The 115,343-nt window shown below is 44.0% G+C and carries 92 protein-coding genes and 1 pseudogene; 46 read left to right on the top strand and 47 right to left on the bottom strand.

Annotated elements, in window-relative coordinates; genetic code table 11:
• Positions 1 to 861 precede the first annotated feature (861 nt).
• A complete protein-coding gene (locus tag ACYQ2C_RS10620; RefSeq protein WP_460052458.1) occupies positions 862 to 1,761 on the bottom strand; it encodes an alpha/beta fold hydrolase in 900 nt (299 codons plus the stop codon).
• A gap of 195 nt (positions 1,762 to 1,956) precedes the next feature.
• Here ACYQ2C_RS10620 and ACYQ2C_RS10615 point away from each other — a divergent pair, with 195 nt between their 5' ends.
• The 7 genes from ACYQ2C_RS10615 (at position 1,957) to ACYQ2C_RS10585 (ending at position 16,637) form a co-directional block, all read left to right on the top strand.
• A complete protein-coding gene (locus ACYQ2C_RS10615; RefSeq protein WP_460102425.1) occupies positions 1,957 to 3,957 on the top strand; it encodes an efflux RND transporter periplasmic adaptor subunit in 2,001 nt (666 codons plus the stop codon).
• 3 nt (positions 3,958 to 3,960) lie between these two features.
• A complete protein-coding gene (locus ACYQ2C_RS10610; protein WP_460102423.1) occupies positions 3,961 to 6,126 on the top strand; it encodes a site-2 protease family protein in 2,166 nt (721 codons plus the stop codon).
• A 472-nt stretch (positions 6,127 to 6,598) separates the two neighbouring features.
• Positions 6,599 to 7,438: an efflux RND transporter periplasmic adaptor subunit gene (locus tag ACYQ2C_RS10605; RefSeq protein ID WP_460052454.1), complete on the top strand. Its 840-nt coding sequence runs from the start codon at positions 6,599 to 6,601 to the stop codon at positions 7,436 to 7,438.
• 5 nt (positions 7,439 to 7,443) lie between these two features.
• Positions 7,444 to 11,265, top strand: coding sequence for a hypothetical protein (locus ACYQ2C_RS10600; protein ID WP_460102420.1), 3,822 nt, complete (start codon positions 7,444 to 7,446; stop codon positions 11,263 to 11,265).
• 10 nt (positions 11,266 to 11,275) lie between these two features.
• The gene (locus ACYQ2C_RS10595; RefSeq protein WP_460052452.1) at positions 11,276 to 13,867 is read left to right on the top strand and encodes an ATP-binding protein; all 2,592 of its coding nucleotides are present in this window, start codon (positions 11,276 to 11,278) and stop codon (positions 13,865 to 13,867) included.
• A gap of 242 nt (positions 13,868 to 14,109) precedes the next feature.
• Entirely contained in the window at positions 14,110 to 15,918 is a 1,809-nt protein-coding gene (locus tag ACYQ2C_RS10590) for a GGDEF/EAL domain-containing response regulator (RefSeq protein ID WP_460052450.1), read from the top strand.
• A 302-nt stretch (positions 15,919 to 16,220) separates the two neighbouring features.
• Positions 16,221 to 16,637, top strand: a complete 417-nt coding sequence (locus ACYQ2C_RS10585) for a c-type cytochrome (RefSeq protein ID WP_460102416.1) — start codon at positions 16,221 to 16,223, stop codon at positions 16,635 to 16,637.
• Between the two features lie 395 nt (positions 16,638 to 17,032).
• Here the strand turns inward: ACYQ2C_RS10585 and ACYQ2C_RS10580 are convergent, their stop codons facing one another.
• Positions 17,033 to 18,940 carry an ATP-binding cassette domain-containing protein gene (locus ACYQ2C_RS10580; RefSeq protein ID WP_460102413.1) on the bottom strand — a complete coding sequence of 636 codons (1,908 nt, stop codon included), beginning with the start codon at positions 18,938 to 18,940 and terminating at the stop codon, positions 17,033 to 17,035.
• A 69-nt stretch (positions 18,941 to 19,009) separates the two neighbouring features.
• Between ACYQ2C_RS10580 and ACYQ2C_RS10575 the strand changes: the two genes are divergently transcribed.
• Positions 19,010 to 19,600: a TIGR02444 family protein gene (locus ACYQ2C_RS10575; protein ID WP_460102411.1), complete on the top strand. Its 591-nt coding sequence runs from the start codon at positions 19,010 to 19,012 to the stop codon at positions 19,598 to 19,600.
• Positions 19,601 to 20,024: 424 nt separating this feature from the next.
• Here ACYQ2C_RS10575 and ACYQ2C_RS10570 read toward each other — a convergent pair whose 3' ends face one another.
• Positions 20,025 to 21,254, bottom strand: a complete 1,230-nt coding sequence (locus ACYQ2C_RS10570; protein ID WP_460102409.1) for a hypothetical protein — start codon at positions 21,252 to 21,254, stop codon at positions 20,025 to 20,027.
• A 1,273-nt stretch (positions 21,255 to 22,527) separates the two neighbouring features.
• Positions 22,528 to 22,659: a hypothetical protein gene (locus ACYQ2C_RS10565; protein ID WP_460102407.1), complete on the bottom strand. Its 132-nt coding sequence runs from the start codon at positions 22,657 to 22,659 to the stop codon at positions 22,528 to 22,530.
• Positions 22,660 to 22,710: 51 nt separating this feature from the next.
• Here ACYQ2C_RS10565 and ACYQ2C_RS10560 point away from each other — a divergent pair, with 51 nt between their 5' ends.
• Together ACYQ2C_RS10560 and ACYQ2C_RS10555 are read left to right on the top strand one after the other, a co-directional pair.
• Complete coding sequence (locus ACYQ2C_RS10560; RefSeq protein ID WP_460052444.1) at positions 22,711 to 23,502, top strand: FKBP-type peptidyl-prolyl cis-trans isomerase; 792 nt, start codon at positions 22,711 to 22,713, stop codon at positions 23,500 to 23,502.
• Positions 23,503 to 23,636: 134 nt separating this feature from the next.
• The gene (locus ACYQ2C_RS10555; protein ID WP_460102405.1) at positions 23,637 to 24,020 is read left to right on the top strand and encodes a DUF3224 domain-containing protein; all 384 of its coding nucleotides are present in this window, start codon (positions 23,637 to 23,639) and stop codon (positions 24,018 to 24,020) included.
• 19 nt (positions 24,021 to 24,039) lie between these two features.
• Here ACYQ2C_RS10555 and rep read toward each other — a convergent pair whose 3' ends face one another.
• A complete protein-coding gene (gene rep, locus ACYQ2C_RS10550; RefSeq protein WP_460052440.1) occupies positions 24,040 to 26,055 on the bottom strand; it encodes a DNA helicase Rep in 2,016 nt (671 codons plus the stop codon).
• A gap of 421 nt (positions 26,056 to 26,476) precedes the next feature.
• On the opposite strand from rep, the gene typA reads away from it, so the two are divergent.
• Positions 26,477 to 28,285: a translational GTPase TypA gene (typA, locus tag ACYQ2C_RS10545; protein WP_460052439.1), complete on the top strand. Its 1,809-nt coding sequence runs from the start codon at positions 26,477 to 26,479 to the stop codon at positions 28,283 to 28,285.
• Between the two features lie 170 nt (positions 28,286 to 28,455).
• Here typA and ACYQ2C_RS10540 read toward each other — a convergent pair whose 3' ends face one another.
• Positions 28,456 to 28,965 (bottom strand): metal-dependent hydrolase, encoded by a 510-nt coding sequence (locus ACYQ2C_RS10540; RefSeq protein ID WP_460102402.1) that lies wholly within the window; start codon positions 28,963 to 28,965, stop codon positions 28,456 to 28,458.
• Positions 28,966 to 29,026: 61 nt separating this feature from the next.
• On the opposite strand from ACYQ2C_RS10540, the gene ACYQ2C_RS10535 reads away from it, so the two are divergent.
• The 4 genes from ACYQ2C_RS10535 (at position 29,027) to ACYQ2C_RS10520 (ending at position 35,032) form a co-directional block, all read left to right on the top strand.
• The gene (locus ACYQ2C_RS10535; protein ID WP_460052436.1) at positions 29,027 to 29,764 is read left to right on the top strand and encodes a hypothetical protein; all 738 of its coding nucleotides are present in this window, start codon (positions 29,027 to 29,029) and stop codon (positions 29,762 to 29,764) included.
• A 191-nt stretch (positions 29,765 to 29,955) separates the two neighbouring features.
• Positions 29,956 to 31,155 (top strand): hypothetical protein, encoded by a 1,200-nt coding sequence (locus ACYQ2C_RS10530; RefSeq protein WP_460102399.1) that lies wholly within the window; start codon positions 29,956 to 29,958, stop codon positions 31,153 to 31,155.
• 91 nt (positions 31,156 to 31,246) lie between these two features.
• Positions 31,247 to 32,884, top strand: coding sequence for an amidase (locus ACYQ2C_RS10525; RefSeq protein ID WP_460102397.1), 1,638 nt, complete (start codon positions 31,247 to 31,249; stop codon positions 32,882 to 32,884).
• A 378-nt stretch (positions 32,885 to 33,262) separates the two neighbouring features.
• Entirely contained in the window at positions 33,263 to 35,032 is a 1,770-nt protein-coding gene (locus ACYQ2C_RS10520) for a DUF885 domain-containing protein (RefSeq protein WP_460102394.1), read from the top strand.
• A gap of 178 nt (positions 35,033 to 35,210) precedes the next feature.
• Here the strand turns inward: ACYQ2C_RS10520 and ACYQ2C_RS10515 are convergent, their stop codons facing one another.
• Positions 35,211 to 36,905, bottom strand: a complete 1,695-nt coding sequence (locus ACYQ2C_RS10515; RefSeq protein WP_460102391.1) for a diacylglycerol kinase family protein — start codon at positions 36,903 to 36,905, stop codon at positions 35,211 to 35,213.
• A 1,551-nt stretch (positions 36,906 to 38,456) separates the two neighbouring features.
• Between ACYQ2C_RS10515 and ACYQ2C_RS10510 the strand changes: the two genes are divergently transcribed.
• The 6 genes from ACYQ2C_RS10510 to ACYQ2C_RS10485 all read left to right on the top strand — a co-directional run bounded on the left by ACYQ2C_RS10510 (position 38,457) and on the right by ACYQ2C_RS10485 (position 42,343).
• Complete coding sequence (locus ACYQ2C_RS10510) at positions 38,457 to 38,798, top strand: hypothetical protein (protein ID WP_460102388.1); 342 nt, start codon at positions 38,457 to 38,459, stop codon at positions 38,796 to 38,798.
• 154 nt (positions 38,799 to 38,952) lie between these two features.
• Entirely contained in the window at positions 38,953 to 39,366 is a 414-nt protein-coding gene (locus ACYQ2C_RS10505) for a hypothetical protein (protein WP_460052427.1), read from the top strand.
• A 206-nt stretch (positions 39,367 to 39,572) separates the two neighbouring features.
• Entirely contained in the window at positions 39,573 to 39,872 is a 300-nt protein-coding gene (locus ACYQ2C_RS10500; RefSeq protein ID WP_460102384.1) for a hypothetical protein, read from the top strand.
• Positions 39,873 to 40,364: 492 nt separating this feature from the next.
• Positions 40,365 to 41,348, top strand: coding sequence for a hypothetical protein (locus tag ACYQ2C_RS10495; RefSeq protein ID WP_460102380.1), 984 nt, complete (start codon positions 40,365 to 40,367; stop codon positions 41,346 to 41,348).
• Positions 41,349 to 41,430: 82 nt separating this feature from the next.
• A complete protein-coding gene (locus tag ACYQ2C_RS10490) occupies positions 41,431 to 41,667 on the top strand; it encodes a hypothetical protein (RefSeq protein WP_460102377.1) in 237 nt (78 codons plus the stop codon).
• Positions 41,668 to 41,770: 103 nt separating this feature from the next.
• Entirely contained in the window at positions 41,771 to 42,343 is a 573-nt protein-coding gene (locus ACYQ2C_RS10485) for a DUF1444 family protein (protein ID WP_460102374.1), read from the top strand.
• 117 nt (positions 42,344 to 42,460) lie between these two features.
• Here the strand turns inward: ACYQ2C_RS10485 and ACYQ2C_RS10480 are convergent, their stop codons facing one another.
• From ACYQ2C_RS10480 to ACYQ2C_RS10470, 3 genes are read right to left on the bottom strand one after another with little or no spacing between them, the layout of a single operon-like run.
• The gene (locus tag ACYQ2C_RS10480) at positions 42,461 to 43,468 is read right to left on the bottom strand and encodes a glycosyltransferase family 2 protein (protein ID WP_460052419.1); all 1,008 of its coding nucleotides are present in this window, start codon (positions 43,466 to 43,468) and stop codon (positions 42,461 to 42,463) included.
• A 4-nt stretch (positions 43,469 to 43,472) separates the two neighbouring features.
• On the bottom strand, positions 43,473 to 43,847 hold the full coding sequence (locus ACYQ2C_RS10475) for a GtrA family protein (RefSeq protein ID WP_460102370.1): 375 nt from the start codon (positions 43,845 to 43,847) through the stop codon (positions 43,473 to 43,475).
• Positions 43,848 to 43,898: 51 nt separating this feature from the next.
• On the bottom strand, positions 43,899 to 45,263 hold the full coding sequence (locus tag ACYQ2C_RS10470) for an ArnT family glycosyltransferase (protein WP_460102368.1): 1,365 nt from the start codon (positions 45,261 to 45,263) through the stop codon (positions 43,899 to 43,901).
• A 1,033-nt stretch (positions 45,264 to 46,296) separates the two neighbouring features.
• Between ACYQ2C_RS10470 and rsd the strand changes: the two genes are divergently transcribed.
• Positions 46,297 to 46,782 (top strand): sigma D regulator, encoded by a 486-nt coding sequence (gene rsd / locus ACYQ2C_RS10465; protein WP_460049017.1) that lies wholly within the window; start codon positions 46,297 to 46,299, stop codon positions 46,780 to 46,782.
• A 197-nt stretch (positions 46,783 to 46,979) separates the two neighbouring features.
• Positions 46,980 to 47,966 carry a WD40 repeat domain-containing protein gene (locus ACYQ2C_RS10460; protein ID WP_460102366.1) on the top strand — a complete coding sequence of 329 codons (987 nt, stop codon included), beginning with the start codon at positions 46,980 to 46,982 and terminating at the stop codon, positions 47,964 to 47,966.
• A gap of 3 nt (positions 47,967 to 47,969) precedes the next feature.
• Here ACYQ2C_RS10460 and elbB read toward each other — a convergent pair whose 3' ends face one another.
• The 10 genes from elbB to ftsY all read right to left on the bottom strand — a co-directional run bounded on the left by elbB (position 47,970) and on the right by ftsY (position 60,569).
• Entirely contained in the window at positions 47,970 to 48,626 is a 657-nt protein-coding gene (elbB, locus tag ACYQ2C_RS10455) for an isoprenoid biosynthesis glyoxalase ElbB (RefSeq protein WP_460102363.1), read from the bottom strand.
• A 195-nt stretch (positions 48,627 to 48,821) separates the two neighbouring features.
• Positions 48,822 to 49,364: a hypothetical protein gene (locus ACYQ2C_RS10450; RefSeq protein WP_460102361.1), complete on the bottom strand. Its 543-nt coding sequence runs from the start codon at positions 49,362 to 49,364 to the stop codon at positions 48,822 to 48,824.
• A gap of 544 nt (positions 49,365 to 49,908) precedes the next feature.
• The gene (locus ACYQ2C_RS10445) at positions 49,909 to 51,015 is read right to left on the bottom strand and encodes a hypothetical protein (protein WP_460102359.1); all 1,107 of its coding nucleotides are present in this window, start codon (positions 51,013 to 51,015) and stop codon (positions 49,909 to 49,911) included.
• A gap of 483 nt (positions 51,016 to 51,498) precedes the next feature.
• Positions 51,499 to 53,877, bottom strand: a complete 2,379-nt coding sequence (locus ACYQ2C_RS10440; RefSeq protein ID WP_460102357.1) for a hypothetical protein — start codon at positions 53,875 to 53,877, stop codon at positions 51,499 to 51,501.
• A gap of 1,427 nt (positions 53,878 to 55,304) precedes the next feature.
• Positions 55,305 to 56,012, bottom strand: coding sequence for a tRNA (guanosine(46)-N7)-methyltransferase TrmB (gene trmB, locus ACYQ2C_RS10435; protein WP_460102354.1), 708 nt, complete (start codon positions 56,010 to 56,012; stop codon positions 55,305 to 55,307).
• A gap of 21 nt (positions 56,013 to 56,033) precedes the next feature.
• Positions 56,034 to 56,423 (bottom strand): DUF423 domain-containing protein, encoded by a 390-nt coding sequence (locus tag ACYQ2C_RS10430; protein WP_460102352.1) that lies wholly within the window; start codon positions 56,421 to 56,423, stop codon positions 56,034 to 56,036.
• 199 nt (positions 56,424 to 56,622) lie between these two features.
• Positions 56,623 to 57,477 carry an RNA polymerase sigma factor RpoH gene (rpoH, locus tag ACYQ2C_RS10425; RefSeq protein WP_460049026.1) on the bottom strand — a complete coding sequence of 285 codons (855 nt, stop codon included), beginning with the start codon at positions 57,475 to 57,477 and terminating at the stop codon, positions 56,623 to 56,625.
• A gap of 173 nt (positions 57,478 to 57,650) precedes the next feature.
• Complete coding sequence (gene ftsX, locus ACYQ2C_RS10420; RefSeq protein ID WP_460049027.1) at positions 57,651 to 58,769, bottom strand: permease-like cell division protein FtsX; 1,119 nt, start codon at positions 58,767 to 58,769, stop codon at positions 57,651 to 57,653.
• Positions 58,770 to 58,802: 33 nt separating this feature from the next.
• Positions 58,803 to 59,510: a cell division ATP-binding protein FtsE gene (gene ftsE / locus ACYQ2C_RS10415; RefSeq protein WP_460102348.1), complete on the bottom strand. Its 708-nt coding sequence runs from the start codon at positions 59,508 to 59,510 to the stop codon at positions 58,803 to 58,805.
• Between the two features lie 6 nt (positions 59,511 to 59,516).
• Positions 59,517 to 60,569 (bottom strand): signal recognition particle-docking protein FtsY, encoded by a 1,053-nt coding sequence (ftsY, locus tag ACYQ2C_RS10410; RefSeq protein WP_460049030.1) that lies wholly within the window; start codon positions 60,567 to 60,569, stop codon positions 59,517 to 59,519.
• Positions 60,570 to 60,850: 281 nt separating this feature from the next.
• Here ftsY and rsmD point away from each other — a divergent pair, with 281 nt between their 5' ends.
• Entirely contained in the window at positions 60,851 to 61,483 is a 633-nt protein-coding gene (gene rsmD / locus ACYQ2C_RS10405) for a 16S rRNA (guanine(966)-N(2))-methyltransferase RsmD (RefSeq protein ID WP_460102345.1), read from the top strand.
• A gap of 92 nt (positions 61,484 to 61,575) precedes the next feature.
• The gene (gene coaD, locus ACYQ2C_RS10400) at positions 61,576 to 62,058 is read left to right on the top strand and encodes a pantetheine-phosphate adenylyltransferase (RefSeq protein WP_460049033.1); all 483 of its coding nucleotides are present in this window, start codon (positions 61,576 to 61,578) and stop codon (positions 62,056 to 62,058) included.
• 41 nt (positions 62,059 to 62,099) lie between these two features.
• On the opposite strand, the gene mutM is transcribed toward coaD, so the two are convergent.
• The 5 genes from mutM to radC form a co-directional block, all read right to left on the bottom strand.
• The gene (mutM, locus tag ACYQ2C_RS10395) at positions 62,100 to 62,921 is read right to left on the bottom strand and encodes a bifunctional DNA-formamidopyrimidine glycosylase/DNA-(apurinic or apyrimidinic site) lyase (RefSeq protein WP_460102343.1); all 822 of its coding nucleotides are present in this window, start codon (positions 62,919 to 62,921) and stop codon (positions 62,100 to 62,102) included.
• Positions 62,922 to 63,029: 108 nt separating this feature from the next.
• Positions 63,030 to 63,410 (bottom strand): DoxX-like family protein, encoded by a 381-nt coding sequence (locus ACYQ2C_RS10390; protein WP_460102341.1) that lies wholly within the window; start codon positions 63,408 to 63,410, stop codon positions 63,030 to 63,032.
• A 1,284-nt stretch (positions 63,411 to 64,694) separates the two neighbouring features.
• The gene (rpmG, locus tag ACYQ2C_RS10385) at positions 64,695 to 64,850 is read right to left on the bottom strand and encodes a 50S ribosomal protein L33 (protein WP_460049038.1); all 156 of its coding nucleotides are present in this window, start codon (positions 64,848 to 64,850) and stop codon (positions 64,695 to 64,697) included.
• Between the two features lie 36 nt (positions 64,851 to 64,886).
• The gene (gene rpmB / locus ACYQ2C_RS10380; protein ID WP_460049039.1) at positions 64,887 to 65,123 is read right to left on the bottom strand and encodes a 50S ribosomal protein L28; all 237 of its coding nucleotides are present in this window, start codon (positions 65,121 to 65,123) and stop codon (positions 64,887 to 64,889) included.
• 218 nt (positions 65,124 to 65,341) lie between these two features.
• A complete protein-coding gene (gene radC / locus ACYQ2C_RS10375; protein ID WP_460049041.1) occupies positions 65,342 to 66,016 on the bottom strand; it encodes a RadC family protein in 675 nt (224 codons plus the stop codon).
• A gap of 335 nt (positions 66,017 to 66,351) precedes the next feature.
• On the opposite strand from radC, the gene coaBC reads away from it, so the two are divergent.
• The 4 genes from coaBC to slmA all read left to right on the top strand — a co-directional run bounded on the left by coaBC (position 66,352) and on the right by slmA (position 72,054).
• Positions 66,352 to 67,602 carry a bifunctional phosphopantothenoylcysteine decarboxylase/phosphopantothenate--cysteine ligase CoaBC gene (gene coaBC, locus ACYQ2C_RS10370; protein WP_460102338.1) on the top strand — a complete coding sequence of 417 codons (1,251 nt, stop codon included), beginning with the start codon at positions 66,352 to 66,354 and terminating at the stop codon, positions 67,600 to 67,602.
• A gap of 164 nt (positions 67,603 to 67,766) precedes the next feature.
• The gene (locus tag ACYQ2C_RS10365; RefSeq protein WP_460115678.1) at positions 67,767 to 70,277 is read left to right on the top strand and encodes a phosphomannomutase/phosphoglucomutase; all 2,511 of its coding nucleotides are present in this window, start codon (positions 67,767 to 67,769) and stop codon (positions 70,275 to 70,277) included.
• 116 nt (positions 70,278 to 70,393) lie between these two features.
• Positions 70,394 to 71,305: an acetylglutamate kinase gene (gene argB / locus ACYQ2C_RS10360; protein ID WP_460049045.1), complete on the top strand. Its 912-nt coding sequence runs from the start codon at positions 70,394 to 70,396 to the stop codon at positions 71,303 to 71,305.
• A 134-nt stretch (positions 71,306 to 71,439) separates the two neighbouring features.
• Positions 71,440 to 72,054 (top strand): nucleoid occlusion factor SlmA, encoded by a 615-nt coding sequence (slmA, locus tag ACYQ2C_RS10355; RefSeq protein WP_460049046.1) that lies wholly within the window; start codon positions 71,440 to 71,442, stop codon positions 72,052 to 72,054.
• 75 nt (positions 72,055 to 72,129) lie between these two features.
• On the opposite strand, the gene ACYQ2C_RS10350 is transcribed toward slmA, so the two are convergent.
• Both ACYQ2C_RS10350 and pyrE read right to left on the bottom strand, forming a co-directional pair.
• A complete protein-coding gene (locus tag ACYQ2C_RS10350) occupies positions 72,130 to 72,798 on the bottom strand; it encodes a hypothetical protein (RefSeq protein ID WP_460049048.1) in 669 nt (222 codons plus the stop codon).
• A gap of 5 nt (positions 72,799 to 72,803) precedes the next feature.
• A complete protein-coding gene (gene pyrE, locus ACYQ2C_RS10345) occupies positions 72,804 to 73,451 on the bottom strand; it encodes an orotate phosphoribosyltransferase (RefSeq protein ID WP_460049049.1) in 648 nt (215 codons plus the stop codon).
• A gap of 97 nt (positions 73,452 to 73,548) precedes the next feature.
• Between pyrE and ACYQ2C_RS10340 the strand changes: the two genes are divergently transcribed.
• A complete protein-coding gene (locus tag ACYQ2C_RS10340) occupies positions 73,549 to 74,319 on the top strand; it encodes an exodeoxyribonuclease III (RefSeq protein WP_460102332.1) in 771 nt (256 codons plus the stop codon).
• 279 nt (positions 74,320 to 74,598) lie between these two features.
• Here ACYQ2C_RS10340 and rph read toward each other — a convergent pair whose 3' ends face one another.
• Positions 74,599 to 75,324, bottom strand: a complete 726-nt coding sequence (rph, locus tag ACYQ2C_RS10335) for a ribonuclease PH (protein ID WP_460049052.1) — start codon at positions 75,322 to 75,324, stop codon at positions 74,599 to 74,601.
• Between the two features lie 257 nt (positions 75,325 to 75,581).
• Here rph and ACYQ2C_RS10330 point away from each other — a divergent pair, with 257 nt between their 5' ends.
• Positions 75,582 to 76,445 (top strand): YicC/YloC family endoribonuclease, encoded by an 864-nt coding sequence (locus ACYQ2C_RS10330; protein WP_460049054.1) that lies wholly within the window; start codon positions 75,582 to 75,584, stop codon positions 76,443 to 76,445.
• Positions 76,446 to 76,596: 151 nt separating this feature from the next.
• Here the strand turns inward: ACYQ2C_RS10330 and ACYQ2C_RS10325 are convergent, their stop codons facing one another.
• The 10 genes and pseudogenes from ACYQ2C_RS10325 to ACYQ2C_RS10280 all read right to left on the bottom strand — a co-directional run.
• Positions 76,597 to 77,019 (bottom strand): ImmA/IrrE family metallo-endopeptidase, encoded by a 423-nt coding sequence (locus ACYQ2C_RS10325; RefSeq protein ID WP_460102431.1) that lies wholly within the window; start codon positions 77,017 to 77,019, stop codon positions 76,597 to 76,599.
• 144 nt (positions 77,020 to 77,163) lie between these two features.
• Positions 77,164 to 77,877, bottom strand: a complete 714-nt coding sequence (locus ACYQ2C_RS10320) for a M48 family metallopeptidase (RefSeq protein WP_460102329.1) — start codon at positions 77,875 to 77,877, stop codon at positions 77,164 to 77,166.
• A gap of 34 nt (positions 77,878 to 77,911) precedes the next feature.
• The gene (locus ACYQ2C_RS10315; RefSeq protein WP_460102326.1) at positions 77,912 to 81,004 is read right to left on the bottom strand and encodes a type I restriction endonuclease subunit R; all 3,093 of its coding nucleotides are present in this window, start codon (positions 81,002 to 81,004) and stop codon (positions 77,912 to 77,914) included.
• Between the two features lie 13 nt (positions 81,005 to 81,017).
• Entirely contained in the window at positions 81,018 to 82,088 is a 1,071-nt protein-coding gene (gene darG / locus ACYQ2C_RS10310; RefSeq protein WP_460102324.1) for a type II toxin-antitoxin system antitoxin DNA ADP-ribosyl glycohydrolase DarG, read from the bottom strand.
• The gene (locus ACYQ2C_RS10305; RefSeq protein WP_460102322.1) at positions 82,088 to 82,396 is read right to left on the bottom strand and encodes a DUF4433 domain-containing protein; all 309 of its coding nucleotides are present in this window, start codon (positions 82,394 to 82,396) and stop codon (positions 82,088 to 82,090) included. The genes darG and ACYQ2C_RS10305 overlap by 1 nt, the downstream gene beginning before the upstream one ends.
• Positions 82,397 to 82,406: 10 nt before the next feature.
• Positions 82,407 to 82,742: a DarT ssDNA thymidine ADP-ribosyltransferase family protein gene (locus ACYQ2C_RS10300; RefSeq protein ID WP_460102320.1), complete on the bottom strand. Its 336-nt coding sequence runs from the start codon at positions 82,740 to 82,742 to the stop codon at positions 82,407 to 82,409.
• Positions 82,715 to 82,984, bottom strand: a complete 270-nt coding sequence (locus ACYQ2C_RS10295) for a hypothetical protein (protein WP_460102318.1) — start codon at positions 82,982 to 82,984, stop codon at positions 82,715 to 82,717. Before ACYQ2C_RS10295 ends, ACYQ2C_RS10300 begins: the two co-directional genes overlap by 28 nt.
• Positions 82,981 to 84,396 (bottom strand): restriction endonuclease subunit S, encoded by a 1,416-nt coding sequence (locus ACYQ2C_RS10290; RefSeq protein WP_460102316.1) that lies wholly within the window; start codon positions 84,394 to 84,396, stop codon positions 82,981 to 82,983. The genes ACYQ2C_RS10295 and ACYQ2C_RS10290 overlap by 4 nt, the downstream gene beginning before the upstream one ends.
• Positions 84,393 to 86,927, bottom strand: coding sequence for a type I restriction-modification system subunit M (locus ACYQ2C_RS10285; protein WP_460102312.1), 2,535 nt, complete (start codon positions 86,925 to 86,927; stop codon positions 84,393 to 84,395). Before ACYQ2C_RS10285 ends, ACYQ2C_RS10290 begins: the two co-directional genes overlap by 4 nt.
• Before the next feature lie 9 nt (positions 86,928 to 86,936).
• Positions 86,937 to 87,080: pseudogene (locus tag ACYQ2C_RS10280) on the bottom strand (helix-turn-helix domain-containing protein); the annotation flags it as partial.
• A 384-nt stretch (positions 87,081 to 87,464) separates the two neighbouring features.
• Between ACYQ2C_RS10280 and ACYQ2C_RS10275 the strand changes: the two are divergent.
• Positions 87,465 to 87,746: a hypothetical protein gene (locus tag ACYQ2C_RS10275; protein WP_460102310.1), complete on the top strand. Its 282-nt coding sequence runs from the start codon at positions 87,465 to 87,467 to the stop codon at positions 87,744 to 87,746.
• Between the two features lie 165 nt (positions 87,747 to 87,911).
• Here the strand turns inward: ACYQ2C_RS10275 and ACYQ2C_RS10270 are convergent, their stop codons facing one another.
• The 6 genes from ACYQ2C_RS10270 to ACYQ2C_RS10245 all read right to left on the bottom strand — a co-directional run bounded on the left by ACYQ2C_RS10270 (position 87,912) and on the right by ACYQ2C_RS10245 (position 95,832).
• Complete coding sequence (locus tag ACYQ2C_RS10270) at positions 87,912 to 88,154, bottom strand: superinfection immunity protein (RefSeq protein ID WP_460049060.1); 243 nt, start codon at positions 88,152 to 88,154, stop codon at positions 87,912 to 87,914.
• A gap of 402 nt (positions 88,155 to 88,556) precedes the next feature.
• Positions 88,557 to 89,663, bottom strand: coding sequence for a tRNA-uridine aminocarboxypropyltransferase (locus ACYQ2C_RS10265; protein WP_460102308.1), 1,107 nt, complete (start codon positions 89,661 to 89,663; stop codon positions 88,557 to 88,559).
• A gap of 247 nt (positions 89,664 to 89,910) precedes the next feature.
• On the bottom strand, positions 89,911 to 90,534 hold the full coding sequence (locus ACYQ2C_RS10260; RefSeq protein WP_460102306.1) for a hypothetical protein: 624 nt from the start codon (positions 90,532 to 90,534) through the stop codon (positions 89,911 to 89,913).
• A 375-nt stretch (positions 90,535 to 90,909) separates the two neighbouring features.
• Positions 90,910 to 93,381 carry a bifunctional diguanylate cyclase/phosphodiesterase gene (locus ACYQ2C_RS10255; RefSeq protein WP_460102302.1) on the bottom strand — a complete coding sequence of 824 codons (2,472 nt, stop codon included), beginning with the start codon at positions 93,379 to 93,381 and terminating at the stop codon, positions 90,910 to 90,912.
• A gap of 540 nt (positions 93,382 to 93,921) precedes the next feature.
• The gene (locus ACYQ2C_RS10250) at positions 93,922 to 94,542 is read right to left on the bottom strand and encodes a DUF502 domain-containing protein (RefSeq protein ID WP_460049067.1); all 621 of its coding nucleotides are present in this window, start codon (positions 94,540 to 94,542) and stop codon (positions 93,922 to 93,924) included.
• 87 nt (positions 94,543 to 94,629) lie between these two features.
• Positions 94,630 to 95,832: a hypothetical protein gene (locus ACYQ2C_RS10245; RefSeq protein ID WP_460102297.1), complete on the bottom strand. Its 1,203-nt coding sequence runs from the start codon at positions 95,830 to 95,832 to the stop codon at positions 94,630 to 94,632.
• Between the two features lie 239 nt (positions 95,833 to 96,071).
• Between ACYQ2C_RS10245 and gmk the strand changes: the two genes are divergently transcribed.
• From gmk to ACYQ2C_RS10225, 4 genes are all read left to right on the top strand, one after another.
• Positions 96,072 to 96,689: a guanylate kinase gene (gene gmk / locus ACYQ2C_RS10240; protein ID WP_460049070.1), complete on the top strand. Its 618-nt coding sequence runs from the start codon at positions 96,072 to 96,074 to the stop codon at positions 96,687 to 96,689.
• Between the two features lie 83 nt (positions 96,690 to 96,772).
• Positions 96,773 to 97,021: a DNA-directed RNA polymerase subunit omega gene (gene rpoZ, locus ACYQ2C_RS10235; RefSeq protein WP_460049072.1), complete on the top strand. Its 249-nt coding sequence runs from the start codon at positions 96,773 to 96,775 to the stop codon at positions 97,019 to 97,021.
• Between the two features lie 467 nt (positions 97,022 to 97,488).
• The gene (locus ACYQ2C_RS10230) at positions 97,489 to 99,603 is read left to right on the top strand and encodes a RelA/SpoT family protein (protein ID WP_460102293.1); all 2,115 of its coding nucleotides are present in this window, start codon (positions 97,489 to 97,491) and stop codon (positions 99,601 to 99,603) included.
• A 158-nt stretch (positions 99,604 to 99,761) separates the two neighbouring features.
• Positions 99,762 to 100,145: a RidA family protein gene (locus tag ACYQ2C_RS10225; RefSeq protein ID WP_460049074.1), complete on the top strand. Its 384-nt coding sequence runs from the start codon at positions 99,762 to 99,764 to the stop codon at positions 100,143 to 100,145.
• A gap of 283 nt (positions 100,146 to 100,428) precedes the next feature.
• On the opposite strand, the gene ACYQ2C_RS10220 is transcribed toward ACYQ2C_RS10225, so the two are convergent.
• Together ACYQ2C_RS10220 and ACYQ2C_RS10215 are read right to left on the bottom strand one after the other, a co-directional pair.
• The gene (locus tag ACYQ2C_RS10220) at positions 100,429 to 100,686 is read right to left on the bottom strand and encodes a hypothetical protein (protein WP_460049075.1); all 258 of its coding nucleotides are present in this window, start codon (positions 100,684 to 100,686) and stop codon (positions 100,429 to 100,431) included.
• Positions 100,687 to 100,747: 61 nt separating this feature from the next.
• Positions 100,748 to 101,704: a sugar nucleotide-binding protein gene (locus ACYQ2C_RS10215; protein ID WP_460049077.1), complete on the bottom strand. Its 957-nt coding sequence runs from the start codon at positions 101,702 to 101,704 to the stop codon at positions 100,748 to 100,750.
• 156 nt (positions 101,705 to 101,860) lie between these two features.
• On the opposite strand from ACYQ2C_RS10215, the gene ACYQ2C_RS10210 reads away from it, so the two are divergent.
• The 3 genes from ACYQ2C_RS10210 (at position 101,861) to ACYQ2C_RS10200 (ending at position 106,790) form a co-directional block, all read left to right on the top strand.
• Positions 101,861 to 102,787 carry a hydrogen peroxide-inducible genes activator gene (locus ACYQ2C_RS10210; protein WP_460049078.1) on the top strand — a complete coding sequence of 309 codons (927 nt, stop codon included), beginning with the start codon at positions 101,861 to 101,863 and terminating at the stop codon, positions 102,785 to 102,787.
• A gap of 165 nt (positions 102,788 to 102,952) precedes the next feature.
• Positions 102,953 to 105,049 carry an ATP-dependent DNA helicase RecG gene (gene recG, locus ACYQ2C_RS10205; RefSeq protein WP_460102288.1) on the top strand — a complete coding sequence of 699 codons (2,097 nt, stop codon included), beginning with the start codon at positions 102,953 to 102,955 and terminating at the stop codon, positions 105,047 to 105,049.
• Between the two features lie 334 nt (positions 105,050 to 105,383).
• A complete protein-coding gene (locus ACYQ2C_RS10200; protein WP_460102285.1) occupies positions 105,384 to 106,790 on the top strand; it encodes an HDOD domain-containing protein in 1,407 nt (468 codons plus the stop codon).
• An 81-nt stretch (positions 106,791 to 106,871) separates the two neighbouring features.
• Here the strand turns inward: ACYQ2C_RS10200 and ACYQ2C_RS10195 are convergent, their stop codons facing one another.
• Entirely contained in the window at positions 106,872 to 107,156 is a 285-nt protein-coding gene (locus tag ACYQ2C_RS10195) for an HU family DNA-binding protein (protein WP_460102282.1), read from the bottom strand.
• A 259-nt stretch (positions 107,157 to 107,415) separates the two neighbouring features.
• On the opposite strand from ACYQ2C_RS10195, the gene ubiA reads away from it, so the two are divergent.
• The 7 genes from ubiA to ACYQ2C_RS10160 all read left to right on the top strand — a co-directional run bounded on the left by ubiA (position 107,416) and on the right by ACYQ2C_RS10160 (position 115,279).
• A complete protein-coding gene (gene ubiA / locus ACYQ2C_RS10190) occupies positions 107,416 to 108,297 on the top strand; it encodes a 4-hydroxybenzoate octaprenyltransferase (RefSeq protein WP_460102279.1) in 882 nt (293 codons plus the stop codon).
• Between the two features lie 233 nt (positions 108,298 to 108,530).
• Positions 108,531 to 109,235 (top strand): phosphate regulon transcriptional regulator PhoB, encoded by a 705-nt coding sequence (gene phoB, locus ACYQ2C_RS10185; protein ID WP_460049086.1) that lies wholly within the window; start codon positions 108,531 to 108,533, stop codon positions 109,233 to 109,235.
• Positions 109,236 to 109,291: 56 nt separating this feature from the next.
• Positions 109,292 to 110,614: a phosphate regulon sensor histidine kinase PhoR gene (phoR, locus tag ACYQ2C_RS10180; RefSeq protein WP_460102275.1), complete on the top strand. Its 1,323-nt coding sequence runs from the start codon at positions 109,292 to 109,294 to the stop codon at positions 110,612 to 110,614.
• A 232-nt stretch (positions 110,615 to 110,846) separates the two neighbouring features.
• Positions 110,847 to 111,992 carry a GNAT family N-acetyltransferase gene (locus tag ACYQ2C_RS10175; protein ID WP_460102272.1) on the top strand — a complete coding sequence of 382 codons (1,146 nt, stop codon included), beginning with the start codon at positions 110,847 to 110,849 and terminating at the stop codon, positions 111,990 to 111,992.
• 91 nt (positions 111,993 to 112,083) lie between these two features.
• Positions 112,084 to 113,739: a tetratricopeptide repeat protein gene (locus ACYQ2C_RS10170; RefSeq protein WP_460102269.1), complete on the top strand. Its 1,656-nt coding sequence runs from the start codon at positions 112,084 to 112,086 to the stop codon at positions 113,737 to 113,739.
• A gap of 412 nt (positions 113,740 to 114,151) precedes the next feature.
• Positions 114,152 to 114,925: a TSUP family transporter gene (locus ACYQ2C_RS10165; protein WP_460102266.1), complete on the top strand. Its 774-nt coding sequence runs from the start codon at positions 114,152 to 114,154 to the stop codon at positions 114,923 to 114,925.
• A gap of 144 nt (positions 114,926 to 115,069) precedes the next feature.
• Entirely contained in the window at positions 115,070 to 115,279 is a 210-nt protein-coding gene (locus ACYQ2C_RS10160) for a hypothetical protein (RefSeq protein WP_460102263.1), read from the top strand.
• Positions 115,280 to 115,343 lie beyond the last annotated feature (64 nt).

The following is a 115,343-nucleotide window of genomic DNA, read 5'->3' as shown; positions in this document are numbered from 1 at the left end:
GGCTTTAAATTAAAATTTCAATGGTAATAAGTGTAAGTTTAGATCAAAGTTTTATGGAAGCATATAAGAAATACTGAATACTTTTGCATTTCAAGTAACTTAGAACGTGTCGTCATCGTTAACAACATTAAACGACTTAGACTTGATAACACATTGGAATTAGGCTTGGTTTTTTAATTAAAAAGCTAAATTAATCGACCCCGCTTTGAATATCATCCATTCAAACTGATTACTAGCTTTTGCATTATTAACCAATATCTTCAGAAGCTTTCCAAAACCCGTCAAAAATAACCGAAGCAGTTAATGTTTGCCTAAAACAATAGAGTTATGCCATTTAATTATGGGTATTAAACGACGCAAATTAGTTATTTAAGGGTTTATTTTTATCCCTTGAAACTTGCTTATCCTGAAAGACTGTTGCTATCACTCGTTAATTTTTTACGCCGTTAATACAAGTAATGTATTAATGAACTTATAGCAACTCTAAGTCATCCACAGTTTCTATCGAAACAAAGGCATGATGCAAACTTCAATCATTGCGAGTAATTTAAATGGTGAAGAAATTGAAAATCGTATTTGCATTTATTTGTCCGCTGATTAAACCGTGGCAGCGTTAATCAGTGGTTCGAATATGCTTTAGCCAAAATTTTTAACACGCACTTTCATTTAAATGGTAGATCTTTTATTTAAATGGTAAGTTTTTTATTTTAAAAAGCCCTCAAAAATTTCCAAAAAATTATTGCTGGCGGGTTGTGTATTCTAAAGCGTATAAAAATAACGGGAGTGAGAACACAAGGAAAAACAGTGGTATTTGAAGAAAAGAACCACAACCAAAGCTGTGGTTCTGAAAAGATACAAAGTTTAGGCTTCGCAGCTGTCGAGATTATTTTCGGCAACGGCCATTAAGCATTTTTGAATGAGGTCAACACTGTTAATGTGCAAAAAGTGATTTTGCTTTTCTATTTTTAATACGTGCGACACTTTTGGGTTAAGTACCGATTTGGCAAAATCGGCATTTGCAGGGTTCACCAAGGGATCTTCCATACCTTGCACTACCACGGTTGGCAGGTTTATTTCTTTCCAGTGGGGCGCAAGCTTAGCGACTTCTGGCGAAAGTGCGTACATTTCTACATTGGCATCCAACATTTGTTGACCGAGAATACTTCTACCCACATAGGTTTTCGCAAAACGGTTGTACCAACGCGGTTTGGTTAATTCAGGATCAAGACCCGCCGCAAAGATTGCTAAGCCGTCAATGCAATAAGGAAACTCCGCTGCCACCGCGGGCACCACAGAGCCACCCCAAGAATGCCCGGCAAGAATCAAAGGCACATCGGGTGCTTCTTTTTTCAATTGATGTAAAAGTGGACGAATTAAATGGGCAATTTCTGAGAATTCGGTAACAAGACGTGGGTTGTCTTTGTACTGCGATTTGCCCCAACCGGGACGGTCGATAGAAACAAACAGGGTAGATTCGGTAAAGTCTTCTTTCACCATTAACTTGCCAATGTCGTTCCAAGCACCAGGCGTGCCGTGAATCCAGACCACAACAGCGCGCTTAGGCTCACCCACACGACGGTAGGAAAGTTCAAAATCTCCAACATCCATGGTTTGTTCAACGATGTTTTTGTTAGACTCGATGGTCTCCAAAAACTTGAAGTGTTCGTTCAACTCGTTTTGTGCCGCGCAAGCGCTGAGAACAAACGAGGCAAAGGCGAGCCCACCCACCCAAATTCGTGATAACCACACCTTTGTTTTCATTAAGATTCTCCATTTTTATGTGATTGGCAAACGCTTGCTCTGACAATAGTTATAACAATTGGGTTTACTAAAAATCATCACAAATTTATGAAGGATATACGCAGCGCTTTTGAACACAGTTCTTAACCTTGCTGTTCGTTGGTAAGCAACTAATCTTAAAGTAGAAATTGCTGATAATACCGTGATACTGACATTGTGACTAAAATTGCCGCGCTCAATACCAACCTCCATGCAGTCAACTCGTTTGAGCCCGACAGCACTCATGCCGGGCAACCATTAACGGCCAAAACCCAGCTTTGGTTAACCAAGCGCTTTCAGGTATTAGCATCGACTCTTACCGAATTAAAGGTCGCGGGCGCGTATGTTTATGGCACGTCATCGGCAAACAAGTCACCGCAGACCGAGACAAACCAGCCCATTTTATTGTGGCAAAATCAAGAATCTTTGGAAGAAAAGATACACAATGCTGAAAAATTAGTACAACTGTGTATACAGCGCCAAAAAATCCAGTTGTACAGCGACAAAAAGTCTTTATTGAACTATGTCTGCTTTAGCAGCGAGATATATTTTAACAACGACGTTACTTGTCAACAGCGTTTGATTTTATATTTTGTCTTCACGCGAAACAGCGCGTTCACAAAAGAACACATAAATAGTGTAATGAAAAACGTTGCGGCGTTGTTTTTTTTCAAGGCCGATAACAGCCAAAGCAGTCCACATAAGCAATTACCCTTAAATCCCGCACATCCAAAACCCAGTGCCGAAATCGACCCAACTCGGCTCATACAAGGTTTGGTTAAAATCATTGAACGCCATATCAACATTAACGACGCGACCTATTTACTTGCAAAAGATTTAAAAGAGAAATTTGAATGTGAGTGCGTGGTTATTTCACTGCCTAATTATTCTTTGTTTTCTTCACGCAAAAAAAACAGCAACCGTATTGTTGCGATTTCCGACTCCAGTAAATTTGACGCTCAATCACCATTAATTAAACAGTATTCAAAACATATAACCAAAACATTACAGCGCGAACCCGAAAATAACCACGAACTCGGCCGAGCTTATTGTGAACACATTATCATTGATCATCCACTCAAGCCTCTTCAAGGCGCTGTTATTAGCATCGACACAGAGCTGGGCTGTGCCTGTATTTTGTTTGTTGATCAACACAATTCTGCCAATGCAAAAACCAACACCTATCTCACGACCGCCTGGCAAACACTCGGCACCAGTTTATTAATTCGTCATTATTTACAACTTTCACCCGTAAAAAAACTCGGCTACGCAGTAGCTAATACTTCCCATCGAATTCAATTACCCAAACAAGCTTCGCTAAAAGCTGGATTTTTTACGCAGCTTTCCAAATGGCAAAAAAGAGCATTAGTTGTCGCAGCAGTTATTGCCATTTTGGGTATTCTTAATATACCCACATCTTTAATCATTACCACGAAGGCGGAAATTATCAGCGATTCACAACGTGCCCTTGTTGCACCAGTTGATGGCTTTATCAAAGACAGTCACTTTAAAGCGGGCGATCAAGTAAAAACCGGGCATTTGTTAGCAACCTTAGATGATAAGGATTTAAATTTTGAAAAACAAAAGCTCGAAAACGAGTTACAAGAATACGATAAGCTCTATCGGAAAGAATTAGCCGAATTTAATCAGGTTCAAGCAAAGATCGTAAAAAATCAACGTGAACAAACCCAAGCCAAAATTGAGCTCATTAACGAACGGCTAACGCGGTTAAAAATTAAAGCACCTTTTGATGGCATTATTTTACACGGCGATGTTAGTCAATTATTGGGTGCTCCGGTAAAAAAAGGTGAAATACTTTTCGAGCTGGCACCTTTGACGGAATACAATTTGAATTTACGCATCAGCGAAAAAGACATTATTTATATTCGGAAAAATCAACACGGTTTACTCAAGCTATTTTCGCTACCGTCCGCCGAAATTTCATTTACTATTTCTGAAGTCACACCAATAGCAGAGACTGTCGATGATAAGGTCTATTTTATAGCGCGTACCCACTGGAACTTTGACGAAAAACAGCAGGCAATAATTCCGACACTATTAAAACCCGGCATGACCGGGTCAGCCAAGATAAACACCGATAAACAACCACTCTGGAAAATTCTCTTTCGTGATCTTATTCGCTGGTGGCAGTTAAATCGTTGGCAGTTGGGAATGTAACGCATGAATCAGCAAATACTGTTCTGGATTAAACACGCTTGTTTTCAGATTTCTGCCAGCGCCAATATAACCACACAGGTGCATCGAGGTAAAAATTGGGTCATTATTTACAGCACCATTCATAACGACAGTTTTTTTCTCGAAAACAACCTATACAAATTGCTTTCCAGCCACAGCACAATACCCGTTGCTGATGCGTTTAAAATACTCAAGGTTACCGATGACGAGCAACAAAGTCTTTGTCTGGGTTTATTTCATCTACTTAAACAGGGATTAATTACTTGCAAACACGATAAGCTCAATGAGATTGTCTCGCTAACCCACGCTCAAACTGCCTCTGAAAGTTCTTTTTTTCCTAGAGTGGCCGGGTTTTTGAAAAACCCATTACTGGCAAAATTTAATTTGTTTAGCGCAAATGAATATGCCGAAAAACTAACACCTTACGTGCCGCTCATTTTCTCTAAGTTTACGATTACTTGTGGGTTAATCTTGGTCATAACAAGCTTATTGTTATTAACCAGCAATTTGGACAAAACCTTAGAGTTTTATCAAAACAATTTTTATTCGCCGTTCAATTTAGTCTTGTTAGCGTTCATGTATTTACCCATGAAAGCCATTCACGAATTCGCTCACGCTATTATGACCAAATACTACGGCGGTCACGTGGGTAAATTTGGTGTATTATTTTTTGGCTTTTTACCCGCAGCTTTTGTGGATGTAGGTTCCAGCGCTTATTTCACCTCTCGAAAACACCGCATTCATGTAAGTCTTGCGGGAATTGTCACCGAGATTTTTATTGCGGTCTTCGCGCTAATACTGTTTATAGCGCTATTGACTATTTTTGAATACAACTCAGACAGCAACGGCGCCTATCATACAATACTGTTAGGACTGTTTGATTTAGCCTTTATTGGTATTGTTTCTAGTATTCTTTTTAATGCAAATCCACTCATGCGCTACGACGGCTATTATGTCTGTTCAGAGTTATTGCAAATTCCGAATCTGGCTTCGCGCGCCCAACAGCGCTTTAAAGAAAACACGCAACTGTGGTTATTCGGTTTAACACCAACCAAACCATCAAACGACCTCAATAGCGAAGTTATTTGGCTCAATGGTTATGGTTGTGCTGCCTTTTTTTACCGCATTATGGTCACCATTTTGGTGTTAATGTTTTTAATTAGCCAAATATGGTGGTTGGGTTTAGTCATCGCTGCATTAATACTAATCCGCGGCACTTTTCGGTTTTTAGGTGAAACGCTGGTTACGCTGTATTTTCGCTGTCAATATCACAACAAACTTAAACGATTTCTTTGGGCTATAGGCACGCCATCGGCTTTTGTTTTAGCTATTCTCTTTTTGCCTTTTAACATCGGCTTTTCCAGCACAGCATTATTACATGAGTCGCAATTTACTCTCCGTTCGCCGTCTGACGGGACGGTTATTAGTTTCTTATCTGAAAATGCTAGGGAAATAGAATCCGGCGATACCTTGCTTGAGCTTACCAATCCGGATTTATTAATTGAACAAAAAATTAACGCTTTAGCAATTGAAGAACAAACCATTCGTTATTCCGATCTGGCTTTCCGTGCGCCTGCCCTTGCCGAAGAATTTGCAGCCAATCTTCAAGATTTGAAAACCAATCAACGTGATCTTGATGAGAAGTTAAAAAATCTACAGGTGATATCTTCTCATGCAGGACTGCTAGTACACGATAATAAATCCATTCAAGGTCGTTACTTTGAAAAAGGTGAGCCTACGGTAACAGCGGTATATTATTCTGATGTCTATCTAGAGGCATTAATTAGCCAGGAAGATTTACAGCGCTTGCCCAAAGACTTTGCATTTGTGTCTGCGATTCCGTTTACCGATCCACGTAAACGCTATACCGCAGAAATTGTAAGTGTTGAATCTAAAGCTCGCGATCAAATATCTTCACCATTTTACAGCGTTGGTTTGGGAGGTTCTATTGATACCGACTGGCGTGATTCGTCTGGCTTAACCAGCCAAACGCCTACTTTTTTGGTGTCGGTACAATTACCGGCTTTGCCTTATGGCTCTGTATTAAGTTATCGATGGCAGTTGATTTTTTTGACCGAGCCGCAATCTATTTTTAACCGCTTATGGTTGAGATATTCACGATGGTTAAGCCAAAAAATTGACGGGTCATAGGTATTTTGATTTTATCGCCCAAATAATCTTTGAATAAAATGTCGCTTTAGCGAATTTTTTCGAATTCGCGTTATTTTTAATCCAATTCAAATTGGGAAAAATTGTAAAAACTGAAAATTTAATTATTTCTACCGCCATTTTTTAATTCATAATGAACGGCTTCACAAATTTAGTTTTCGGTAAATACTGCATGTGTTGAGTATTGATCATTCCAACATATATATTCTTTCTAAAATTAGCCGTTACTAAACAATTTTTTATCGCTTACTTCCGTATTGAATAAACTCTGCTAATCTTAACAATGTCGCTCTTATCGGTTTTAGTTATAGATGTGTGTTTATAAATACTTGATTGTAGAAACGCGGCGGTATTTTTTGCGTTTACTAATGCATCTTATGATTTTATTTTAATGACCATTCTGTTTTGATTTTTAAGAAAGTCATAATTTTTACGAATTATTATTGGAAATATTATGTCGCCAATAACCGTTCTTCGATCTCTATCGATAGCCTTATTGACGGCATCGGCTGCCGTGGCTGCGCCATTGCCTGCAATGGATTGTTTGATCAATCCCTTTCAGACCATTGATCTATCAAGTCCCGTCGCTGGCGTTATAGCAAAACTTCATGTTGAACACGGAGTTTATGTAAATGAAAACGAAATTGTTGCGCAGTTAAGTGCAGAAGTTGAAAAAGCCTCGGTTGAGCTCGCCAGTGTTCGAGCAGCGGTGACTTCTGAGGTAGGAATTAACGCGGTAAATAAAGAGTACGACGAGAAGCGTAAAAAACGCATCGATACCTTGTACAAAAGTAACAGCGTTTCCTACGACGTTAAAGATCAGGCAGATCGAGATTTTGATTTATCCCAGTGGCGATTAAAACAAGCCGAAGATTTGCAGAATATTCGTCACCTTGAATTGGTGCGCGCCGAAGAACAGCTTCAGCAAAAGATCATTAAAAGTCCCATTAGTGGTTTTGTTACCAAACGCTTTAAAGACGTTGGCGAATATGTAGAAGAACAACCCATTGTGAGAATTGCTCAGCTGCATCCCTTAAAGATTGAAGTGATTGTTCCCATTAGTTATTACTCGCAAATTTCAATTGCTCAAACTGCGCAAATATTTCCAGAGTTGCATTCCGATAAACCGTTAACAGCAACGGTGATCAGTATCGATCCCATGGCCGATGCCGCCAGTGGGACTTTTGGTGCCCGCTTGGTGTTGGATAATCCCCAATACACCATTCTTGCGGGGCAAAAGTGTTCGCTGCAATTTTCAGAAAATCAACGTTCGAAATTACCTAAAGTGAAGTAGCGGTTATGTTGAATTATTTCGAATCGATTAAAACGCAATTGAAAGCAACCGTTTCGCGCGCGCGCGCGAAGGCTTTAGCAGGAGATCATAGATCGGCAATTACGCCGGTAGAATCACGTTTATTATTTTCAGCCGATACCACTTTGGGAATTGATACCTCCCAGAACGAATATTCTGATTTTAACAATGACTTATCTAAAACCGTAGCAGATGCTGATGTCGCTATTTTAGAGCTAAATAAAAGAGACGCTAATAATGATGTTGTTACCCGACCGGAGATTCAGCGACAAACGGTTTCTGTGGCTATTACAAATCCGGGGATTATTTTTTCGGTTGATCGCAATACAAGCTTAACGGCGAACGACGGCAGTGTTGATGCGGCGAATCGTGATGAATTAGTGGCGGGACTTAATTCCGACGACGCGACACCTGATTTGGATTTATTTGCGCGCTTTTTTGGTAGCGATACGTTTACCAATGGCAATATTAATATTGATGCCAGTCATGCGGTTGCGAGTGATTTAACCATTAGTATCAATGGCGAAAATCTGGCGTTGTTCTCCGGCGATCTGATTTTTTCGGTGGACGGACGCCATACTTTTACCAGCACCTCTGGAACTACGCTTTCGGTTGATGCCGACGATATTATTTTGTTCAGGCCTACGCTAATTAACAATAACGATGGCTCAACCAGTTTTGATTACAGCAGCGGTGAATTTTCGAGCCTTATTACTAACTTACCCGACAGCGTTTCTGCATTAACGCTCATTGAGCAAAACAGTAATTTTAACGGCGAACAACTCGCTAGCGGATCGCTGTTGGTGGCGTTCGATGACGATACGCAAATTTATCTCGCCAATTCGCAAAGCGACGGCAGTGTTATTACCCGAGCGTTAACTGACCTCAACATCAATGGCAGCGCCTTGGGAAATCGCGCCGGAATTGATGCTTTGGAATTTGTAGAAGTAGAAACCACCCTCGCCGGACAAACGTTTTCATCGTCTACGATTTTAGCGAGTTTTAATCAATCGAGTACTTTTGGTGATGCGCAAACCGAAACCAGCGACGTTATTCAATTCAGTGTTTCTGGCGCGGCGCAATTTCAAGGTATTGCGTTTACGGGTTCTGATTTAAATTTAGCAACTGCAACCGCGGATATAAATTCTTTAAGTCTGCTGGCCACCAATTTTGAATCTCAAAATGAAAACACAACACCGCAGGGTGACATTGTGTTGATTGGGGAGTTTTTGGAAGGTCAGGAAATCACCGCCGATACCAGCTCTGTTACCGACCCCGAAGGCCTTGGTACGTTTCGTTATCAGTGGCTGCGCGACGGCAGCTCAATTCCGGGCGCAACATCGGACACCTACACGTTAACGAATAATGATGTCGGCGCGCGTATTTCGGTTCAAATCAGTTATACCGATGGCGATCGTAATCGCGAATCTTTAATCAGTGCCGAGTCGGTTGCGGTCGTAAATGTAAATAGTGAACCTGTAGGTACGCCACGAATTAACGGCAACGCCGTCGAAGGCCAGAGTTTAATTGCCAACACTGGCGGTATTCGCGACGACGACGGTTTGGGTGAGTTCAGTTATCAATGGTTGCGCGACGGTGTTGCCATCGGTGGCGCGACCGATACCCAATACCTGTTAACCGGTGACGATGTCGGCAGTGCGATCAGCCTGCAAATTCAGTACGTGGATAATCAAGGCACAACCGAAACCTTGGTCAGCGGTCAAACTTCGCTGGTAACGTCGGCTAACAACCAAGACATCGCCACCGCCAGCGTGTTAGGAAATACCATCGAAGAACAGACTTTAACGGCCGATGTTTTAGTGCAAGATGGTAATGGCGTGGCTTACACCCCCAGCGATTTGACCTATCAATGGCTTAGAAACGGGTTAGCCATAGACGGTGCCAATGAATCCAGCTACCTCAGCGACGACCCAGATGTAGGTGCGCAACTGTCGGTGCAAATTAGCTTTACCAACAGTTTTGGTGTTGCTCAAAGTTTTATCAGTGAGCAATCACAAACTATTACAGCCATTAATGATAATCCTGTTGGTCTACCAGAGATTATGGGAATCTTTGAGCAGGGCCAAGCTTTGGTTGCGAACATTAGCAACGTGACCGACAACGACGGGCTTGGCACTATCAACTATCAATGGTTACGAAACGGTGCCTTGATCAGCGGCGCTACCGAGCAAAACTATCAAACCACTCAAGACGACGTAGGTGCTGAGCTTTCGGTACAGATCAGTTACCAAGACCAGCAGGGCTTTGCCAATCAAATAGTCTCAGACACAACGCCAATAATCGCTAACCTCAACGATTCGCCCCAAGGCGAGGTGACTATTGATGGCACTGCTCGCGAGGAACAAACTCTTACCGCCAACCTAAATGCAATCACCGATGCCGACGGTCTCGGGCAATTTAACTTTCAGTGGTATAGAAATGGCATCGCCATTACCGGGGCAACCAATCAAAGCTTCACCACCGACGATATCGACGTCGCCAGTCGTTTAAGTGTGGCCGTTACCTATACGGATTCCGGCGGCACTCTAGAGACGCTCTTCAGTCAAGACAGCCTTGAAATTACCTCGGTAAATGATCTCCCACAGGGTGGCGTATCAATCGCGACGGGCGCAGACCTTCAAGTGGGCAGCTTACTGAGCGCCGAGACCACATCACTCAACGACGCCGACGGTTTGGGACAGTTGAGTTTCCAGTGGTATCGCGATGGACAAGCCATCAGTGGCGCTACCTCTGCCAACTACCAGCTCAGCGTGGCAGACAGCAATACAACTCTGACCTTAGAAATTACCTATTTGGATAACCAAGGTACGGCAGAATCGGTGTTTAGCAACAACTCGGTGCTATTTACCCCGAGCGTAGAAACCCCAACCGCCCCCCCCACTGATCCCGAGGAAGTGCCGCCACCCGAGGTTATTGATCCACCTGAGGTTATTGATCCACCTGTGGTGGTTGACCCGCCTGAGGTTATTGATCCACCTGTGGTGGTTGACCCGCCAGAGGTTGTTGATCCGCCGATGGTAATTATCCCAGAACCGGAAACCATGCCAGACGTTACCGAACCAGCAGCCCCTGTTGATGTGCAAGTTGTGGTGCCGCCCACGGAAACACCTACAGCAACCACAACAACACCAACCACAACGCCTGCCACGGGATCAGGAACCAACGGCGAAGATCAAGGCGAACCTGAAAACGCCGGCTCGCAAAGCTCGGCAGAAAACACCAGCCAAGACAGCAGCTCGGCAAACTTTTCGCGCTTTACGCTCGATCCCATTGATGTTGGTAACGGCGTTTCTGTAGAAATTTTGGCCGGGGAGCGACTCACAGATTTTGCGTCTAGCTTTAGAGACGTTTCTTCCAGCGAAAACCAAATTGCTACAGCCAATAACGTTTTTACCCTTGCCAGCAATTCCAGTTTTCAAACGTCGGATTCGCTGTTCACGGGTTTCGATACCTTAATTGCTGACCTAACCCTTGTGATCAATCAAACAAATAGCGACGAATTTGAGCATTTACGTGCCAAATTCACCCAGGTCAACGTCGAAAGTGGTGTTCTCTGGCAAGCTGCTGCCAGCATCACCGCGGGCCTATCGGCAGGTTACGCCATTTGGTTGGCTCGCGGCGGACTGGTGTTTACCAGCGTCTTGACCTCTTTACCGGCATGGCGCTTCATAGATCCGCTACCGATTTTGACGCAGGGCTACTCGGGTCGTGATGATCAAGGCGAAAGCTTAGAGAGCTTGGTGAGTCATCAAGCAACGCCAAAGAATACAACAAGCAGTGCAGATTGAGATTTAAGGCATGACCCTAAGCCGATGGCACAAGCGCTATCACGTGAGTTTTAAAATATCCTTGGGACTGGCCAGCATTGTCTCTTGCGCGCTTATTTCGCTGGGTTTACTTGGACTATTGCCAGACTCAACCGAAGAGCGCTGGCTTGGCCGCTATCGAATGGCGGAAATTCTCGCCACCTCTAACGCCACGCTGGTGACTCGCAATGAAATCCAGCGCATGGAGCAAAGCTTAAAAACCTCGGTGAACCGTTACGAAGACCTACTTACGGCAGCGATTCGATCCAAAAATGGCGAACTATTGGTTGAGGTTGGTGCTCACAACCAGCAATGGCAGGGGCCGAACGATAAATCCAAGCGCAGCAGTTCTGACGGCAACTCGGTGACCAACTACTCCAATATCAAGCTTGGTGAATTGCAGGTTCCTATTTTTGCTAATGACGCTCTTTGGGGCTATCTCGAAATGCGTTTTGAACCGCAATCGAGCGCTTGGATTTCCTTCTTTGAACAGCCTGCCACTCGATTGATTATCATCACCACGGTGGTGTGTTTTGTACTGTTTATCTTCTATCTTCGCCGAGTGTTTAGAGATCTCGATCCCTCCCAAGCTATTCCAGAGCGCGTACAAACCGCACTTGATACGATTGCACAAGGGTTGCTGGTTTTAGATAACAAATACAACATTGTTCTGGCTAATCAAGCTTTTGCCACCATGGTTGGCAAACCAGCGGGAGAATTATTAGGTGTTGCCGCGTCGAGTTTTGACTGGCGCTCTATCGACAATGCTACGCTCAATAATCAGCGCCTGCCTTGGGCCAGAGTGATGCGCACCGGCAAAGTCTTAACCAATTTGCGCCTGCATTTGTGGTTAGATGACGGTCGCCAGCTCTCGTATCAAACCAACTGTTCACCGGTGTTCACCGGCGATAAAAATATCGGCGGCGTGTTGGTTAGTTTTGATGACATTACGCTACTCGAAAAACAAGAGCAGGAGTTGCAGGCATCCAAGCAACTGGCCGAGGCAGCCAACAAGGCGAAAAGTGACTTTCTGGCCAACATGAGCCATGAGATTCGCACACCGATGAATGCAATCATGGGGTTTACCGAACTCTTGCTGCGATCATTTTCTAGCCTCAAAGGCGGCACGCCTGATATCGACGTCAATCACTACCTACACACCATCTTGCGCTCCAGCGAGCACCTGCTGAACCTAATTAACGACATTCTTGATCTGTCCAAAGTGGAATCGGGTCATCTGGAGATTGAGTCTATTGATTGCGACGTTAATCAGGTAATTGCCGAGGTGTTGCAAATCATGTCGGTGCGGGCCAACGAAAAAGGTTTGAAGCTTAATTTTAAGGCGTTGACCGCCATGCCCGAGACCATTAAGTCTGACCCAGCTAGGCTGCGCCAGATTTTGACCAACCTCGTGGGCAACGCCATTAAGTTTACGCACCAAGGCAGTGTCAGTGTTGAGTCGAGCTGGCAAATTCGCGCTGGCAACCAAGGTCAGCTGCGCATTCGCGTGATCGACACCGGCATTGGTATGACCGAACAGCAAAGAGCAAATGTATTCGCACCCTTCGTGCAAGCAGACACGTCAATTACTCGCCAGTATGGCGGCACCGGGCTTGGCCTGAGCATTTGTCGACATCTCGCTCGCGCCTTTGGCGGCAACCTAGAGTGCACCAGCCAACAGGGCAAAGGCAGCTGTTTTGAGCTGCAAATGCCAGTGGCTCAGTTCAGCCAGAATTCGGTTACCGTTGAGAGACTGCAAGACAACGACCACCGTAACATCGAAAATACCGGCAGTTGGCATTTTTATCCGGCCACGGTCTTGGTTGTTGACGACGGTGATGAAAACCGCGAGCTTTTAGAAATTATTCTTAAAGACGTTGGTTTAACGGTGATATGTGCCGCCAACGGTTTAGAGGCCCTTCAACAAGTGAAACAGCACAATCCCGATCTCGTGCTTCTAGACGTACAAATGCCCGAAATGGACGGTTACACCGCCGTTCGCAAATTGCGACAAATGCATTGGAATCGTCCAGTCATTGCGCTTACTGCCCACGCCATGCGCGGCGTAGAGGCAAGCTGTAAACAGGCCGGTTATACCAGTTATATGTCAAAGCCGGTCGCCTTCGATAAGCTAATTACAATCCTGCGTGAGTTTTTACCGGCTATCAAAGAATCCAACTCTGCACCTTCTTTATTGCCGCGACCTATGGCAACGGCCATTGCACCATCGCAATTTCCAAAACCGAAAATTTCAGCAAGCTCGGCGATTACATCAAAGCTTGCCGACGACCCTCGCTTTAGACCAATTATTGAACGCTGGTTAATCCGCTTTGATTCCCAGCTTGAAGATTTGCAGACGGCCATTGATCAAGGCGACCACAACAGCGTCGCCAACATTGCTCATTCGATTAAAGGCAGCGCTGGAACCGCCGGGTTCTCTGAGTTTTCGATCGTCGCCGATCATCTTGAGAAAATCGCACTGGCGAAAACAGCGCTAAGAGACTTAACTAATAGTTTGGAGCACTTCAAAGAATTGCGCTTAAGAGTACGTATTGTACCGGAGCTCAAATCGGTGAATGAGTAATAAATGAACTTTAGACTTAACTAAATTTAACGTGCGTCAATTAGTAAAAACGCAAACAATCGAGAAAACATAATAATAGACTGACCGTAGGAAAATACCGTGATGATGATCTGTCGAAATGGAAGGCGCCGCCCCAGTTACGGACAAAGAAGCACAGCAACATCATCGTTTACAGGCTGTTTGGAGTGTTTACTGTATTGTCACGCCTTAGTTATTAAGCCGCTGGTATTGATGTAGTCGATATGCTGAGTAAGGCCCCAAAACTTATTAGCCCTGAGCTTCTTGATCAAATCAAAGAGTCTCACTTTATGTTGGTCGACGACGAACCACTCGTCACCGACTTTATTCAGCTGTACTTACAAGAAGCCGGCTATAACAACATCATATCGGTCGGTGACCCACGTCGCGCCCTAAAACTCATCGATACTTATCCCATCGACATTGTATTGCTCGATCTCAACATGCCTGGCTTGACCGGTTTTGAAGTTCTCAAAATATTGCGTAAAGAGCCGCGTTTTAAATATTTACCGATCATTGTTTTAAGCTCGTCGAGCGACGCACACACCAAGCTACAAACCTTACAGTTGGGTGCCACCGAATTCTTATCCAAACCGGTTGATCCCAGTGAATTGATCTTGCGGGTACGCGGAGCCTTAACCGTTCACGCCTACCAACGACAACTGGCCCTCTACGACGCCTTAACATTCTTACCCAATCGCCAAAACTTCATCGAAAAGCTGTCGATGGAAATTAAAAGAAATGCCTTCGGTAATCGCGATTGTGAAACAGCGGTAATCAACATTCGCGTCGATCAATTCCGACGTGTCCACAACACCCTTGGTCCGCAAATCGCCGACGAATTGCTATCGACCATGGCGCGCACACTTTCCGATTTTTTGCAGAAGGTGACCATCTGCAAAGGCAATCAGGCAAAAGAGCTGTGGAAAAGTCTGTCTAGGACCGGTGCCGATGAATTCTCGTTACTGCTAACGCAATCGGATAACAACACCGTTAAAGTGTTGGTAACCGGAATTCTCAAGCAGCTGTCGCGGAAGTATTTGATTGAAGGTCACGAGTTTTACGCCTGCGCATCGATTGGTATTGCCATACACCCGCATCAAGGCACCATGGCCGATCAGCTGATTAAGTGCGCAAGCTCAGCCTCAGCACAATCCCGTTCGCTGGGAGGTAATACTTTTGAGTTTTACTGCGAAGCCGTTGATTCTCACGATAAACGCAGGCTTCGTTTGGATGTAGCGCTTCGCACCGCCATAGAAAACCGCGAATTTCAGCTCAAATATCAGCCCAAAGTGGATCCAAAATCCGGTCAACCCATTGGTTGTGAGGCTCTGCTACGCTGGTATCCTAAAAATAACGAAGTTACCTCACCCAACCATTTTATTCCCATGGCCGAAGAGACCGGATTAATTGTGCCTATTGGGCGTTGGGTAATGCGCAAAGCTTGCAATCAGCTCGCACAATGGCATAAAAAAGGTTACACCAACCTCACCATGGCCATTAATGTTGCCGCCGCGCAGTTCAATGATGTTAATTTTGTCGATGACTTGGTCGCCGTCCAACAACTGAACCACTTGGATCTGAGCAAACTTACTGTTGAAATCACAGAAAGCACCTTGATTGGCGATATCGAATTACTCATTAAAAAGCTCAATACGCTTAAGGAGCTCGGCGTATCGATTTCTATCGACGATTTCGGCACCGGTTACTCGTCGTTGAGCTATCTAAAGCGCTTTCCCATCGACGAGCTGAAAATCGATCGCTCATTTATTGTCGATATTCCTGCCGACACCGAAGATAACTCCATTGTTCAGGCCATCATATCGCTGGCACAAAACCTTCGCTTAAAGGTAGTGGCCGAAGGTGTTGAACGGTCGGAGCAATTGAAATTTCTCAACAATATTGGTTGTGACTGCATTCAGGGCTATTACTATTCTAAGCCTCTTTCTAGCGAAGAATTCGAACAGTATTTGCAAGCCAATTACGACCCTGATCATCCGTTATTGCCCCCCACGAAGCACTCTTTAGCCTAATAAGATCGTAAAATTCCTTGTCATTGACACCCAAATCACGACTGTAACGGTCGTAGGTCGGCAGAATGATCCTGACTTTCTTAAAGCAAATGGATTCATTTCGCAGAAAGTTTTCGAATTATTCACCTATTTAGATCAAACAGCGTATAAGAAATTGATAAAATTAAATTTCCATTACGCGATAAATTTTCACCACTACGTGGTTTGTGGGTATAATCGCCGCCCGTTTGAATTATTCGCACAAAGCTCATGAGGGAAAAATCGTGATTGCAGAAGTGACCCAGCCGTTAGTGAGAAATCTTATGACCTTAAAAAAAGCGACTTTCGCCATCGCCGCAGCCAGCTTAATGTTTGTTAGTTTTAGCCAAGCAGACGAAGTATCTGAAGGCGTTCAAAAGCGAATCGCCCCTGTGGGTGAGCTTTGCATGTCTGGTGAGCCTTGCGCAGCAGCACCTGCGGCGCCTGTGGCGTCAGGTCCACGCAGCGGTAAAGAAATCTACGATTCTAAATGTACCACTTGCCACGCAATTGGCGTGTCTGGTGCACCTAAGTTTGGTGAAGCAGGTGACTGGGGTCCGCGCGTTGCCAAAGGTTTAGATACTCTGTTCGATCACGCTTGGAACGGCTTTAACGCTATGCCGCCAAAAGGTTTGTGTTTAGATTGTTCTGAAGACGAAATTAAAGCTGGCATCGAGTACATGGTTGACAACAGCAAGTAATTTCTCTGTTACCGCTTTAGAATTACAAAACAACTAAAGCGGTGGCACCTTCGGGAGACGCTGATGAATTCCTTAATGAATTCATCAGCGAGTAGAAATCCACAATGCGATTTCCAATTTCTTCACAACTTCAATCACTTACCGTTCTGAAATAGGCGATACTTCCTAGCGTCGCAGGAAGCTCTATCTTAATCCAGAAAATTCTAGGCTAATCAAAACTCTAGGCTAATCAGAGTTGCCTCTATACTTTCATAACGTTGTATTGATGAACGTTGTCTCGATAAGCATTGTATTGATAAACGCTGTATTGGTCTTAGCAGTGCCGTTTATATTGATACTCGCTATTTATATTCATACTAATTTGACGCTCAATACAAACCGCACTTGTGTAGAAATTAAGACAGCGCCTCCAGCTCTTCGCTGACCTCCATCCACTGCTCTTCCAATGACGCCAATTGCTCACGGGCAGCACCCTGATCTTTTAGCATTTTTTGCAAGCGCTCAGCTGAATCAGCATCTTCGTATAAGCTGTTATCCGCCAGTATCACTTCAAGCTCACTTAATTTTGCTTGCAGCTTTTCAATGTCACGCTCTAGCTTTTTAAGCTTTTGTGTTAACGGTTTTAACTGCTCGCGTTTAGCCGCAGATTTTTGTCGCTGCTCTTTACGATCTGCTTTATCAAGAGTTTGCACAACTTGAGATTGGGCAGGCGCGTCTTTTTCGGCTTTTTCGGCTTTTTTATTATCGCTTAACCATTTTTGGTAATCATTTAAACTGCCGTCAAAAGGTTCTGCACAACCGTCGTGAACCAATAAAAAGTCGTCAACGGTATTACGCAATAGATGCCGATCATGAGAAATCACAATTACAGCACCGGCAAAACCTTGCAGAGCAACGGTCAGCGCATGACGCACTTCCAAATCCAAATGGTTGGTTGGCTCGTCGAGCAACAAGAGATTGGGTTTTTGCCAAGCAACAATTGCGAGAGCTAAACGCGCCTTTTCACCACCGGAGAAATGTTCGATGGTTTCTAGCGCGCGATCACCAATAAAACCAAAGCTGCCTAAGAAATTACGAATTTCTTGTTCGCGAGCCTTAGGCGAAATACGCTGTAAATGCAGTGCACAAGAAGCCTGCATATCCAACGCTTCTAATTGATGCTGGTTAAAATAGCCGATTTTTAGATGCTCGCCGCAGGTTCTCGATCCATTCAATAACGTTAATTCACCGGCGAGAGTTTTAATGAGCGTTGATTTACCAGCACCGTTTGCGCCTAATAAACCTAAGCGAGTATCAACGCTGATGGATAAATTAACATTTTTAATTAGGGCTTTGTCGCCATAACCGAGATCTGCCTGCGAAAGACTTAATAAAGGCACAGATACTTTTTCAGAGCAGGCAATGGAGAAATGAAACGGTGAATCAATATGTGCCGGTGCGATTTCTTCCATGCGCTCCAATTCTTTTAAACGACTTTGCGCTTGCTTGGCTTTGGACGCCTTGGCGCGGAAACGACGAACGAAATCGACGATTTCGGCTTTTCGAGCTTGTTGTTTTTCAAAAGCTTGTTGTTGTTGCGAAAGGCGTTGTGCTTTTTGTCGTTCATAAGCACTGTAATTACCGCCATAACCAATTAATTTACGCGCTTCGTAATTAACGATTTCGGTAACCACGTTATCGAGAAAATCGCGATCGTGAGAAATAATTAATAAGGTGCCGGTATAGGCTTGCAACCAACCTTCCAGCCAAACGGTGGTATCTAAATCTAAGTGGTTGGTCGGTTCATCCAGTAACAATAAATCCGATGGCGACATCAATGCCTGAGCCAGATTCAATCGTATGCGCCAACCACCGGAAAAATCACTGACCGGACGCGTGTAATCAGATGGACTAAAACCTAGACCGTCCAACAGTTTAGACGCTCGCTGCTCGGCGGTATAACCCTGCAACTCTTCAAACTCCGCGTAGAGTTTGGCCAGATGTTCGCCATCAACGTCGTCGTGATTGTTAATTTGTGTTTCAACCGCGCGCAGATGCCAGTCACCGTCGATCACATAATCTCTGGCGCCACGCTCACTGGCTTCGGTTTCTTGGGCCATATGAGCGATTTTCCAATCGCTAGGAATGAAACAGTTGCCTGCATCAACCTGTAATTGCCCAAGTAATAATTTAAATAGACTGGATTTACCACTACCATTAGCGCCGATAACGCCAATTTTGTGTCCCGGAAAAATACGTAAACTAGCACCTTCTAAAAGTTGCTTAGCACCGCGTTGTAAACTGATGGAATCTAATGTAATCATGGCGCGCATTCTACGCATCAGAGGCAAAACAGAGTAGTGAAATCTGATGACGTGTTAAAGGTAATTTCAGTGAATCATTCAAATCACTCAGCGCTGAATAATCCACTGTGGAAATTTTCGTGGCAATTTTATGCCCAACCGCAGGTTGCGGAGAAATGTTTGGCGCTACAAGATCAGCACCTTGTTAATGTTAATCTAATCTGTTGGCTTATTTGGTCAACGCTGCTCGATAAAACCTGTTCGCCAAGCGACTTACAACAGTGCACGCAGTTGATCACGCAATTTGATCAACAAACCATAATGCTGCGCAAGATACGCATCCAACTAAAAACTGAGATAACGCAACCGATAACTCAACATATGTCCCCGCAACTGCCAGCGCATACCACAGATAATCTTGCTAAACGCTCGGTTTTAAGAGACATCGTCAAAAAACTGGAGCTACTGGCAGAGCAACATCAACAGCGATTGCTTTTTGAACAAACAAAAACATTCAATCAAACAAAAGCCACTTGCGATAGTAACGATATTAGTCAGCATAACCTGAAACAATTACTGCTTTTTTACCAATTACCAAGACCGGTACTTAAAACATTACGGGAGCTATTGGTAGCGGGACAACAGGTATTCGACGCCAACACGCATACGATTAATAGCTGAATTTAGCTTAGGGTATTTTCGGTTACCGTAAATTGCACGCAGCAATACATCATCGTATAAATTCCAACTTCAACTCTTAACGCAGCGACGCAATCTTAAACGGTAATAATAAGCGTCTAAAAAGATAACTATAAATAGTCGTATAAAAGCAGATGCTGATTGACCAAGGCTGGTCGGAAGTTTTTGGCAAATAATTTAGGCACACCCGTTAGAATTGTTAACAGAAACTTTGATTAACAGTAACTTTTATTAACAGAGTTTTCCGCAACACATGAATGTATTGCCGACCTCAACAGGGGAAGTGATTGGAATTATAAGGAAATCGGAAATCTTGGCGGAAGTAATCAGGAGCGTCTAAAGGTGTTTTTAACCAATAAAAAAAACGAGGCATTAAGCCCCGTTTTAACGTCTCAAAAGAGATTGTTTATTTTTTAGGAGTGTCGAATAAACTTCTTACCACATTCGACGACGTATCCTCATCGGCGTCTTCTTCAACGTCTTGCGACTCGACTTCTTCGCCGACGGTGTCGTCTTCAGACTCGACGTTTTCTTCAGTGGATGACTCTTCTTCGTCAAACGCTGCTTCAACTGCATCTGCTGCGTCATTCGCGGCGGAGTCTTGTTCTTCTTCACTAACGACTGACGCTTGGGTTGAAGCTTCAACCTTTTCGGCTTCTTCTTTTTTTTTCCCAACCTCTTCTATTTCAGGGGTTGGGGTTGCAAATAAAGCGGTTTGACTTGGGGAGTCAGCCTCAGGCTCTACTTCAGCCTTCGGTTTGCGTCCGCGCTTTTTTGGCGTGGGTGCCTCCACATCTGCGGTTTCAGTCACGGCCGCTTTTGGGCGTCCACGCTTTTTAGGCGCTTCTACTTTTGCCGCTTCTGGTTCAGCCGCCGCTGCCGCTTTAGGACGACCGCGTTTTTTTGGCGCTTCGGCCTTTGCAGGCTCAGCCGCAGGCGCTGCAGCCTTAGGACGACCACGACGTTTTGGCGCAGCTTCTACAACTTCTTCGGTTGCAGCTGCTGCCGCTTTAGGACGACCGCGCTTTTTAGGCGCTTCGGCTTTTGCAGGTGCTGCCGCAGGTGCAGTAGCCTTAGGACGACCACGACGTTTTGGCGCAGCTTCTACAACTTCTTCAGTTGCAACTTCTGCCGCTTTAGGACGACCACGTTTTTTCGCTGGTGCTGCCTTAGCCGTTGCCGCTTTTGGAGCAGCTGCTTTTGGTCTACCCGCTTTTTTCGCTGGCGCGGCTTTCTTTTCAGTAACGCCTAACTTTTTGGCTTGGGCGTCAATAGCAGCAGAAACAGCTTCTATTTGTTTAAGTTCGGCTTGTAAAGCAGCAATGCCTTCTTTTAATTCGGCCGCTTCTTCAGCCACCAAATCTAAATTAACTTTAGCCAATTCAACTTCAACGCTCGCTTTTTCAGCTCGTGCAATTTGAGCAGCAGTTTTGGCAGATTTAGCCGCCTTGTCTGCTTTCAACTGGGCCGCCACTAATTTTTTGTTAGCAGCAGTTACAGTTTTCTCTGCTTTTGCCAATGCCGTTTGCGCATCGGTAACTTTCTTTTGACGAGCTTTATTGAGATCTTCGCTGACCTTGGCAATTTGCTTTTCAAGATCCGCAATTGAAACCACGGTTTTCTTTCGGGCGGCCATGAGAGTGTCCTGTAAAAAATTAATGAATATTCTTATCTAAACAAAATTATAATAACTCTGTTTTTTCGAAAAATGTATGTTTTCTGCAAATTAAAATAAAAAAAATTCAATTATTTGACCGTTGCTTCACGATCAATTCCCAATTGAGTTTTTTTTGCTAATAATTTCATTTATCAAACCCAGCTTTGTAGACAGTTGCAAAGCCGTGTTTTCGAGATTTAACGCTTTATTCATACAACCTTAGTAGGGTTCAATTTTGTAAAACTATTTAGGTGCAAAGTAGGCGCAACGGATTTTTCCAAATCCTACCAAAACCCGTGTTGCTTTTGATGAACAACAGTAAATGTGCGCATTGATGGGTTAGGTTGCTTAGCCTTTTATTGAAGTTTTCTTGGATAATTTTCAGCGAATTCGCAATACATAAGGTGCACCGCGGGTTTTAGTTAGCACCCTGTAACATAATGCTGCTCAATAATGCCTCAAAAGTGCGCTTTAAAATCTAACCTTTACACAAGCTCACTCTGCGCTTGCTTTAGTTTATCAATACCGCCTTTGCTAATTAACACAAAGCCTGAGCAGCTTGAGGTCGCCTAATCGAATCTAGGTTATTAACAGTAGTTCTTTTTGACAAAAACCCGGTTAGGCTTCCCATAAATTTATCACTAATGTCGGTTTTCAATGTTTTTGTAATATTTTATTTATCAATTGCGAATAGATAACTGACAAACGTACTCTTTCATAGATAAATAATTCACGATAAACATCAATGGATATTCTTGAATATGACAATAACTGGCAAATTAGTCAGTGTGGTTACTGTCGTTAACGCTGACATTTTTATCACAAATTCTAAAAACGCTATTTAGATACTTTTCATAGTATTGATTTTTGAATACCAATTTCGAAAAAATCTGAGTTTTTGCCATTAAAAATTCACACAACTGAGAATCGGGGATATTCGATAATCAATCGCGCAACCCTTTTAGAGGCAATTTGGTATTTAATTGTGGGTATAAAACCGGTGTTTTAACATCTTAAGAACCGGTGATTCACTTACCAAGAATTATTCATTGGTCAGAAATTGAAAATACAATGCCCAATTTCTTCACAATTTCAATAACTTATCGCGCGAAAATTTGACGCCAAATGCTCTTTTGATAGAACTAGTAACCCAACAAAGCACCCTTTAGAGAATTACCGAAGGCTAATTAGGAAGGAAATTTATCAAAATTCGAACTCTTGACAGTGAATATTCCATAAGACATTTCAAATTTTAGTCTTGCGGCGATAGAATCGACAGCCGTTTTTGGTTTTTACGGATATTTTTACTGAGCCGAGACTCGAATCTGATTAACAAAAACTGATCTTCGGTATTTTGTAAGCGCTTGCTAAGACCGTCAGTCAAACCACGACGCTTTTAAAAGATAAATAAACGAGTAATTAAGGGTATTAAACAATGAAATTGAAATTATTAGCCAGCGCTGTCGCAGGCTCGTTGTTGCTTGTGGCCTGTGCCGGTGAGAAAGCCGAGCCAGAAGCGGTAGCTAAGACTGCAGCAGTTGAAACCATGGAACAAAAAGTCAGCTACATTTTTGGCCTGAACATTGGCCGTCAATTTCAGCGTGACGACATTGTTTTAGACATTCCAGCACTCACTCAAGCACTTGAAGATTTGCAAGCCGATGCAGAACCTCGCTTAACCGATGAGCAAATGCAAGAAACCATGCAAGCTTTCCAACAAGTGATGATTGCTAAGCAACAAGCTGCTCAAGAAGCTGCCGCAGAAGCAGCGCGTGTCGCCGGCGAAGAAAACGCAAAAATTGGCGCTGAATTCCTAGCGGCAAACGGTGAGAAAGAAGGTGTTGTAACCACCGAATCGGGTCTTCAATACAAAGTTATTACCGAAGGCACCGGTGAAAAACCAGGACCAACCGACAAGGTTACCGTTCATTACCGCGGTACTTTGATTGATGGTACTGAATTCGACAGTTCATACAGCCGTAATGCTCCTGCCACCTTTGGTGTAAACCAAGTGATTCCTGGCTGGACCGAAGCATTACAATTAATGACTGAAGGTTCTAAGTGGGAATTGTACATCCCATCTGAACTTGCTTACGGCCCAGGTGGTACCGGCGGTGAGATCGGCCCAAATGCAACCTTAATTTTCGAAGTTGATTTGTTGACCGTTGGCGACAAGCCATTACCCGCTGAAACCGAAGAAGAAGCCAGCGAAGATTCTGAAGGTTAATACAGCTGTTGATTGCTTTGAAAATAGCGCCACAAAAAAGCCCGTTTAGACGGGCTTTTTAATGACTGCCAATAATTCATGACTTTAAACGGCACACTGTACTTTAAACGGCACACTATAAAAGGAGCAACATCATGAGCAATCTCTTTCAGATTACCCAGTGGGATGAATCACCCTACCTAGAAAACCCCGACGGATCGAAAAAAAGCTTGGCAAAGATTACCCAGCAATACCAAGGCGAAATCGAAGGCAGCAGCGAATTAACCTATTTAATGTCTTATCAAACTGCAGGCAGTGCGCTATTTGTTGGTTTTGAAGTGATTACCGGCACAATTAACGGCAAGTCCGGCAGCATTACCCTTCAACATACGGGAAAATTTGAAAAGGGTGTCGCAAGCAGTGAGTTTACCTTTGTTGCCAATTCGGGCACCGATGAGCTGAGTACTCTAACCGGCACGGGAACGTTTACTTCGGGTGAAGCGGGCCAAGCCAGTTACTCATTAAATTTAACCGAATAACATAGCTCGGTTCGTACAGTCAGTCGTCGAACATCGCCATTAAATTATTCAGCGTATCACGACCTTTTTGCTGATTTTGCTCTGGGCTAGATTGACCAAATCCTTCTCGCTCCACTTCGTCTGCCGGCAGCTCCTCTAAAAACCGGCTTTCGCTGGTCTCCATGACCTCGCCGTACTGCTTGCGTTTAGACGCTAACATTAGCGTTAAACTGCGCTGGGCCCGGGTAATTCCCACATACGCTAAACGACGTTCTTCTTCTACGTTTTCTTCTTCGATACTGTTTCTGTGCGGTAAAATGTCTTCTTCTAAGCCCAAAATAAAAACGTGAGGAAACTCCAAACCTTTAGAGGCGTGTAGCGTCAGCATTTGCACTTGATCTTGGGTTTCCTCTTCTTCTTGTCGGTCTAAAAGATCCATTAATACCAGTTTAGTAATGGCGTCTTTTAATGAAATCGGCTCCCGTGATGGATCTTCGGGAGTGAGCATTCGACCGATAGAATCCAGCAGGTAATAGACGTTCTCCATGCGGCGCTCGGCAACCTTAGAGCTGCTGGCATTTTGGTGTAACCAACCTTGGTAGTCGATGTCTTCAACCATTTCGCGAATGGCGGCCATGGCTTCGTCGGTTTCTGCACGTAAGCTGATGTTCATTAACCAATGACAAAAACGGCGAATCCGCTCTAGAGCATTTTCAGGGATTTGCGATTGCAAACCCATTTCGTCGCAGGCCGTAAATAAACTGATTTCTCGCGAAGTTGCGTACCGCCCCAAAACTTCTAAGGTGCTTGGACCAATTTGTCGGCGTGGCGTATTGATGATACGCAAAAAGGCATTGTCGTCATCGGGATTCACCACTAAACGCAAATACGCCATGATGTCTTTAATTTCAGTGCGTGCAAAAAATGAGGTACCGCCACTCATGGCGTAAGGAATTTGATGATGTTGCAGCTTTAATTCCATCAAACGCGCTTGGTGGTTACTGCGATACAAGATAGCAAAATCGTGAAACTTAGCCTGACGCTGCAAACGCTGAGTAACAATTTCGTTAGCAACCCGTTCAGCCTCGGCTTCTTCATTAGCGCATTTAATAATCCGAATGGGTTCGCCAATGGATTTATCACTCCACAGCGTTTTTTCAAATTCGTGGGGATTATTGGCGATCAAGTGGTTAGCGGTTTTTAGAATACGTTGTGTGGAACGATAATTTTGCTCCAACTTAATCACTTCTAAATTGGGAAAATCGACCTTTAACAAGCTCATGTTTTCGGGACGAGCGCCACGCCATGCGTAAATGGATTGGTCATCGTCACCCACCACGGTTAATGAACCGCGGCCGCCAACCAACTGTTTAACCAACAAATACTGAGCGTTGTTGGTATCTTGATATTCATCGACCAATAAATAACGGATTTTGCGCTGCCAGTGGCGAAGCACCTCTTCGTTTTCAGAAAACAGATTTACTGGTACCAAAATTAAATCGTCAAAATCAACGGCATTGTAGGCGTGTAACGCTTGATTGTAGCGTTGATACACATAGGCAATTTTTTGCTCGCCTTCGCTTTCTGCCTTACTGATGGCAATGCCCGGATGCACCTGATCATTTTTCCAATTCGAAATTTGATGCTGGGTTAAATCGAGCAGATCGGTGTCTAAATCGCCGTCTTTGAGCATTAATTCTTTCAGTAGCGCTCGCGAATCTTCACCGTCAAAAATTGAAAATCCGGGTTTGTAACCCAAATGTCGATATTCGCGGCGAATAATATTCAAGCCTAAATTATGAAAGGTAGATACGGTTAAGCCTTTTGCCGCAGAGCCTTTTACCAATTTTGTGGCGCGCTCTTTCATCTCACGGGCGGCCTTATTGGTAAAGGTAAGCGCCGCAATATTACGCGCGGGAATGTCGCAGTTTTCGATGAGATGAGCGATCTTTCGGGTAATCACGCTGGTTTTACCACTCCCGGCACCGGCGAGCACTAAACACGGCCCATCAACATAATGAACGGCTTGGCGTTGTCTGGGATTAAGCTGTGTCACGGATTACCCTTTAACAATTACTGTTTCTGTGAATAGATATTTAAGAGACCCTACTTATACCGAGAACCTCACGCCTTGTCACCGATATCGCCACCAGCGAAAGGCCACCACTTAAGATCGGAATTCTAACAATCCTAAAACCATTCTCAAATGTCAGCGGTCGCTATAAATACCTGTCATTCAGGAAAAAAGCATTCACCAACGTGACTACGAATATTGATCAAAAAATACTTCAAATTAATTCTTGCCGATAAAACGCTAAAGTTGTCGAAAACCTCTGAAAATCGCAGATTTGCTCGAATATTTTCGGCAAAGCTTAATAAAACAACAAAAGATTCTCTTTCAAGTCCAACTAGGCCTATTTTAAGTCATAGACCATGGGTATAATCGCGGCCAATTTTTGCCCACCAGAGATTTTCCTGTGATTGAGAAGTTAAGAAACATTGCCATTATTGCCCACGTTGACCATGGCAAAACCACCCTCGTTGATAAGTTGTTGAGCCAATCCGGCACCCTAGACCGTAAAGATGTTGGCGCAGAGCGCATCATGGACTCCAACGATCAAGAGAAGGAACGTGGAATCACCATTTTGGCGAAAAACACCGCCATCCGTTGGAATGACTACCGCATCAACATCGTAGACACCCCTGGGCACGCCGACTTCGGCGGCGAAGTGGAGCGCGTATTATCGATGGTAGACAGTGTGTGTTTGTTGGTTGATGCCGTAGACGGGCCAATGCCACAAACGCGTTTCGTAACTTCAAAAGCGTTTGAGCGCGGCCTAAAGCCCATTGTTGTTATCAACAAGGTTGACCGCCCAGGTGCGCGTCCAGATTGGGTTATGGACCAAGTATTCGATTTGTTCGACAACCTTGGCGCAACCGACGAGCAATTGGATTTCCCAGTTATCTACGCATCTGCACTTAACGGCGTTGCTGGTGATGATCCAGAAAACTTGGCCGAAGACATGACGCCGTTGTACCAAATGATCGTTGACCGTGTACCACCACCAGACGTAGATCCAGAAGGTCCTTTCCAAATGCAAATTTCTGCATTGGATTACGACAGCTACGTAGGTGTTATCGGTGTTGGCCGTATTACTCGCGGTAAATTATCACCAAACCAACAAGTGGTTGTGAAATCTGCCGACGGCTCTACCCGTAAAGGTAAGGTTTTAAACGTTAAAGGCTACCTTGGTCTTGAGCGTATCGACACACCACAAGCAACCGCAGGTGATATCGTTTGTATCACCGGTATCGATAAGCTTTCTATTTCTGACACCTTGTGTGATCCAGATAACGTAGAAGCCTTACCAGCATTGAGCGTTGACGAACCAACCGTAAGCATGACCTTTATGGTAAACGATTCTCCGTTTGCGGGCCTTGAAGGTAAGTTTGTAACCTCGCGCAATATCAAAGAGCGCTTGGATCAAGAACTTATCCACAACGTTGCGCTACGTGTAGAACAAGGCGACACCGCCGATAAATTTATCGTTTCTGGTCGTGGTGAATTGCACTTGTCGGTGCTCATCGAAAACATGCGTCGTGAAGGTTTTGAGCTTGGCGTTTCACGTCCTGAAGTGGTTCAAAAAATTGTTGATGGCGAAGTTCTTGAGCCCTACGAAGCCGTAGTTATCGATATCGAAGACCAGCACCAAGGTGCGGTAATGGAAGAATTTGGTCTTCGTAAAGGCGAATTGACCAACATGGAGCCAGACGGTAAAGGTCGTGTGCGCTTGCAGTTCATCGTTCCCTCACGCGGTCTGATCGGTTTCCGTGGTTTGTTCCTAACACTTACCTCTGGTTCAGGCATCATGACCAGTATCTTCGATCACTACGGCCCAGTGAAAGAAGGCGATGTTGCTAAACGCCAAAACGGTGTGTTGGTGAGCATGGTTAAGGGTAAAACCTTGGCTTACGCATTGTTCAGCCTTCAAGACCGTGGTCGTTTATTCTTAGGTCACGCGGTTGATGTGTACGAAGGTCAGGTGATTGGTATTCACTCACGCGCCAACGATCTTGTGGTTAACCCAACCAAAGCCAAACAGCTAACCAACATTCGTGCTGCCGGTACCGACGAAGCCTTAACCCTAACACCACCTATCAAGCACACCCTTGAGCAGGCGTTGGAGTTTATTGAAGACGATGAATTGGTAGAAGTAACACCAAAAAGCATTCGTATTCGCAAGAAGTTGTTAACCGAAAACGAACGTAAACGCGCGAAAAAATAATACGTTAAAAATAACGACGTATTTATTGAACACCGAAAAGGTCAGCTTACGCTGGCCTTTTTTGGTTTTAACCGCTGCGAACTTATAAAAACTCTGATTAACCTAGAGATTCCAGTTACCCAAGGCCGAGCAAATCAGCAATTTCCACCGATAACTCAAACACCAACGCCTTACAATAAACCTCTTTTCTTATAAACAATGCCCGCCCAGACACACAGAAGTAACTCGGCGATAAATGTCCAATGCCAAATAAAGTTTAACCACCATGGTTTGTAACGTGCAGGCACGTGAAACAGAGAGAAGGATTTATCGTAAAAGGGCGCGAATAACCAAAGATCGCCGACGTAGGCATCTAAAAATACGTGCGAAAGACCGCCGAGACTAAAAAATAACGGCGCGTATTTTACTGTGGATGCCGAGATCCAAAATGGCGATAATTTTAGCCAAAGCACAGAAATGATGCTCAACAACAGCCAAAAGCTGGGCCAGTGTATAAAATAGCGATGATGATGCACTAAGCCATGATCGACCCAGTAAAAATAGATCAGGTCAAAATCAGGAAATATTGCTCCTAGAAGCCCCAAAAACATCAAAATGCCCGTAGAGCTGCTCGACAAACCTAAGCGATCAAACAAAAAACGCGACAGTAAATAACCCGAGGGTAAATGGGCAATAACCATGAAATCTAAAGAAATATAGTTCAGTCAATTGATGAAAACAGAAAACCATTTGAGCGCCACTATGCAAATTCATTCCACAGATCGCGACAAATTTTTGTTACCAAAGGTAAAGTTCGCTATCGAATTCATACAATCACGACTGACTCAATCACGAACTGATCGAGGGCCAACCTACAAGCGCACCATTGGCCTGCTATTAATAAGCTTTATGTTGCACGGTTGCGACCCCTTGATCGTTCTTGAACAACAAACCGTGAAACCAGCTTCATTTACCTTAACCTACCAAAAGTACTCCACCAGCCGTGCACCACTTTTATTAGAAACCGTAGATGAAGGATTAACGCTCTGGTTTCCTGCAATTCCCGGAGGTCTGGTCGGCACACCTAACAATCAAATGTTGGCAGAAGTGGTCGTTACACAAAAACAATTTCAGTTAGATTTGCCTGAATCGCCACAAGACATCGCAAAGCCTTCATCAAAAATGAATATCCGCCCCGCAGACACGGCTCTTATTCGAGTAGGTACCTTTCACGGCTTTCCCAATTCAGAACCCGGCGGCGGCGGTTTTATCAATAAACACAGTGGTAATCATTTAATTTTGGTGTATTTCTCAAAACCTTGCGTTATTAAGGGCGACATATCTACCGATCTGCATACCGAGAACCTCACCATTGCCCAACCCGGTTGGAATTGGTTGGAATTGGTACCCGATGAGCTCGGTTACCAACCCAAAGTGTATACCGGCAGCGAAACGAATATAGAAATGGCTATTTACGTGAATAACGCTATCAGTCTTTAAGCGCTGTGCAGAGCGTTTACTCCCGGTAGATCAGCTTACAAAATTTGATTACTTTTTGATGAACTCTAAATGCGCCAACCGGTCGGATGGACACTACGTGTGCATCAGAGTAATTAAAAGATAACGGCTCTTTTTCATTCTCTGGAAGGACTATCACTTCACCCGTAGTGTACATAAAGAAGGACTCACGGGTGAAAATACCATCGAATCGAACCATACTCGGCCTAGCGCTGGCACTGAGCGGCATTGCTCATGCGGTTTTATTTCTTGTTATTGATGCGTTTTTTTCGCTGCCACGCCAATCGGCTTTTGCACCTCAAATTACATCAACCACCTTATCTATCGATTTAACACCGCAGCTTTTAGCTATTCCAAAAATAGACGAGCCAGATTTAACCAAAACCGAAGAATCAATTATTGGTAGCGATTTAGTGGAAACACCAAAACCGATACCGGAGCCGGAGCCGGAACAAATCGCTCCAGAACAAACAGCGCCAAAACAAACAATTCCAGAACAAATAACTCCAGAACAAATAACTCCAGAAAACGTGGTTCAACAGCCACCGGTAATCAATCCAAATATTGAAGCACCTATTACCGAAACTATCACAGAGCCTGACGCACCCCAAAAAGAAACCACTAAAAATACGTCAAAACCTCGCCAGCTTTTCAGCTTGCAGCAGCAAATACAATCGGCGGTTAATGCCGAATTTAATCAAGCTGTGCAAGATGCGGATATCGTTAAAAACCTCGCCAACGATAACTGCACGCTCAATGACCAAAAATCGCAAATTGTGGTTTGTAATAAAGGCTCGAACACACTAGAAGGCAGTGATACCAGCACCATCAATATTAATTCGCAATCGTTTAAAATCAGCGAATTCAAACCAGAATCTATTGATGCTCAAGAAAGAAATCGTTTAATTGAATTAGAACGACAACTGCATGCCATTAGGTCCGACCAAAACATTGATAAAAGTATTGTCGCGGCGCATCAACGTGAAGTGACCAACGATCTGGATTATATAGAAGCACAACAAGGAGCAGCGGGACTCCTTGGCCCAATATTATTAACCGGGCAAATTATTGCCGAGAAGGTTAAGAAACCCAGTTTTTATCAAAGCAGTAAAGATCATGTTTTTACGACCGATGACACCACAAAAAGCATAGAAGTCACCAGCGATACGCTCGATACTAAAATAATTACCGATACTGAAATAGCTACCGTTACTCTCCGCACAGCACAACAAAAACAACAAACCCAAACTTCCGATCAGCCAGCATCAAGCACGACTTTAGATAACAGCGTTAATCAGCCCCAAGTCATTCCAATTATTACGATTTCACCGAAAAAATCGTCGCCAGACAACAGCACTCATAATCAAAATTAAGGTTTGCAGTTAAAGTCTTACGGCAAACCAACAAAAAATTTCCCTGTGTTATGCTTAATTTATTGAAAAAGCATTCCGCTAGGAGAAACCCTTGGTACCGATTCCTTTTTCCCACCCAAAATCTCATTCGTCTCGCAAACTAGCCAAGCGTATTTGTGCGTTAGGTTTAGGCGCCTTACTCTTCAACTCAACCCTGTCTTTTGGGCAGTCGCTGCAAAAATCCAAACCCTCACCAGATACCTTCGAAGATACGGTATACCTCAACGGTGATGTTTTAAATCGCCAGATCGCCAAGAAAAAACTCAGTATCGAAACACTGGCAAACATCTACGCCAAACGCATCGCACAAATTGACGATAACGGCCCAACACTGAATGCCGTTGTCGAGTTGAATCCCGATTATGTTGCTATCGCCAAAGAACTCGATGGTAAGTTGCCACAATCTCCACTGCACGGTTTACCGGTACTGTTAAAAGACAATATCGATACCGGTGACAAGATGTTAACCACCGCTGGCTCGCTGGCATTAATGAATAGTCCCGCCAAAAATGACGCCTTTATTGTGAAACAACTGCGTGAATCGGGTGCGCTGATTTTTGGAAAAACCAATTTAAGCGAATGGGCCAATTTCCGTTCGTCACCGTCGATCAGCGGCTGCAGTGGTCGCGGTGGGCAAACCAAAAACGCCTTCGTCACCGATCGCAGCCCCTGTGGTTCTAGTTCTGGCAGCGCCGTCGCTGTCGCCGCCGGATTCGCACCGCTGGCGGTAGGTACCGAAACCGATGGCTCGATTTTGTGCCCGTCGTCTATGAATGGCATTGTGGGTATCAAACCAACGCTGGGATTGGTCAGCCGCAGCGGTATTATTCCGCTGTCACACAGCCAAGACACCGCCGGCCCCATGGCAAAAACCGTAACCGACGCCGCCATGTTGCTGTCGATTATTGCCGGAACAGACCGAAGCGACCCCTACACGGCGCAGGCCAACAAACACAAACGCGACTTTGCTGCGGGCCTTAGTCAGACGAGTCTTCAAGGCAAACGCTTGGGCATCGTCAGCCACTTTACCGGCCGCCACGATGGCACCGACGCGGTTTTTGCCAAAGCGGTTACAACACTCGAAGCCTTGGGCGCAGAATTAGTAGAAGTGGATTTGCCTAATTACGGCGAATATTCAGCGGCGGAATTTACGGTTTTACTGTACGACTTTAAGCACGATATCAATCAATACCTCGCCAAACGCGGCGACATAAACATTAAAAATCTCGACGATATTATTGCTTTTAATCAACAACACGCCGATCAAGAATTACCGTTTTTTGGCCAAAACACGCTGATATTGGCGAATAACAAAGGCGCTTTATCGAACGAAGAATATTTAAAAGCGCTGCAAATTGCGAAGCGCCTAAGCGGCCCAGAAGGTATTGATGCCGCCCTGAAAATGCATAAACTCGACGCGCTCATTGCCCCGGCCTACACACCCGCACCGCCCATTGACCCGGTATTGGGTGACGGCAAAATTTATGGTTCATCGTCACCGGCGGCCGTTTCGGGCTATCCGGCCATTACCGTTCCCGCCGGATTTGATCACGGTTTACCCGTCGGCCTATTGTTTTTTGGCGCAAAATGGAGCGATGCCGAGCTAATCAACTACGCCTACGCCTTTGAGCAAGGTCATCAAGCATTTAAAGCACCGCAGTTTTTACCAACAGTTTCCACAAACCAGTGAACACGCCGCAATAACAGTAGATCAGAAGTTTTGAGGAAACAGCTTCTATTATTTAAAAAACACAAGGATGTGTTATCAAGGCTCCGCTGGAACAATATCTTCTAAACCATACCTTCTAAACGACGTCTTTAAAACAACGCCTTCAAAACAACGCCTTCAAAACAATGCCTTGAAAACAAATCTCTCGAAGCAGCAGCGCTAGCGCTAAGCTCGGTGATTTGGCGCGATCATCCTTTTTAAGGATTCTCAAAAACAATTCAAGTACCGCGACCGTGCTACCAACACCGGTTATTTCGGGAAGGCGGTTTTTGGTTCGTCTTTTACAACAGATTTCTTAAATCGTACGTTGAATTTAACCTTTAGCCTAAAAGGGCGACCATGAAACTGCTGACCCAAAAAATTCGTTCCTTCAAAGTTGTGGCTTTCGCCAGCTGCATCGCATTTAGTGCCTCGTCCCACGCCGATGAAAACAAAAAATTCGAAAAGCTGCTCGACGAGCACTGGCAATACTTCTTACAAACACATCCGTTTCAAGCATCTGACTACGGAGACTTGCGATACAACGACAAGCTGCCCGATAACTCGCTGGAAGGTTTAGCCGCACACAGTGATTTTCAAAGTAAGTTATTAACCAAGTTAGCGAAGCTAAATCTCAATTCGCTAACGCCTAAAAACCAATTAAATTACGAATTGCTCACTCACGAATTAAATGTAAATGTTGGTGAACACATTCATAAAACCGATTTATTTAACATCACCAATCGCTCCGGCCCGCATTTAGAATTGGTGTATTTTTTAGGCCAGGCGCCACTGTTTACCGACAAAGATCACCAAAACTACATAAAGCGCTTGCAAGCGGTGCCAGAATTTATGGCCCACGAACTGGAAGTCGCGCGCGAAGCGGTATCGCTCGGGTTGGTACAAAGCTGTGAGTCCATGGCCGGTTACGAAAACTCCATTGCTACCCATGTGGTAAAAAATCCAGAAGACAGTAAATTCTACGAACCTTTTTTAAAGCTACCGAATAAATTTTCTGAAGAACGCAAGACAACATTACAAGCCCAAGCAAAAGCTGCCATTAAAGAATCGGTAATTCCACAAATTGCGTTATTCGGTGAATTCTACGCAAAAGAATACCAACCTAATTGCGCCAAAATTCCCGGCGCATCCAATTGGCCAAAAGGCGATGAGCTGTACCAATTTTTAGTAGGCAAATACACCACCACAGAATTAACCGCCGACGAAGTTCATAACATTGGTTTAAGCGAAGTAAAACGTATTCGCGACGAAATGATTGCTGCCATTAAACAGGCCGAGTTCGACGGTGGCCTACAAGAATTTATTCAATACCTGCGCACCGATAAGCAGTTTTACGCAAAAACACCAGAAGAATTAGTCGCACACGTAAGCACCATCGCTAAAAAAATGGATGGCGAACTGCCAAAACTGTTTGGCAAATTACCCAGAAACCCCTACGGCATTAAAGAAGTACCGGCCGATATCGCCGAAAAAACCACAACGGCTTACTACTCACCCGGCGCCGCCGATGGCTCACGAGCCGGTTTTTATTACATAAACACCTCGCTGCTTGAAGCTCGTCCTTTATACACCCTCGAAGCACTCACCCTGCACGAAGCGGTACCGGGCCACCATCTACAAATTGCCCTTGCGTACGAAAACGATGTGCCTAATTTTCGCCGTGACATTAACAACACCGTATTTATTGAAGGTTGGGGTTTATACGCAGAGCGCTTAGGTTTAGAGGTGGGTTTTTACGATAACCCTTACACCAATTTTGGCCGCCTAAGTTACGAAATGTGGCGCGCACTGCGCTTGGTGGTTGATACGGGCATTCACGCCAAAGGCTGGACTCGCCAACAAGCCATTGATTTTATGGCCGAAAATTCCGCATTAAGCTTGCACAACATCACCGCAGAGGTAGATCGCTACATTACCTGGCCCGGCCAAGCATTGGCCTACAAAATGGGGGAATTAAAAATTCGTGAATTGCGTGAAAAAGCTGAACAAAAATTGGGTGCTCAATTTGACGTTCGCGCCTTCCACGATGCGTTGTTAGAAAATGGCGCCGTTCCTTTATCGATTTTAGAAGAATTGATGGATAAATGGTTGGCAACACAAAGCGGATAATCGCCAACCATTAAATATCTGCTTAAATCAGGGATGAGTTAATCAGAGGTTCACATAAAAAAACCGCCGATAATTTTCGGCGGTTTTTGTTTAAAAATAACGTTACTGTCAAAAACAATATCAAAAACGATTTCAAAAAAGGTCAAAACACTTTCAAAAAGATTTTTTTGATTTCCTCTTAGGCCGCAGATTTTTCTTCTGAATTAGAGTTTTCACCATCATCAATTTTAACTGCTTGACGCTGTTGAACTTCAGCAAATTCTGGCGCAAGCACATGCAGCGACGAAGGTTGTACTTTAATTATTAAAGGTAAATCTTCGAAAATCTCGCCATCAAGAACGTAGTTCTTCGCTCCGTCAACCGTCAACTCAATGGTTTTGGCCTGATAATGATGAATATTCTCGTTCGATTTAGCTGCTTCAGGTGAAAACCCAGCCATGGTTAAATCGAACATACTCATATATTTAGCGTGGCTCGCATCGAAGGTATCTAACCACGTGATATCCAATAAACCGTCACGATATTCTGGCTCACCGTTACCTTGCGCAAGTACAGAGGTAATGGGCGCAATATTAGCAATCGTTAAACTCGGTGTTTTGGCCTCAATAACGCAATCACCATCTAACGTCATTTTAATGCTGAGGTTTTTATTTTCGCTAATGGCCGACCATAAGCTTTTTACATAAGCCATTTGGCCAAGGGATTCTTTATCGGGCACGGCTTCGCGTACCATGGTTTCTTCAAAACCAACACCCGCAACCAGCATCATCATTTTGTCATTGCACGTTGCGGTATCAATGGTGCGAACATTACCTTCAATCAAAATATTACACGCAGCTTCTGTGGTGGTTTCGGTTAAACCAAACAATACCTTGGCAACCGAATTAGCGGTACCGTTGGGAATAATGCCCAGCCGAATATTGGAATTAGCCATATGCTCGGCAACCGCCGCTACGGTACCATCGCCGCCACAGGCGATAATCATTTTAGCTCCGTTAGCTTTGGCTTGTTCAACCAATTGTTTTGGACTTTGTTGTTTGTTCATTTCACGCACAGTTAAGTTGTAATACTCTTTTAAAGCATCAATTATCTGCGGTTTAATTTCGCCCCAATTACCCGAACCCGAATTAGGATTTGCAATAATCCACGCGTCTTGAAGCAGTTCTAACTTACCCGACGTGTAGAGTTTATGAAGGTGTTTGTACTGTTTACGATTCAAATTTGCGGTATTACGAATCTCTTTTACTTCGCTAAGCATGGCTCTGATATCGTCTTTTTTATGCTTAACAATCAAATACGCCATCATCACCAAGACCGAACGGCCACGACCAAGCGCACAATGGACTACCACCTTACCACCGCTACTGATTTGATGATCAATCCAGCGAATCGCCTTATTCAACTGATCAACCGTAGGAATAGAATGATCAAGCACCGGAACATTCAAATATTGAATACCGAGCTTCTCACTCTCCCAATTTAAGGCATCAAACTCGGCGGTTACATCCAATACAGCGGTGATATTTTCAGACTCGATAACAGGTAGGGTAGAGCGCGTTAAACGACCCGCCAAATAAAGACTAGGGGAAATTTTTTGCACTCGTGGCACCTTGTCGCGACTTCTTACAAATTCATTGTAAAATTTGGCAAACAATAAGAAAGGAATAAACAACCAGCGCGTCCACCAAGTAATACGACCATCAAGGCGTTTTCTAAAGATTGCAGGCTTGTTAAGCACATAAGCAACACCGACCACAAAAACCGACAGTGCACACCACAACAGCAAAGCTTTCAAAACAAAAACTGGCGTAAACCAAGCCGCAATCGCAAACAAAACACCGACGAGCAAATAAATAGCTCCAACGTATTCCACAATACCCTCTCTTTATTTTTACTCTGTATTCAATTCTGTGCAGTTTGTATTTATTAAGACTATCAATATTAGATAGATAGCCAATAACACAGCAAATACCGATCCAGTGTAAAAATTACAAAAGTAGAGAAAATACGTGTAAAAAATACCATTAATTAAACATCGACCAAAAGACAAAACTCCTTTCCTCAATAAAAATATTATTTATATTTAGTCTTTTAACAGTAGAAAAACACCATCAGTTTTTAAAAAAAATGGCAAATAAACGGTAACTTTAAAAATTAAAAATCAATTAGATAGAAATTTAATAAGCCTAGAAAATTACCATTAGCCCGAGTTAATAAAACCTAAAACCAAATTACAGCTCGAAACAACCAACTCTAAACATTAACTTCAATACTTCTCAACCTGTTAACTTAATAAAAATCAGTCACAGCCATCTAACCCAAAAGCTGCAACGGAAATCTAATTTTTTCGCCAAATTAACTTTAAAAGATGAAATTAACGCCACATAAAGCGGAAGATTGACGTAACAGAGGTTTAGAGATAGCGTTCGAAAAAAACCCTACTAACACATCTACAGTAGTACCGGATATGTTGCAAACTTCAGCCCCTTGAAGAAATTCAAAATAGGAAGTAACAATGCCTCATATATTTAATACCCAAGCTATGAGAGAAAAACTATTTCTAATTCGACAACTAGCGCTCGCAAGCAATAGTTATTGCACAAGCGTTGGGAGTAAGAAGTCTGAATTTGTATGTAAATCAGAATCCTGGCTTGAATATTCCCGAACACTAGAAGAGATTCTGAGTCGATATATTATCGAAGTATCAATATCCCTAAGAATGTTTGAGGATTTGTTGAATTCCCATGGAAATAAGTGTTTTTTGAATTCTGCAGAAAATATTGTTTCTAACAACAGATCCATCGGCCAAATGGAAAATAATAGCTTTGATCTAACGATCCGAGAATCATGTAATAAAGTTATACATGCAACAAGAGTAGATCTAGAATGGGTTGAATCAGATAACGAAGAAATTACATATTGGAGTGGAAACTATACTCTAAGTGGTAAAAAAGGAAGAAAAAATTGGAAGCTTATAGTTTTCACTGATTTATGGGCTCAATCTATGAAGGAGTATATTGACGAGATCGAGAACTCTGATATCAATTGGCCCGAAATTTACGACTAAATTAAATATTGTATATAACGGCAGTGATTTTCAAAGGACTGAACTTTTTAATAGTTCTTTTTATTTACGGTAATAAACGAGCTTGTTCTAAGCCAAGCATCGAAGAAATTCAAATTTACTTGCCACAATGAATTAGTTCTCGAAGCAAATAAATTTTACGAGAATAAAGATTATGAGTAAGCTCACGATTACTATCGTAGAGCATCTATATACCAAGATTTAACAGGCACGGATTTGGAGCGTTGTTTGGATCTGAAAAAAGACTGCTAGATTTTCACAGAATATCGGCTGATTCCAGGAAAAAATCTTTAACACACAACCAGCAAATGTAATCATAAAAAACGGTCATGAAGGACCATGAAAATACATAAAGACGAAATTGGAATTATTACTATTTACACCTGTTTAACCGTGTATTTTTTCTGGCTTTTCTTCACCCTAAATAGATTTAATTCGTCTGGTGAAGAGCAATTGGTAGGTCATCTATTAATATCATACGAGCTCTTTCCACTCGCAACATTAGTTGCTGGTGTAACAACGTTAATTTTAGGTTGGTCTGGACTTGTTAAACCAAAATATAAAAACAAGCTTTTAATTCGCCAGTATATTATTTATTGGGCAGGAGTTATGCCCGCAATTATTTTCGCAGCCTGTATTTTAGTTTACGTAATTTATATTTATAGAGCAGCAAGCATCTAATTACCTCATAAAATCTCAAGCTAAACAAGTTTAATTTTGTACACTTTGAGTTATATTAGAAACAGTATACAAGGCAACATTATTGATTGGAATAGATCAATATTTCTGGTACAACCAGATTATTAAGTTACACAAAAGGTAATCGAGACAATAAATGTATATTTTGAGAATATTTTTTGGGTTGTTATTGGTTTTTTCTTTAACTCTTCCTTTATCTACATGTAGCGGACCAATTGAGGAAGGAAATCAGGCACAGCCCGATCTTATTGAGCGATACATTATTTCCGACTTTGGATCAACTTCTCAATGGTTGTCGGTGCTTACATTTATCATCCCACTTGCTGCGGCAATATCAATTCGCAACCAAAAGGGAATAATAAAGAGTGAATCAATATGTCTACTCTCCGTTATTCCATGCAGTGTGATTCTCTACGTTCACACCGCTACGGGAACACTCGCAGCTGGCGGTATTATGGCCCTAGTTAGCATCATGGTTTTTTTTACAATTTCGCTCATCTCTTTGGTTAAAATAAGTATTTTAAGAATAAACAATTCAACTTCTACTTAATTTTAATTTCGGTTTCCATTTACTAAAATAATGCAGCCCCACATTATCGTATCCATGTTATATTTGCCGATTTTCTATCAATGGATATAGCATCTTCGATCAAATTTATTACATCTATGAATCCAGTTTTCAACGCCGCTTCGTCATCTATGTACGCCTCAATATTCGGCTGCGTACCAATCTTATTCATATCTGCCGTATCTGCTATGACCGAAGCAACCGAAATATTACAAATTTTCACATTTATAATATTTTCGTTATTAACTTATTCAGTGTCAGTTATTGCGGTTTTCTTGTTGGCATTAATTGTCGGTTCACCTATGTATTATGTTTTGGTCAGACTCAAGGTGAACAACTACTTGAGTGCTTCTATTTTAGGAGCATCTTTCATTGCTTCGATTTTTGGTTTCCATATAAGTATTGAATACTGTTTTTTACTGTTAACCAGGATTTCAGTTGGCGCTATTTACCACTACAATTATGCTAAAAATACAGATGCTATCTAGGATGTATTTATAGGAAACTCTGATTAACCTAGAGTTTCTCACGACACAAGGATGTGTCACCAATTTCAAGAACGGTAAGTGATTGAAATAGTGAAGAAATTGGAAATCGCATTTTCAATTTCTGTCCTCTGATTAAATCATGGATGAGTTAATCAGAGGTTTCTATAGTTTATTCTGGCATGTGTATATTTTGTTGAATACACTCTACCAGTTTAAATCAGATTATCTTTTATTGCTCCAACACCGTAGAAACCTAACATCTTTAAAGAGTTCGTTTTCCAGTATTTACTACGGTAAGTTCTCGTCAGCTCACTCGGGTTACGCGCCCTATATAACGAACATTCCAACCTGACTCATATCCATTATTTAACTCTCATAACTATCTCTTTTTCCGAAAGTGAGGCAAACTTCGGCGGTCTATAATCGAATGTTGAAAAGCAAGTAACCGTTAAACCTTGTAGCTTTCGGGATATCTGGGTGTGTGACATTTAAATGAAAGTATTACCTAACAAGTTATTGATTTTATTATTATTTTCTTCATTTACTACATTAGCAACCGAGAGTAATTCTTCAAAAATTAGTACAAATATTCCACGCCAAAACTATCCCTATTCGAAACTAAATCAGGTTAGTACAGATATTCCGAGTTACGAGAAAGAAGGTTTTACAATTTACACGGATTTAACCGAACTCAAAAAAATTGACCGCAGAAAAGTAAAAACCCAATCGTCGCCAGAAGTTCTGGATGCCGTCGGAAGAATTATTGTATCCCACGCGGACGAAAAAACTGAAAACACTTTCTCGGGGAGTTTGATTGCAACCACTCCGGGTCAGTCAAGTCGTGTAATTAATAGTGCTGGCCATTGCTTTGGTGGAACTAAAACGGGAGCTCTTTTTGATATTAAGAGTATTAAATGGCTTACCACAACAAAGTCTGGAAAAAGAGTTGAGAAACTTTTAAAACTTGAGGCATATAATTTAAAACAAGACGCCGAGATATTGTCTTTTGATGAAAAAATTCCTTTTTCTGAAATAAAACCCATTTTAATTGAAAACGAAGTTACCATGTCGCCTTCCGATATGATTTTCTACAACAAACGATCCGTTATAATCTCAGCCGGTTACAGTAGTGACGATTATAAAGGGCAAGATGGGGCAGTATTGACCTACGACGATGGAATTAGCAACAAAGATTTCACTGACGGATTAGGAACTTACGGCGACTACTTTTCTATGAATACCGTAGTATTTTCTGGTGCTAGTGGAGGAGCTTTATTAATGCTAACGGATTTATCAGAAGAAGATATCGTAAATCCGTACAACCAGTTTTACCTTGTAGGTACTGCATTAAGTATCTCTGGAAAAGGTAACAAAGCATTCGGCTTTTCTGATAAATCGACCATTGGTAGTTCTCACACCATTTACCGCAGTTACACAACTACCGATGCACAAATTGTGGATAAATTAAATAATTAGAAAAATATTAATTATTTTGAGTTTCTCTTATAAGCTCAAGTTGGTATTATTTTATGCTCAATCTAATTATAGGGATTAATGCATGGCTCACATAGAGATGTCTTTACTAGCGATTGAGTGCTTTTCAAACGACGGTAAACTGGACGCCAGTGAATTGGACAAATTGGTTACATTAGCCGAAGCAGATGGTGTAATTACCAATGAAGAAATTGAAGTGCTAAAGAGCGTCATAAAACGCATTAAACCAGAAGAGATTGATGCTGCTATGCAAAATCGTCTGAGTGCTCTTAGTCAGAAATTAAGCCGTATGAGCAAATAATTTTATTGAACTAAAAGATTTAATACTTTTTAATTTTTATCGATGCGTAATTTTTTATTTCAGTACTTATCGATTTTAACTCGTAACCTAAGGACAGGTAAAAATGACCTCTTCATCTGATAATCAGCAGCCCAATCAACAAGCACCTTTGATTGTGCCGCGTATAAAAAACGATAATTTTCTAACCTATTTAAACAGCCTTGAGGGTATGACGGAGTCATCTCTACCGATTACGGAGCGAATCGCTGGTGACTTGTTGTTAACTTACGCCATTGATATCGGCCCAAGTTATGTTATGGCTACACCTTTAAGCCTCAAGGAATACAATATTCAGCGATCACAATTAAGAGAATCGGCTTTAGCAAATAGCATAGAAGCCATACGTGGTGCTCAGATAGGAACGAACGAAATCATTTACGAATTAACCGCGCCAGACAATATGGCAGCGTGTTCTATTTTATTCCCTAATCTATGGCAGCATCTAGAAAAAGAAATAGGCGGCTCTATTGCGGCGACATTTCCGCACCGCGATTTTGTCCTTTACGCACGCAACAACGCAGATGGCCTAAAGGCGCTTCGAGAAATCCTGTCACAAATGAAATTTGACGATACTCATTCGTTGTCGAAACTAATCTATAAACCAACACCAACCGGATGGGAAGAAGTTATCGACTAATCTTAGATTCAAGCAGTTAAAAATCCACCGACATTGTGAATACTATCAACTGCATGATTAGGTTTTGCAATATTGGTGGTAAATTGCAAAAAAGTCGCGAAAATGCTGCAAAAATAATTAGGCAGGTTCGGTTTGTATTTCTATTGTATTTATTGACCCAGATTTAGGTATCACCGAAACGATATCGCGATTCACAGAGATGTTAGATTTATGATGGGTTTCTATTAAATATAATGGCCTGCGTTTAACTTCTTCAAACATTCGCCCTAGATATTCACCAAACACACCCATAAACATTAATTGCAAGCCACCCAAAAACAGCATTACCACCATTAATGACGGGTATCCTGCAACAGGATCGCCCCAAAGTAGCGTTTTTAAAATAATAACCATGCCGTAAATAAACGCACCCAATGCCAGTAATCCACCAATGTAACTGGCCATGCGTAGCGGTAGCGTTGAAAATGCTGTAATTCCGTCGAGGGCGAAATTCCAGAGTTTCCAATAATTGAACTTGGTATCTCCGGCAGCGCGTTCGGGTCGCTCATAGGTAACTTCCGCTTGTGGGTAACCTACCCACGCAAACAGCCCTTTCATAAAGCGGTTGGTCTCGGGTAGTTTTCGTAACGCCAATACAGAACGACGAGAAATTAGTCGAAAATCGCCGGTATTTTCGGGAATTTCTACTCGGCTTAATTTTCCCATGCAGCGATAAAACCATTGCGCTGTTTTGCGCTTTACATAGGTATCGGTATCACGCTTAGTTCTACGCGCAAATACACCATCATAACCCTCTAACCATTTTTCGATCATTACGGGAATTAATTCAGGTGGGTCTTGAAGATCGGCGTCAATAAAAATAACTGCGTCACCGTCGGCTTTATCTAATCCCGCTGACATCGCGGCTTCTTTACCAAAGTTGCGACTTAAATTGATGTAAGAAATTCTCGAATCTTTTTTGGCTAAGACTTTAATTATATCCAGCGTATTGTCTTTACTGCCGTCGTTTACAAACAGTATTTCCGCGCCAACTTTGAGGTTACTAATAATAGGATTAAGCGTTTTATAAAATGTCTCCAGTACTTCGCTCTCGTTATAGGCGGGAACTACAATAGTGACATACATATTCTCAATCCTTTTTTGATATGAAGACTATACTTTTATTAAGTAAGTAACCTAGTACGAATACGATTCCCGTAGCTACTACTTGCGCTACAATGTAATTAATCGCTAAAACGCGTGTAAATATCGCCATTAACAGTAAATTTGCAAGAAACATCAAACAGGCTACAAGAAACGACTTCCACAAAGTTTCTCGGTAATTTATCTCACTTTTAAACGTTACTTTGTGATTAAAATGGTGGTTAAAAATGGCGCCGAGAATAAAGCCAACGGAGGTACCTATTTCGATTGGAGCACGCATTAGCTCAACAAAAATAATAAGTACCAAATAATGTAAAGCTGTGCCAAAAGCGCCAACCAATCCGTATTTAATAATTTGCATGATACATCTCTGCTTTTTTGGTTCTTGCGCTGTCGCTTTGCCTATAACCGTTTACAACCGCTTATAAATTTCTACCGGCCACCAGCCGTCAAAATCAGCTAAAAACTCATACTGCTCATCAATCAGTGTACAGGTGCTGTCTAGGTTTTCTACCAGAGTTTCTATACACAATCCTTTATCGGCGATTATAAAGTCGGGATTGCTCGCTAACAATGTCACATAGTATTCGTCTGCGACGAGCACCCCCGATTCTTCTAACTTGGGAATATGGTTGGGAAAGACGTATTTTTGAGTGTAATGCATATTGTTAATAAATAGATACGCGGGCGTTGTTAATATAGAGGCAACCAAATCATTTTTTCCGATATTTTTTGCCATAAACTCAAACGCTTGATGCGATTCTTTTGCTTCTACTCGGTTTAAATGATGGTTAATAACGCGTTCAGATCCGCTTACCATGTAACCGAACAGCGAGATACATAAGCTAAAAACCAACACATTTTTGAGTTTAGTATCATTACTGCTTTCAAAGGCGACGGCCGCCAAAATCGCCAGCGGCACTAAAACAAGTACCCAGTAATGATTAAAAAAACTTCGCGAAATCACCGCGGCAATTACGCCAGCAACGCCTGTTATTACTGAGAAAATAACGGCTTGAAATTTTTTGTCTCTATAATGCCAACCGGAAGATAACGCTGCTAATACTACAGGGACAAACGGAATTACCCAGTAAAAGCCTTTTTCTATAACGTATTTCTTATTAATAGGATATTGATAGCCGCTTAAAAAGGTTTTTTGATCTTGGAAATATTCCTGAATTAAGTTACCACCAGAAATCCAATCCGCTATAAATGCGTAGTAGATCAACAGATTACCAACCACAAAGCCTAATAAAACCCAAGCACTGATTTTGATGACTGATATAAACGAACGTTTGTTTATTAATAAGATTGTGATAAACGCTAAATACGCGAATAATCCCAAAAAAGAAAATAAATAGTTAATTGAAAACCCTAATGCCACTAATAAACCATTGCACACCAATAATCCGTTATGAATAACCGGTTTATCATTGGGATATAGTGTATAAATTCGGAAAATAACGGCAATTATTGCCGTTTGGAATATTTCTGTATTGCCGGCTGCGCCAGCCAAACCCAGGGGAAAAGCCAAACATACTGTAATTGCAGTGAAAATGGCAGAGTTGGAAAATCGTAATTTTTTTAAGCCATAATAAAGACAGCTACAGATAATTAAAATAGCACACAAAGTTCCTATGCGAATTGCAAAAAAGTTAACACCAAAAGCCAGAAAAAAAGCTGCGTATAGATAATAAATGCCTAGCGGTTTGTGATCAAAGACGTCTTGATAGGGCAGACTTCCATTTAATAAAGATTTTGCAACAAGTGCATACATGGTTTCATCTTGGTCGATAACCTCGACAAATCCATTTAGAAATAAAATAATTATTGCCAGAGAGCAGGTTATAGCTATTGGCACCATAACCAGGGAACTAGAATAAAGATGTGTTATTTTCGTTTGATTTACTAACGAAAAATGATTAAGCACTAGAACACACTCCTTTGTATTGTTTGTATTATCCCTATATCAGTTTATGGACGGAACCTTTTATAGGAACCTCTGATTAACTCACCCATGATTTAGTCAGAGGGCAGAAATTGAAAATGCGATTTCCAATTTCTTCACAATTTCAATCACTTACCGTTCTTGAAATTGGCGACACATCCTTGTGTCGCGAGAAACTCTAGGTTAATCAGAGTTTCCTATAAACATAACATTTTACAGACGGCATCTTTTTACAAACTGTATTTTTAACGACTGCATCTTTTACAAATTATACTTTTACGGATGCCATCTTTTGCGTAAAAAAACCATTACCAAATTACTGAAATAATTTACATTTGATAAATGCGTTTTGTTCGGTCTATTTTTTGAGGAGATTTTATTAACGTTGTGCGTTCATGAGTACATCTGAGTAAGTGAATAAATACTATCTAACATTTTAAACAAGCGTCAACAATAACTGAGGTTATATGCATACTGTTTCGTTATTAAATTCTACTTTTATTGTGCGATCTAGTTGTAGTTAGGTAGAATCACTTGTGATGGCGTCGATTAGCTTGCCACCGATTTTTCTGTTGACATATGCCAACTTTACGATTTACAGCATTTTTGACAATTTCCAAAAAATTATCGCTATCGAATTTGATTATGCCTTTTTTGCGTCTTTAAAACGTCAAGGCAATATAGGGTTTTCTTTTATCGTCTTAATGTTTTTCCATAAGTAACGATTTATCACTCAGTTCACCGTGTGTTTCGATTCTACTTGCCCACAGGCGTGAGTTATTCTATCTTCTTCATACAGTGGTTATGAAATTCATGCATCTTGAATTCATTTTATACAATACAAAAACACTAAGGAATTACCATGTTGGAAGGCTGTCGCACCGCACAAGAACGCTGGGGCGGAGTAAATGAAATTATTGATCGTTGGCTGGCAGAGCGTCAGGAGCTTTTGGTTCTGTTTTGCAGCTTAAGTGGTGTTAAATCTTTCCAAGACAGCGATCCTGAGTACGGCCCTAAGATATTAAAGCTGTGTCAGCTGTTGGTAGATTACGTTTCGGCCGGTCATTTTGAAGTTTACGAGAACTTAATCGAAGAAGGCCGTCACTTTGAGGATACAGAAGGTCTAAAAAAGGCCGCCGATTATTATCAAACCATCGATAAAACCACCGAAAGCCTGCTCGATTTTAACGATAAATACGCCGAAATCGATGATTTAAGCACTCTAGTTGGAGATTTATCGATTATGGGCGAAACGCTTGCCCATCGCTTTGAGGCGGAAGATCAAATGATTGATGTCTTGCACAATGCCCATAAGCACGAAGCCTTATCAACCGAAAAGTCTTCTTGATATTTCATCGAGCGTTATTGTGGCGCTCGAATTTTCTCCCTTATTGCCTGCCTACCCGACTTATTGTTTTTCTTTTCTCGCCCGAGCTTATCGCTTGAATTGTTGCCCATTTTCTAAATGATATATTTTTACTGGACACTCTGAATAATTTTGTGCTTTTGCCGATAACTCTGATTATTGTTATGAGAGTGGTTCGGATGTCTGTTCGAGTTTCTGCACACATAGTTTGGCTCGTGTCGCTCAGCTTTTGCTTAAGCGGCTGTTTTGAAGCGTCGCCTAAACGCTCGGTTGAGGTTGCCAAGCAGGGCCTTTATAGCGCCTCTTTGAGTCGTGACGGTTCTCATGCGGTAGTTGGTTCGATCTATCACGGTGCCAGCCTGTGGGAGAGTAAAGGTGAGCGAATTTTTAATTGGAACCACACTCAGGGCAACTATTCAGAAATTGTTGCTACGGCGTTTTCCCCGGAAGGAGCCTGGGCAGTAACCGCAGAAGAGTCAAACTTTGTGCTCTGGTCAACCACCTCAGGGAAAGCAAGTGCTTATTTACAACTTCCTGCGGAACCGATGGATTTGGCGGCCTCAAATCAGGCTGATTTAGTCGCGGCGGCTCTCAACAATAATACCGCTGTTGTCTATGCGGCCAAAAAAAGCTCTTTAGTGCGTACTCTGCGCCATCAAGATACAGTATTGACTATCGATATTAGCGATGACGGCCAATTGGTATTGACCGGCTCAGAGGATGACTTTGCAATATTATGGGATTTGTCGACGGGAAAAAAAGTCCTGGAGAAGCGCTACGAAGACGACGTGGTGGATGTTGCCTTGAGTCCCAGCGGTAGAACGGCTTTTGTGGTTGCTCAATACGATAAGGCCGAGATTTGGAACACCACCAACGGCAAGACCTTAACGACCTTACCTTTGAGTGCCCAGCGTTTAGCACGCGGCAGCCGCTTCACCACGGCCGCCTTCAGTGACGATGATCGACTCCTGCTTACCGGTCGTCCCGACCAGATCGTGCAGTTATGGTCGGCCGAAACCGGCAAGTTGCTAGAAACCTGGAAACTGCCAAAACGCGATGCGTGGCGACCCACCTCTGCATCGGTGTTAGCGGTTAGCTTCGCTAAGCAAAAGGGCGTTTTTTACGCGGTTGCCTCCAATGGATACCTGCACGAACTCCGACAGTAGTGCTTAGGCGACCTCTAATATTTTATCGACCAGTTTATCGATACCTTCTTTGGCTTCAATCATGTTTTCGGCCAGCATATAAGCCGGTGTGGTCGCGAGCTTGTTGTTTTCATCGTAAGTAAACTCGCGCGCGCCACAGTCTTGGTGATCGCCGCCCAATTCAGCGATTGCCTTGGCGGTGTCTAGATCACGGCCAATGGTACATTTTACGCCCGCGCCACAAATTGCGGCGGCCATTACCGGGGAGATGCATATCAAACCAATGGGTTTACCAGCTTCATGAAAACGCTTGGCGAAGGCTAAAAACTCTTCATTGACCTGTAAACCAACACCGTTTACCGCAAAATCACACAGATTTTTTGCCGCGCCAAAACCACCGGGAACGATTAGCGCATCAAAATCTTCGGCCTTGGCCTCAGATAAAGGCTGAATATCACCACGCATGATTCGTGCTGCCTCAACCAAAACATTTCGGGTTTCACCTTTGGCAACTTCGCCACTGAGATGATTTACAACGTGCAATTGCTTGATATCCGGCGCGAAAGCCTCGATACGTGCGCCAGCTTCGTTTAAACGCAGCAATGTAAATACCGACTCGTATATCTCGGCGCCGTCAAAGACTCCGCAACCGGACAATACTACCGCTACTTTTTTACTCATGTGTTGCTTCTCCAAATTCAGGAATGACGATAATTTGAAAGATAATTAGGTACTTAAACGGACGAAAAGCACTCAAAGAATAGATGTTCTTATAGATTTCCTATTAACATCTATCGCCCATTATTAGCAGGCAAGCGGCGCCGTTCTTGTAGACACATTCTACAAGTAACGCAATTTGCTTTTACGGAAAGGGAATTATTCTGGCTGAAGCAATGATCCGGCTTCAATCCAAAACGTTAAATCATCAACTTTTTGATTTAATTCGATCATTTGAGTGTGCAATAAACCGAACTCTTCATTTAATGCATCGGTGACTGTGTTTTGTTCTGATTTATCGCGTTTGAGTTGTTTGCGAATTGCCACGGCTTTTTCAATAACTGAGTCGGCAGCGTTATTAATGTCAGCCATTTGTTGCTTAAGGCTACCGGTTTCATCAAACTCTTGAGACTTCGACTCCGATCGAAACCATAATTTTCCGGCACGCTTAAAGGAATCGGTCTGTTTTTGTAAAGCTTTGGCCGCGGATTTTAACTCTTTTGTGCATGTATCGGCCTGTGCCGAGGCATCACTGCATTGCACAACAATTCGCTCGGCTGCGGTTAACTCATCTTGGTAATTGCCGAGGCTGTTAATGTAAATTTCTTGACGTTGAAAACCTAGCGATTCTAAAGACCAGATATAACCAGTCTCGCAACCACTTAAGCAAGCTACGCACAACAACACAAACCACCGAGACATATTTTTAACCCTGAACACTTACGGTTTTAATACCATCAATTAAAACAAGACCAACATTTAAAACGAGGCAATGCAGGCGCTAGTGTAACTGCATCAATGGAGGATACAAGCACGTCTTGTATCTAATCGTTACGGTTAGAAAACGTAAATGTGACTACGCCCAGAAGGCCGCGCTGTATCAGGTCAAGATCAGTCTTGTTTGCAATACATAACACGGCTTAACCTAACGCTTCTGACGGCGCGGTAGGTTTTGTTAATATTATACACAAACAGTAATTGACGCTTTAACTCGAATAAAAATCGCCGGATCAGTTACCGTTCGCTGCACACATTAAGGAGGGTTAATCGGAGTTTCCTTTAATAGCAGGTTTTTAAAATAGAGGTTATTGCTGTGACAAAAAATGTGATGCATTCTTCCGCAATTTATTCAAAGGTCAGAATTTAAAATACGATTTTCAATTTTTCATGATTTCAAATACTTGCTGTTTTTGAAATTGCCGGCACATCCTTGTGTTGCTGGAACCTCTAGGTTAATCAGTGCTTCTTAAAAAATGGGTAATCGAATGCTCAAACCAACGGTGATACTGCGCGCATCCTCGTAATCACTGGAATCGGCCGCCAGAAACAAATCGAGATAAGGTGTTATTAAACGCAAGTCGATTGCCTCTGTCTCAAATTGGTAGCCACCGACAATACCCCAGCGCCCCCAATCGGCCCCCAATGCAAGCCGTGGGTATAAATATTCTTCAACCTGTTTAACTTCGCCAGTAAGCGAGAGGTTTTTATAAAAATTATAAGTGATCTCGTACCTGCCGCGAAAAGGCAAGGTTTGCGTAAAGTCGCGAAAACTCTCAATTCCAGACAACAGTGGAACTGCTTGCAGACGACCTTCATCGTCAAAAATAACGTTATTAGTATTGGCTCTGGCTTGCGTAAAGGTTACGTCGTTCCATTGAATTTCGGAATATAAATCTACAAAGTCGAGTGCGGCATATAATTTATCATTAATTTTCCAATAGGCTGAAAAATCAATGCTATAACCTTTTCCAGAAATGGTTTCTTGTTCGCGATCCAACAAAATATCTTCTTCGTAAATATAGTTCAGTAATAATTCACCCTCGTAATCACCTTGTTCATCAACACTCACCTCTCCTCGTAAATAACCACGCGTAACAGAATCAGCATCGAGATAATTTATGGTTGGCGTTAGGATTACATTTTTATGAACCTGAAAACTTTTGGCCAACGAAATACCATTGGCTTGAATATGATTTGGTTCAAGATTAATGTGGTAGGTGCGATCGATAGGGAAGGGTAAATCGTTTTCTTCGCGATACACCAATTCTACGGTGTCGGAATTAAATTCGAGCAAATAATCGTAACGTGTAAAAACCGCTACTTCCCAACTGCCAAAATGGCCACCAATCGCTGCTTTGTTAAAGGTAAAAGCCACTTCACCAGAATCTGGCTCTGGGCCTTCAAAACTGTCGATTAATTGTTTAATGGCTGCGGGTTCGCTATAAGAAAAACTTTCGACCTCAATAAAGATTCCACTGTCTTTTTTTACGATATGATCTTTGGCATTTACTGGCTGAACAACCGCCAACAACACCAGCATTAAAATTTGGCAAGAGAAACAACTCTTCTTCATAGAAAATGTACCAACAATTACGTTAATTATTATTAATGAAAACGCCGATTAACCCATCGTTTCTGACGACGCATGGATATGCCGTCAATTTCAAGAGCGGTAAGAGCTTGAAATGTCCGTCTTCTGAATAAATCATCGATGAGTCGATCAGAGGTTCCCAGAGGCTTTTCTTTAACTTTAGCCGACGTGCCTTATTCTGCCGTTTAAATTAAAAAATAATCTTCGCAGCTGTTTTGAATTTAATAAGTTAAATACAAAAATGAGCAGAGATAAAAAAGGACGCTTGCACGTCCTTTTTAGAGGGGTAGTAAATTTATTAATTGAACAATGAATAGAAAACACTGATTAACTTAGAATTTCCAGCAACACAAGAATCTGTCGCCAACTTCAAGAACGGTAAGTTCTTGAAGTTGGGAGGAGATTCGAAACTGCATTGTCAATTGCTGTCTTCTGATTAAATCGTGATGAATTAATCAGAGATTTCTACAGTGACTCGAAGACGCCATCAATATAATTGATTGTTACCAAGCCATTATCGTTTTCTTCAATTAAACCGTACACAGTTCCGTTGAGACTGATCGAACCCGAAATCACGCCGTCTAAATCTTCCGCCAAAGTAATTTCGACGTCGTCTTGGTTAACGATGGTAATTTCACTGGGTGTAGTCGTGAGCGTTGTTAGATCTAACCCGAATTGCAATTGCACTTCATCGTATGAAATAGCCGCGGTTGTTGTTGCGGTATCTAACCCTGTACGTTCGCCAACAAGTAATACGGAGACATCGCTCAACACGCCGTCGAGATCAAGCACAAAACCAAGGCCAAAGGTAACATCAACAAAGCTGTCTTCGGTTTCACCTAAGCAGTCTTCAGACAAAGTTAACACGCCTGTCGCTAGATCAACGCTTTCAGTTTCTACACAACTAAATAATAGGCCCGTTGCATCACCATTAACGGTTAAAGAAGCCGTTAAACTTTCGCCAGACGCGTTTGCGAACTCTCCAGATAAAGCCAGTGAGACCTGACCTACCGCAAGGCTTTCGCTGAACTCGGTAATAAAGGCAAGTCCTGTACTGTCGGAGCTATCGACGATCGCACCCAAGAACTCGCTATCGCTACCGGTAATTTCGTTGCTATCGAATGATATTGATCCTTCGAAGGTGACTGGATTATCAAGCGTTAATTGCGCAATTTCCACATCCAAAGACAAACCGACGTTGGTGGCTTCATATTGTGACTCTAAGCCTGCACCAGACAATGTTGTGCCATCGCCTAAATCTTCCGAGACCAAACCAGCGTCGGTATCGGTAATTGTTAGCGCAACATTTGCGGTGCCGCCGGTGATGGAGACAGAAACAACACCTGCGACTCCAGCGCTGCCGCTTACATCTAAGGTCACATCAACTTCGGTGGTGATTGAGTCGGATGTGCTAACAGATGGGTCTACGGTATCCATTGAATCAATGGCGCCGCCGTCGTTAGTGGTTTGGCCAATGGTTTCGGTCAATGTGATATTACTCGCCACAGCTTCAAGCGATACGGGTACGCTCACTTCGGTGAAGTCGTCCACCAAGACAACAACGTCTTCATCAACCGTGTAGGTATCTTCGCTGATAGCAACCGTAATACCGGTGATTAAATCAACGTATTGCGAATCAGTGGATTGTTGAAGTTCGATAAACTCAACGGCACGTGCAATTGCTTGAGACGCGAGAGATAAAGCCTCAAGAGATTGAAGAGTACCGTCGCTGATTGCGTCACCGGCAAGGCTCAACTCATCCGCAAACGTATTAAAGCTAGTTACGTCAAAGCTAGTTACCAAGGTACGAACATCCGATACCGCGTCTTTCGCAAGCTGCAATTCAGTTGCATCCACGCTGTCGTCCGGTGTACCACCGGTGGGGTCTGTACTGCCGTTGCCAGCGATCATTGCTTGCGTATCGATTGCGGTTTCAAGAGAACCCAAATCAACATTTAATCCAGCATCGGCAAGCAGCATTTGCACGCTATCGATAACAACGGAAGCTCCCAATAAAACGTCTTCTAACGTGATACCAGGCGCACCGTCGATTTCGGTATCGGCAAGGCCGCCATTGTCAACATATTGATTAGCAAAAGCTTGTACCGCTTGCGCAATAGAAACCCCACTGTTGTCACTCAGTATCGCTTGTACAATTGCCGCGTTGTACAAGTTGTACTGCAACGAACTTTGTTCGGCGGAGGCGACATCGGCCGGGTTGGTGACATCAACCACATCAAATTCGGTAACACTGCCAGATAGACCAAAGCGATTGGCGACGCTGGTGTTGGCGTTATTAATCGCCGCTAAAATATCGGTTTCGGTACCCATGGCAAAATTAGCTAATGCAAGCTGACTGGCCACTGTTGTTAGCGGTGTAACCGCAACAGAAACAGTATTAGCGGTAACTTCTGGTAATACGGCGTCTAATTCAAAATCTTCAAGAGGAAAATCATCACCAAATGCGATACCTGTTCCGCAACCGGCGGATAAGTCGCAACGCATCATGGTGCTGCCGTCACTTGCGGCTGTAATACGAACGGCGACGGGACCACCCGAATAATTCGTAAGCTCAATACTATCGTAGCTACCCGTGCTATCGGTTACACCGGTTCCTAAAACCGTGTTGGTATCAATATCGCCACCGGTAATGGGATAAACGGTTACTACACCGTTAATCACGATGCCTTTGGCTGCTTCGCCAAACACAGACACCGGTGTAGAACTGCCGGAGTTGCCACCGCCACCACCGCTACTGCATGCACCTAGTGTCAGTGCCGCCACCGAAATTGAACACGCCAACAGCGATTTTTTATTTATTATTTTTCTCAACATTCCAACCATCTATTTTCTCCTAGAGTAATTACGAGATTTCCCTGGCCCCAAAACAGGCACCAAAATAACTCGAGATATAGGTGTGAATTACCCAACTGTTTGGGAAGTCTTTTAGGTATAGATCACAGATCCAATAGAGCCCAGCTTGTGAAAAAAAAATATAGTTTTATTTAACTTATGGTCGGCTTGGTATAAGAATTAAAAAAATAAACGGCGGGGTTTCAGACGAAACATTTTTTTAGGAAGGTTCTTTTAAACACTGTAGCCATTTTTTTGACTTAATAGAAACTACCATTTGTAGAAAATTTTAATATATTAAGATGCTTGTTAATGGCTTCCTAAAACAGCGCCTATTATTAAAAGACTTTTATTAAAGAGCTTTTACTAAAGAGCTTTTACCAAGGAACCTTTAGGAAGCTCTGATTAACTCATCCATGATTTAATCAGAGCACAGAAATTGAAAATACGATTTCCAATTTCTTCACAATTTCAATCACTTACGGTTCTTGAAATTGGCGACACATCCTTGTGTCGCTGGAAACTCTAGGTTAATCAGAGTTTCCTTTATTTATCGTTTGTTCAAGATACGTCGTTGTATTTACGACGCCTACCACAAACCTACTTGTACAAAAATTCAAAATTTTGAGTGTTGATGGAATGAATGTGGAAAACGATATTTCGATTTATTTTTTACGGGAAATTATTTTTTAATATAATTTAAGAGTGATGAATATAATCATCACTTCGCTAGTTTAAATAGATTCTTGAAAGGGATTCGTGAAATAGTTAATCAGTGATTAACGTACTATTTTTCCATTTTTTAAAATAATTGAATTAATCCCTGAAAATTAATCCGGTTAATACTTCGTAACTTGTCTAAAATTTTTTAATTTCAGAAAATTTATTTTTATACATTCATTCAAGCTGGCACTGTGTGTTATTATTTCATCAGGACATCTTAATTATCACTTATACCATGGAGGTTACCAATGCGGTCGCTATTACTTTATATTTTGGTTAGTCAATATCTTAATCCAACACCATCTCATTCCCAGCGTAAAAATCATCGCAACGAAGAAGATTACATTTAGAGATTCAGATTTCACGTTTATTTCTCGCCAATTAGTTAGCAAAAAATTATCGAAATATTAAGATCCGTACGAACCGACTGAAGGTCTACGTTGTGTAGGTATGTCGGTGAGATATACACCCGGTGATGTGTCGATTGAATAACACATGTATTTACCGGGTGCTGCTCGAAAGGTTGCGAGTAACCTATAGGAGTCTTTGATTAACGTATTTACCATTTAATCAAAGCTAATCGTTTACAATAGAATTTTTAATTTCTCTACAATTTCAATAGCGTATTGTTAGTGAGATTGATGCACGAATTCGTGCAATTAAAAATTCAGGATAAATCAAAAACTCCTATACGTTTAACGCTTGGTGAAAATTAAATCCCAAACACCATGCCCTAAATTTTCGCCACGTTGTTCAAACTTGGTTTTTGGCCGGTGCTCTGGCCGCTCGCAATAATCCTGAGTTAAGCTGGTATTAACGATACGAGTTTCTTCTGTTAACACTTCAAGCATTTGCTCAGCGTATTCTTGCCAGTCGGTTGCAAAATGATAGCAGCCACCGGTAATTAATTTCGGCAGGGTTGCATTAATAAAATTGGGCTGAATAATTCGTCGTTTATTGTGCCTCTTTTTATGCCATGGATCAGGAAAATACACCTGTAATCGACTGATGCTATCATCAGGAATGCAATCCTCTATCACATCATTAGCATCAGCCATAAATACTTTTAAATTTTTAACACCGGCTTTTTGCGCACTGTTAATTAATCGTCCTACACCAGGAGGATGAACTTCAATTCCGATAAAATTTTTCTCAGGCTCATTAATACACATATCAAGCAGTGAGTCGCCCATACCGAATCCGATTTCTACAACCAACGGGCCAACATTGGGAAAGGTTTTTTCCAAATCTATTCGACCCGAAAACAAGCTCAAGCCAAACTCGGGCCACGCGGATTCAAAGCCGCGTTTTTGACTGTCTGTCATTCTGCCTGCGCGAATGACAAAACTGCGAATGGATTTTTCTTTAAATTCCGGTTTAGTGGGGTATGAAATATCTGACATGAAACGTAATTCAGTAAAAAATTAGTCGATAAAAGTAAGATCAGTTTTAATTAGGTGAATGAATAACATCACCCAACCTAACATAAACGATAGACCGCCGAGTGGTGTAACCGGGCCGATCCAACGAGGCGCGCCCAAGGCAATCGCGTATAAACTTCCCGAAAACAAAATAATTCCGGCAATAAAAAAGAATCCGCTTAATTGCGACCAACGACTTACCGGCTTCAATACTGCCAACGCAACAATAAATAGCAGCGCAAGAATGTGATAAAAATGGTACTGAACACCGGTTTGATAGGCGCTAAGCAGCACTTCAGGAATCTTGCCTTTTAAGCCGTGAGCACCAAAGGCACCCAGAATGACTGCGACAAGACCGTTGAAAGCGGCAAATAAAGCGAAAAATTTAGTCATTATTTAGAACACTGTGAATATGCATCTAGACGAACATCTGTCACTGACGAAACTGTTCGAGCAAATGGACTGTTCGATTTGGGGCGGGATCATACTCTAGTTTACGACCGAATAGGTCATTATTGAGCAATTACTCGGTGTACAGACATAAAAAAAGCCGTGCAAGCACGGCTTTTTCAGTATTTACCACACATCAAGATTAGGCTTCGATTATGGTACGCACCTTTTTCATAGCGTTCTTTTCGAGCTGTCGAATACGCTCGGCAGAAACACCGTATTGAGCCGCAAGATCATGCAAGGTGGACTTCTCGTCACTCAACCAACGTTGCTGCAAAATGTCGCGGCTACGCTCGTCAAGTTGCTCAATGGCAGACTCTAGGCTGTTAGTGCTGCTTTCTTCCCAATCTGCGTCTTCTAGTTGAGTGGCCGGATCGTAGCGGTTATCTTCTAGATAATTAGACGGAGCTTGAAATGCAACTTCATCGTCGTCATCAACACCGGCGTCAAAGCCCATATCGGTACTGGCAAGACGGCCTTCCATCTCGCGAACGTGTTTCACTTCGACGTTCAGATCTTTTGCTACGGCTTCAGCTTCGTCATTGGTTAACCAAGCTAGGCGTTTTTTGGCGCCGCGAAGGTTAAAGAATAACTTGCGCTGAGCCTTGGTAGTGGCGACTTTAACAATGCGCCAATTGCGCAAGATGTATTCGTGTATTTCTGCTTTGATCCAGTGAACCGCAAACGATACTAAGCGCACACCTTTTTCAGGGTTGAAGCGCTTAACGGCTTTCATTAAGCCAACGTTGCCTTCTTGCACAAGATCAGATTGGTTCAGACCGTAACCGCTGTATGACTTGGCGATGTGAACCACAAAGCGAAGATGCGCTAAGACTAATCGACGCGCCGCTTCTAAATTTTCTTCATAGTATAACTGCTCTGCCAGCTGCTTTTCTTCCTCGGCAGAGAGAATTGAGAAGTTGTTTACGGCCTGAATATACGCGTTCAGATTTTGCCCTGGAGCAAGAACGTGTAAAGGCTGTAAGTTATTTCCCATGAATACCTCCAAAGTAATGAGGGAAGAATCGTAACACTAGTTAGTTAGAACGCCAAAATTTTGGTAGTTCACCTAAGAACTTGAAATACCTGACAAATATGCTTTGGATCAAGTCTTGGGACGATTCTTTAAATTTCAAGGTCTTTTGGCAATTTTTTTATAAATATGTGCTTTCAACTGGGCTTAATTGCCGCCAAGTGGCGCGATACCGCGACCCAAGCACCTAAAGAGCCTAGCACACATGCGCCAAATACCAAGATGGCACTATCGGTAGCACTCAAACCATGCACTTGATAAGACGAGCCATAAAGCTCGGTCAACCGAGTGATTGGGCCATCCAACCAAATTTGCGCGGCGATAACAATCAACAACGCTAGGAATCCACCGCCTAAACCGTACCAAAATCCGGTGTAAAGAAACGGTCTACGCACAAAAGCGTTAGTAGCCCCGACGAGCTTCACGACCACAATCTCGTCTTTACGACTGGCGATCGCTAAACGGATGATATTACCAATCACCAAGATGACCGATAAGCCCAATATAGCGGTCATTGCAAACACGATTCGTTGTGCCAAAAGCGCGAACTGCTGGAGCCTCGCTACCCATTGTAAATCCAATTGAATGGAATCAACGATGGGGTTATTACTAAGCTCGTCTTTTAACGGCTCTAAAAGATCAACCCGTGTTTCTTTTGGACTGATGACTATGACGCTTGGTAGCGGATTTTCATCGAGCGAATTTAAGATATCGCCAAAACCCGACACCTTTTGAAATTCGATAAGCCCTTGCTGTGCGTCGATATACTCTAGTTCATCGATATTTTCGCGGCTTCTAAGTGTTTTGATGAGCTGCTCGATCGCGGTATCCGATGCTTTTTTATTGAGATACACGGTCATTTTTGCGGGACGATCCCAGTTTTCAGCCTGACTCTGCACATTTATTAAACCCACGTACAAGATGGCCGGAAGGGCAAGAGCGATGGCAATGACAAGGCAAGTTAGCAGGCTCTGGGCAGGAACCGACAATAAACGCTCCAGAGAACTGCGCGCACTATCAACGTGATGCAGTCCGTAAGCATTTAGCTGTTCTTGCCATCGGGTTCTGCTTTGAGTGGCTCCGGCTGAGCTAGCACGAGACGCTTTTTTGGGTTCATTGGTGCGTTGACTTCTTGTAGATTTAGAATCGCGAGAAGCCGGTTTATTGGCGTGGCGAGACAAAAAACTTTCCGTCTTTTGTGATCGTGAATTTGCTGAGCCTTGGTTTTTAGCTCGGTCGGTTTTCGGCCCTAACATGTGCGCACATCCATTCTTTACAATATGGCCAAATTAATCTTGAAAAGTCGCCGGATTTGAGGCCGCGGGTCTTGAGGCAGACAAGATGTCATCGTGCACCAGCTTGCCCTCCGATAGGCCCAGTACCCGCCGACCCATGGCACGAATCAAAGCAATATCATGGCTGGCGATAAGAACCGTTACTCCAACTTGGTTAAATTGCAGAAAGAGTTTCATTACTTCTGCCGAAAGTTCAGGATCAAGATTACCCGTTGGTTCGTCTGCCAGCACCAAAGACGGTTTATTAACCACAGCTCTGGCAATACCAACGCGCTGTTGTTCACCACCGGATAGAGAAATAGGGAATTGTTTTTCTCTGTCGAGCAGATCAACCTTATCTAAGGCCGCGCGTACTCGACGGCCAATTTCTCGACCGCGTAAACCGGCAATCTGCAAGGGTAGTGCGACGTTATCGAAAACATTGCGATCGGCGAGCAATTGGTGATTCTGAAAGACTACGCCAATATCACGACGCAGATACGGGATTTGTCGGTCTCGAAGCTGGGTTAAGTTTTGTCCCTTAACCCAAACTTGGCCGCGTGTAGCTCGCTCAATCAGCATGACCAATTTAAGAAGCGTACTTTTACCGGCGCCAGAGTGACCGGTTAGAAAGGCAAATTCCCCCGTTTTTAATTCAAAACTGAGTTCACTTAATGCATCGCGGCTACCGTACTTTTTACTGACGCGGTCAAATACAATCATAATGGACTAGCTTGGTTCTCTGGAAAACAAAGCCGCAGTAAAATCTTTTGCAGAAAATGGTTGCAAGTCATCAACGCCTTCACCCACACCTACAAATCGCACGGGAATATCAAAACGCTTACAAAGCGCGTAAATAACCCCGCCCTTAGCTGTACCATCCAGTTTGGTTAACGCAAAACCGGTAACGCCCACGGCTTCGTGAAATTGCTGAGCTTGGTTTAGTGCGTTCTGTCCGGTACCCGCATCGAGCACCAGCAAAACTTCGTGCGGCGCGCTGACATCAAGCTTGGCCATCACGCGCTTCACTTTTGATAGCTCATCCATCAAATTGCTTTTGTTGTGCAGTCGTCCGGCGGTATCGGCAATAACCACGTCGATATTTCTCGACTTGGCCGACTGAATCGCATCAAAGATCACCGAGGCGCTATCGGCACCGGTGTGCTGTGCAATCACTGGCACATTATTGCGCTCACCCCAAACCTGTAACTGCTCAACCGCAGCCGCACGAAAAGTATCGCCAGCGGCCAAGGCAACCGATTTACCTTCATTGATAAAACGTTTGGCCAACTTGCCAATGGTCGTGGTTTTACCCACGCCATTTACGCCAACAACCAACAACACGAAAGGCTGCTTAGTGGTGTCGATAACCAGTGGCTTATCGGCTCCGTCCAGAACTTGTGTAAGGTGAGCTTGTAACGCTTGATAAACCGCATCACCGTCTGTGAGCTGCTTACGTTCAATACTTGCGGTTAAACCATCGATAATTTCTGACGTTGCCTCGATACCGATATCGGCGCTCAATAACAGCGTTTCGATTTCTTCAAGCAGCTCGTCATCGATTTCTTTTTTACCAAGCAACAGATTTGCAAGACCATTGCTGAGCGTGTTACTGGTGCGTGTTAAGCCAGATTTAATGCGTTGGAAAAAGCTCTTTTTCGCGGGTTTTTCTTCAACCGGCGCAGGAGCCGTAACAGATTCAACCACCGCCGATGATTCAAGCTGAGCATCAACGGGGGTTTCTTCAGGAGTATTCTTTTTCGATTTACGTTTAAAAAACATGAGTTTTATGGATAATCTCTGCAAGATGAAGGTTACGCAACTGGTTTACCTTCTTGATAGTTAGTGGAAATTTGCAGCAAATGTCGGGCATTTTAATACGAACTTCTGCGCCCACGCTAAGGGCATATGCTACCACTGAACAGGCTAATCTCAGAATTTTTCATGGCTAAATCAATTTCTGTCACTTTAACCGGCACGCGTTACCAAGTGACCGACATCAATCGCCGCCTCGGCAATATAAAGTGGCTTTCACGCTTAGACAATTTCGGGGCAAAAAAGCCGTGACGCGTCGCTCTGTTGGCAAGCCCAAAACTCAAAATCCCACGAAACACTCTCCGCCGAGCCAATCCGCCTCTAGCCTGCGCATTATCGGCGGCAAGTGGCGCGGTCGAAAATTGGATTTCATGGAGGTCAATGGGCTGCGGCCAACTGGTGACCGAGTCAGAGAGACCCTGTTCAATTGGCTGCAATTTGAAGTTCCTGGTGCCAATGTCCTCGATTTATATTCCGGCTCTGGAGCGCTTGGATTTGAAGCGCTTTCAAGGGGCGCCAATCAAGTCGTCATGTTAGAGCTGGATAATCAGGTGTGTCGTAAACTCGGTGCACATTTGCAGGAGCTTGGTTGCAGTAACGGGAAAATTATCGCCACCGATACGCTAGCTTGGCTCGACGCTGTCGATATCGCGCAAACAGGAACATTCGATATTATTTTTTGCGATCCCCCGTTTGCGAAAGATCTCTGGCAGCGTACATTAGAAATCATTGAGCAAAAACAGCTGCTCAAAGAAGAAGGCTTTCTTTATTTAGAAGCACCCAAAAATCACAACCTAGTTCTCAGCAATCACTGGCAAATACATCGCCAGAAGTCTGCGGGTCAGGTTGAGTTTTACTTACTGAGTGCCGCCGCACATTAAGACGAAAAGTGAACTTGTACCAATTACTTAAATTGGTACTATTCTCGCCCCGAAAAACTGGGTGTAAAAGTGAATAATAAAGGAGCCCCAGCATGAAAAAAGTTGTCTATCCGGGCACTTTTGACCCAATTACCAACGGTCATATCGATCTCGTTGAGCGGGCCTGCCGACTGTTTGATCATGTTGTAGTCGCGGTTGCTGCAAACCGCAGAAAAAATCCCCTGTTCACCATGGAAGAACGGGTTGAACAAGCGCGATTGGTTCTGGCGCATCTTGATAACGTTGAGGTTATCGGTTTCGATGTATTATTGGCGAAAATGGTCGAAGAGCAAAACGCGCAAGCGGTTATGCGCGGGCTGCGCGCCGTGAGTGACTTTGAATACGAATTTCAGCTTGCCAATATGAATCGCGCTCTGTCTCCCAAAATGGAGAGTTTATTTTTAACACCCGCCGAGCATCTCAGCTATATTTCATCGTCTTTGGTTCGCGAAATTGCTTCATTAGGCGGCGACGTCAGCAAATTTGTGCCACCTATTATTGCTCAGTGCTTAAAAGATAAATTTTCGGAGAGTTAAATCTCCGCGTTAGCTCTGAGGCGCAACCATCAGAGCTAACACTACTTTTGACAGATGTTGCAGTACACCGTTGAGCGATTGGCGATACGAATTTCTTTTAATGGTTTCGCACATCGACGACAAGGTTGATCGCCACGCCCATACACATTGAGTTTTTGCGCGAAATATCCTGGCTTGCCATCCCCACCCGTAAAATCGCGTAAGGTTGTTCCACCTTGGGTAATAGCACGTGATAAAACTGCTTTGATCTCATCCACCAGAAGTTGATACTGAGGTTTAGTAACCTTTCCCGAAGCCTTATCCGGTTTTATTCCGCTCGCCCAAAGTGCTTCGTTCGCATAGATGTTGCCAACACCGACAACAACTTTGCTGTCCATAACAAAGGTTTTAATTGGAACCTTGCGGCCGCGAGATTTTTGGAAAAGATATTCCCAGTTAAATTCGCCCGTCAGAGGTTCTGGCCCAAGATGCGCAAGAAGCTCATGCTCTTGCACCGGATGCTCTGACCAGAGCAGTGCACCGAAGCGCCTGGGGTCGTTAAACCTTAAGGTGGTGCCATCGGCCATACGTAAATCAACATGCTCGTGAATTTTCGGCTCAGGTACCTCGCCCGGTAATAAAATTCTCAAAGAACCCGACATCCCCAGATGCCACAGTGCCACTCCGCGTTCGAATTCAAACAATAGGTATTTACCTCGACGAGAAATATCGAGCAGTTTATGGCCCTTTATCTCACGGGGCAGAATATCTGGAACCGGCCAGCGCAACTTGCCATTACGAACGGTTAATTCCCGTACTTTTTTACCAACCAAATGCGGCGCAATACCAAGCTTTGTGGTTTCTACTTCGGGTAACTCAGGCAAGAAAACTTCCTTCTATAAACAGGGGCGGTTTTAGAGATCTCAAAACTTCTCAGGTATTAATCGCAGAGCAAGATCTTAGATGTTCCGGTGCTTAAACCACGATCATCACTAACAAGCACGTTTTGCGGATTGTAATAACCAATACCCAAGCACCAGATAAGGCAAGTTGGTGATTATAGGGTTAAAGGCTGCCAGCATAATATGCGGTGTTAGAACTAGCGCCATCACCACTAACAATAAAAGCGCGACAAGATTTACAATCAACACCACAATATTGCGATACGCAAAAAATACCAACACACCAAAAAGCACCTCAAGTAACCCCACCAATTTAATGAGCAGATAAGTCGTGTTGACACTAAATCCCAGCTGGGCCGTGATTTCGAGTTCTACCGGTGCGACACGCATCAATTTGGGGACCAAGCCTTGATATATCCACATAAACGCCAATACAAATCGAGCGCAAAGCAATGGCGTAAGTTGTCTCATGATCAATTGACCCTCTTGTTACGCTAACCCTGTTACGGTGACTCTGTTACGCGAATTCGGACTTCTGAATCAAACCTCAGGAAAATTCTCTCCGCAATCGATAGGAAAATACCCAAAGCACTAGTTCTTAAATAAACGGATGTTTGTTCGTATATTTTTATGAGATAAAAAGCTCAAATCGACGCAGTCAATATCTGTGCATAACTTTTATTGCAAGCGAGAAAAAAGACGTTTTTTAACGAAAAAATACTTGCAATTATCCAATAAACACAAAGGTGCTACACCAATGAACTCGCCTAGTATAAGAGCAAGGTACTAAGTGTATTCAAAAGAAATAACAAGACTTATTCAAATCAAAAATCTACGAACCAGTCAATAGAAAATCATTTAAATATTTTCAAATCAATAAGTTAGCAATAATTATTAGTATTAAATTCCTAGCACACCAAAAATAACGCTGGCGAATAGATTCATTTTGGCTTTTGTAACGCTGAGCTAAATTACGTCGAACGCGTTAGGTTACCGTGGCTTTGCCGCAATTAATCAAGACACACAAACATATCAACAGAATCTGTGCATAACTTAGTGGGTAACCTTGCTGACAATATTAAAGCAATCACTTACTTACTCTGTTGCATAGAACGTCTACCAAGATTTTATTCAATATTATTGATTTTTATGAGTATTAATCGATCAATCTGAAAAACTCATTAACCCTGCATGTGAATAACAAAATCAAGGACTTGCGCAACAACCGAAGTTTATGATGAGAAACTCATCATATTGAAGTTTTAAAGAACTATTTGGCTGACATTGTGTTGGCAGAAAAAACTTAGCTGATTGTTACAAATACATATAAGTCGTTAATTTTTAACGAAAAACGCACCAAAATCCGATGCTACTTTAAGTTTACTGACACAACTTATATCGAAACTAAGAATTACTCGAAACTTATTCACAAAAATAAAGCAGCGGTAAATAAAAGAGAAACCTGTGGATAAATCTGGTAATAACCTATCGAAAACAGGTTAATGAACCAGCTACTTATTCACAACAGAAGAATTGCACAAGAAGAGGACTTGCCAAACAAAATGATCGTAATTAAAACAATGGCCAGTCTTAGAAGTAACCTAGCAGGCAGCAGATACGCAAACCACTGGTTCAGAGACGAAGCAAAACTAATAAAAAAAGACCTGATCACTCAGGTCTTTTTTTATAATCAAATAAGTTTCACTTATCTAATTTGAGGCTAAAACCTACGCCTCAAAAAACATACGATATAACTTACTTAATTTTGCCTTCTTTGTAGATCACGTGTTTGCGAGCTACTGGATCAAATTTTTTGATTTCCATTTTTTCAGGCATAGTGCGCTTGTTTTTAGTCGTAGTGTAGAAATGACCAGTGCCAGCGCTGGAATTTAAACGGATTTTCTCTCGCATGATGGATGCTCCTAAGATTCAGCGTATTGGGCGAAATTAAATTTTTTCGCCGCGTGCACGAACTTCGGCCAATACTTGGTCGATTCCTTTTTTATCGATAATGCGCATACCTTTGGTAGAGATGCGCAATTTAACGAATTTCTTTTCAGACTCAACCCAAAAGCGGTGAGTTTGCAAGTTTGGCAAAAAACGACGCTTAGTGTGGTTCTTTGCGTGAGAAACATTGTTGCCGGTAACTGGACGCTTACCAGTAACCATACATACCTTAGACATTGTGTCGCCTCGTTTGCGTTTTGCGCCATTAAACTGTGCCTGACTGACACAGACAGGCGTTCGGCAAGAAACTGATTAATTTACTTACATTCCAACGAGCGATCTGAAGCTTTGTTGCTCAAAGCCTAACCGACCCGGTCGCGAAGAGCCGCGTTTTATACCAGAACACCTTATCAATATCAACTGAAAAGCTAAAAACGAGTAAAAATACGGCCTAATTAGAGCCAACCACGCTCAGCAAAGGACACAATCTCGCCTTCGCCAACCACCATATGGTCAAGCACTCGAACATCAACCAACCCAAGCGCATCGACAAGTCGTTGGGTTATGTCGCGATCTGCTCGACTGGGTTCGGCGATACCAGAGGGATGGTTATGAGCAAAAATGACCGCCGCTGCATTCTGGTTCAAGCATTTGCGTACCACTTCTCGACTATATACAGCTGCGCCGTCGATAGTGCCGTTAAATAGATTCTCAAATGCCAACAAACGATGTTGAGTATCGAGGTACAGCACGGCAAAGACTTCGTGATCGAGGTGGCGTAACTGAGCGGTGAGATAGTCTTTTACCGATTTTGGATTGGTAAGCGCTTGTTCTCGCGACAGAGTTTCTTCGAGATGGCGCTTAGCCATTTCTAAAACGGCTTGCAACTGCGCGTATTTGGCGTCACCCAAACCGTGAGCACTGCAAAACTGGGTTCGAGGTGCCTGCAACAAATGTCTGAGACTTCCAAACTCGGATAACAGCTCACGAGCGAGATCCACAGCACTCTTACCTGCACAACCTGTTCTTAAGAAAATGGCCAACAACTCTGCGTCCGACAATGCACTAGCGCCCTTGGCTAGCAATTTTTCTCGTGGACGCTCCGCAGCTGGCCAATCGGAAATTGCCATAAGTCTTCTACTCAACTGATGAAAATACCAATTGAGTATCTGCAAATGGCTGGCAAATCAATGCTCATATCCATGCAGATTTGGTATCGAACGCCATAATCTTAGTTTTAAGAAATAGATACTTTTTCAAGTATGAGATCCCTCAATTCTTAGGCATGGATACTTTTGCAACTTAAGTTATGAGTATCAAAGTCTCACAACCATCAATAAAATCAAACTTTTACCGCTCGCAGGTGAAATTGCGTCCATTACTCAATAGAATCTCGCCCTAAAGTTTTTACTCAACAAATCACACACAATATTCAAAGCAAAGATTAAGAAAAACTGGTTTAAATATGACTGATACACAAGCGTTAGCCGATAAAAAAATTCTCTTAGGCGTCACCGGCGGAATCGCAGCCTACAAGGCTGCCGAGCTAACTCGACGGCTACAAGACCACGGCGCGGAAGTACGTGTAGTCATGACCAGAGGCGCACAGACATTTATTACACCGTTGACGTTTCAGGCGTTATCGGGCAATCCGGTGCATACCGAGCTGCTCGACCCACAGGCCGAAGCGGGAATGGGCCACATCGAACTCGCTCGCTGGGCAGATTTGCTTTTGGTGGTGCCTGCCAGCGCTAACTTTATTGCCAAGGTTGTTCACGGCTTTGGCGATGATCTGCTTACCACATTATGTTTAGCTCGACGCGCTCCTCTCGCCATTGCGCCGGCGATGAATCAGGCCATGTGGGCGAATCCAGCAACGCAAAACAACATTATTAAGGCGAGAGAACTCGGCATTTTGCAGTTTGGGCCTGGCGATGGTGTGCAAGCCTGTGGCGATGTCGGTCAAGGCCGGCTGATGGAAGTACCGGATATTGTTAAAAGCGTTCTGGAACACTTTAAACCCTCCCAATCAACCTCTGATAACAAAAGCGCCCAATTACTGGCCGGAAAAACCGTGTTGTTGACCGCTGGCCCAACCCGAGAAGCTATTGATCCCGTTCGTTATATTTCCAATCACAGCTCTGGAAAAATGGGTTATGCGCTCGCCAGTGCTGCCGCCGAACTTGGCGCTAAGGTGATTCTGGTCTCTGGTCCAACCAGTCTCAGTGCGCCTCAAGGCGTTGAGTGTATTCGAGTCAGCACCGCGTTAGAGATGCAGGCTGCGGTGATGGCAAAGATCTCAGAAACGGATATCTTCATCGGTTCGGCCGCCGTCGCAGACTATCGCCCAGCCAGTGTTGCAGAGCAAAAGATCAAAAAGACCCAAGATCGCGACGACATGACCATCGAATTAGTCAAAAATCCTGACATTATTGCCGGAGTTGCAGCCAGCAATCCAAAACCCTTTACCGTGGGTTTTGCCGCCGAAACCAATGATGTTGCCAACTACGCTCGCGGCAAGCTGGCTCGTAAAAACTTAGATATGATCATTGCCAACGACGTATCGCGCAGTGATATAGGATTTAATGCTGATCAAAACGAGGTTACCGTCTACTGGAAGGAGGGTGAAAAACCCATGCCCAACCTAGACAAGTCGGTACTGGCCATCGAGCTTATGCAACTCGTTGGCGCTCGATATTTAAATCACTCAAGCTAGATCGTATAACCAACGCTTGTGCCTCTTATCTAACTGATGCGCGCGGGGCTTTCACGGTTTTTGCCGATTAATTCTTTGTTACTGTTGGAACCTCAGATTATCTTTCTAACGATAACTCTGCGGTTCTTAAGCTAAAACAGTCGCTCAATTGTTAAGGATTCGATGTGTTTACTTTCTTGAACAAAAGCACCGATAAAAAAAACAACGATAAGTCCAAGCGAGGCTCCCCTACACCGAACACCCTTAAACAAATTCCACTGCCCGTACTGGCGATCATTGTCGCAGTAATCATCAACGCAGTGGTGGCCTATTTTAGCTATGACCACTTCATCACCAAGGTAGAAGCGCAACGACTTGAAAAACTCAGTGAGCAGCATGCCCAAGGTGTGGCTCGCCAAATTCAATTTCGGCTCAACGCTCTGCAATCAACCCTTGATCAGTTTTCAAAACGCCAAGGCTTACTGGAATACTTCAAGTTAACTCAGCGAAAAACCTTGATAACCCAATCAGATTCAGAACCCGAAGACATTCTTGCCGAGGGACAACCCTTATCGACACAAAGCCGCCAACAGTGGCAAAACTCCATCGAAAGACTACTGCCGCCAGACTCTAAAGCCCTGCTAATTGGCTCCAGCAATGCACCTGAAATTCAGTATCCAGAAACGCAATTTCGCTTTGCTGAATTAGATTTGATCAATCAATCCCTGCGTGGTGTACCAACACTGCCTGAAGCGGGACTGGTTGATAACGCGTGGTACTTCACACTCGTGGCTGCGGTGTATGACCAAGAAGATACTAAACTCAGCTCCGCTGAAATTGCTCCAGGAGTCATTATGATCCGGGTTCCGATGAGCAATTTAACCGAAGCCATGGCACAAACGGACATCTCTCTTGGCGCATCTAAACTCTTGCAAATCTTTAAAAATCGCAATCAATTGATCGCCAGCGTCGGCTCGGGTAACGGCCCCAAAGTTACCGTCGATATGAGCGAGCTATGGCTTTTGGAATTTTATCCTTCACCCAAACTGGCAGATCAAGCAAGCGTTCAACCGTGGCTGCTGATTATCGCTCACTCAATAGTGTTACTGCTGACTGCCGGTGGCGCTTATTTCTTAGGAATAAGGATCAAGCATCAGCAAGAAGCCAAAAAACTCGCCATGGAACAGCAACGAATCAGTGTTGGCACCAACCCTATGTCGGCTCTTGCGGACGTAGAAATTTCTGAGGCTGACAAATCACTGATGAGCGGTGAAACCACCGGCCGGATCAATAACACAGAAACTCTTGAGCCAGATACTGAACAATTCCCAGATCACGTATTTCGCGCCTACGATATTCGCGGCATAGCCAACCAAGAAATCACCGAAGAGTTCGCCAACGCTCTAGGTAAGGCTTTGGGCTCACGTGTGATAGCAAGTGGCGGCCACGATATGTTTGTAGGCCGCGATGGCCGCATCTCAAGCCCATCGCTAACCAAAGCTTTGACGCAAGGTATTCTGAGTACTGGTTGTAACGTTGTTGATATCGGTTTGGTTCCCTCACCGTTGCTGTATTACGCCGTTGCTACCGACGAAACCATCAAACACGGTGTTATCGTTACCGCCAGCCACAACGGTGCTGATCATAACGGATTTAAGATGATGCTCAGTGGCGCTACTCTGGCTAAAAACGAGATCGCGCAAATCCATAAAGAAATGGAGTTTGGAAACTTCAAACGCGGCAGCGGCGAAACCAGCATCCGCGATATTTCTATTGAATACATCGATGAAATTCTTTCCGACGTTGCACTCATGGGCGATGCCAAAATCGTGATCGATGCTGGCAACGGCGCCTGTGGTGAAATAGCACCAAGACTCTTTTCCGAAATGGGCTGCGATGTTGTCAGCCTGTATTGCGATATCGACGGCTCTTTTCCTAATCACGAGCCAGATCCAAGCAAACCAGAGAACCTGGCTGACTTGGTTGCTAAAGTCAAAGAAGAAGGTGCCGATCTTGGGGTTGCCTTTGATGGCGACGGAGACCGTGTTTTTGTGGTCACCGAAAGCGGTCAGATTATTTCCGCAGACCGACTTTTGATGTTGTTCGCCAAAGACATAGTATCTCGCAACCCCGGCGCCGACGTGGTTTACGATGTGAAATGTACTCGTCAGCTGGGCAGTCTCATCAGCAGCTACGGCGGCCGCCCCATTATGTGGAAGACCGGCCACGCGCATATGAAAGCAAAAATCATCGAAACCGGAGCCTTACTTGGCGGCGAGTACTCCGGCCACATTTTCCTAAAAGATCGCTGGTATGGCTTTGACGACGGCATACTGGTTGCTGCGCGCCTGCTTGAGATCATGTCCCTTAGAGAACAGGGTCTCGATGAGATCTTCTCGGCATTTCCGGTGCTACCAGCAACCCCTGAGATTCGTATAGCGGTTGCAGAAAGCGATAAATTCGAGATCATTAAACGCCTTATCGAAGTCGGTAATTTCCAAAACGGCACGACAACTACCGTTGACGGCTTGCGCATCGATTTTGGTAAGGGCTGGGGGCTGGTTAGAGCGTCGAACACCGCCTCGGAACTGACCCTGCGCTTTGAAGGCGAGACCGAAGAAGTTATCGAGCAACTCAAAATACTGTTCAAACGTGAGCTTTCTAAGGTCGCCCCTAAACTGGATCTGTCGTTTTAACACAGACTTTTACTCAGATCGTCTTTTTACAATTGCGACTTTCGCGTGACAGAAGATAAACTTCTATCACGCAAATATCCCTTGCACGCACATTACCAAGGAGCACCAGACTCATCATGTCACTTGACCGCACCGCAGCTATGAACATTGCCGAAGTTCTTACCGAAGCATTGCCGTACATCCAACGATTTACCGGCAAAACCATCGTCGTAAAATTTGGTGGTAACGCAATGGTTGATGAAGAGTTGCAAAACAGCTTCGCTCGCGACATTGTGTTGATGAAACTTGTTGGCATTAACCCCATCGTTGTGCACGGTGGTGGCCCTCAAATTGGCGAACTGCTCGAAAAACTGCAAATCAAGAGCGAATTTGTCGATGGCATGCGAGTAACCGACAGCGCCACCATGGACGTCGTGGAAATGGTGTTGGGCGCGAGTGTTAACAAGCAAATCGTCTCGCTCATCAACAATAACGGCGGCCAAGCGATTGGTATCACGGGTAAAGATGGCCAGTTGATCAATGCACGCAAACTGGAAGTTAAACGTAAAACGCCGGGAATGAACGCCCCAGAAATCATCGATATCGGTCATGTAGGTGAGGTTAGCTCGATCAACGTTGGAGTTATCGACATGCTGATCAACAGCCATTTTATTCCCGTCATTGCGCCAATTGGCGTCGGCAAAGATGGCTCCACCTACAACATTAATGCCGATCTTGTCGCCGGAAAAATCGCCGAAGTTCTAAAAGCCGAGAAGCTCGTGCTGTTAACGAACGTGGCTGGATTGCAAGATAAACAGGGTCAAGTACTTACTGGCTTGAGTACCGAACAGGTAGACGGACTGATTGAAGACGGTACTATCTACGGCGGCATGCTGCCAAAAATTCAATGCGCTCTTGATGCGGTTAAAGGTGGCGTAACTTCTGCTCACATTATTGATGGTCGTGTGGATCACGCTGTATTGCTGGAAATCTTCACCGATGTCGGCGTGGGCACCTTGATTACCAATAAGCGCAAAACTTTTGCTTAAGCGTTTTGATGAAATTTTCTGCAATATGCAAAGAATCATCGAATTTGTGGGTGATTAACACAAAATGCTCTAAGCCTTACGTTCAGGGCCTAACCGCACTGTACGTTTATTAAAAAAATCAAATGTAAGTAGATATGACAAAATCAGAAAACAAACTTTCTCGCCGACAAGAAATTTTGCAAGCTTTAGCTCATATGCTTGAGATTTCACCGGGCTCACGCATCACCACCGCGGCACTGGCCAAGCAAGTGGGCTTTTCGGAGGCAGCGCTGTATCGGCACTTTCCGAGCAAGTCAAAAATGTTTGAAGGTCTGATTGAATTTATCGAAGATACCGTGTTTACACGGGTCAATTTGATTTTAAACGAAGAACCTAACGCCATGGGTCGCTGCGAGAAGATTCTCACCTTGCTATTAACCTTTACCGAACGCAATCCGGGTATTACTCGGATACTAACCGGTGATGCTTTAGCGGGAGAAAACGAGCGGCTGCATGCGCGCGTTGTCCAGTTCTACGACCGACTCGAAACGCAAATTAAGCAAATCATTCGTGAAGCTGAACTGCGTGAAGGTATACGCCCACAGATCGGCTTAAACGCGTCAGCGAATATGCTTGTCGCAGCCGCCGAAGGCAGAATTGCCCAGTATGTGCGCAGTAATTTCAAGCGTCGCCCAACTGAACATTGGAACGAGCAGTGGACCTTACTGATGAACGGATTTTTTAGAGAAGCGCTTGCTGGTGTTAACTAGCCGCTAATCGATTAGCCATTTATCGACCAACCAGCGTAATGGTTAAAAATTGACGGCACAGTTCGCAACAGAAAATTAATTGCGCTGTGCCTGCTCACGACGCTGCAAAATGTCCTCAAAGCGGGCAATATCTCGATCAAACTGCTCGGCAACACTCTCATATTCTTCACGCCGAAGATCAATCTGCTCTTCAGCAGAGCGTTTTTCGTTGCGGAAGTTCTGAATGTTAATCAAGATCACCTCGGGTACATCTAAGCCTGCGCGTTCGCTGTCGGCGGCTTTGCTTTGTTCGCGCGCGATTTGTGAATCAAGATTGAGAATATTGCCGCGTAAAATCGCAATATAGGTATTAATTTCCCCTAAACGACGCTTTTTCGCAGCTCGCACATCTGAAACCGTACTGTAGCGAGTGAGCAATGCTTTATCCCACTCTTCCAGTTTACGTTGACGATCACGCGCCGCCAGTTCTTCTTCCGTTAAACTTGCTTTGACAATTCTAACGACATCGCCATTGACGTTGACTACTTCATAACCGCGTTGTGCGTATTCGGGCGGTATTGATTGCTCTAATACTTTAATACCATCGTCATTAACATAGCGGTAAAACAACGGTTGTTGTTGCTGTGCAGAGGCTGATAATCCAATGAGCCCAAAAGACATCCAAGTCACCAGCCACAGACTTCGACCGCCTGCTCGAAGCATAAACTTCAAGACTTGATCAAATGTGTTGATGACGCGTTCCATATAAATTAACTCACTCCAAATTCTGCTCTGTAGGCTTTTACTCGCTCAAGTAACTGCGACTCTTGCTCTGATGATTGACTTAAATACTCAACAATTGAATCTAAATTAACAATACTTATGACCGGAATCTTATATTCCTGTTCGATTTCTTCAATGGCACTGAGTGTACCTTGACCTCGTTCTTGACGATTTAAACCAATCAAGACTGCACCGGGTGTTGCACCGGCTGATGAAATCATAGACATCACTTCGCGCACTGCCGTTCCGGCGGTAATCACATCGTCGACAATTAATACCCGACCTTTAAGCTCAGAACCAACAATAGTGCCGCCTTCACCGTGATCTTTGGCTTCTTTACGGTTGAAGCTATAAGGTAGATCGAGTTGATGCTGATCGTATAAAGCACCAGCGGTTACCGCAGCCAAAGGAATACCTTTGTAAGCAGGGCCAAACACTAAATCTATTTCAACTCCCGAGTTAACCAACGCTTGAGCGTAAAATCGCCCTAAACTTGCCAAAGCAGAACCGGTTTTAAATTGCCCGGCATTAAAAAAGTAGGGGCTTTTACGGCCAGATTTTAGGGTAAATTCCCCAAAACTTAAGGCTTTATGTTTGATGGCTAACTCAATGAAATCTTTTTGGTACTGAAGCATGTAAAGAATACCTAATTAAATCAGGAATAAACGGCAACTAACTAACAAAATTGTCTAAACGTCGTTATCATACACAGTCCATCATCAAGGGGCGAATATGCGAATAATCAGTTTGAGCGTGGACGGCATTCACCAAGCCGCCCAACGCGGTCTATACGAGTGGTTGTCCGAGCAAGACGCGGATATCGTATGCCTACAAGACTTGCGAGCGCTGGAGCACGAACTCGACCACGACATTTTCCACCCAAAGGGCTACAACGCGTATTTTTTTGATTCTGGAATCAAACACTACAACGGCGTTGCCATCTACTCGCGCCATCAGCCTAAAGCCTTAATTTACGGCTTAGGTTTTAGCAGCGGTGTTGATATGGAAGGCCGCTATTTGCAGGCGGATTTTGAACACATATCCATTGGCTCATTATTAGCTCCTAGCGCCAACACCGAACTTGAATCGCTTGAAGTAAAAATAAAATTCTTCGACGACCTGCAAGCCCATCTGCACAAAATCACGCGTAAGCGCCGCGCTTTTATTTTTTGCGGCAATTGGCAAATGGCTCACAAAACAGCAGACGTTGAAAACGCACGAGCCAACGAAAATAACGCAGGCTTTTTGGAACACGAACGCCTTTGGATGGACCAATTGTTCACACAAATTGGCTATACCGATGCCTTCCGTTGCGCCAACCGCGATCCCGATGAATACACCTGGTGGCCACAGGGTGAAGTAGGTAAAGGCGACGGCTGGAGAACCGACCTACAGGTGGTTTCCGACGAACTACGCTCACGTGTTGAATACGGCGTTATTTATAAAAACCGTACGTTCTCATCACACCTACCTGTAATTATTGATTACGATATCGAATTGTAACAGCTTAAAGGCATCGAAATTTTCAAACAAACACTCAAAAACAAATCTCAGTTTCGTGTATTCAACCAAATAATTACCGTGATGGTCGTTGATTCAAGTTTTAATTTCTGAATTCTTAACAAAATTATGCTTTCATAAAAGCTGTATTACTCAAAAATTTAACAAGTCATTCTTGAATAAACAAAATAATGGCTGAATAAATAAACAAAAAAAGCCCGAAGAACTTATTCAGCTCTTCGGGCTTTTTTATTACCAACACCAACTCTTAAATAGATTTCGCTAAATAGATTCGGCCAATGCTGCTCGCTGTAATCCGTGCAGGGATTCAATACCGCTTTTTGCAATTGCTAGCATCTGCGCAAACTCATCACCTGTGAATGGATTTTCTTCGGCGGTTCCTTGAACCTCAATTAAGCCGCCGCCTTCACACATAACAATGTTCATATCGGCTTGGGCGTTACTGTCTTCAGGGTAATCCAAATCAAGCACCACTTCGCCTTCGTAAATACCAACCGAAACCGCTGCTACTAATTTATCGAGTACAACACCTTTTAATAAACCACGGCTCTCAAGCACGGCAAGCGCATCCATGATTGCAACACAAGCACCGGTGATAGAAGCGGTTCGAGTACCGCCATCGGCTTGAATAACATCGCAATCAACCAAAATAGTGTTTTCGCCCAACGCCTCTAGATTGGCTGCTGCACGCAGTGATCGACCAATTAAACGCTGAATCTCCACCGTTCTACCGCCTTGCTTACCACGTGCGGCCTCTCGGTCCATGCGCGTTCCGGTAGAGCGCGGCAACATGCCGTATTCTGCGGTAATCCAGCCGCGGCCTTCACCGCGCATAAAACGAGGCACACCTTCTTCAACGGTCGCGGTACAAAGCACCTTGGTATCGCCAAACTCAACTAGCACAGAACCTTCTGCGTGCTTGGTATAATTACGTGTAAATGTGATATCTCTTAATTGATCGGCCAAACGACCACTGGGTCTCTGCATTGAAAATTCTCTCCTGTGCACCGGTAACAAGTATAAATTTGCGGCTAAATAATTGTTTTATTTAAATTGAATCAAAACTGTACGCACAAATTCTTCTGGCCCGGATTATAACTAACCCACCTTGTGATACCATGAAATATTAATTCGTAATCCAGCCGACTAGAAGCTTGCGCCTATTTTATCGCGCACTATAAAAAACCCTCGGCATATTCATTTTGGATAACACTCTCTCATTGAGCCCAACAGAAGGACTGACAATGACCCACAGCATGACCGGCTTCGCTCGCCAACAAAATACCTTTGAATGGGCCAGCCTGACTTGGGAAATACGCAGCATTAATCATCGTTATCTCGAAGCGCATTTTCGGTTACCAGACACACTACGCGTCTTAGAACCACAATTACGCGAAGTATTAAGAGAAAAAATTGCCCGCGGCAAAATAGAAGTCAGCCTGCAACTGCAAAAAATCAGTCAGCAACAATCCATTCACATCGACCGTGAACTTGCCCAACAGGTCATCAATGCCTGCGAAGAAATCAATCAATTAATGGGTAAAACCGCCTCCGTAAATCCCATGCAAATTATGCAGTGGCCGGGCGTTATTATTGAATCTGAAACCGACTTTGAAGCAGTCAAAAACGACGCTCTAAAAAGTTTCGATAAAGCCGTCGATGATTTAATTCAACAACGTGCGCGCGAAGGCGACGAATTACAAAAACACATTTCCCAGCGTTTGGTAAAAATATCGGAATTAGTCGCCCAAACCCGCGAAGCATTGCCGTTAATCAAAGAAAATCAGCGTCAAAAATTGCTCGATAAACTTGCAGCACTGCAAGTTGAAATCGACCAAGATCGCCTCGAACAAGAATTAGTGTATCTCGCGCAAAAATCCGACGTCGACGAAGAGCTCGACCGACTAGAAACCCACGTTAAAGAAGTGCAAAACTGCCTAAAACAGAAAAAACCCGTTGGTCGCCGACTCGACTTCTTAATGCAAGAACTCAATCGCGAAGCCAACACACTCTCATCAAAAGCCACCGTTAGCGACACCACCCAAACGGCGGTGGAACTTAAAGTCTTAATCGAACAAATGCGCGAACAAGTGCAGAATATTGAGTAGTTTTTCCACCTCTCCAAAAATGCCTTAAAAGCCCTGTTATTTGCTTATAAATTCAGGGCTTTTTTTGTTTTTGCCGCAATTATTTGAGCACTAATGGAAAAAAGAATAGAAAGAATCAGAACCGACTCAAGGATTGGAGCAACAAATACATTTACACAGCCTCTGCCAATGCACGATAAACCAACTGCTCAAACAATAATGTCTGTTCTTGTGGATAAGGATTCCCAGGCTCTTGCTTTCGCCAACCGTTTTTTGAGAACCGAATAAATATTTGCCGTTTTTTCTCTTCGGTGATCACACTAAGGTCGGCACTATGATACAAGCAAGCTGTCATGCTTAGCCCATATTCATGTTTCAAAAAATACAGCTCTTTAGGATCTATGTTTGAACGTCGCTCTCCTAAATGCTGAAAAATCCCTATGTCTGGCAATAAAAACGCTGAAGCAAAGCGATTGCAGGCCATCTCTTCGTCGATGGATTCATCTAACAAACCATGTAAAACAAGATGACCAAGCTCATGTGCCAAGGTAAACCGCTGGCGACAACCAGGCCAATGAGAAGACACTACAACAATTGGCTGACTAATTCGCCAAAGGAAATAGGCAAATCATGTACGGGTTTGTTACTGAGTGGTTTAAGAAAAGACAACAGAAAACGAAACGGCAAAATGATCAGCTATACCCGTTAATGGCCCAGTTCACCTGCATTAAACAACACTTTAATAAATCCAATTGTTGTGTGCTAAAGGCATTCGGTTTAACAAATCACGACGCTCTCGCCAATCAGGCAGCAATCTATCCATGTGAGCCTTAAATTGCTCATTATGATTACGTTCTAGCAGATGCACCAATTCATGGACCAGTATGTACTCTAGACATTCGGGGGGCTTTTTCGCGAGCTCTAAATTTAACCAAATTCTTTTTGCCTGAGTATTGCAGCTCCCCCATTTAGTTTTCATCTTTTTGACTCCCCAATCGGCAGCGGTAACGCCGATCTTATCCTCCCAAACAGGCAATAACTCAGAGATTCTTGCTTTAAGTACATCTCGGTAATACGAACTCAGTACTAGAGCCTTGTTCTCAAGCGTTGTTGCAGTATTGACATATAAATGTAACCGACCACGACCTAGCTTGATTTCATGCCTTCCTGAACGCTCAATCAGGTTAAGCCGATAACGCCTGCCCCACAGGTAATGACACTCACCACCGACCATTTCTCGATCAGATTGGCGAGGCTGTTTGGCAAAATCACTTTGCTGTTTCTTAATCCAAGGGATACGACTGACCACTGCCATACGGATTGCGGTTTCTGTCATAGATTCAGGAGCAGAAACACGCACACGCCCATCAGGTGGCAACACGCTGATATGAAGGTTTTTAATCGCCTTACGATTTAGCTGCATCGTAATAGAACCAATTTCTACCTTAGGCATTAATATTTTTCTTTATTCATAAATAATCTTTCATTCATAAATAGTCTTTTTGCGCTTTCGCCAATTCCATTACGCCCTGAATATCCACGTCATAACCCGCCGTTTCTTCTCGCACCGCATTAGCAATTTCTCGCTCCTTGAAACGATCTCCCACCCAGTCCGCTTTTTTGGTATAGCGAATAGCCGTATCAATTTTTGTGGCCAGTAGTTCATCTTGACCAAAGTTATCGTAAAACGCGCGTTTGGGGTTGGAGTCCATCGATGACGGATAGTTAGACGCTGTCTGCTCAGGACTGATCACCTTACGAGATAGCTCGCGAATTTTTTCAAGATACTCTTGATAGTCAATGGCTTTTTGGCGACGAAGCTCAATCAGCTCATCCAAAAGCACTGACATTTGCTCGTAATACTTGGGGTTTACCGGGTTTTCATCGACGATAGTTTTGCGCACGTTATTTTCGATGGTTTCGGACATAGCTTCCTGATTCTTGCGAATACTCTCAGGCAAAGCCTCCACAGCATCAGCACCTTTTTCAACGATAAGTTCAATTAGCCCTAGCTCTTCGAAATCCATCAGTACTTCGCTATCATCCGCGCGAATATACATATCTAACAAGTGGCGCATGGCAGGCTCAAAGCGTTTCATTTCTACCAAATCACCACTGGCCAGTTTGACTTCGTCACGGACTTTTTCAAAATGGGCAACTTCTGATCTAATCGAGTCTACATCTTGCGCGGAATAACCTGCATCAGGCATTTCATTGGCTATATTGGCAAACGCTCGCAGCAGTTTGACGACGTTCTGATAAAGCGTTAAACGCAGTGCTTCTTTCTCGGTGAGCTCGTCTTGGTTCAGACCAGACTTACCACAAAAATAATGAATGTAGTCTTCCGTGTTACGTGGCGCTTTTACCGGCTCACACAAGGCTCGCACCATTTCCAGAGCATTATCCAAATCAAGCTTGGCCTGCTCTAAACGATCTTTCAGCAGTCCTGCAACATCTTCCTTGTCGTAACCATCAAATGCGCCTTGCGTGTAATCAGAAATCGCTTTATCCAACGAGCGGAACAGATCTTTGTAATCGATGATGTAACCGTACTCTTTATCATCACCATCCAAACGATTCACCCGGCAAATGGCCTGAAACAGGTTATGATCAGCCATCTGTTTGTCGAGATACAAATAGGTAGCCGAAGGGGCGTCAAAGCCAGTAAGCAGCTTATCGACCACGATCAGTAAACGCATTTGCCCTGGCTCATCAATAAATTGCTTTTTAACTTCTTTTTCAAACTCTTCAACGCGCTTTGCGGCTTTGTCCTCCGGTTGCTCGAAGTAATTCGCGAGCATCTTACGGTAAACGTCGTACTTAAAGAGTTTTTCCGTTAAACCCTCACCGGTTTCTTCCCCTTTAATACTCGCAGCGGTTGGCTGGAAACTGGTGACAATAGCAACCTTACCGGCTAAATCCGTTTGGCTGAACATCTCGTAGGCTTTACAAGCCTGATAGACGCTGGCGCAGACCAACATGGCATTGCCGTAGCCATCCATCAAACGTGGCTTGGTGTCCATATCCAGCAAAATATCATTCACAATCTGCTGCAAACGCGATTTACTGGATAGCACCTTTTGCATGGTGCCCCATTTCTGCTTCAACTGGGTTTTAGCTAATCGAGATAGGCCGCGAGTTTTGGCTTCAAACCATTCATCAACCTTTTTCTGCGAAGTGACGTTTTGGTCAATGTCTCGTGCTTCGTAGCGTAAATCGAGCACCACGCCATCGGCTACGGCTTCATCAAACTTATAGGTATGGATATAAGCACCAAACACCTCAACCGATTTTTTCTTGTCTTTCTTCATCAGCGGGGTGCCGGTGAAGCCAACAAACATGGCTTCTGGCAGGATGGATTTCATCGCCTCGTGCAACTTTCCCGATTGCGTACGGTGACACTCGTCCACAAACACAAACAAATCGCCTTTGGCTTTAAAGTCCGATGGTAGGGATTTTTTTAACTCGGCAATAAATTCATCCGTAGCGGCATCGTTTTCCGAATCAGATTGCCGACCAAATTTATGTACTAAAGAGCAAACCAACCAAGGGTTGGGTTGATTCAGCGTCGCCACCAAATCAGCACCACTTTTGGTGCGATAAATATCTTCGTCAACACCGGTGAACACTTTTTCAATCTGTTCGTCCAGCTCTGTACGATCGGTCACTATCAATACACGGGCGTCTTTGACATTTTCACGTATCCATTTCGCCAGCCATACCATGGTGAGACTTTTGCCAGAACCTTGGGTATGCCAAATAATACCGCCTTCTCGTCTTGCGATATGGTGTTTTGCCGCTTCAATACCAAAGAACTGATTGTGACGACAGGTCTTTTTTATACCGGCATCAAAAACAATAAAATCGTGGATAATCTGTAAAAAACGCGCTTTATTACATATGCGGCTAAGATGAAAGTCGAGCTTGTAGTGATAAGAGCTAGTGCAATCTTCCTTCCACTCAAGGTAGTGTTTTTCAGGGGTTTCAATGGTGCTGTAGCGCAAACCTTGGGTGTCGTTACCCGCCATCACCAACTGGATACTCGTAAAGAAGTTACGAATAAAATCTTTCTTCTGGTTATCGAGGTTCTGGCGAATACCTTCAGAGACAGACACCGAGGAGCGCTTCAGCTCAATCACACCCAGCGCGATACCATTAACATACAGCACTATGTCTGGGCGCTTCTTGTTCTCACCCTTAATAGACACCTCTTCAGCAATGGCAAAATCGTTCGCTTCTGGGTTCTTCCAGTCAATCAGCCACACGGTTTCGTTGAGATGGCCAGCGCCTTCTTTGTCTTTCACGCCGTAACGCAACAGGCGATAAACCTCTTTGTTGGCGTAATAGAGCTTTTTACCTTCTCCGAGTGCCGCTGCCGTATCCAATTGGCGAATAGCACGATTGATCAACGTCTCGCTGATACCGCGCTTTTTTAACCAAGCAACGAGGATATCCGCTTCAATATTTTTATTATTAGCGCGATCTTGCCAACCACCTAAATAGCGATAACCTAAATCAGTTTGAAAAAACTGCACGATGCGGTTTTGAGTAGCCCGCTCAAGTTGACCAACAACAGACACATTAAAATCCTTTTTAAGTAAGTGTCACAGAACATAACCTATCAATAGCTATTTGCAGACTTTTATCGTCAAACAAAGCAAGTTTACGTTTAGCCCATTTTTCCCCCGCTGGCCAATTCGCAATACCATCTTTGATAGATTCCAGTGTTGCCTCACATCCTTCATTCACCAGCAGCCAGTCCACAGTAGACAGCAGCTCCATTCCAAACGGTGATTCGAAGCCATCAATAATTTCGCTGGCTTTTTCTAAAGCAGGTAAAAACTCTTTACCTTCACTATTTAAAAACACTTCAACTTGCCTTTTTTTAGCATCATTAAAGGCAATAACATCTAAAGGATCGCAATCAGGAATGCGCTTATCTGACTTTAAATAACTGCCATCCAGTGCATTTAAAAGGTGATCGAGATTATTAGCATAAGGACCGTAATTGTTAGCTTTAAATTTAAGCTTTAGTTCATTCGTTAAACCTTGCGCTTCAACGACCCGCTGTAAGAACCAAGCCAGTTTTTGGATTTCAAGCAAACTGCACTCCATGCCCAATATCCAATACCGCCGTATAAGCTCTGCTACTAGCGCACGAGCCGGTGTAAGTTTGTTCACCCCTGATTTTTTTGCAACATTCTGGTATTTGATCGTTGGTTCGTAAATCCAGATGTCGACCTTCTCAAGGCCAACCAAAGTCTGTTCAATTTTTGGTTTAACATCATCCCAGGTAAGCCCGCCATTGCCCGCTCCTAGAGGCGGGATGGCAATTGATCGTACATTATTCTCGACAATAAAACGGCGTAAATCAGCCAGACCATCTTCTATCCATTCCATCTTGGATTTTGCACGCCAATGCTGTTTCGTCGGGAAATTCACAATCCACCGTGGCCCCATCAGCTCACCGGTTTGCGTAACAAACATCTCCCCTGTAACCACCTCACCCGCTTTACATGCCCTGGCATAGGTTTGCATATTGTTGGGGAAACGCTCTTTAAACATCAAAGCGATACCCTTACCCATCACGCCCACGGTATTAACCGTGTTAACCAATGCATCCACATCGGCTTCCAGCAAATTACCTTGTGTGTAATGAATCATCAGAAATACCACCCTGTTCTTGCATAAACCGGTAAGTTTAAACCTCGCTCGGCTAACCAGTTGTCCAGTATATTTTTCGTTTTTTCAGTGTAACAAACCATACCGTCGAGTGCTTCTACAGGGCAATGCTTGTGGATTAAAGCTTCAGCCTGATAGCGCTCAAATTTAGCCAGATCATTAGGGTCGCGCCTGAAGTATCGAGCCTGCAATATTGGCCAATCGATCTTCTCAAGGTCGGCTAAATCGGTGTAATAATTCGACCAAGCGTAATAAGCATGACCATCCGAAAAAACAAAGGGTAAACCCAAAGCCTGAACCCTACGCAAAATTAGATACAAGAATCACGATTTCATCGTTGGGCCGCTGTTGAATACCACCATATCCGCTGTGAATATTCTTCATCATGGGAGAAAAAGGCGTGAAGTAAAACGGAACGTAATCATTTAAAAAGCCGCCAGCACCGGCAGGTACAGGATGAGACGCTCTTTTATCTGTTAACTCTGGATTACCAATAGGCACCCAATGGGGAGACCTAACCTGGCTATTACCGCAATAAAGGCCATTGTCCAAAATCCACGGGATATTATCTCGATGAACAATACGCCAGATCAGCGCTTTCTGTGGATTTAGGGTTTGGCTGTAATTGTAATCCATTGCGGCTCCTGCGGTTGCACCAAGCGCGTCTTACCCGTCAGTAGCTCCTGCATCATGCCTTGTTTGATTTGGCGGGTTTTGCTAAGGCGTTGTTCCAAAGCCTGAATCTCTTCGTCCATATCGGAGAGGGTGAGCACCGGTCGCGTAGCGAGAAAAAGCACTGCTTTTTCAGGTGCGAACGACGCGCCACGGAAGGCGCGGCTGGAACCCTGCACCAAGGATGGTTTATTGGCACACTTCATTTGACCGCTCCTAATGCCGCGCTCTCCGGTTTTACCAACCTCGTCTTACCCGTTAACAACTCTTGCATCATGCCTTGTTTGATTTGGCGGGTTTTGTCGAGACGTTGTTGCAGCGCCTGAATATCTGCATCCATATCGGAGAGGATGGTGGCGATGGCAGTTTGTTCTTCTTTTGATGGAGGATAAACTATTTTACTATTCAAAAAGTCAGGTTTTGTAAATGAAGCCTGATTGACCGCGATCTTTGCAATAGTCTGTAAGTTTTTCTGAAAATATTCTGTGCTAAATAAATAATATGCAAACACGCTATTGCTATTATCTGAGATTACGATTCTAAATAAGTTTGTTGTATAAATTGTAGGTCTTCCAATATCTCTGAAAATGCATGGCTTACCTATTTGAGACAGGCTATTAATGAAGCAAAGTAGAATGTCACCATCGTTCAGTACATAATCATCGGTATTTGCGCCTTGTGGATCATTTTTATACCAATACTTTAAATTATCAGTCTCTAACTTGTAATTTTGTATATTCCCAGAGATAAGTACAGGCATACCAATGTCATTATCGGCTAAGCGACGAGATAGGCCACTAGTCATTTTCCCGATAAGTTCTTTCGTATAACCAGCTACCCAATCCTCCGGGATCTCCCCCAACTCACTTGGCTTGGTACCTTTGGGTGTACCATCTTTATGCAATGCAAACTGCGGCAGACGGGTGCGACCGGTGAGGAGTTGTTGCATGGTGGCGGTTTTGATGGCCTGTTTTTTGGCGATCAGTTTTTCCAGCTCGCTGATTAGCGCATCGACATCGGATAGGGCATTGGCAATGGCGGTTTGTTCTGCCTTTAGCGGCATAACCATCAACATATCAGCAATCATTTCACGGCGAACCGAATCGACTGATGACTTTGCAGTCATCGACATTATTCGATCATAGAAGTTATTGCTGAAATAGATGTAAAAATAGTAGCCATCCAATTCATCACCAAAGTTGTACATTAAATACACTCTTTGATGAAAATCGAACTTCCCATCTATATGGTGAAAGATCTTACCTGTACCTACGCCATCACCAGCGGTCAATACACCTTCTCCATCAAACGAATAGGTGTTAATCCTTTCAACCTGTTGAGAGCGCACAAAAAACGGATAAAGCCCATCAACAACTTTATCCTGCGTATTCTTATTGCCTGTTGTGATAGACACCACTTTACCTACAGTGGTTACCTGCCAGTCTTCTGGAATCTCTCCAACTTCCGTTTGCTTATAGCCGACAGGAACACCATTCGTAGCTACATCCGCCAGATACTTTGGACTTATTTCAGCTACTCCATTACGTCGGCTATCCATGCCTCCGCCCTGCGGGCCGCCGCAAGCGGCGTTCAAATTTTCTCCCGAAAAATTTGTCATAGCGCCCACTCCAAGCCCATGGCTTTTAGGTGACTCGCAACTTTATCGCTCAGGTTATCTACCGATTGGGTAAGGGCAGGCAGTGGCTCGCTGTAGCGTTCTTCCAACTCTTTGACGCGATTGGCCAGTTGCTGGGTAACGCGCTCGATTTCGGCGACGATATTGCTTTCAAGCGTTGCCAGCCATTTGTCGTTCACAATCAGGGATTTGATCTCTTCGATGCTGAGTTTTGGGTATTGCTTACATACCGCTAAATCGAGCGCATCTTGCGCTTCTTTTAGGGCTTTTTTGGCATCGGCTTCGACATCAAACAGCTTTTTGGCTTGTTTTAGGGCGGCTTTTTCATCCGAGTCGGTGGCGATTTTCAAACGCGCTGTGACCGTGGCTTTGGTGACTTTGTCTTTATCGTTTAGCGCATCATTCAGTAAACCGTCTTCGCCACCGCCGGAGCCAGATGAAGAGTTTTCCTCAAGGAAGGTTTCTAGCTCTTGGCTGGCACTATCCAGCGCGCTTTGCAGGTTATCCACTTTGGCTTGTTCAGCGGCGAAAAACCGCGTCACGATTAACGCCGGGGGGATAAGTTCAGCTTTGTATTTGGCTTTGCCAATCACTAAATCAGGCGTTTCTTTGAGCTTCTCACCTTTCTTGACGACTAACTCGCGCAGCACTTTGCCGGCTTGCCAGCCGTCTTGCACCAGCACGTACACATCGTCTTGCATGCTATCTGCCCAGTAGTCCATCAGGATCTGGTAGATGTCGTACTTGCTGAGCAGAGGCGTTTGTGCATAGCTTTGCAACAGATCTTCGCTGATGCGGTGAATAATCTGTTTGGGAGTTATGTCCATGGATGGACGGTATGCCGGATCGCCAGGAGACAGCGATTCGGCCTCGCCAAATGCAATGCCTTGCAGGTTTGAGCGCTGCACCCACTCGGTAAAGGGTTCAAGGCTTTGCGCAGCAAAAGTTTTAAACTCGTCATGGTTCAGAATGGTGCTTTTTACCTCAGAGGCTTTGACCAAGGCTTCGCTGTAGCCTTCACGCGCGGGCTTGAATAGGCTTGCCCGAATACTCGGGAAGACTTGCCAGTAACGCTCTAAGGCATCGATATCACGGTTTGGGATACCGCCTTGCAGGTGGGCACTTAAATCGTGTAGATCTTCTGGTTCGCTGGAGTCGATATAACGGGGAATATTCAGGTTGTAGTCGTTACCGGCGATTTCACTGAGCGGTACCAAACGCGAGTAGCGCGGTAATTCTAGCTGCTTGGTAAAGACATCGACGATTTTATGAATATCCTGGCTGCGCAGGCGATTTTTATTGCCGTCTTTGATAAAACCTTTGCTAGCATCGACCATAAAAATGCCATGTTTATCACTGGCTTCGCCAGTGGCACTGAGGGCTCTTTGCTTCGCGTGCTCTTTGTCGATGACGATAATACAAGCAGGAATGCCGGTGCCGTAAAACAGGTTCGCAGGTAAGCCAATAATGCCTTTGATGTAACCTTGCTTAATCAGGTTTTCACGAATACGCGCTTCGGCATTGCCACGGAACAAAACACCGTGGGGCAGAATGACAGCGCCTTTACCCGTGCTTTTTAAACTTTTAATGATGTGCAGTAAAAAGGTGTAGTCGCCGTTTTTCTCCGGCGGAATACCCCAACTGAACCGGCCAAATTCGTCGTCGTTCGGGTTAATGCCGCTGGTCCAATTTTTATTTGAAAACGGTGGGTTGGCTACAGCAAAATCGAAGGTTTTTAATTGCGACTTGCCATTTGCATCTGCCTCTTTCCATTGTGGATCGGCAATGGTGTTGCCTTTCCAGATTTTAGCGGTGGCGTTGTTATGCAAGATCATGTTCATGCGCGCCAAGGCACTGGTGGCGTTGTCCATTTCTTGGCCAAAAATACTTAAGCCTCGCGGCGCTTCGTCACTGGCTTTCAGCAAGAGCGAACCAGAACCACAAGTTGGGTCATACACGGTGGCATCTTGCGAGGTGTTGCCATCAATACCAATCACTTTTGAAAGGATGCGCGACACTTCTGATGGTGTATAAAACTGTCCTTTAGATTTACCCGATTCTGTTGCAAAGTGGCGCATGAGGTATTCATAGGCATCGCCCAGCAGGTCATCACCATCGGCGCGATTATCGCCAAGGTTTAGCCCTTCAAAAATGCCGACTAGTTTACCTAGGCGGTCAACCATCTCTTTGCCTTTGCCAAGCTTGTCTTCATCGTTAAAGTCGGCAACGTCTATCACACCTTTGAGGTCGTTTTCTTCGGCCAACGCGTTAATGACCATGTTGATTTTATCGCCGATTTCTTTGTCGCCTTTCAGCGCAACCATATCGTCAAAGCTGGCACCTTGCGGCACCACAATCATGCCGTAAGGGTCGCCTTTGTATTTATCAGACACGTACTTCATAAACAGCATGGTCAGCACATAGTCTTTGTACTGGCTGGCATCCATGCCGCCGCGGAGCTCATCGCAGCTGGCCCAAAGGGAAGAGTAAAGTTCGTTTTTCTTAATGGCCATTTGGGTTCCTTAATCTTTCATCGTCTGGCTTTTGGCCGGAATATGTTCCAATAATTGGTTTAACTCGCAGTCGAATAACTCGCACAGCTTATCGAGCGCCTCTAAGTCCACCTTGAGCGCGGTTTCTTTATAAAGTAGCGTGACGGTGGTACGGCTTAGGCCGGTTTCTCACATCACGTCGCTAATGCGCATTTTTCTCTTCTGTTGAACAGGCTAGGTAAGAGCCAATTATGCTCTTCAAGTTGTTTTTTAACCGTAAACTTGGGATTTTATCACTGTTACTTAACCTACCACGATTATGATTATTCCACTGAGCACAGCGCATAGGTCTGCGGACGTTTTGGGGCAGCCAGCCTTGCGCCTTGATCGGCTGCTTTATATTCAGCCAGAACACAAATACATTTTTATGCGCATTAAAATGTAGTTTTGCTCACTTTTACGCGCATAAAAGTGTTAATCAGATTAAGGCGTAGACTGTTAAGAATCTTAATTGGCGGGAAATAGTAATGCTAAGCAACCTAGGCAGCTGAAAACTTTGTGCAGCAAGAGCTCACTGCGATTGGCGTTGAACCAAGTTATTCATGGAATGACGCGCGCGCCGAAATCGAATTTATTTTGGCGACCGATGAAGGTGATATCGTCCCTGTCGAAGTAAAAAGTGGTAAACGCACAAGAGCAAAATCGCTGGCATCCTACATTGAGAAATGTTCGCCAAATAAAACGTTTAAGCTAACTGGCACACAAGGCTCATCAATGTTAGAGCAAACCAATATCGTTATGCCTTTGTATTTCACACAGTATTTACCACAGCGGTGGTAAATACTTTGCCTGTAATATCGAGGTCAACCTTCCAACATTCAGGCTTACTTGGGGCTGGCTTGCAGAAGGCTTCTGTGGATCGTTCTGTAAGACGGGAGCTACTAAACTAGAAACTTGGGAGAGGTAAGCAGTTGTGTTTATGCAACTGCTTATCTTTTAGGGCGGTTATTCAGCGATGGTTTTTTCGTCGTTGTTGTTCGATACGGATTTTGATCCTCGAATCGCCCAAAACAGTACGCTAAACCAAGCGAACCATGAGATTCCAGAGATTAGGTTGGCGAAGAAGATTTTGGATTTTTGTTCGCCTTTTAAAACAAAGCTGATGATGGTTGGTAAGAAATAACCCACTAAAAAAATCGGCAATAGGATCATTAACAATGTTTTGTGTTCGGTAATAAATGCAGACATAAACTCTCACGAAAAAACAGTAAATCCACGCCGTCCGTAGATGTTGGGGTTGCCCCATAGGCTTTCACTTGGAAGAACCTTAACCCCAAGGGTTCACATAAAACCTTCAAGAAAGTTTCAAATTTCACTCACCGCCACGATGAAAATGATCGTTCCAAAGCAGTTATTGCGCTTAAAGCGCAGGCTTGCACGCCCGTGATTATAGAGTAATTCATTATTCGGAAGAATAATGAACCTACCCTTGATTTAAGATCAATGTGATCTATTAAAACAGGATTTGACGTTTTGAGGGGCGATTCACAGTTAGTGGTTCCAATTTGAACGGATTTGATAATAGACGCAATTTTTATTTCTTCTGTGATTTCAGAGACTTACCAATATAGGCTTACGAAATAAGTTTGGTTAAGAGTTTTCGTAATTAAGGTGCGATTGATAGTTTTGTTGATACCTTTCGACACCCATCAGCTCAATGTGCTTGGCCATAAATGGCTCCAAGGTTTGAGCGAGTTCGGGGTCTTTTGCGGCAACGGCGTAGGCTTCAAGGGTCGATAAACCTTGAACGTTGGGTATTTTGCGCAACAGATAGCGAGACATAAAATCTGGGCTCAACGCGACATGTTCAAGCGTTTGTAGCCAAGAGTTAAGATGCAGCATTTTCTTGGCTTTTTTCCAGGTTGCATCGAGCAGAATCAAAGTGGGTTCGGATGACTTCTCGACATGATTACTACTTTCACCACTTTCACTATTGGGTTGCCACTCTAAAGATTGCTGACTTGGAAACAACAGCAATAAATTATTCATGCGCAGCGGCGAAAACTGTTCGCCATCAAGTACCAAAGTGGTTGGATAGCGTTGTTTAATCAGCGAAACCGTCGAAAGAGTTCGTTTGCGTTCTTTAGGATGGCGTAAGATCACAAAGTTTGGGGCAGGCGATCGTGGCTCTATAACGGCGCATGAGCAAACGCTCTTGGGCAGAGCGCATCCCCAACAGTATCGGGTCTGTAAAAGGTCGCAATGGTAGATAGGCGCGCGTTTAATTTTTGTCTCTTCGCTATGAAGGCGAACACCAATAATGACAGAATCTTCATCGGTGAATAATTCCAAAAATCGTTGCGATAACCCTTGTTGTTTTTGGGTGGCATCAACAATTTCGACGCGAAAGTGATTATTACCCACAAGAGTCGGTTCTGCAGTTATTAAAACGATATGGCCGGTATCGCCACTTTTGGGAAGCATTTGCTTCCGCCAGGCCAAAAGGTGCCCGGGTTTTAATTGCGTTATTTTATTGCTGCCGATTTCTTGCAGCACTGAAAAATAATGCACAGCCTTAGGACGCAACACGCAGAATGGATATTTTAGCTGAAGCGCTTGAAACAATAACCGCACAAAACCGCCACAGTCGCAATGAACGGCGTTTTCGGTTACAGATTCTTCGCGGGAAAAGGTCTTATAAGGCAAGGACAACCATGTGTGAATGGTTGAATCTAACAAAGATGAGGTGATCGACAAAACAGGAACTCAATATATTAACGTTTAAAATCGAGCTATAGAATACACCAACCTCAAGGTTTTTTTGGATTAATTATAGGAAGCTCTGATTAATCTAAAGTTTCTCTACACAAAGATGAGTCGCTAATTTCAAGAACGGTATGTGATTAAAATTGTGAAGAAATTAGCAATCATATTTTCAATTTCTGTTCTCTGATTAAAGCAGGGATGAGTTAACCAGAATTTCCGATAATATTTTAAACTCCATTTAAGAATTAACGTACAAAGTGTTGGATGCATTAACCCATTGATTTAATTCTTTTTGATATTCTTCACTGGGCCTGAAAAATATCGAGGCTACGTCGTTAGCATCATTACCCATACGGTGGCAAACAATAAAGCCTAAAAGTCGTAATTGCTCAAGCCGATAATACAGTTCACTGTTGGCTATATCCGAAAACTCTTGCGCTAGAGAAATATAATTTACCGAGTTTCTTGTTTCAACAAAGCTCAGTAATTTTTTCTGCGAACCACTAATAAAGTCTCTTTTTTGCAACCAAGACATTGTTAGCTCTGGCGCCATTGCGTCAATTTGCGAAAATAATGGCTGAGTTGTTTCACTGGCTTGAGAAGCTGTATTTCGATCATGAGAACCGCCGTGCGACATAATTATCGGCGGTTTGTAATACACCACTATCGACAGACCTACCGCTAAAATGCCAATCGCTAAAGAGGCGCACTCAAAGTTTTCTTGTGTCGACAAGGTTATCTCACCATTCACGGGAATACCGTCGGTTAATCCCATAAAAATTAACGCGATGCCAATAACTAATAAAATGGCAGAAAGCGGACTGTGAAATGAATGCAGTAATTTATCAATAAACTCGCTCACGAACCTATCCTCTTTATATCAGACAGAAATAAAAATGACTTAATTTTCGTGAATCTTAAGCGGGAAGCTTGTGAAGGCGAGTTCAGTATAAACCAGCGGAAGAGGCAATTCCATTACAGAGAATTTCAAGGACGATTATATGTTCATTAAAACTGCGTAATATATTAAAGAACGATTATTAAAGATTTTAAGATGCCGGGATTTCACTAGAGCGTCCAGCAATACAAAGAAGTATCGGCAATTTCAAGGGCGGTAAGTGATTGTGATGAGATAGAAAATTGTGGTGTCAGTTTCTTCCCACCAATTAAATCATGGATGAGTTAATCGGTGGTTTCTTTAAATAACCACCAAAATCATTTCTTTATTTATTTATTCTTAATTGAAATGTTCTTTGGTTAAAAAATTACTCGCATCCAGTGCCGGCATTGGCCGCGCGTATAAAAAACCTTGCATGACTGGGCAGCCCAATGCAAGTAATTGATTGGATTGAAATTCTGTTTCTACACCCTCAGAAATAACCTGCATTTTTAGATTTTCTGCCAGCGCAATAATTGATTTTACTATGGCCATTTTGTGCTTATCTTCACTCAGGTTAGCAATAAAACTGCGATCAATTTTAACGGTTTGAATAGGCAGTCGATGCAAATAGGCTAACGAAGAATAACCGGTACCAAAATCATCCAACATAATTTGGCAGCCGATTTCGATAAGTTCGTGCAGCTTTGACACCATTTTTTCGGCGTTGGACATAATCATGTGCTCGGTTAATTCCAATCGAATTTGACCGCGCGCTAAATGGTATTTTTTGTAAACATAAGAAACTTCGTTAAAAAACTCTTCATCGTCGATGGATATAGCAGCAATATTAACACTGATATAAATGTCTTTTTTTCCACGAATTTTATTCCATTGTTCAAGCTGCACTGCCGCACGACGTACTGCTAAAATGCTAATTCCTGAAACACAAGCCGAACGCTCAGCAAGCGGAATAAATTCCGCCGGAGAAATCCATTCACCATTGCGACGTTGCCAACGAGCTAAGGATTCAAAACCGGCGATTTTTCTGAATTTGGCATCGATAATAGGCTGCAAATAGAATTGTAAATCACCATTTTTAACGGCATCTTTGAGTTCTATCTGTAACTGGCGCATTCTTCGCGATGTTGCATCAAGCACTTCGTCGAAAATAACCCAGTAAGATCCGGTTATATTTTTTGCTCGATAGAGCGCGATATCGGCATCACGTAATACGTCGTCAGAGTGTTGATAGGCCACCGGCACAATGGGTAAAACGCCGACGCTCAACGAGATCTCCATCGCGCGATCGCCCAAATCTATTGGCGATTTAAACTGCGCGACCACTTTTTCAACCACAACTTGCACGTCTAATCCGTGCGTCATGCCTTCGTACAACATGACAAATTCATCACCACCGAGCCTGGCAACGGTATCGCTAGAACGCACGACTTTTTTCAGTCGCTTCGCAACCGCGACTAATAATTTATCGCCAACACCGTGGCCCAAGGTATCATTAATTACTTTAAAATTATCAAGATCGATGAGTAAAACACAGGAATTGATCTGTAAATTGCCACGCTTAATTAATTGCAGATGGTGATCTAAGCGATCGATAAACATGGTGCGATTGGCAAGTTGGGTCAATGAATCGTGATAGGCAAGATCTCGGAAATTGTATTCGGCAATTTTTTGCTCGGTAATATCACAACCACTGGCTAAACCAACCCAGTCTTGATCTTCTTTCTCAAGGGTAATACTGAAATAAACCCAGCAAATGGAGCCGTCTTGGCGCTCAATTTTAAATTGCTGTCGAAAAATTCGGCCGACTTTTTTTGGTGATTTCAGTACATCGGCAGAGAAGGTAGCGAAAGATTTCCCAAATACCGACTCAATAGAACTGTGTTTTAATTTCTCTTCACTTAGGCCTGTAATAGTGGTTAACGCGTTATTTGCGTATAAAATCTGTTTTTCATTGTAAATAAAAATCGCCATTTGAGTACTTTCGGCCAGTCGAGCAAATCGCAATTCACTTTTCATAAGCGATTGCGTAAGTTCGTCCATCCGTTTATTGATTAAAATACTCACCACCAACAGAACCAATACAATCAACGAGCCGCCCACAACAGCAATTACTAAAGGGTAGGGCGCACTGATGATTTCATTTAATGGCATATGAGTATCGACTCGAAAATAGGTCGCGCTCATAGCAATGGTGTGCATGCCACTGACAGCAAGTCCTAATATTATGCTACTGCCAAGCAGCCGTATTTTGCCGTGCATGGTCTTCAAGTTGTTGCTGTCGCAATAGGTTAATAAGCCAATTAAGGCCAATAGATAGGCAGAAAATATCGACATCACCAGCAGAAGTGGTTTGTAGTACATCTCCGCATTTACAACTAGGCCTTCCATACCAATAAAATGCATAGCTCCAATACCCGCCGCTAGCACCAGAGCAGAGGTATTAATCAATTCAACACTGAGTTGTCGCGGGTTATAGAGCCAGATGCACACGCCGCTGGCAAAGATAGCTGGAAAAACTGAGATAGCGGTAATGACTGGATCGTAGGTTACCGGCATTGGCATGTTGTAGGCGAGCATTGAGGTAAAATGCATCGCCCAGATTCCGGTGCCCATGGCTACAGCGCCAAATATCAGCCAAAAATGGCGCCAAACACCGCTGGTATTGCGGTATCTATGGGTAGCGGGAAGCAAAACTGCGGAGGCAAAAATTGCCAGAAGAACGCCCACTGCGCACAATGCATACTCGTGATGCCCGACAAATAGGGTGCCCTGAAGCTCCTCAGGAGAAACTAGTCGCAAAAATGCCATGATGCGCTCAGATACAAGGTTTATCGATTACGATAAAAAGTATAGGCGAGCAAATGGCTTGCTAACGCAGAATAAACGCCATTTTTATAAGAATTAATTCAATTAACCGATGTAAACAGCTAGTCTTGCTATTAAAAACTATTTTTACAAATAAACGCTACAACGGTTTAAATAAAAATCGATATTTATGAATATCAGTAATTTCGCATGATCTGTATATCTGATTTATTTATCTAGAAGTGAGCTGGGTTTCTCTTTATCAATGCATTGAAAACTCTTATTTACCGAGCGTACGTTTATCTGAAGTTCGTTTATCTTAGAGTTCGTTTGTCTTAGAGTTTCTTTACCTAAAGTTTTTTATCTAGAGCTTCTGGCAACAAAAAGATGTCTCGCCAATTGCATGAACAGTAATGATTATAATTGTGAACAATGGCAATTCGCATTGTTAATTTTTGCCCTCTGATTCAATCATAAAATAATTAATCAACGCTTCTAATAAATCAAATTAAACTCAATAATTCATGAAAGCATCTAGCGCTGTTATTTAGGTTTAGCAGCTTCTGGTGTTAAATGAAAGGCTTCTATTTCTTTCGCTTGGGCGCCTCCGGTTAGAGTAATGCGCATTGCTTCTTCAATGGATATATTCAGTGGCGTCAGCTTGTCTCGACTCATATACATGGTAAAGCCACCGATCTGATAACTCATTGGCAGATAAACACCAATTCTGTCTTCATTAGGATACAAGCGCTTGCCGGTATTCTCACCGGTGACAAAGCCAATTTGATGAAAACCATTGCCCATATCCACACTAACAACCGCACTTAAATCGCTGTTTTTACCAATATTAAATACCGTAATAATGTCACTGATTGACGCATAAATAGATTTTACCAGAGGGATTTTTTGTATCACTCTGTCACCAACACTCACCAAATAGCGAGCGCCGTACATATTCATTACCAACCCGACAATAAAAATCAGCACGATACCTGTGGTTACACCAATTCCCGGAAAGTACCATTGCTCAGGCATAATGTTGATTAATAGTTTTCGAATTAACACTTCAAGAGTAACAATCACCCAATAAATTGCGTAGAGCGTGAGCGCTAACGGCAATACCGTAATCAATCCTTGTACAACGTAGGTCAATAATTTTTGCATCGTATAATAACGCCTATCACTCAATGTTCTTGTTTTTGATTAAAGATTTCTAAAACGTACTTTTAATTAAACCCTCTTTTATGGCGTTTAATTGAAAATACCATCAATATCCTTGCCATGAAATCCGGGGAAGAAATCATCGACCAACATCAACGCTTTTTGTTTTTCTCTTTTCGCTAAAATTTCTTTCAAGCGATCTAAGTTTTTTAAATAATCCAACAGATCATGTAACGCATATTCAATACTTTCGATACCGTCTTTGTACAGAGTGAATTTTTTATCGATCTTCGCGTCGGTTTTATCGTAAAAACTGCTGTATAAATAATGTTGCATTGCGCTGCGATGAATTAAGGCGTCTTTTTTCAGCGCTAAGTCGTGCAACTGTTCTTGTAATTTTTGCATTAAATCGGTTACCGAAAGGCCGTATTTTTCGGTATCCAACTCGCCAATGTGCTCCATAAATAAATCGATGATAGTGGCAACATCGTTGTTATCTCGGGCATTAGTTAGCTTAACCATCAAATGTTGCTTTTGTTGGCGCAATTTCGGATCTTTTTCTTTATCGGGATGAAGTGTATTGGCAACTCTACGGAATATTTTTTTCAGCCAAAGGTCGTCTAGGTCTGTCGAGGATGAATGTTCCAGAACATCAAAGGGTTCGTTACCGTCGTGCGATGCTGCATCCAAAAATTTTTCGTTGAGTTCATTCAGAATTTCTTCTAACACAGACTCAGGAATAAACTCTCGATAGGTATCTATAAGATCTTCCAAAGAGGCTTTATTTCGATCAATACCACTTTCAGTTTCAACAAATGGGTCATCAATGGGATCGTCTTTTAAATCGGGAAACAGCTGCGCGACAGCTCGGTTATACGATGTCGTTAATTCGTACGCTTTCTGTTCGCTCAGTAACGCGATGGTATCAATTTCTAGGCTGATCCAATCGGCCAGTTCTTGACGATGCCAATGAGACAAAGACTTGCGTCCCATAAACTCGGTGAGACGAAGGACCAGCTTTTCTCGTACCGGTATTAACACTTGGCACTCGATTTCGTAAATTTCTGCGAAATAACGCGAATGAATAGCCGCCAGCGTGGTTTCAATGTGTTCGATTAACCGCGCTTGTGTTTTTACTTTTTGCCAAAGGCGATTGAGCGATTTATGTTGGCGCGCTTGGTTCTTCGCCAAAGGCATCAGTAATTTCATATCCAAACCTTTGTTAATAAAACCGTTGTTAATAAAACCTTTGTTAATAGAAGGTGAGCCGTCATTGGGTTGATTTTTACCCACAACCTGATCCCAACCGGTATTTTCAGCAAACCATCGTCAAGTGTCGGTTTCCACTCTAAGCTGTAAGTAAATAGACACCGAGACTCTTACCGCATCGAAAGGTTGTATTTCTTGGTGACAAGGGTAGGATGCGCTCTTTTTTTACGCACAGAGGCTTTTTTGCAATAGCATCTTTGCGTTTTTATGCTCATGGCGTAAAACCACTATCGACACAAGCAACGAACGAATAAGAGGTCTTAATGACTACCCGAGGCACACTCTACACGGTATCGGCTCCTTCTGGAGCAGGCAAGACCAGTTTGGTTAAAGCCCTGATCGAATCTACCGCCGACGTTACTGTAAGTGTGTCACACACCACCCGAGCAAAACGCCCCGGCGAAATCGATGGTATCAATTATCATTTTGTTGATGCATCGCGGTTTCAAGAAATGGTCGAGCGCGACGAATTTTTAGAGCACGCCCAAGTTTTTGGCAACTGTTACGGTACGGCAAAAGCTTCCGTCGAAGATGCGTTAAATGCAGGCTTGGATGTTATCTTAGAAATCGACTGGCAAGGCGCTGATCAAGTCAGACAGATTTTTCCAGATACGGTGGGTATTTTTATCGTTCCGCCTTCTATTGAAGAATTAGAATCTCGCCTGCGTGCACGCGGGCAGGATGGCGATGACATCATTGCTAAAAGAATGAACGAAGCGGTCGCTGAAATGAGTCACTATATAGAAGCCGACTATGTTGTCATTAATGAACAATTTGATCTTGCTTTAAGCGAACTTAAGTCCATTATTACCGCACAAAGGCTCACTTTAGATAACCAGCAAGCGAAACACGGCGAGCAATTGCAGAAACTGTTGTCCTAGACGATCAAATTTTTTACAATCGCCGCCTTTTCGTTTCCAGTATTCAGCTAAACCAAGCTGATCCAATTACCGAGTAAGAATTCATGGCCCGTATCACCGTAGAAGATTGCCTTAACCACGTAGACAACCGTTTTGAATTAGTACTTGTCGGCAGCAAGCGCGCACGCCAACTGGCAGTTGGTGGTAAAGACCCATTGGTTCCTGAAGAAAACGACAAGCCAACCGTAATCGCTTTGCGTGAAATCGAAGAAGGTTTAATCGATGCGAGCATCTTGAACCAGAAAGAAGATCACGACGACGAATACCCAATAGAAGAACCAGAGCAAGACTGATTGCTATGTTCTGCGCCGAGCCACTGAGCTCGGCGAATCCTTTTGTAACTTACCCGCCTTTTTACGTATTCTTTACGTAGCCGTTATTCCTTGTATTCACTGAGATCAGCATTGATCTGCGCCACGTAAATTTACATCTTTTTTACCACTCAGATCACCCAGCAATTTGTGCCGAACTTTGACCGACTGCCCTATTTTTTTCCTAAAAATAGGATGGTGCACGGCTTTTGTTCGTTGATCTGTAAAGGAAGTTCGGTTTCTGAGATAGTCTCAGCTATTAAAGAGCAACTATTGAATGATTGGTCGAACTTTTGAGCTAAGCTAAATTTTAAGGCTCTAAAACTAATCAAGTGGTATTGATTATCGCCAAGTGTTAGCGCATTCTTGGAGCATTCTTTAGTTTATTTCCAAATCGGAATATTAACTGATATTTCACCAGGTTATTAGATCGAGCAGAATTCACCCACGTGGGCAACATAGAAAAACTCAGTCAACATCTTTCCACCTACCTAGAGCCTTATCAGGTCAATCTGGTTAAGCGCTCCTATTACTATGCCGAGCAGGCCCACGAGGGTCAGCGCAGAAGCAGTGGCGAGCCCTATGTTACTCATCCGCTGAGTGTCGCTACAATCTTGTCTGAGATGCGTATGGATCATCAAAGCCTGATGGCGGCGATGTTACACGACGTGATAGAAGATACTGCAATCAACAAAGCGGCCCTTAGCCAGCAGTTTGGTGAAACCGTTGCCGATCTCGTTGATGGCGTCAGCAAACTCACTCAAATCGAATTCGATTCTCAAGCCGAAAAAGAAGCCGAAAACTTTCGCAAAATGACCTTGGCTATGGCTAAGGATATTCGCGTCATATTAGTTAAGCTCTCCGATCGTCTTCATAACATGCGCACACTGGGCGCGCTGCGGCCCGAGAAAAAACGCCGCATTGCCCGTCAAACACTGGAAATCTACGCACCAATCGCCGCACGTTTAGGTATGAATGACATCCGTATTGAGCTTGAAGACCTGTGTTTTCAAGCCATTCATCCCATGCGATCTCGACGACTTGCCGCGGCGTTAAAATCCGTGCGCGGTAATCGCAAGGAAGTCGTTGATACCATCCAAACCGCGATTTCAAACAGACTCGATCGCGACATAGTCAGTGCTACAGTAACCGGTAGAGAAAAGCATCTGTACAGCATCTATTTGAAGATGCGCAGCAAAAACAAGTCGTTCAAAGAAATTATGGACGTCTATGCCTTCAGAGTTGTGGTTAACAGCGTTGAAGACTGCTACCGCGCTTTGGGCTCGCTGCACAATTTGTATAAACCGGTTCCGGGTGAATTTAAAGATTACATCGCCATTCCTAAAGCCAACGGCTATCAATCACTGCACACCATTTTGGTAGGTTTAAGCGGCATTCCCATTGAAGTACAAATACGTACCGCCGAAATGGACGCCATGGCCAACCAGGGTATCGCGGCGCATTGGCTCTACAAATCTGACAATGAGAGCGATTCGGATTCCATTGGTCATACCCGAGCAAGAAAGTGGATCAAAGGTTTGTTGGAAATTCAGCAACAAGCGGGCGACTCTTTAGAATTCATTGAAAACGCCAAGATTGACCTGTTCCCCGATGAAGTCTATGTCTTCACACCTAAGGGCAAGATTGTCGAATTGCCCGCTGGCGCGACCTCGGTAGATTTTGCCTACGCCGTGCACACCGACATTGGTGATCACTGCATCGCTTGTCGGGTGAATGATCGAATGGCGCCGCTATCTCGTCAGCTGCAAAGCGGCGAAAAAATTCAGATTATTACCTCTGAAGTCGCTCACCCTAATCCATCTTGGTTAAATTTCGCAGTATCGGGCAAGGCAAAAGCCGCCATCCGTCACTATTTAAAACGCCAGCAACACAATGAATCCATTGAACTTGGCAGCAAAATGCTTCAGCAGGCGTTGCAGGTTTATCAATTGTCGGTCGATAAACTCGATCAAGATCATCTGCAAAAATTACTCGATTTGCTAGGAACCAGCAGCAAAGATCAGCTTCTTGAAGAAATTGGCTTAGGTCGCCGCACCGCATCATCCATTGCCGAACTGCTCGCCACCGATCACCCCACCGATGTCAAATCTAAAGCTCAACCGTTGGTTATTTCTGCCGCAGATGCGGCTGTTATCAGCTTCGCACGTTGTTGCTGTCCAATTCCGGGCGACACCATTGCCGGTCACATCAGCGCAGGCAAAGGCTTGGTGGTGCATCAAGAATCTTGTCGTAATCTTGTCGAAATTCGCCAAAGTAAACCCGAATTAGTCAATAACATGACGTGGGCGAAAAAAGTCAGCGGCGAGTTTATTGTGATTTTGCGCGCCGAAGTCATTAACGAACGCGGCATTATCGCCACCATGGCGACGCGAATCTCGGAGCAGGGAGCGGGCATTGAAAAGATTCAAGTTGATGAGAAAGACGCTCACAACATGGTTGTAAAACTCACGCTGAATGTAACCAACCGCAAACATCTAGCGAACATTCTGCGCAGAATTCGGTTACTAAAAACCGTAATCCGCGTCAGCCGACACAAAAACTGACTTGCCAGCACCAAAAACCACTATATACTGCCGGATTTCTTTCGCGGCGGCCCCGCTAGGCTTTGCTAACATTCTGATACCACATCGGGATTCAAAGACTGGCGATACCAACGTATAACTTGGCCTAGTCGCAACACTTAACAACTCAGGGGGCGACTATGACAAACAGAGCGACCATTCACACCGATAATGCGCCAGCGGCGATCGGTACCTATTCTCAAGCAATCAAGGTTAACAATACCGTTTACATGTCGGGCCAAATTCCTTTGGTTCCTGAAACCATGCAAATGGTGTCTGAGAACTTTACCGAACAGGCTCATCAAGTTTTTAAAAATCTGGCTGCGGTTATTGAAGCTGCCGGCGGTGACCTTAAAGACATCGTAAAACTGAACATTTACCTAACGGATCTGAGCAACTTCGCGCAAGTTAACGAAGTAATGTCGGCGTACTTTAGCCAGCCTTACCCAGCGCGAGCGGCAATTGGCGTTAGTGAATTACCCAAAGCGGCACTTATTGAAGCCGACGCAGTAGCGGTTATCTAACGCCTGGCGTCATGGGACCATGGGTGGAGGTGAAAGTTGTTCAACAATGCGCGCAGCGCATGCGCAACTTGAAGCCGCAGCCCATGGTTCCCATGCACGAAATGGTTAGGTATGGGGAAGCTATTTGAAACTTTATACCTACCTATCATTACTTTAGTTTAACCAAAATAATTTGACGTTTTGATTTGACTATCATCGCAAAGAAATAGATGCAACAGAACAACTTCGGCACTTCCTCTGTTGATATTCCCTGAATTAAATTCTATTTCTTGCTCAAGAATATTTAGTCTTTTTTATACAACACATATGCAATATAGCCAAAGTGCGTAATAACAAACAATACCGCACCCGCATATGGCAGGATCTTATTTATATAAATGCCAATCAGCAATGCTATAACTGGAAAGATTGGTATGATAGGAATTAAAGACGGTCCATCACTAAACGGTTTGCCATTATACATATTTCCTACTTTTATAAAGGCGAATACCCCTATCCAAAAAGTAGAAATACAAGTTACTAAAATTTGTTGGTCAGTCACAAATTTACCTAACAGCTAGATTACTTTGGTGTGGCTTATTTTTTTGATAAGCCTCACCAAACTAGGCTTTTTTACTTCTCAAATACTCTTCTAAAATTTCTGGATAACCCTCACGAAAACTCGGGTACAGAAATTCATATCCTGAATTCTTAAGACGCTGATTACTCAGCCGCTTACCCGTGTATCTGAGCTGATTTTCGTTACTTGGCAATATAGGCTCTTCTGCGTATTCAACTCCCATGGCCGACGCCAAATACCGTTTTATCTCGCCACCGGTGCACGAGACATCATCGCTACCAATATAGATCGATTCTGGCTGTTCGAGCGTAAGTACATGAGCAATAACTTGTGCACAATCGTATTGATGGATTCGATTAGTGTAAGCGTTTACGCCAAATCCTGGCCCAGGCGATGACTGGCCTTGAAGCACCGAATCGAGCAAGCGGAAGCGCCCCGGCCCATAAATGCCTGAGAATCGAACAATCACAGCGGTAGAACAGGCGTTTAGCAAGACTTGTTCGGCTTCAAGCATTCGAGCACCAGCAAAACCGACTGGCGTTGTGGCGCTTGATTCATCCACAACGCTGCCGTCGTCTTGAGCGTAAACGCTAGTACTCGACACAAAGACAACTCGTTTAGGTGTAATATTTTTACGTTTAATTAAATTAGAAAGTTCTACAATAGGCTCAACGTAGGCTTCGCGGTAACCTTGATCGCTGCGAGTTTTTGGTGTTAACGAAATAACCACCGATAAATTGGGGTTGTCGAATAAATGCTCGTAGTTATGGGTTTCTTGCACACTTGAACATAAATAGTGCACAGATGAGCTAAATTTCGATAAATTAGGACTATCGTGTATTGGGTTGGCAGATAAATCTACCTGTGAACAATTTCTAGTCAATGCTGTTATGTCAAAGCTCGAAGCGCTACTAAGAGTGGAAAACTGCCTTCCAATTTGACCAAAACCCAGCCATAACAGTGAAAGTTTGTTTTTTTCAGGTGGTGAATTACTTGTCATATATTTACAGAAAGTTAATAAAAAATATTTATTTAACCAATATCTTAATAAAATAAATTAAACCCGCCGAATCGATAGCCAAAATTGAAAATACGGGGTAATCTAGTTTTAAATAGATAATATTCATCAATTCAGCAAGTCGAAGAGCCTTTAACAATGACCCTCACGGAATTACGTTACATAGTAACACTGGCGCAGGAGCAACATTTTGGCCGAGCAGCGGAAAAATGCTTTGTATCCCAGCCGACTTTAAGTATCGCCGTAAAAAAACTAGAAGAAGAGTTAGGTGTTGCCTTATTTGAGCGTTCCAAAACACGCGTAAAGCCAACGCCATTAGGCGAAACCATTGTTAGCCAAGCACAGTTGGTGTTGGAACAAACTTCTGCCATTAAAGATATGGCTACCGCTGGTAAAGACCAACTCAAAAGTCCGTTACAGGTTGGCGCGATTTTCACCATTGGTCCCTACCTATTACCACACTTTATTCCCGAATTAATTCGTCGCGCTCCCGAAATGCCGTTGTATGTAGAAGAAGGTTTTACGGCGACCTTACGCCATAGACTGCGAAACGGCGAGCTGGATGTCATTATTGTAGCTCTACCTTTTACCGAAGCCGATGTGGTAACCCAACCTTTGTACGATGAGCCCTTCGTCGTGTTAGTTCATAAAGGCCATCCGCTCGAAGATAAACAAACCATTGAGACTCAAGATCTCGACGGCCACAATATTTTACTACTCGGTGAAGGTCACTGTTTCAGAGATCAAGTCTTTGAGGCATGTCCCAATATTCGTCCTTCGGCGGATAATGAAACTAACACGTCTAAAATTCGCACCGCAGCCGAAGGCAGTTCGTTAGAAACTTTGCGTCACATGGTTGCGTCGGGCCTTGGCATTACCATTTTACCAGCGTCCGCCGCGACTAGTCCGTTTTATAACAACGACCGCCTCGTGGTGAGATCTTTTGCCGGACAAGCGCCAACGCGAACCGTAGCACTGGCGTGGCGTGCGAGCTTCCCTCGCCATAAAGCGGTCGATGTGCTGCGTCAAGCCATTAACCAATGCCAGCTCGATCGCACAGTTTAAGTTTTTAGCCCCTGCAAAAGGGGCTTTTTTATGTTCGAATTTTTGCCAGCGACATTTCTCTTTTGACCTTTTCTCACAATTAGTTTTTAATCCATTTTCATGGATAAAAACACAGTACTTTTCATGCTTTACTTCGCCAAGTCGCACAGAGACTAAGTTTCGCTCATGCAGGCTTCACCTCTAGAAAGCACCTTCGAACTGACGCCTATTACCCACTTGAAAGGCGTCGGGCCACAAATGGAGGAAAAGCTCGCGAAGTTGGGCATTACTTGCTTTAGAGATTTATTATTTCATCTGCCCATCCGTTATATCGACCAAACCCAAATTACCGATGTTGCCGAGCTCAGGCCGAGTACCTACGCACAAATTGAAGGCGTAGTGGTTTCGGCCCATGTTGCCTATGGTAAAAAACGTAGTCTTGTGTGCAAGGTGCGAGACGATACCGGCAGCGTTTGTTTGCGATTTTTTCATTTTACGGCCGCTCAGAAGGAGCGTCTGGCAACCGATACTCAAGTTCGTGTTTGTGGCGAAGTAAAACGAGGCGCCACCGGTGTAGAGTTTTTCCATCCGGAAGTTGAGGTTCTAGTACCCGAGCATGAACAACATTACGAGCTTCCCGATCGGCTTACGCCAATTTACCCAAGTACCGATGGCTTAACACAAAAGCGTTGGTTACAACTCACCGATCAACTGGTATCACGACTAAAATCTGGTCAAGTCAACGAACTGATCGATTCAAAGTTTTTAGCAACGCACCAGCTACAAACACTCTCTCAAGCGCTCCTGTATCTGCATCGACCGCCCGTAGACGCCAACCTTTACGAACTGAGCCTGGGTCTGCACCCATTACAAAAACGTCTAGCGCTGGAAGAATTACTGGCGCACCACCTAAGCCTGCGCGAACAAAAGCTCCGTGGGAACACTCACGACGCCTACGCGCTGCCACGCGCAAAACAGCTAGAGCGAAAATTGCTCGATTTTGTGGGCTTTACCCTCACCAACGCCCAAGCGCGCGTGATCGACGAAATCTGTACCGATCTCGCCACACACACACCCATGCGACGATTAGTGCAAGGTGATGTAGGTAGTGGTAAAACCTTGGTGGCGGCCATGGCCGCGATTCAGGCCGCGGCTCAAGGCAAGCAGACCGCACTGATGGCGCCGACAGAAATTCTTGCCGAACAGCACTTTCGCAACTTTACGCGGTGGTTTGAAGAAGGTTTGGGTATTCGTTGTGCCTGGTTAGTCGGCCGCCAAGGTGTTAAAGAAAGGCGACTGCAAAACGAGGCGATCTCATCCGGCGAAGCTTTGGTGGTGGTTGGCACTCAGGCCTTGTTTCAAGAAGGTGTGGAATTTCACGATCTTGCCTTGACTATCATTGATGAGCAACACCGTTTTGGCGTTCATCAACGCTTGGCATTACAACAGAAAAGTAAAACCTCGGCACACCAACTGTCGCTCACCGCCACCCCCATTCCAAGAACCTTGGCGATGAGTTTTTACGCGAATATTGATATTTCCAGCATTGACGAATTACCGCCGGGCCGAAAACCTGTTACCACCGCCGTCATTGCTCAGAATCGTCGCGACAGCGTCATTGAGCGAATCGGCCAGGCCTGCGAAAGCGGTCGTCAGGCCTATTGGGTGTGCACACTGATTGAAGACTCAGAAACCCTACAAGCCCAGGCCGCGCAAGCAACATGGGAGATGCTCTGCGAAGCACTTAGCCATCTAAAAATTGGCCTCGTTCACGGCCGCCTAAGCAGTGCCAAAAAAGACGAGCAGATGCAGGCGTTCAAGCAGCATCAACTCGATTTACTGGTGGCGACAACGGTCATTGAAGTTGGCGTGGATGTGCCAAATGCTAGCCTGATGGTGATTGAAAATCCCGAACGCTTAGGCTTGGCCCAGTTGCATCAATTGCGCGGTCGAGTTGGGCGTGGCGAGGCCGAAAGCTCCTGCGTATTGCTGTATCAGAAGCCCTTATCCAAGGTTGCACGCAAACGTTTAGACATTATGCGCAGCACCAACGACGGCTTTGTGATCGCCGAAGAAGACCTAAAAATTCGTGGCCCCGGCGAGGTGTTAGGAACACGTCAAACCGGTGATGTGCAATTTCGCGTCGCCAATCTCGATACCCACCAAGACTTGCTCGCCAAAGCAGTAGAAATTGGCGAAACCCTGCAAAAAGAAAATCCTCGCGCAGCCCACGCCATTATCGAGCGTTGGCTGGGTCATCGTCAGCAGTTTGCCGACGTCTAGCGAAGTCGCCGTTTACGTCAGACATCTTCGACTTACTCGAACTTCAAAATCGAAAATTCGATTACCAATTTCTTCACGATTTCTATCACTTGCCGTTATTGAAATTAGCAAAGCGCCGCTGTAGCACTGCAAAGACTTGGGTAAACCAAGTTTTACCCACACGCAATTTTACAAGCATTTGGCAGAAATCCATCAAATTCAAAGGCCATCTCTGAGCAGTGAACTACACTTAGATTTGCAGGACACCGCTGATCTCAATCAGATTGCGCAGGCAGCTGAAGCCGTGATCGATAGGTAAACATTCAAGCTATAAGAATAAAGCCGAGGAACTGAGGTGCAATTCCCAAGTAATGTTAAAAAACTCTTGGACACCAAGCAGATAAATTACACCATGACCACATACAGCAACGATACAGCAACAGCCAACCATTACCGCGACCACCATCTGCGAGACAGTAACGCAGCGCGCTCTATTTTATTGGAAGATGAGCGCGGTAAGTTGTTGGTGGTGGTGCCAGCGAACTGCCTACTAGATCTACAGCGTCTTTGCCAACTGACCAGCCGCAATTTGCACGCAGTTGACGCTAAAGAAGTTGAAAACTACATCAGCTCGAAGAATCTCGATGGCATTCCGGCGATCCCAAACATCAGTGGTTTAGAAACGGTCATTGATGAGCGACTTACCAAAGCTCAAGAACCTATCTTGTTGGACGCCGGTAAGTCGCCACATTTGCTTGAGATCGATAACGAAGCTCTCGATCAGTTGATGGCCCACAAGGCTTCGAGCTTAGACATCGCCATTCCTATTGCTCAAATTGAGCAGGGCTTGATGTCCACCGATAACGACGTGGCTGACATTAAGCAGTCAGTCTCTAAATTCACCGCGCTTCGCATCAAACAGCGCCTTGAAGACACCCTTGAGATGCCGCCGCTACCAGAAACCGCCCAGCGCATCATCAAATTAAGGGTAGACCCGGACGCGGACATCAGCGACCTGTCGTCTATTGTTGAAACCGACCCCAGCCTCGCCGCGCAAGTCGTTAGCTGGGCATCATCGCCTTATTATTCCGCTCCCGGAAAAATTCGCTCAATTCACGATGCCATAGTGCGCGTTTTGGGCTTCGACATGGTGCTCAATCTCGCTCTGGGAATTGCTCTGAGTCGAACTCTTGATATTCCTCCCAGAGGCCCACACGGCTCACAAACCTACTGGCGCACCGCGGTTTATATGGCCGCCACCATGGAAGGCTTGGTTACGGCCATTGACCGACCACATCGCCCCGGTTTTGGTCTAGCGTATCTTTCTGGCTTACTTCATAACTTCGGTTATTTGATTATTGCCGACGTCTTTCCACCGTATTTCGACCGCCTATGCAAATCGTGGGATGCCAATCCGCACGTAGATGACTCGGTGGTAGAAAAGCAGCAAATTGGTGTCAGTCGCCAGCAATTAAGCTCTTGGTTGATGGATTTGTGGAATATGCCGCAGGAGGTTGTAACCGCGTTGCGCCACCAAGACAACCCCGATTACGACGGTGAGCACGCCATCTACGCCAACCTTCTGTACATCTCCCATCGCATTTTGTGCTTGAGAGGTTTAGCCGACGGCCCCAAACAGCCACTGTCGCCAGAAATGCTCACCCGCGTGCATTTGACTCAAGCCGATTTAGACGAAACCCTCGATAACATTATTGAATCCGCCCTAGAGCTAGAAACTATCGCCAACGAACTCAGCCATTAATCGCAGTTTGCAAATAACCAAAAGCCCTCAACTGAGGGCTTTTTTGTGGCGTCGATCTTTGCAAAGAAAACTCGCGAACGGCTATGAAGATGCTTGATTGACTAGATCTTTCAATTGTTTTCCGGGCTTAAAAGACACGCTGTTACTGGCGGCGATTTCGATTGGCTCACCGGTCGCAGGACTGCGCCCAGTGCGAGCGGCTCGTGTTTTGGGATTAAACGATCCAAAACCCAAAATATTAACCGACTCGTTGCGACTTAATGCGTTGGTGATTTCATCGAGAATGGTGGAAATGATGTCATGTGCCTTTTCTTTGGTGATGTTGGCACTTTCGGCGACGGCGTTGACCAATTCAGTTTTATGCATGGCGAATGATTTCTCTGTTGTTGTAATTGTTAAATCTTTCTTCAAAACCACAGCAACGCTCAAAACAAGTTAAGAAATCCCTAACTAAATAACTCGCTTTGTCGCGCACTTTAAACACCTCTGGCTTTCTTTTTAGTCGAAATTATGGCTTTATCAAGCCGCTAAGGCCGTAAGATCGCAGCCAAATTGATTTACCACCTGTTTTTAAGCCAAATCTTAACGATTTGAGTTATAGCCAAAGAAGTTTGTCGAGCCATTAATGAATCTTGAGAAATACGTAACCCCAAAATCCGGCGACTGGAACGACTACCTAAAATTGATGCGAATGGATAAACCGGTGGGCAGTTTATTGTTGCTCTGGCCGGTTTATTGGGCGCTTTGGATTGCTTCAGAAGGCAAACCCAGCATCAGCACCTTGATTATTTTTACCCTCGGCGTCTTTGTGATGCGCTCAGCCGGATGCGTTATCAACGATTACGCCGACCGCAACTTTGATGGCAAGGTTAAGCGTACCAACCAACGTCCGCTCGCAGCAGGAAGATTATCGGAAGGCAATGCACTGTTCCTTTTTACAGCCTTGTGTGCTTTAGCCTTTGCGTTAGTGATTCTGACCAATTGGCAAACCATTGCGCTGTCATTTGCGGCATTACTGCTCGCCAGTGCTTATCCATTTGCCAAGCGCTACACGCATATGCCACAGGTCGTATTAGGTGCAGCATTCTCTTGGGGAATTCCCATGGTATTTACGGCCGAAACCAACACGTTGCCAAAAACCGCTTGGGTCATTTACTTTACCAATCTGCTCTGGGTGATTGCCTACGATACCTTCTACGCCATGGTCGATCGCGATGACGACTTAAAAATTGGCGTGAAATCCACCGCGGTATTGTTTGGCGATATGGACAAGGTTATTACTGGGTGTCTACAAGTGCTGACGCTATTCGGCATGATACTGATCGGTGATAACGCCAAATTGGGCTGGATTTACTCCATTGGCGTGGCCGTTTGCGCGGGTTTGTTTGTGTATCAGCAATATTTGATTCGCAATCGCGAGCGGGAGCAATGTTTCAAGGCGTTTAAGAATAATCAGTGGGTGGGCGTGGTTTTATTCGTGGCGATCGCGGCTGATTATTTGCTTTAAGCATTTAAAAATTTAGGCATCTAAGCATTACGATTTTTATGCCCTAAACCTTATGAATTCTGCGGCAATTACTAACTCATTAGACAGTTTTCGCCAATATACCTGTGTGTTTCACACAAATTACAGATTTATCACAACCAATTGCTATGATTGTCATAAAAGCGAAACAAAACCTTTATTAAATGCACCCAGCTTAAAACGCCTCCTTAAATTCACAATTCCGGTGTGCAACCATGGCCGATAAAACAATTTTGATCGTAGACGATGAATCCTCCATTCGAGATATGCTGCGTGTAGCACTTGAAATGGCGGATTATAAATGCCTTGAAGCCATGGATGCGCAAACGGCACACACCCTGATTGTGGATGAAAAGCCAGATTTGATTCTGCTCGATTGGATGTTACCTGGCACCAGCGGTATCGAATTAGCTCGTCGCCTCAAGCGCGATGAGGTTACTTCGCAAATTCCAATCATCATGCTTACCGCTAAAGGCGAGGAAGACAACAAGGTACAAGGTTTAGAAGTCGGCGCTGATGACTACATCACCAAGCCCTTCTCCCCCAGAGAGCTGGTCGCTCGCTTAAAAGCAGTTTTACGTCGCACCGACTCTGCCTCTACCAGTGGCCCAATTTCGGTCGAAGGCCTAGTACTCGACCCGGTAAGCCACCGCGTTACCATCAACGAGAAACCCATCGATATGGGTCCAACCGAATACCGCTTGCTGGAGTTCTTCTTAACCCACCAAGAGCGTGTGTACACTCGCGGTCAACTGCTTGACCACGTTTGGGGCGGCAACGTCTATGTGGAAGAGCGCACCGTAGACGTTCACATTCGTCGCCTGCGTAAAGCCTTAACTCAAGACGACCACGACCGCTTTATTCAAACCGTGCGTGGCACCGGTTACCGTTTTTCCATCAAAGTCACCGAAAAAGCTTAAGATAAATCGCTTATACTTGAGCTTTAATGTCGTAAACCTATCACTCGAGATCACTCGTGCATCGTGGCTTTGTATCTGAATTTCGGCAATTTTTAGTCGCTATCGCAGTTGCGGCTGTACTTGGTCTCGTCATTGGTTATCCACTGTATACCTTATTGCTGGCCAATGTGTTGTACGGCGCTTGGACGCTGTACAACATGCGCAAGCTTGAGCGTTGGCTAACCACTCGCAGTATCGGCCAGGTGCCCAACGCCACCGGCTTTTGGGAGGAGGTTTATTACCAGGTCTCCAACAATCGCGAAAGGCACAACAAAGAAAAGCACCGCTTACAATCACTGATTCTTCGGGTGCAAGAAACTACCGCCGCACTCAAGGACGCGGTGATTATTTTAGACGACCAAGCGTCCATTCAATGGTGGAACCAAAGTGCCCGGCGACTGATTGGTCTACAACCGGGCGATCACGGCAAACCCATCGTTAACTACCTGCGCTCGCCGCGCTTTGTGCGCTACCTCGAAGCCGAAGATTACTCAGAACCGCTAACCATGCCGTCGGCCACCGATAGCGATCAATTCTTAAGTTTTCAAATCAACCGCTACGGCCAAGGCGACTATCTGATGGTGGTGCGCGATATTTCACGGCTGCAAAAGCTTGAACAAATGCGCAAAGACTTTATCGGTAACGTTTCTCACGAACTGCGTACACCGCTGACAGTGGTGCGGGGTTACTTAGAAACCATGGCCGATAATGCCGATTCGCTGCCCGGTGTTTGGCAAAAAGCCATCAGCCAAATGGAACAGCAATCGAAACGCATGACCTTGATCATTGAAGATCTGCTGACTTTGACACGCCTTGAAACCGACGACAGCAGCCTGCGAGAGACAAAAATTAACGTCGCCGATTTGCTGCAAAGCATCGTCCACGACGCCCAAGACCTCAGTGGCGACAAGGCTCATCAGTTTGAAATCGACGCCGACGAAGACTTTTTGTTGATTGGCGTTATCGAAGAGCTACGCAGTTGTATTTCGAACCTAGTCTACAACGCCGTGCGTTATTCACCGGCCAAAAGCCAAATCATTCTGCACGCTTACGTTGATGAAGGCGGCGGTCATATCGCCATTGAAGACCACGGCATAGGTATTGAAGCGCGCCACATTCCCAGACTTACCGAACGCTTTTATCGCGTTGACGCCAGCCGCAGCCTAGACACCGGCGGCACCGGTTTAGGGCTGGCCATTGTTAAACACGTATTGTCACGTCACCAAGCGCATCTTGAAATCACCAGTCGAATCAACCACGGCAGCACATTTACCTGTAGCTTCCGTCTGGATCGCGTTGTTAAAGAACACCGCCCGTCATCGTTAAACGATAGCGAATAACATCGTTAATTTCAGAACTCGTACCGACTCTGGATTTCAGAAAGCACAGTTTTGAAAACACAATTTCGAAAACACAATTTCGAAAACAGTGTTTTGCAACTATCGGTTGAACTCTCGTCCCAGTTCTAGTTTGATAAGCCCTACGGCATAGCTTTCGCAACTCGCGAAAATGGCATTAACGCTCACAGCGTTAAACCCAGTATCACATCGAACCTGCGCTTGGATAATTTGTATGGATTTTAAGTTTGTAACCAGTGTTACCGATGTTGACGCCAACGACTGGAATCGCGTCGCCGGGAGTGATTATCCATTTTTAAGACATGAATTCTTACACGCCTTAGAAAGCAGTGGCGCAACCACCGCCGAATCCGGCTGGCAACCTTTTCACCTAACGGTTTACCAAGGAGATCAACTGATCGCTTTGCTGCCACTGTTTGTTAAAGGCCATTCCTATGGCGAATACGTATTTGATTGGGCATGGGCCGACGCCTACCACCGCAACGGCCTGCATTACTATCCAAAGCTGTTAAGTGCAATTCCTTTTACACCGGCTACCGGCCCACGTTTTTGCTTTGCCAATCATCTCGACGAACAACAGCAACAAACGTTAATGACTCAAATGGCAGAGGTGATCACCGACCAGGCTGCAAAAATAGGCGCGTCGTCGTGGCATTGTTTGTTCAGTGATATCAAGGTGGCAAGCCATTTAGAGCAGTCGGGATTTGCCTTGCGCCAAGGCTGCCAGTTTCATTGGTATAATCAAGATTTCAGAGATTTTGACGACTTTTTAGCGACATTTGCCAGCCGTAAGCGTAAAAACCTTAAAAAAGAGCGCCAGAAGGTTGAGTCTCAAAACGTCACCTTGATACGCTGTGAAGGCAGAGACATTACCGAAGCGCAATGGCGCAAATTCTACGAGTTCTACCGTCTTACTTATCTAAAACGCAGCGGCCATGATGGCTATCTAACCGGAGATTTCTTTCAAACTTTGGGTAGAACCATGCCCGAAAACCTGATGATGGTTCAAGCCTACACCAACGACAAGCTGGTCGCGGCGGCTTTGTGTTTTAAAAGTAGCACGCATCTTTTTGGTCGCTATTGGGGGTGTCGCGATGAGTACGATTCGCTGCACTTTGAAGCCTGCTACTACCAAGGCATTGAATACGCCATAGAGCAGGGCATTCAATGTTTTGATCCCGGTGCACAGGGCGAACACAAGATCCAGCGCGGCTTTACACCAACCGCCACTTGGTCAAATCACTGGTTGGCAGACAGTCGATTCGACGAAGCCATTCGCGATTTTTTACGACGTGAAAAGCCAGGCATTGAGCAATACATGGCAGAAACCACAGAAATGCTACCTTTCAAACAGGAATAAAAGCTAAGCGATCAATTTCATCTAAACTTCTAGAAGATTCTTAATTAATGGGAATCTTCTTTAGTTAGACGCAATTGACCCAGAGACCGCTTTGACCCTAATAACCAAACTCGAACTGATTAAGCTCTATGAGCGTCACAACTGCTTAATTGTTGACGACATGCCCGAAATGCGCGGCGCCATGAAGCGCATGATCAGTACTCAAGGCATCGCCAGAATCGATACCGCCGCTAACGCGCAGGAGGCGATGTCGATGTGTAGATCCCGTCCATATAGCTTGATCATCTGCGACTACAATCTGGGCCGCAGCCAAGATGGCCAGCAATTGCTTGAAGCGCTGCGCGCTAAAAAGCTGCTCACTCCCGTGGGCCTGTTTGTCATGATCACCGCAGAAACCTCTCGCGAAATGGTGCTCGGCGCCATAGAAAGCCAGCCGGATGACTACGTTGCCAAACCCTTTACGCCCAAGCAGTTTTGCCTGAGGCTCGATCGAGTCTTAATCAAACACGAAGCCTTACTGCCGATCAAAAAACTCTTCGCCGAAAAAAACTACCGCGAAGCCATTGAAGTCTGCGAAAAAATGCTCGCCAGCGGTGCTAAGTTTGCGTTTGAAATAGAGCGCATCAAAGGCCGGATTTTATTCTTACTGGGTGAACTGCATAAATCCCGCGAGCACTACGAAAGCATTGTTGAACAGCGACCGCTGCCTTGGGCCATGCTGGGTTTAGCCGAAACCTTGGTTGAGCTTGGCGCCATGGATCAAGCGGAAATTATTCTGCAAAAAGTGCTCGCCCACGATCAACGCTACGTTGAGGCCCGAGACCTGTTAGCTCGGGTACATTTGTCGCGCTCGGATATCGATAAAGCCCAAGAAGAAATCGAACATGCTTGTAAGTTGTCGCCAAAATCGGTGTTGCGACATCGTAAATTGGCCGAAATCGCCGAAGCCAACGGCGACGTCAAAACCAGCACACGAAGTTTTCAGCACGCCATTAAGTGGGGCATGAACAGTATTCACGAAGACGAATCGGACGTGTATAACTTTGCTCGCAAAGCTGCCCATTGGGCCCGCGACTCATCCACAAAGGAGTCTTACGAACAAGCCGAAAAGGCGCGCAAAATTCTCACTCGTAAACTCAAAGACAATCCCGATGATCTTGATGTACAGCTCAAAGGCGGCCTGATTTTATCGAGTTTAGACCAGGCAATGAACAAACCAACGGCTGAGAAAAGCAATCACGAAGCCCGACAACTGTTTCGCGACAACGCATCCGACGACGCCGATTGTCATCTTGATTACGTGCAAGCCTTGCAAGACGCCGGTGAAACCGAAGAGGCCGAAGATCATCTTCATGCCATGGCCGCGGAGTTTGCCGGTGAGTCTAAAGTGTTGGCAAAAATAGAGCGCGCCGCAGCCACACCGGTTACCCAAGGCTCCAAAGAAAAAGTTGCCTCGCTGACCAAATTGGGGATCAGCGCTTATCAAAATAAAGACTATCGCCAAGCCACGCGCGTCTTCCAAGAGGCGCTGGCGATATTTCCCAACCATCCGGGCTTAAACCTCAACCTTGTGCAAGTGCTTTTAGAACAATACGACGGCGCAGTAACGCAACGCGACGCAGCATTAATTAAACGCTGCTTTGAAAGAACACAGAACGTGAAAGAAGGCGATGCTCAGGCGGCTCGCGCAAAAGCGCTGCAAACGCAATTTGGCGAAACGCGTATTGTTGATCACTATCCAACATGACTTTTTCCCTAACATTATCTCCACACGAATAGTGCGATGTTTTATTGCTGATATTTTTTATGCGAGTCTTTTAAAACCAGCTTTTAAAAAGTGCTTACATTTACCAATCTACTAACAGGCAATTTTCTATAGGAAACTCTGATTAACCAGGGTTTCTCGCGACACAAGGATGTGTCGCCAATTTCAAGAACGGTAAGTGATTGAAATTGTGAAGAAATTGGAAATCGCATTTTCAATTTCTGTCCTCTGATTAAATCATGGATGAGTTAATCAGAAGTTCCTATATGAAATTCTTATTCAGGAACCCTCTAACGCCTCGTCAATAATCGAGAATAAATACGTTAAACTCTCAGGCATCAAATCCATTTATACCACGGTATAATCCACACACTTTTTGATTGGACGTATTTACGTGGATGTACTGGCCCTGCCTCTTGATGGCGTATTACTGCTGTTTGTTTCGGCGTTAGTCTCGGGATTTATCAACACTCTTGCAGGTGGCGGTGGCTTAATCAGCTTACCGGCGTTATTTTTATTTGGTTTACCGCCGTTGGTTGCCATGGGCACCAATAAACTGCAAGGTACCGTTGGTTTGGCGACTTCCACGTGGTTGTTAATCCGTAAAGGCAAGCTCGATTGGCGCGAGACAAAACCACTTATTATTACTGCTTTTTTAGGCGCCCTTATTGGTGCCATTGCCATTCAATTCATCAATGCAAAATCGCTCTCGTTTATTATTCCCATCGTTTTATTTTTAATTGCCATTTATTTTTTAATTTCGCCCACACCGCAACAAACAACAGAACCTAAAATTTCTCTAAAATCCTATAAAAACGGCGTTATTCCCACCATTGGTTTTTACGACGGATTTTTTGGCCCGGGTACGGGTTCTTTTTTTGCGCTTGCCAATGTGCTTGGTGCCGGAAAAGATTTAGTAAAAGCCAGCATGATGGCCAAGCCTTTAAATTTTGCCAGCAACTTTGCCTCGTTAATTATTTTTATCAGTTTAGGAAAAGTCGTTTGGATAATTGGAGCACTAATGATTGTTGGGCAAGTTATTGGCTCTTGGTTGGGTTCGCATTTTTTAGTCAGCATTAAAGCCGTTTATATTCGGGCTTTAATTGTTTTTATGTGCACCGCCATGTTAATTCGCTATGCTTTTAGCCAAGGTTATTTAAGCTTTTAAATCTCTAGTTAACTCACTGCTGATTTAATCAAAGTAATCCTCGGTGTTATTCGCCAAATTGTTCGTCTCTTTAAGCAATCACGTTAATAACCGTTCCGCGTTGTTAATGCATCTTAAAAAATAGAAAGAATTTGGAGTGAACGAATGCAACTAGCTGTTCAATGTCGACAATCCTTTAAGGTATTACGCCAAAGCCTTTGTCTCGCTGGCGCAGCAGTTCTTGCAGCATTAAGCCACAGTACTTTAGCCAAAACGGCAATCACCGCCGACGCCATGATTGACGTTATCAGCGGCAAAATTATTCAATCGCCACTGATCATCGTCGATGGCAAAACCATTACTGTAGTGGTTTAATAATCTCGTACCAGCTTGTAGGGTAAACTGCCCCAAACAAAGGAACCTACAAATGGCCTATAAA

Source organism: Sessilibacter sp. MAH3, from assembly GCF_054658275.1.
Note: the sequence above shows the minus strand (reverse complement) of the source record. Positions and strands in the feature narration are given on the sequence as shown.

Coding starts and splice junctions, on each gene's coding strand:
- ACYQ2C_RS10620 (WP_460052458.1), bottom strand. CDS start 1,761: ATGAAAACAAAGGTGTGGTTATCACGAATTTGGGTGGGTGGGCTCGCC.
- ACYQ2C_RS10610 (WP_460102423.1), top strand. CDS start 3,961: ATGAATCAGCAAATACTGTTCTGGATTAAACACGCTTGTTTTCAGATT.
- ACYQ2C_RS10605 (WP_460052454.1), top strand. CDS start 6,599: ATGTCGCCAATAACCGTTCTTCGATCTCTATCGATAGCCTTATTGACG.
- ACYQ2C_RS10600 (WP_460102420.1), top strand. CDS start 7,444: ATGTTGAATTATTTCGAATCGATTAAAACGCAATTGAAAGCAACCGTT.
- ACYQ2C_RS10595 (WP_460052452.1), top strand. CDS start 11,276: ATGACCCTAAGCCGATGGCACAAGCGCTATCACGTGAGTTTTAAAATA.
- ACYQ2C_RS10590 (WP_460052450.1), top strand. CDS start 14,110: ATGCTGAGTAAGGCCCCAAAACTTATTAGCCCTGAGCTTCTTGATCAA.
- ACYQ2C_RS10585 (WP_460102416.1), top strand. CDS start 16,221: ATGACCTTAAAAAAAGCGACTTTCGCCATCGCCGCAGCCAGCTTAATG.
- ACYQ2C_RS10580 (WP_460102413.1), bottom strand. CDS start 18,940: ATGATTACATTAGATTCCATCAGTTTACAACGCGGTGCTAAGCAACTT.
- ACYQ2C_RS10570 (WP_460102409.1), bottom strand. CDS start 21,254: ATGGCCGCCCGAAAGAAAACCGTGGTTTCAATTGCGGATCTTGAAAAG.
- ACYQ2C_RS10560 (WP_460052444.1), top strand. CDS start 22,711: ATGAAATTGAAATTATTAGCCAGCGCTGTCGCAGGCTCGTTGTTGCTT.
- ACYQ2C_RS10555 (WP_460102405.1), top strand. CDS start 23,637: ATGAGCAATCTCTTTCAGATTACCCAGTGGGATGAATCACCCTACCTA.
- ACYQ2C_RS10540 (WP_460102402.1), bottom strand. CDS start 28,965: ATGGTTATTGCCCATTTACCCTCGGGTTATTTACTGTCGCGTTTTTTG.
- ACYQ2C_RS10535 (WP_460052436.1), top strand. CDS start 29,027: ATGCAAATTCATTCCACAGATCGCGACAAATTTTTGTTACCAAAGGTA.
- ACYQ2C_RS10520 (WP_460102394.1), top strand. CDS start 33,263: ATGAAACTGCTGACCCAAAAAATTCGTTCCTTCAAAGTTGTGGCTTTC.
- ACYQ2C_RS10510 (WP_460102388.1), top strand. CDS start 38,457: ATGAAAATACATAAAGACGAAATTGGAATTATTACTATTTACACCTGT.
- ACYQ2C_RS10505 (WP_460052427.1), top strand. CDS start 38,953: ATGTATATTTTGAGAATATTTTTTGGGTTGTTATTGGTTTTTTCTTTA.
- ACYQ2C_RS10500 (WP_460102384.1), top strand. CDS start 39,573: ATGACCGAAGCAACCGAAATATTACAAATTTTCACATTTATAATATTT.
- ACYQ2C_RS10495 (WP_460102380.1), top strand. CDS start 40,365: ATGAAAGTATTACCTAACAAGTTATTGATTTTATTATTATTTTCTTCA.
- ACYQ2C_RS10490 (WP_460102377.1), top strand. CDS start 41,431: ATGGCTCACATAGAGATGTCTTTACTAGCGATTGAGTGCTTTTCAAAC.
- ACYQ2C_RS10485 (WP_460102374.1), top strand. CDS start 41,771: ATGACCTCTTCATCTGATAATCAGCAGCCCAATCAACAAGCACCTTTG.
- ACYQ2C_RS10480 (WP_460052419.1), bottom strand. CDS start 43,468: ATGTATGTCACTATTGTAGTTCCCGCCTATAACGAGAGCGAAGTACTG.
- ACYQ2C_RS10475 (WP_460102370.1), bottom strand. CDS start 43,847: ATGCAAATTATTAAATACGGATTGGTTGGCGCTTTTGGCACAGCTTTA.
- ACYQ2C_RS10470 (WP_460102368.1), bottom strand. CDS start 45,263: ATGTATGCACTTGTTGCAAAATCTTTATTAAATGGAAGTCTGCCCTAT.
- rsd (WP_460049017.1), top strand. CDS start 46,297: ATGTTGGAAGGCTGTCGCACCGCACAAGAACGCTGGGGCGGAGTAAAT.
- ACYQ2C_RS10460 (WP_460102366.1), top strand. CDS start 46,980: ATGTCTGTTCGAGTTTCTGCACACATAGTTTGGCTCGTGTCGCTCAGC.
- elbB (WP_460102363.1), bottom strand. CDS start 48,626: ATGAGTAAAAAAGTAGCGGTAGTATTGTCCGGTTGCGGAGTCTTTGAC.
- ACYQ2C_RS10450 (WP_460102361.1), bottom strand. CDS start 49,364: ATGTCTCGGTGGTTTGTGTTGTTGTGCGTAGCTTGCTTAAGTGGTTGC.
- ACYQ2C_RS10445 (WP_460102359.1), bottom strand. CDS start 51,015: ATGAAGAAGAGTTGTTTCTCTTGCCAAATTTTAATGCTGGTGTTGTTG.
- ACYQ2C_RS10440 (WP_460102357.1), bottom strand. CDS start 53,877: ATGGTTGGAATGTTGAGAAAAATAATAAATAAAAAATCGCTGTTGGCG.
- trmB (WP_460102354.1), bottom strand. CDS start 56,012: ATGTCAGATATTTCATACCCCACTAAACCGGAATTTAAAGAAAAATCC.
- ACYQ2C_RS10430 (WP_460102352.1), bottom strand. CDS start 56,423: ATGACTAAATTTTTCGCTTTATTTGCCGCTTTCAACGGTCTTGTCGCA.
- rpoH (WP_460049026.1), bottom strand. CDS start 57,477: ATGGGAAATAACTTACAGCCTTTACACGTTCTTGCTCCAGGGCAAAAT.
- ftsX (WP_460049027.1), bottom strand. CDS start 58,769: ATGTTAGGGCCGAAAACCGACCGAGCTAAAAACCAAGGCTCAGCAAAT.
- ftsE (WP_460102348.1), bottom strand. CDS start 59,510: ATGATTGTATTTGACCGCGTCAGTAAAAAGTACGGTAGCCGCGATGCA.
- ftsY (WP_460049030.1), bottom strand. CDS start 60,569: ATGTTTTTTAAACGTAAATCGAAAAAGAATACTCCTGAAGAAACCCCC.
- coaD (WP_460049033.1), top strand. CDS start 61,576: ATGAAAAAAGTTGTCTATCCGGGCACTTTTGACCCAATTACCAACGGT.
- ACYQ2C_RS10390 (WP_460102341.1), bottom strand. CDS start 63,410: ATGAGACAACTTACGCCATTGCTTTGCGCTCGATTTGTATTGGCGTTT.
- rpmG (WP_460049038.1), bottom strand. CDS start 64,850: ATGCGAGAGAAAATCCGTTTAAATTCCAGCGCTGGCACTGGTCATTTC.
- rpmB (WP_460049039.1), bottom strand. CDS start 65,123: ATGTCTAAGGTATGTATGGTTACTGGTAAGCGTCCAGTTACCGGCAAC.
- radC (WP_460049041.1), bottom strand. CDS start 66,016: ATGGCAATTTCCGATTGGCCAGCTGCGGAGCGTCCACGAGAAAAATTG.
- coaBC (WP_460102338.1), top strand. CDS start 66,352: ATGACTGATACACAAGCGTTAGCCGATAAAAAAATTCTCTTAGGCGTC.
- argB (WP_460049045.1), top strand. CDS start 70,394: ATGTCACTTGACCGCACCGCAGCTATGAACATTGCCGAAGTTCTTACC.
- slmA (WP_460049046.1), top strand. CDS start 71,440: ATGACAAAATCAGAAAACAAACTTTCTCGCCGACAAGAAATTTTGCAA.
- ACYQ2C_RS10350 (WP_460049048.1), bottom strand. CDS start 72,798: ATGGAACGCGTCATCAACACATTTGATCAAGTCTTGAAGTTTATGCTT.
- pyrE (WP_460049049.1), bottom strand. CDS start 73,451: ATGCTTCAGTACCAAAAAGATTTCATTGAGTTAGCCATCAAACATAAA.
- ACYQ2C_RS10340 (WP_460102332.1), top strand. CDS start 73,549: ATGCGAATAATCAGTTTGAGCGTGGACGGCATTCACCAAGCCGCCCAA.
- rph (WP_460049052.1), bottom strand. CDS start 75,324: ATGCAGAGACCCAGTGGTCGTTTGGCCGATCAATTAAGAGATATCACA.
- ACYQ2C_RS10330 (WP_460049054.1), top strand. CDS start 75,582: ATGACCCACAGCATGACCGGCTTCGCTCGCCAACAAAATACCTTTGAA.
- ACYQ2C_RS10320 (WP_460102329.1), bottom strand. CDS start 77,877: ATGCCTAAGGTAGAAATTGGTTCTATTACGATGCAGCTAAATCGTAAG.
- darG (WP_460102324.1), bottom strand. CDS start 82,088: ATGATTCATTACACACAAGGTAATTTGCTGGAAGCCGATGTGGATGCA.
- ACYQ2C_RS10300 (WP_460102320.1), bottom strand. CDS start 82,742: ATGGATTACAATTACAGCCAAACCCTAAATCCACAGAAAGCGCTGATC.
- ACYQ2C_RS10295 (WP_460102318.1), bottom strand. CDS start 82,984: ATGAAGTGTGCCAATAAACCATCCTTGGTGCAGGGTTCCAGCCGCGCC.
- ACYQ2C_RS10290 (WP_460102316.1), bottom strand. CDS start 84,396: ATGACAAATTTTTCGGGAGAAAATTTGAACGCCGCTTGCGGCGGCCCG.
- ACYQ2C_RS10285 (WP_460102312.1), bottom strand. CDS start 86,927: ATGGCCATTAAGAAAAACGAACTTTACTCTTCCCTTTGGGCCAGCTGC.
- ACYQ2C_RS10270 (WP_460049060.1), bottom strand. CDS start 88,154: ATGTCTGCATTTATTACCGAACACAAAACATTGTTAATGATCCTATTG.
- ACYQ2C_RS10255 (WP_460102302.1), bottom strand. CDS start 93,381: ATGGCATTTTTGCGACTAGTTTCTCCTGAGGAGCTTCAGGGCACCCTA.
- ACYQ2C_RS10250 (WP_460049067.1), bottom strand. CDS start 94,542: ATGCAAAAATTATTGACCTACGTTGTACAAGGATTGATTACGGTATTG.
- gmk (WP_460049070.1), top strand. CDS start 96,072: ATGACTACCCGAGGCACACTCTACACGGTATCGGCTCCTTCTGGAGCA.
- rpoZ (WP_460049072.1), top strand. CDS start 96,773: ATGGCCCGTATCACCGTAGAAGATTGCCTTAACCACGTAGACAACCGT.
- ACYQ2C_RS10225 (WP_460049074.1), top strand. CDS start 99,762: ATGACAAACAGAGCGACCATTCACACCGATAATGCGCCAGCGGCGATC.
- ACYQ2C_RS10215 (WP_460049077.1), bottom strand. CDS start 101,704: ATGACAAGTAATTCACCACCTGAAAAAAACAAACTTTCACTGTTATGG.
- ACYQ2C_RS10210 (WP_460049078.1), top strand. CDS start 101,861: ATGACCCTCACGGAATTACGTTACATAGTAACACTGGCGCAGGAGCAA.
- recG (WP_460102288.1), top strand. CDS start 102,953: ATGCAGGCTTCACCTCTAGAAAGCACCTTCGAACTGACGCCTATTACC.
- ACYQ2C_RS10195 (WP_460102282.1), bottom strand. CDS start 107,156: ATGCATAAAACTGAATTGGTCAACGCCGTCGCCGAAAGTGCCAACATC.
- ubiA (WP_460102279.1), top strand. CDS start 107,416: ATGAATCTTGAGAAATACGTAACCCCAAAATCCGGCGACTGGAACGAC.
- phoB (WP_460049086.1), top strand. CDS start 108,531: ATGGCCGATAAAACAATTTTGATCGTAGACGATGAATCCTCCATTCGA.
- ACYQ2C_RS10175 (WP_460102272.1), top strand. CDS start 110,847: ATGGATTTTAAGTTTGTAACCAGTGTTACCGATGTTGACGCCAACGAC.
- ACYQ2C_RS10160 (WP_460102263.1), top strand. CDS start 115,070: ATGCAACTAGCTGTTCAATGTCGACAATCCTTTAAGGTATTACGCCAA.